Raw genomic sequence first — 82,835 nt, 5'->3', positions numbered from 1 at the left:
GCATTTGACTACTATTCCCTTGAAATTGTGAAAAATAACAGTTTACGGATTTTTTTATTGTATTCAATTTAAATGGTGATTGAGCCTAGAGTTTTCCTCAATAATCTACTTCAAAAAATTGCGGATTAAAGGCATAGCAATTCCAGGGTAAGGTTTGCTCTTTAATTTCAAGAAGGATGCGCACTCTATCAAGTGCAGCAAACTCTTTCTTTATAGACAAATAACAAACGCGCTTTACCCCGTTTAAAATGACAAAGTGATAGTTACTCTCGGGACGATCATAGAAATAGTAGTCAGGGAAATCGTAGTAATTGCCATTGGCATGAAGTTGGACAGGAAAACCATGAATGATAACTTTCTGGGCAAAGCTTGATGTGCTGAATGCAATCAGTGCTACTAATACATAAAGTATCTTGATTTTCATCGCAGCCTCTCCCATCCTTGATAGCTACAATAGAGCCTGTTTACATATCTATTATCTTGGTGCTTATGGCTTGGTTTTCTGCGTTTCGCTGCTTACATACTAGCATTTATGCTCTCTTGCGAGGCATTCAAACTAGCGAAATATAAACAGCCCCTAACTTTTCAAATTATAGTCACAAATTTAATATTTAATGGTGTGGGGTAAGAGATTGAGAGTGTTTGTCTAAAGAAATCAGCTCTTCATTGCTTTCACAACGAAGAGCCATTTATTACGGTTATTCCATCTTAAAAGCCAATTCATTCCCATTGTCAACGGAATGATTATTGGCTGCAGATTGCAGATCTGCCAACTCAACAGTTTCATTAAGCATGAGTTGTTGTAATTTTTGTTGATGTTGAAGAAGATTTTTATAAGCAGTTGAGGTTTTGATAGCACTAAGGTTGTTATGATTGTCGGCGGCTTGCGTCAAGTCATCGAGCGCTTCGGATAACAGTTTGTTTGCTTGTACTAAATCGTTCTTATCCAACTTATTTAATGACTCACGCAACCTAATCATTTCTTGCGTTAAGCGAGTTCGATGTGGGGGGTTTGAAGAGAACATGCTGAGCGCGAAGCGACTAGAATGGTTTTTCTTTTGATTATATTCAAGCGCTATGTCAAGGCTCTTAATCAGGCCTGAAATGAAGGTGTCTCTGTTAAGTGCATCATCATTTAAAGTTGTTATTTTTTGTTTTAAGACATATTTGGGGGTAAAAAATGATGCATAACTGGATATAACTGGCTTCTGCTCTTGCTCTTGGAGTTGCTTATCTTTTTGTTCAGCAATATTTTGCTTTAGATAGTCAGTAAGTTGTGTTTGTAGGGTATTCATATCTCTAAGTTGAATGGTTAGCTGTTTTAGACTCTGTTCTTGTTGAATATCAGGATGTTGTATTTGCCCAAGCTGATTTCTCATTTCAGTTAGGTGATAAATGATCTTATTGCCCAGTTTTTGAAGCTGGTCTATCTGGGCGTTAATATTTGAAGCATCGCTATCTATTAATTCATTTACCTTAGCTAACAACGCGCGATGATTTTTAAGTAATGTTTGGAATGAATCAGAAGGAACATTTGCCAAACCGTTATTAGCCAGAGCCTTATCCCAATTAGCTGACAACAAATAATTAGGGGTGAAGGTGAAGCGAATCTCATAGAGTGGAATGATTTGCGCACCTTTAGGAACACAAATTTCAGTGGAGCGATAATCTGATTTAGGATCAAGTTCTTGTGATAAGGCAATGCAGGAGTCAAAAGAATCAGCTGGTTTTTCTCTCTCTTTAATGAGGTCGTTTTTTGCCGATAAAATTTCAGCATTACCTACGTATACACGATTTAGTAAAACAACACGTTCCGCAGGCTGCATGGTTTCTTTATCGTAACAGGAACATTGCTCAGTCATATTGCATTGACTGCAACGGGAAAAGGTGGCTGCTTTTGAAAGCTCGGAGGTAAAGTAAATTCCTTTTCCCAAAGGACCATAGCCATTGCCAGTAACACGGCGGCAACGATTTTCATCAAAACCATTTGTCATGATAAGGTGGGCAATATCCGCACCAGTACCATGGTAAAGTAACATTTCACCGTCCTCTAATTGAATATCAGGTATCTCAATCGTTTGCATTTGCGCAAGATAGTTTTGAGGCAGGGGTTTCTGAAGTTTTATATCTTTTTTGACTGCTGCATATTTTTGTTCGATTTCATCGTTAGCTAATTTGGTAACGCCGGTAACATGGGTTGCAAATTGATCGCCACCAAAAGCAGGTACATCACCTTTCGCTTCTTTTATCATTTGAGAAAAATAAGCGCTTATCCCGTTATCTTTGGCACGAGCAAGGCGTGAAGGCTCAAAAGCCATAGAGACTTTAAGGCGCTCACGAGCTTGTTGCTGAAATTGCTGATCAAAGTTATTGACGGCATTTTCACCCAATGCTTGCGCATATTTGATAAGGATCGGCGTATTTTGATTTTTACTTTTATTTTGTAACGCGGTAACTAATGTCTGTTGATGAGCACTTGGTTTTAAACCTACGAGGAAGGCGCTTGTTAATTCGTGTTGCTCAATAATTTTAAGGAGAGTATTTAATTCCTTAGTATCAATTCTCCAATTAGTTAAATCTAATTTTTTAGTATTGGTGACCTTCTTAATCAGTTCTTGAAATGCGCCATATTTACCATTATGAATTTCTTGTTCTATATCAAGTTCTACTTTTTGTAACTCACCCATTGACCATAGAACATCTTTGGTATGCAAGACTTTTAACTGTGCATCATAGTCTGTATTTTCTCTGCCAAATTCCTGATATTTAACACAGGTACCAGTCGTTTTGCAGGCTTGGATAGCATAAGTAAGCAGATTTGACACGGCGTTGGGAACATTCACTTTGTTTTCTGCTAAAAGCTCGCTCAGTTCATGTTCAATATCCTTGCGTACGGGTTGATCGGGGCCGCCCGTCTTGCAACGTACCAGATCCGTATGATGACTTAAGTCTATAATTCTATATAATAATTTCGCCAGCTTTTCTTTATCGTTACCGGGAAGTTTGCTAACCAAATCCTTATACTTAGCAAAATCCGGTTTATGAGTGGCGATTGAGAAAGCGAGAAATTCAATCAACCCCTTGTCAAATCCTAGTCTGGTTGCAACCTCGGTAAATAATTCTGAAGAACGTTTGGCGTTATTTGGATCATCTCTGCCTGATTGCTCATTGGTTCGGCCACTGCGACATAAAAAGATGGCTAATTCTAAGCAGGTTTTTACCTCAGCATCATTTATTATTGCTTTGGCTAGAGTACTGAATTCGTCTTTGCCGTATTTAGCAATAATTTCCAGATAATTTTTTGCATAATGTCGTTGTCTAACGGCATGGGTGACATCATGATTGCGGTGATAAACGGTATAATTGTCATGCTGTAAATTATAAGAGTATTTTGCTATTACGGAGGGGATATCAAGATAGGGTCGATTGATATAGTTATTAGCCAGGCATTGCCAAATCCCGCTTTTATTCGTATTCGCATTATGCTGCCAAAATTTCTTAAATTGATTAAGTGGGGCAAGATCTATGGACATCGTGTAACCAAAGCTGGATGATTTTGTAGGTAGATTAACGATGTCTGTTTCTGGGCCTTGAGGTTGGCTGTCTGTTTTAGTAAACATGATGGACTCCTTAATTTATGAACAACTTGTTCATAAATAATTCTATTTCGCCACCATAGACAGCTCCTGAAATCGGGGTAAAAAATAGGAAAAAGCGTTGAAAAACCCTAGATCAAACAAGGGAAAGAAAGGGGTTAAGTTCGGTGTAGCTGATGTTGAATAGCCGAGTAGCTGTTTGTGTAAAAAGCTTGTGACTATTAAATTTTGTTAAGTTGTTGCGGTTTAAGCAGGAACTGCTTAACAACGATAAGAAGGATTTCAGTATTGGAATAAAGTACTGAGATTAAGAAGACAATATACCTGGTATACCTGGTTTCCAATTATGATTGCAGTTGCTGCCAACGGAAGCAGGATTTGACATGATCGTTTACCATGCCCACAGATTGCATGAAAGCATAGCAGGTGGTTGGGCCCATAAAAGCAAAACCATCTTTCTTTAATTGTTTGGCCATTGCAATCGAAGCCGGAGTAATTGCTGGAACATCAGTCAGACTTTCCCGGCTGTTTTGAATAATTTGTCCCTCGGTAAATTGCCAGAAATAATCAACAATGTTTTCTCGCGCCTCTACGCGTAAAAAACTGATGGCATTAGTACGTACCGCCTTAATTTTTAATTTATTACGTATAATACCTTCACTGTTGAGTAACAATTCCAGCTCTTTGTCGGTCAGGATAGCCAGTTTTTCTGGTGAAAAATCCAAGAACGCTTTGCGCATGGCTTCCCTTTTTTTGAGAATAGTAAACCAGCTTAGGCCTGCCTGCATGCCTTCCAAAAGAACCATTTCAAAGAGTTTTTCCCGTTTTCTGACAGGAACCCCCCACTCCTCATCATGGTATGAGATATAGAGGGGATCTTTAGTGCACCAGGCGCATCGTGGCATAGTCATTACCGTGAATAGACGGAAGCAAAGCTTCCGTGTTCATTAATGTTTAGTATTGAGGAGATGTTTTACTTTGAGTGGAGACAGCATGGAATCAGACTGGAAAGCCACCGCAAGCGTGTGATCATCTCTCATGTTATAAACACAGGCCCAGATCTCTTCTTCATCCTGTTGTGGTACAGGATTTCCAGAGAGATTGACCAATCGCTTATTCCCTTCAGCGACCGCTTTTTCTGCGGATTCAGCAGGGATAGGCCCCATTGTAAAAAGCCAGGAATTTTGAGTGCCGTATTTGCTAAGGTTATAAGTTAGGTACATATCACGTAATAATGTTTGAGCCAGTGCCATCTTGGTGCTTTTTATTAAATTGGCATCCGGGCAACTGGAAGGATGGTTGAACGCGAACGAAGAGCCAGAAATTACCAATGCACTAACGAAAGCGATCAAAAGGGATTTTAACGTCATGTAATAATCTCCTTGGCATATGTGGATTAGAATCGCCAGACTAGCAAGCGCGATTCTTTCTGGCAAGAATAATTTGCAAGATCAGTAGACGTCTCGAAATTACATTAAATCAAAGGTCCATTTCCCTAATAAAAACAGGACATTTCCATTACGTTTTGACAAGCCAGGAATGTAGGTGGCGGAGAGGGTTGCTTGACGGTAATTAAATGATAGCCAGGGGAGAACTCCTGGAAAGGGGATACCCTTATTAAGATCCGGACGCGCCGTAACCAGGGCGGCAACCCCTGCACCAACTCGCATGTTGTCACTTAAATGCGCAACTTTAAGAAAAGCATAGCCAGCGACTGGCTCGACATTTTTATGCGAATCAAGAAAAGCGAAGGCATAGAGTCCATGCCAATCACCATTTTCATCATACAGGCCCTTACCTAAACCACCGCCCCAGGCAAGCTCATTATAAGTTTTAATCTTTTCAGGTGGATAGGTATAACGGTTATGCCAGGCATAGCCGGTAAGGTATAGTTCATTACTGCCTTCTGTCCATATTTGCTTTAAGCGTTGACTGATACAGACAGGCTTAAACCACGCATGCCAGGTAGAACACGTTGCGTCATTTTCTGCCCTGACAATAGTCGTCATCATCAAGAGTAACAGGCCAATAAAAATTGTTTTCATCTGGGTTTTCAATATGTCCGGGGTTTCTACACCACTTGGTTTAATGCTAAAGTGATTCAGACATCATTGATGACGGGCTATAGCCTAATACGATTTATAACGTCACCTAGTCGAGAGCATACTAACATGGACTTGTTTCGCAAAAAAGGTATTCATGATTCGGTCGATACTGATTCGCATTTGGCTCAGTGCTTGTCAGCTTTTGATTTGGTTTTCCTGGGCGTTGGTGCTATTATCGGCGCGGGAATTTTTGTGTTAACCGGTATTGTTGCCGCAACGCAAGCGGGCCCGGCTATCATTTTATCCTATGTTGTAGCAGGGTTTGCCTGTGCCTTTGCCGCTCTTTCTTATGCTGAATTAGCAGCAGCCATTGGCGGTTGTGGCAGTGCTTATGGCTATGCTTATGCTGGTTTTGGTGAATGTATTGCCTGGGTTGTCGGTTGGGATTTATTGCTGGAATATGCTATCTCTGTTTCTGCCGTTTCAGTTGGCTGGAGCGGCTATTTCAATGATTTTTTACGAGCATTAAAAATTAATTTACCTCCCTATTTCATTCATGGTCCTGCCGATGGTGGAATATTTAACTTATCGGCTTTTACTATTATTTTGATTTTGTCTGCCTTATTGGTTTATGGAGTAAAAACAAGCTCCCGGTTTAATAATTTAATGGTTCTGGTGAAACTACTGGTTATTTTCCTTTTTATCGGGATAGCACTGATTGATATTAATCCGAATAATTGGAAGCCTTTTATGCCTTTCGGTTGGCGTGGCGTGATTGAGGGGGCTTCCCTGATTTTCTTTGCCTATATTGGTTTTGATGCCGTATCCACTGCGGCAGAAGAGGCTATAAACCCACAAAGGGATCTGCCTGTAGGTATTATAGGCTCTCTGTCTATTTGTACTGTTTTATACATTATTGTTTCCGGGTTGTTAACAGGGATGGCTCATTACAGCACACTCAATGTTTCTTCTCCCATCAGTTATGTTTTATTGATGCTGGGACATAAAATAGCTGCTGCATTAGTTGGTGTTGGCGCTATAGCGGGGCTGACCACCGTAATGCTGGTACTATTTTATGGTCTTAGCCGCGTGTTTTTGGCGATGGCACGCGATGGGCTGTTGCCACGATTTTTTGCTTCGATTAATCCTCATACTAAAACACCAATACGTATTATTGCCTCCTGTGGAACGTTGATGGCCATTCTGGCTGCCTTTGTACCTATTGCTGATTTGGCTGAGTTAGTCAATATAGGGACTCTTTTTGCCTTTATCACAGTTTGTATCGGAGTAATTATTTTACGTTATACGCATCCCGATTTACCTCGACCATTTAAAACACCTTTTATGCCCTTAATCCCTGTTCTGGGTGTGATCAGTTGCGCTTACCTAATGATTAACTTGCCATGGTTTACCATGCTCCGTTTTATTGTCTGGATGGTGATTGGCATAGGCCTTTATTGGTTTTACGGCCGTTTTAACAGTGTGCTCAATCACAAGGAAAGTACGTAGGTTATTGTGAGAAAACAGAAACGTACCAGTATTTCTTATTTGTTACAGCGTCTTGTAAAGACACACAAGGAAGGCCTACTGACTTATAATACTCTGGTTAAAGCCATGGGTGAGCAGGCCTACGGTTTAATTATTATTCTTTTTGCTCTACCAAGTGCTTTACCTATTTCAGCACTTCCTGGCGTCTCTTTTATTTTTAGCGTGCCCATTATTTTTATTGCGGTGCATATTATTATGGCAAGGCCTTCTTTATGGTTACCCGTGGCACTGGCAAGACAACGCATTGAGGCTGAGAAATTGGCCAATATTGTTCATAGGACTGCCCCTCATTTAAAACGCATAGAGCTTTTATTAAAACCGCGTTGGCAGTTTCTCTCTTCGCCAGTGATGGAGCGAATACACGGTATTATGTTACTGGGATTAGGTTTGCTTTTAATGTTACCAATTCCTTTCAGTAATTTTGTGCTTGCGCTCTTAATTATTTTGTTTGGATTAGGATTATCGGAAAAAGATGGTTTGTTATTATTTATCGCCTATTGTGCTACTTCTTTGTATTTGTTTTTACTTGCCAATGTAGTAGAGGAAATTTTTGTTATTTTTTTCACCTAGCGAAGGGTTAGCATAAGACCCGCTGCTACTATTCCGGCGGCTGGAACAGTCAATAACCAGGAGAGAAAAATTCGCTTTAAAACAGGCCAGTAGGTGCCATTAACACCATTAATTAGTCCGACACCAGCTATTGAACCAGTGACTGTATGGGTTGTTGAAACAGGAATACCATACTCAGTGGCTGCAAAAATCATGATGGCCGCCCCTGTTTCTGCTGCACAACCGCGCATGGTGTTAAGTTCAGTGATCTTTGTGCCCATGGTGTGCACAATACGCCAGCCACCTGCTAAAGTCCCCAAACTAATAACCAGATGGCAAGAGATAACAACCCAAAAAGGGACATAAAAAGTACCGCCAAGCCAGGAGGCAGAAAATAACAAAACGGCGATGATCCCCATGGTTTTTTGCGCGTCATTTCCACCATGAGTCAAACTTAGCAGGGCTGAAGAAGCAAGCTGGAACCCTTTGAACATTCTATTAAGAGCTACTTCACTTTGATACTTTGATAGACGGCTAAAGAGATAAGTAAGGAAAAAACCAATTAGTAATCCCGCTGCCGGAGAAACAAAAATACCAATAGCAACCTTCAAAAAGCCAGCGAGTTTTAGGGCACTGACACCGGCTTTTGCAAGTGCTGCGCCAGCAAGGCCACCGATTAAGGCATGCGAAGAACTAGATGGCAGGCCATAGTACCAGGTTACCAGGTTCCAAAAAATCGCACCTACTAACGCGGCTAAAATAAGAGAGGCATCTACTATGGTGGTGTCAATTAAACCGCTACCAATAGTTTTTGCAACCATTAAATTAAAAATTAAGAAAGCGATAAAATTAAAAAAAGCCGCCCACAAAACAGCTTGGCGCGGTGTCAAAACGCCGGTAGTGACTATGGTGGCGATGGAATTTGCTGCATCGTGAAAGCCATTAATAAAATCAAAGAGAAAGGCTATTACAATAACAAACAAGATAAATGAACTACCAGACGCCATGATTTGTCCTTAAACTTAATTGGCCTGCTCTCTGTGTTTAGGGATAATTCTTACCTGTTTAATACGAGCTCCCTGTATGCGCTCAATGATGGCAAGAAAGTCAGGGAATGAAACCGTATCCCCTTCTTTTGGGACCGAGCCTACCTGGTGTAATATCAGACCAGCTACGGTAGCAACTTCCTCCTCTTCCTCTTCGATACCTAATGTTAATTCATGATTTAAGGCGCGCTCAAGGGCATGGAGGGTACAATCTCCGCGTGCGATGATGCTGCCATCGCGCTGTTTTACCCAGGCATCATGAGTTTTGTGGAATTCATCCTGGATAACACCTATAACCAGATGCAATAAATTATCCAAGGTTAAAAACCCCACGATAGCCCCCTGGCGACCATAAACCAAAGCAAAATGAGGCATTCCCTCTTGAAACTGGCGTAATAAGGACAAGGCAGGTTGTCGGTAGGAAATTTTGGGTACAGGCCTTATTAATTCCTCTAAAGACAGCTCTCTATTGGCTTGTGTTTCGTGTAATAGGGGTTGTAAGTCTTTCACATGAAGGATGCCAATAATTTGTTTCTTTGCTCTATCATAGACTGGATAGCGACTGTAGCGATAGCGATTTAGAACTTCAATTAATTGGTCACTGGCAATGTGGCTATCAAGCATAATCATGTCATCATAAGGACGCATAACATCCATAGCACGCAGATCACCCAATTCCAGCGTATGAGCCAGAATGCTGCTTTCTTGCTGGGTCAATTCACCGTGTACTTGACTGGAACGCAAGATTAATTTGATTTCCTCACTTGAATGAAATTGCTCACCTGGATGGATAATGTCCAATCCCAAGCGTTTAAGAAGAAAATTGGAGCAGGAATTAAGTACCCAAATGACGGGATACATTAACCAATAGAAAAAATACAAGGGCGCGGCTGTCCATAATGAAATTTGCTCGCTTTGGCGAATAGCCAGTGATTTTGGCATTAATTCACCGACAACAATATGAAGAAAAGATAAGAGTGAAAAGGCGATGACAAAACTAATAAATTCAATCAAAGCAGGTTGGACAAGGCCTAATTTCAATAATAGTGGCGAAAGTAGACGAGTAAAAGCTGGCTCCCCGATCCAGCCTAAACCCAGGGAGGCCAGGGTTATACCAAGCTGACAAGCTGACAAATAAGCGTCGAGCTGTTGATGCACCTTTGCCAGAATATTGCCGCGCCAGGGATATTGCGTTTTGATTGCCTCAACTCGTGTGTGGCGCAGTTTTACCATGCCGAATTCAGCGGCAACAAAAAAAGCGTTCAATAGAACGAGAGCAAAGCCGGCAAGAATGAGAAGAAAATTACTCATAATTAAATATGGTAACTGGAGTGCGTCATCAGTTTAGATACTCCCTGCATTAGTTTTTTAATAACAAAGGGCAATTCTGCCGCACCGGCTTCTTTGGCAACATCGGCATGGTGCATTTCATCCTCATACATCTGAGCCAGGATGGCTTTGCTCTTTGTGTCCTGAACGGGCAATTTCTGCAAATGTTTGTGCAAATGAGCAGAGACTTGTAATTCGGTTTCAGCTACAAAACCAAGGCTCCAGCGATCGCCAGCCAAGCCGGCCAACGCACCAATCATAAAGGAACCAAAATACCACAAAGGATTTAACAGACTTGGTTGACTGTTTAATTCATGCAGGCGCTCTTCACACCAGGCCAGGTGGTCAATTTCTTCTGCAGCTGCTTGCTCCATCTGGGTTTTGATCTCCCCTAGTTGCGCTGTCAACGCCTGGCCTTGATACAATGCCTGAGCGCAGACCTCGCCTGCATGGTTAACCCGCATTAACCCCGCGACATGACGCTGTTCATTTACTGCCAATGGAGGTATGGCAAGTTCTGCACCGGGTGTATTCCGTTTGCTGATCCTCTGTGCAGGAGGGATTAGGGTGCGTAAGGCTGCATCCATCCCGCATAGCAAATTTTCAAACACGCTTAAATGGCGCATGGGAGTCTCAATTAAGATGTGGTTAGCTAATGGTAGCCTGAATATGGTCTGGATTGAAGCAGTGGAGGGGTTTTTAAAGGAGGTGGAAATGATCGGGTGTAATTTTGATTAAATATTGCGCAACTAATTGTTGGGTGAACTATAGTAAAAAATGAACGGTTCGTCATTTACGAGAGATTATGCCCTTTTCAGCAAGAAAACTGGCCAAACAAGATGTTCAAGCCTTGATACAACCTACCATTAAAAATCTTAAGGATGTCCAAGAAGTTAATGAGCAGATCATTAATGATACGAAATTCTCCATTGAAGAGGATCTCGATAATTTATTGCGTAGAGGAGCGATACCGAAAAAAGAATATACTCTGCAAATGGCACAGAGCCATGTAGAATTAAATAACAGGCTTAGTGCTAAAAAGCAAATTAATGAAACATTGGAGCGATTTAATCAATTTGCAGATGAAAAAAACGAAATTTCCTCCTTTGGGATTGCAGCAGATACAACACGAGAGGAATTAAAAGAGCTTATTTCAATTTTAAAAGCTAAACGTGCTACAACCGATGATCCAAAAGAAAAACGTTTTTTAGATACCATTTTACAAACAGCGGAATCCTATAAAACCATGATCGATGCAGGAAGAACTATCTCAGAAAAAGAGATACCTATCCTGGAGAGTGAACAACACTATGCCAACCAGGTATTCGCTTCATTAGCTCAAACTAATAAAGTCAAACCGGATGTTCTTAATAATTATTTAAATCAATTAGAAGAAATTAAAGCTTATAAAGAAAAAGCCAACAACGATCCAAACCTTTCGTCTGCAGAGAAAGAGGTTGTAAATCACCTGTGCGATTCATTGAGTAAGGAAATTAAAACGACTCTGACTGCTTTAACTACCCTTTCAACATCAGAAGCCGGCGTGGTGGCAACTACACCCGAAGATATTATAAATAATCATCAAAGCAAGACCGCAATGCATTTAGTAGCTGCAAGAGAGCTGGAAACCAAAGTACCCGTTACCTCCGGCTTTAAAGGGTTGATTAATAGCCTTTGTATTGCCCTTGATTATAAACCGGTTTTTACGGCAGCTGGAACAGTCCAAAACATGAAAAGCCAATTGAACGCGATAAAAGGTCATGAAGAAGTGGTACCGGAACGAGGTCTAAACATGCAGTAAAAATAGAGCGTTCTATTTTAGCATTAAAACCGAGCCTTGATTATTATACGGGCGGAATAATCTTCAGTTGAACACGTTGATTTGAATTTTATTTGAATTTAGAATCGTCCATATTTAACCTTGCGAGGGCGTTCTAAATGAAAAAAATGAGCTCTATTATTGCGGTTTCTGTACTAATGTGTGCTTGTGCATCTATAAAGCTGGATCCTCAGGCAGCACGGGTCATCGCATCTCCTAATGCAGCACCTAAAGGATGTAAATATGTAGGGCAGGTGGTAGGAAATCAAGGTAATTTCTTTACTGGCGATTGGACGTCCAATAAAAATCTCGAAGAAGGTGCTATGAACGATTTGAAGAATAAAGCAAGCCGGCTGGGAGCTAATTATATTCAAATCATTAGTAATCGAGCTGGAAATACCGGCTCCATGAGCGGATTTGATGGGAATATGAGCGGCCATATGTCACAAACCAATGTTACCAATATGGGTAATGCCTATATCTGTCCACCAAAGAGTATTGGTCTATAAGATAGGCGTAAAAACTAGAGTTTTATACTAAAAACCCTCCTTTTGAGGGTTTTTATTCTCTATTCAAGAGGATGATGCGAGAAAACAGTTTAGCCGGTATTTTGCCTGTTTGTATGCCCTTTAATATTTCAATCTCTCTCTGCTAACGATTAACCTTCAAATCCTAAGTTTTTGCTTTATCTATATTTCTAACTGCTATTATTACAATAAGATCTTAACTGCGGGTGTAAGTGGTCACAGGGAATGTAAATGTCGTCATTACGAGCCTTGGCAAAGCAACCCAAAGGTACTGGTTTGCTTCACTGTGTTTGCAATGGCACAGATTTTGTTGTAACCCGCGAGCTTATAAGCGAGTTGGAGTAAGCAGCAATGCCAATATATAGAATAACGGTATTTATTCTGCTTTTTGTTTTATTACTTTTATCTGCTGCCAAGGCGGCCGAATCGCAATTTCAGTCTAACATCGGTTTTAATGCCCCCCAGGCTCTTAACCAGCTTGAAGAGATAAATCGCGAATTGGCAACGAAGGTGAATTATAGTGAGCTGTATGAGGCGGTCAAAACGATCAATGTACTCAAAGAGCAGGCCAACCAGTGCATATCAAAAGGAAAAGCAGAATTACAAAAAATTGATGGGATGCTGAAAAATAACTCCGTATTGACGGTTTTAAAGGAAGAAAAAGATACGCGCTATCAATATTTAATTAACCAGAGAAGTCTCAATGAAAAACTAACTGCAGAATGTATTTTTTTTGATTATAGGGCTCAGGAGGTAATTAATGAAATTAATGCCAGAATGTCTAAAACCCGCTTATCCAACCTTCTAACCAGAACATCGCCGATTTGGGAGAAAATCGATAGCCAATTCTTCACACTCCCACTCAATGAGCAAACGTTTTACCAGTATAGCGGCATTCAACAGTTGAATAGTACCCATCTTGTCATAGTGGTTAGTATCTTGTTGGGAGGCATTGCTTTTGTTTTATTTGGAATTAATTTTATCAAGAACAATATTAAAAAACCATTTTTTATCAAAGAGATAACTCCCATCCTTCAATGGCCGTTATCGTTCCTTTTTCCTATCTTGCTAGCTAATTTATATTTTCATTGGGTTTTGGCGGGAGTGGTACCCTATCCAGGAATTATTTTATTATTCAATGCGTTATTCTACTATCTGCTTGCTATTGCCCTGTTAAGATTCGTTCTCCTTATAGGCGCAAATTATATAGGCTATATGACGGACAGTCTAAGAGCTGTTTTACTAAAGCGATGTACTGTTCTGATGACTATACTGCTTTGCGGGGCTCTAGGAGCCATTTTAATACGCGGGCAATGGGTTCCCCCTCAACTTTTAGAGCTACGCATCACTCTTTTCATTACCTTGCTTAGCCTGGCTGCCTGTTGGTTAGGATGGCTTATTTTCCGGCCTCCTTTTTTTAAAACAATCTCTTCTCTTAAAGCTAAATTGGCTAAAATTTTATTAGCCGGTATGAGCTTATTTACTATTGTTATGGCTTGGCTAGGCTATATTAATTTTGCTATTCACTTTTTTCCCAATGTCTTTGCCAGCATCTTGTTGATATGGATCACCTGGAAGGTAACCCAACTATTTGGAAAGGTCTATTTTTTATTAAGTGCTCCTGAACAACCTCTTTCGCAAAAAATTCATGCCTGGATGGGGTTAAAACCCCACAAGAAACTCATTGAACTATTCACTATAAGAATGATTCTGAATGCGGGCTTCATTCTATTTATGCTCTTCATATTTATGAAAATATGGGGAGTTTCCCAATATTACATTGATACGGGTAAAGCACTTTATTTTAATGGCTTTACTATTGCTGATATTTCCATCTGGCCAAAACGAATAGTAAGAGGCGCCATTCTATTCTGTATACTTATTATGTTGGGTAGGGCCTTGTCGACTTATGTAGCACGCCGTAGCGCATTTAAAGGTGAATTATATCGCCAGGATACTATTGCTACGCTCATCACTTATATTGTTTTTGTCATTGCTGTCATATCAGCCCTGTTGATGGCCGGGGTTAATTTCATGAGCCTTGCCGTCATTGCGGGTGCCTTATCCATTGGAATGGGTTTTGGTTTACAATATCTTGTCAGTGATTTTGTCAGCGGCATCATTTTGCTAATGCGTAAACCAGTTACACCGGGTGATCTGGTTATCATTGATGATACGGAAGGTTACATAAAAAAAATACGTTTATTATCGACACAAATAACGACTTTAACCCATGCTGATGTCATTATTCCCAATTCAAGCCTGATTAATAAATCCTTTACCAATTATACCTACCATAACAATAAAATGTGCCGCATGAATAGCCAGATTATTCTTGATAGTAACAGTGATTTTGAGCTAGCCAAGCAACTTTTACTTGAGGTGGTCAAGAGCAATCCCAATGTCATTCAGGAGCCTCCCCATCAGCCTATAGTGCTCTTTGAATTAACGCCTGCGCATAATATTTTATATGTTGTCATTGATTTGTGGTATTTCATTAAAAATGTCGATTTAAAACAACTTGTTTCAAGCGACATTAATTATGCGATTGTCAAAGCACTGAAAGACCATAATCTTTGCCCTGGACAAAAAGAGGATTCGTGACCCTTGATTACTCGTTTTGGTGGTTAAAAATTTAGCAAGGCTTCTTTATAACAGGACAGGCGTACCTGATTAAAGAAAAATAGTTAATAGGCAATGCTCATGGCTGCATTTTTGTTTGTGTCGGACTGGAGTGCTGGAGCAGCCGCCTCACCAATCATACGAGTCATCAAGACAAGTAAACTAAAAGTTAACGAAGCTGTTAGGGAAGTTAGCCCGGTAGGAATAATAGCCAATCCTAAAACAGCTGCTCCGGTACAACCTGAAATAAAAGCAAAGCCTCCTCTAAAGCCCACGGTTGCTATTTTCATAAGAAAAGACGTATCGCTATTCTTATTAGCAAATAACCAGTTGTGGGCGATCATCGCTGGAATAATCGTTAGTGCTCCCCCAAGGGCACATGCCCCAGCCAGTGTGCTGAGTGATTCAACAGTAACCATATGGTTTCCGGCGGCTAACAAGAGATTGCCAAAAACACCATTTTTTGCCCCGCCAATAGCACCAACAGCAACATCGCCGACTAATTGTTTTTTGGTACGTTCAAAAAATTTGCTCATTGGCCTTCTCTGGTTAAGTCAAGAATTTGAGACATAATGGTATCAAATAAAGCAATGCTTTTCATGGTTAATATTTTGGTAAATTATTGGTTACCTTGTGGAGGGAATGGCGTAAATCAAGAGAACGAAAATGCATTTTACAAGGCTGGGATGCGAATTTTTCATATAGGCAAGAGATATCCCAGGCATGTGCAGGCGCGTTTGTATCGATGTGGAGTATGCAAAAAGAGCATAAAAATAGTAGCCCACCCTGGCTGCAATCAGTTTATTCGCCTGCGCGATGAGTCAGATTGGACTTTGAGTCCAATCTGGCTATTAGCTTGAGCAAGTCATGTCCTGGCCACAGCAGACAGGTGATTTAATCATGCCACATCCTTTCTGGCATTTTGCCACCTGTATTTTATGGTTATCCTTGTTAATTGTATCCTTAACCAGGGACGTATTGCATTTACTGCAGGTTAAGCCTTTTACACCCATTCCGCATTTGTTGCATGTGCATTCCATTACAGTTCCTCCAATGGGGTTAGTTATTGGAGTATAGGTAATCTTTTTAAAAAATTAAAATCAGAAAAGGCATGAGCGGGATAACTCCATTCTTTAACTCATGATATGGCTGGATAACCTTGTTAATTGGCCCACTGCGGAGTTTTTAATGAATAGTAACTGGGTAATCTGGATTTTGCAGCAAGCGGGGCCCAATTCTTATTGGCGGGATGAGAGCATCCAGCCTTTGTATTCTTCATTTTTTAAGCTATTTTGTTGATTAGATTAAGAAGTTAGACGAAAGTACAGCGTTGACGCGGAATTTTGTAAAAAAACTGAAGGAGAAGAAACATGACCCAGGCAGTTCCAGAGGGGTTTCATACTGTTACACCAACCCTCACCTTTAAAGACAGTCAAAAAGCCATTGAATTCTACAAAAAAGCATTTAATGCCCAACTTGTTGATCTTTTTCCTAATCCTGACGGAAAAGGAATTATGCATGCCACAATCAAAATCGGTAATTCGATTATTATGATGGGTGATGAGATGAATGGCGGGGAAAATTGTGCAAAAAGTGCTGAGACACTGGGACAGTCACCAATAGGACTCTTTCTTTACGTCACTAATGTGGATGCCTTCTTCAAGCAGGCTGTTGCTGCCGGAGGCCAGGAAACAATGCCAGTAACCGATATGTTTTGGGGGGATCGTGCCGGGCATCTTCAAGATCCTTTTGGTTATTCCTGGATGATCGCGACACACCAAGAAGATTTGACCCAGCATGAAATTGGGAAGCGGGCCGAGGCCTTCTTTGCATCAATGGCAAAAAAATAGAAGCTGTTCCTATTATGCCTCATTGTGTTGGGCGAAGCGCCCAACTTACCTGCTACCCCTATTGCGCAGGAAGACAATGTTTATCATTTTCGGTAGACGAATCCAGTGGTTTCCCGCCTTAGATTAAAATTGGCAAATTAAAAGCCGATAGCCCTAAAAACTCGTTTGTGCAAAATAGGCCGGAATTTCCCTGCGCAACAAGGGTATGATAAGAATTGAATATAGCATAAATAGCGAGCTATTTTTCTTAAAAAGATGACCGATAAATTAGGGTGGAAAGCCGGCGGTTAAAATTGGGGGTGAAGACCCTAAGAAAGGATGCAGTTGCGAATACCAAGAGTTTATTTGCAAATTTAGTGACTATTAAATATAGTACTCGCCAGTTATATTGGTGTAAAAATATGCAGTCAACAATGCAAGTTCTTCAAATAGCGGATGAGTATATAAAAAAGCATCCTTTAGAATTGTTAAGCCGTATCGACCTGGAAGGTCAAACCATTTGGATAAAGCGCCGTCCACCCTCTAAAAGAACGAGGTGGCACCGCCTGGCCTCGCTGTTAACTTACGTCATTCCTATCGCTACCTTTTATCCTACAGTGGTTACAGATAAATCGGATAGTTTGATCCAGGAAGCAGAGCGCCTGCGTCTATTTGCTACAAAAGGCTTGCCCGTACCGGACGTTGTAGCATCAACGTCCCATTACATTATTACCAGCGATGTTGGTTTAAATTTGCAGCAGTTGGCAGAGCAAATCACCGATCGCGAAGAACGAGTTGCTTTGTTTGAAAAAGCAATGTCTGCCCTTGTCAATTTACACCAGGCTAATTTGTGTCATGGCCGGCCTTCTTTGCGCGATATGACTTTGCAAAATGGCACGGTCTTCTTGATTGATTTGGAAGAAAATCCTGTGGCAGTAATGAGCCTCGCGCAAGCACAGGCAAGAGATATCTGGCTGTTTTTTTGTAGTGTAGCGCGCTATTGCAAGCAAGATTATTCGGTATTGGCTCACCTGTTTCAAATCTATGCGAATAATGCCTCGCCGGCTACGATGGCAGCCTTGAGGCAGATGGTATTGGTCATTAAGCCGGTACGTATCATATCGGAATATTTGCTCGCAGCGGTTAAATCAAGAGATCTCCGCAATGCCGTACAAGCCAATAAAATGCTTGAAAAATGCCTTAAGAAATCGAAGTGTTAAGGATTATCTTGGTTCTGGATTTATTGTAACTGTCGTAGCGGAGTCGAAACACCGGACAGATGAGCAGGGGGATTTCCCCGGATGCAGTGAATCGCATCCGGGTTATTTTTATCGGTAACCAGGCGAGTAGGAAGAACTCTCATCAGCAATTGCTTGAACAATAGAGGCTACTGGACGCGTAAAGAGGCTAATGATGCTGAAAAGAGCGCCTAAGCTTTCCGCTATCATCATTGACCCTGCATGGTATGCGCTTTCCCATGCTTCACCAAATTCTTGTGCAGACTCCTCATCCAAGAGGCTAGTTGTCTTCTGCTGATTAAGAGACCAGGTATAAAATCCTTTAGCTAAGGAGGCAATAGCATTCGCAAGATGAATTGTAGCGTCAAGTGCAAACATTGGTTCTAAATAAGTATCAATAAACGGATTTGCCACGAATGCAACGAAATCAGATTGTTTTGTCTTGGTTTTTTGGATTGGAGTAAACATAGTAAAAAAACGCTGAGTTGCGAATTTCAACAATTCCTCATCGGTTTTTTCAAAAATAGGATTAATCAGTTTTGTCATCATGAACTCCAATATCAGGTTAATTATTTTGCAATGGCATGCCTACGTCCTGTAGGAACAGTAAATGCCCCATTCAATCCAATGGCCGGGAGTTTTACGGGAAAATGATAAAAAATGCTACCTCTTGGACATAAGGTAGAAAACTAGCGCAGTGTTCAATCTTCAGCGATTTCCCACTGCAGTTGAGGTAATGCGAAGGATTGCAGCACCTTGATCATAATCCCGTAATTAATACAGAAATATCGGTAGAATAGCCATCATTAAACGGATAAACTCGGTGGACAATTTTAATGTTTTTGCCAGGGATCATTATGCAAACTTCAAAATTGCCCTTCATATTTTTCTGCACGGTTATTTTAGCTTCTTGTTTCCCAGTTAATGCTGCCGGGGCTGTTTCGCAGTCGGAGTCTGATGCTGCTCGCATTGCAATGCTGGAAAAAGCCTTGGCACCTGATAGCCCAGCTAACGTCGCTGCCTTATTTGCGCAGGCTAATAAAGATCGCAATGGAGCTGTGCAATTTATGTTGTTTTCTCCGCCCCTGAAAAATAACTACAAAGACAATTGGCCTTATTGGGTATCTGGAACATCCAGTCCCTGGATTACTTCTTATAAAATTAAAGAGACGTCAAAAGAGAAGACGGTCTGGCAATTTCAAATTACTTATCAATGGGCTACTTCGAGCGGCCCCTTTAACCCGCCGTTGGTCCAAACGATTGTTGTAGAACCCGTGCCTAAGGATAGTGATTCCTCTCAAAAATGGTTGATAACCAAGTTTAAGGAAAATTAATCTAATTTTTCCTGTGCTCCCGCAACTGTCCGGTGCAAACGGACGTATTGCCGGGTGCACAAATTAAATCTGTTTTTTATAGTTTTCTTGCAACCATTTCAAGAGTTTTGGTTGTTATTGGCGTTTCTCTTTCCGACACGTTTCAAAGAAAAACTAATTTCTTCCAAGAGGTTTCCAGTGCGCCAACAAAAGCGTTGAGCCAGTCAGGTTTTATTGCACCGTTTGTCGAAGTTCAAGACTCTGATGACGATGAGCAACAGCAATCGAGTTTTAATGGTCTTGGTTCTACCAACTCCTAATTTTTAGTCCACTTATTCCCCGCCAAGCGGGGTATACGGAATCCGCCTTGGTTATTTCTCCACCGGTTCGCTTGAATATTCTGGCAGAAAACCCCCGGCCTGCATTTGCCACATTTTGGCATAATGTCCTTTTAGCCCGATTAACTCTTGATGAGTTCCATCTTCAATAATCTGGCCATTATCAAAGACCAGGATTCTATCCATTGCAGAGAGAGTGGATAAGCGATGAGCAATAACAAGGGTCGTTTTTCCTTCCATCAAACGGTGTAAGGCATCCTGAATGTATTTTTCGGTTACCGAATCAAGTGCTGAAGTGGCTTCGTCTAAAATGAGAATGGGTGCATTTTTTAATATTGCCCTTGCAATCGCAATGCGCTGGCGTTGCCCGCCGGATAATTTGATGCCCCGCTCTCCCACCATCGATTGATATCCTTCATCGAGCTGGCTAATGAACTCATGGCAGTGGGCTTTTTCCGAGGCAGCAATGACCTCGTCATCGCTTGCACCCGAGCGCCCATAGCGAATATTTTCCATTAGCGTACGGTGAAACAAGGAAATATCCTGGGGAATTAACGCGATGTTTTCTCGCAATGACTCTTGCGTTACCTCACTAATATTTTGCTGATCAATGGTTATCCGACCGGATTCAACCGCAAATAGTCTTAAAATGAGGTTTACAAAAGTACTTTTACCGCTTCCTGAAAAACCAACAAGACCTACCTTTTCACCAGGATGAAGCACAATCGTCTTATTTTTAAAAAGACGCGATCCTTTATCATAATGAAAGCTGACATTTTCAAATTGGATTTCACCCTGATGAACAACCAGGGGTTTTGCATCCTTAACGTCTACAATGTCATGAACGGCATTAATGATAGAAAGGGCCTGTTTGCATTTACCGATTTGCTCGGAAAAGGCAACGAATTGACCGGCAATAAACCAGAGATTCCATAATATACTGATGGATAGGCTAATAATAAAACTAAAATCGCCTACCGTTACCAGATTTTGGCTGTACATCCGCCCCAGCAACCAAAGATTGAAGCCTAATAAGGCAACGATACTGATATCCCAATAAATTCTCATGTGGATGATCTTCGCCTGCATCTTCCTGTCTTTTTGTACCGTGTCAACAATGGCTCTGCTGATATAACTGTTTTCATAAGCATGTTTGGCGAACAAACGAATATTCACAATATTACTGATGCTATCTACCATTTTACCCACTACAGAACTACGTGCTTCGGCAAAGACATGGGAAAGCTTTTCAATCGGTTTTAAAAATAAAAAAGTGATGAGTAGAAAACTGATAACCCAGGCAATCAAAATGAAGGCGAAGACAGGATGAATGAGCAGTAAGGTAGTGATAGCGATGATAAGGCCTAATAATTGGGCATACATATCATCGAGAGTAGTAAGAATTTCAATAATTCCACCCTGCATATCGGAAATTTTATTAATTAAACTACCAGCAAAATTGTTTTGGAAATATTGGTGAGAATGCTGGTTTAAGTACGCAAACATCTTTTCCATGGTGTCCTGGCGAAGATTGGGGAACAGTTTCATTTTGACCCAATCCAGGAGGCGCATATCAAGGCATAGGCCTATCCATACTGCGATATATAAAAAAATGTAAGGTTGAATTAGAGCAAAGGATGAGCGATCGCCAGCCGTTGCCACCGCCTTATCAATAATGATCTTAAGAATATAAGGCAGCAGGGTATTTGTTATTGCCCAAACGAGGGCGACAAAGGCAAAAATGGCCAGATAACTTTTATAGGGCTTTAAAAGACTAACGATAAATTGAGTGAGTGATTGCTGTGTATTATTTTTCATAATGACCTGAGGGCAAGAGCAGTTTAAATGGTCTAAATTACTCACCCTGGCGTTCGGGCTTGGTATGCGCTATGCGCCATCTCTGCCCGAACGCCAGGGTTAACGGTAACAAAAACTTAAGTCTAATTGGAAGTATAAGCAAAAAACCAGGGTTTATTTACCGGACATCCTTTATGCAGGGTATTCTGCTGAGCCCCACGCTTTAGGGTTTGATAAAATTGCTGAATGGAATTCCTTTTTGATTTTTACATTGCGAACCATCTATCTTGTTGTTTTTTAAAAACGCGTTTAACTCGTCAGTTTTATAAAAATAAGAGACAGTTGATCCTTTCCCATCGGGGGTTCCCGTAAAAAAATAGGTGTGTTCAGGTTGTAAGGGATCAAAACGGATAAATTTCCCCGGAGCGCAGACGAAATCGTTAGGTTGGGCACGATAGTAAGCTTCCCGCTGCTGCGTCTCCTTAGTCTCTATCGAACTGGTTTGATGCATTACGTAAATAAAAGGAAGCAGGCAAAGTAAAGGAAGCCATAAGATGGTTGTAGAACGATAAGCATATTCCGCCAGTTTGCGAGAGTGGTAGAGCGCATAAAGCGCGATCAGTGGGTAGAGCCAGATAGAATAACCGATGATTGAAATATAGTGCGGATGCTCGTTTCTAATTTTTGTTGCTGCGGAGCCACCACACAGACCTGCATAACAGGCATAAGCAACGAGCATATAGGGTACGGCCAATAGGGAAAGCCAAATCACTGTAATTAAAAAGGTGCGATAAAAATGGTACATAGACTTGTAACTCCCTCGCCATTTCAAACGCAGTGGGAGATCTCCTAATTCCCGGGAGATTCTTCACTGATTCGGTGAAAAAAGGATGTATCAATCACTCTATCTATCTTTAATTAGCCAGTGAATATAAATAAACCGGGACTACGGAATTCTTCCCATGTAATCCATTTTTCCTATTTCCACACCTTGATTTCTTAAGATGCCATAGGCTGTTGTCACGTGAAAGAAAAATTGCGGCAGACCATAGTGTAAGAGATAGGTTTGGCCGTTAAAGGTTCTTTCTTTAGGGGTGCCGGGGCGAATGGTGATTTCTTTTTCTTCACTACCATTAAGCTGTTCGGGTTTAATCGCAGCGATAAATTTCAGGGTTTTTTCAATGCGTGCCTGTAAGGCTTCAAAGCTATCTTCATTATCGTCATAAACAGGCACCTCCACCCCCGCTAAACGGGCAACAACTCCCTTGGCAAAATCAGTTGCGATTTGAATTTGGCGAGTAAAATTAAACATATCTGGAAAGAGGTTTGCCTGCAGCAGGGAATCAGCTGCTATTTCACCACTGACCAGGTGAGTTTGAGCCTTATCCAGAATGGTATTTAATGAATTCAGTAATTGTTTAAAAACTGGAACTGAAGCATTGTACATTGAAATAGCCGGTTTCATTTTTTTCCTTAATAAAATTGGAACAATATTAATCGACAAAATTTTTATCACAGATTACTTCAAGTGCCAACTGCTTGCCTTTATTCTATATTTAGTTTGTAGCTCTAATTCAAGGAAAGATAATGACCGAGCATGAAAACTTTAAAAGGTGGCTAAAAAACAAATGTTCTCCGCAAGCCGATACCATAAATACCTTTGAATATGGTGTAATACATGCCCTCTATAATCCTCGACGCGAGGTTTTCATCATGCTGCCAAGCCAAAAAGAGTATTCGCGAGAAATGGTGGAAAATGCTTTTCACAACGAGGTGGAAGTGAATCATTTAATTATTGAAATGCTGGAGCAATAAGGCCAGGCTTGATACGAAAACGATATTGATTTTGGCTACAATAAATAAACGAATCCAAGGGGCTTTAAACGATGCGGGAATTACTAAAAGGGAATATTCGGCTGGTTATTACCTATTGGGTTTTTGGAGTAATCCCCGAGATTATTTATAATGGTATAGGGAAGGTAATCGAGAAATACTACTTTCAATTGGCAACAACCTCTCATATGGAGTGGTTTTTTTATCTCTATCTTATTTTCCCCTTTATTTATTTCCCTTTAATTTATGTTGCAATTTGGCGAAGTAGTAATAAATACAAGGGGCGTAGACTCTGGCGATGGCTTGCCAAATTGGCAGTTATACCGGGTGCTGTTCTACTTATTGTGAAAGCGGTTTTATTAGCAAATTTATTCTTCAGGGCTAGCTTGTCCGATAAAATTAAAATGGAAGTCACTCAGCTAAAGAAAGGCTTACCGAGTAAAATTGACTCCGACACCGAAATTTACGCGATTTCATTTGATAACAAAACAATTACCTACAGCTATCGGTTACTGAAGGCGGATAAATCAGAGGTTGATCTGAATTACTTTAACGAAAACATCAAACCCGAATTAATAAAAGAAATTTGCAGCGACAAGGATTTAAGTCGTTACGTTAAGCAAGGGATCATTTTTTCTGCTATTTATGATGATAAAAACGGCGCTGAATTAGGCCGGGCCTCTGTGAAGCCCGGTGATTGCAAATAATGATGTATGAGATTTGATGCGTATTCCATGTGTCATCTTGGGTTCCCTCCACATCATCCTCTTGAACGTAGCGGGAGAATCTCCTGAGGGCCCAGGAGATTTTTCTCTTTGTTCGGGGTGACAATTGAAGAGGGATTTTTAGTGATAGACTTAAATGGAAGCACTCACCAAAGGCGTTTCCTCTTCTATCTGTAACGCAGTAAAATTACTGGCGATTTTATCGATTTGCTTATGGCGTTCGGTTTGCATAAAAAAAGCGCTTCCGGTTAAACATACTTTCCCTACAATCATCAACAAGCCTAGGCCTGTAGCAGCAAGGACGATGTTAGCCAGAATAGGCTTCCAAAGTGCCCGGTGTTGCATATCGAGCATGCCTTTTCGCAGTTCTTTTTCAAACGCCATTTTCGCGACTTGTCGTTCCTCGTTATTTTGCGCATAAATAAATTTGTTGGCAAAATGATTGAGATTGAGTGCTAAAACAATGGCTTTTTTACCTTCTTTCTCGGCCTCTTTGTCAATAAGATGATCATATAATTCTCCGCCGTAGCTTCTTAATTGGTTAATATGGCTATACAGCAGTGAAATTTGTGCATTCTTTTTAGCAGAATAAGCTGAGCTGGTTAAGGGTACTGCTTCTGGTAATAAAGCCAATAGGGTGACAAATTCTTCTTCTGTAGTTATTCGCTCGAGGATATTTTGATAATCGCCTCCCTTTGCAGTAAAGAATTCAAGGAGGTCACTATTCGGCAATAACGGTAAAATATTTGTCCAATTAGCGCTGTATCGTGCGTATAAATCAGGCAGGATAATATTGCCTCTATCGTCTTTAAGTGCTGCTAAGCGCTCGGTTTCGGGTATTAAGGCCAATAGGGTGGTTAAGGTTTCTGAAGAATAGATAGTACCCATCAGGAGATTATTGACTTTATTCGCCAGCAAGCGATGTGATTCGTGCAATAGGCCAAAAACCATCGCTAAAGTGTCTTTCTTGTTAATAATTTGACGCAACAGATTGATGTGCTTGCCATTTTCTTCGTTGACTGCATCCCAGCGTTGAATGGCAGGTAAGGCGGTTAGAATAGTCTCCAAGGCTTTGGGGTTTTTGGCTGCAAGATGGAGTGTCGAATCGCCATTACTATTTTTTTCATTAACAGCAGCGAGGCGGTCTGACTCAGGAAGCGACATTAAAATCGTTTTTAATGCATCGGGGTTTTTGGCTGCAAGATGGAGTGTCGAATCGCCATTACCATTCTTTTCATTAACAGCAGCGAGGCGGTCTGACTCAGGAAGCGACATTAAAATCGCTTTTAATGCATCGGGGTTTTTGGCTGCAAGCTGTAAAACACTCTTGCCTTTACTGCCTTTGCCATTGATTATAGCCAAGCGCTCTGATTCAGGTAACAAGGTCAAGGCAATCGTTAAGATTTCGGGTAGTTTTGCTACCGCATGTAGAAGTGTGTTTTCGACCTCATCTTTTTCTGTGAGTCGTGCTACACGCTGTTCTGGGGGCAATGAGGTTAGAATAAATTTCGCTAATTCATAATTGCTGTAATTTAGGGCGAATTGCAGGCATTCGAAAAAGCCGCCCAATCGCTCCCTATTGTCAACAATGGCTTGATTAAGGACGGTTAGTTGTTCGCTATTAAAGAGGCCATTTTCTATCATGTAACCGAGCTCTACTGGTAAAGCTGGTTCGCATGAAATTTGTGCATGCTTGAATAGTAGCGTGTAGTAGCTTGGAGGAAAGGCAAGAAGAAGATTTAAATAAGTCTGTTCGTCATTAATCACTAAGTGTTTTAAATTATCTTCAAGGTAGTATGTGGGTAGTGTCGTGGTTGTATTAGTACCGGCGGCAGGTAAAGGGCGTGTTCTCCCATAAAGCCGTTGAGTCGCTTGCAACTGTTCTGGCGACAAATGAGGTCGGGTATCCAGTGTAGCTGCATTGGCTTCATTCTTTAGAATATCTTTTAAATAGGATGCAGCCAGCTCGACACAGTTTTCTCTTCTTAAATGTTCACAAACATTATTTAATGAAAAAAGAACACCTTCTTTGGTTTTCAACTCTAATAATGCTTCCTTCAGCGTGTTTGGAAGCGATTCCAGATAGCCAAAAAAATCAGTCACTGCTTTTTGTGTATCGATACTGGCAAAGGGTTCTCCTGTTAGGGTTTCACCTCCCGAAAGAAGCTGCTGAATGAACTCATTAATGACTTCTCGAGGTGTCTGGCCCTTACTGACTAGCACTAAATTTTTTTGCAGTGTTTTGAAGGCATCATTATGTTGATAAAGTGCTTCGGCTAAGTTTGGGTATTGCGTTTTGAAGGCATTAAAGAATTTTTCATGGGTGGCAAAATCAAATTGTATGAGATTGGCCACCTCAAAGAGTTGACTGCCGCTAACAGCCAATTCGCGCAAGGCAGCACGGGAGGGAGTCTGCTCTAAGCAGGCCAGACTTTTTTCTTGGAAACGAAAGAGAGGATTTCTTGTGCGTTCACGCAATGAATCCTGACTTGCATCGGAATTAACCTCATAGTTGACCAGCGTGGTAACGTTAGGGGCTAATATGCCTAACATGTCTCCCATGGTCTTGGGCTTAAATAAAAGTTCGGCAATTTGCCAATAGAGTTGATTACATTCTCCGTCTGGCATTGCAAACAAGCTTAAACACGTCCCTGCATTTCCTTCAGCACGGGAGTTACAGCGAACTAAAAATACCTGGCGAAAGGCTTCTAAATCCTTGCTGTAACATAGAAGTTCTAGCAATGATTCAATTTGGACGTGAAGCTCTTGCTCGATCACTTCTGCCCTGAGGCTTGGGTAATCATGGGCTATCCCCAAATCCTGTAATAACGCACGCTTTTCCTGGAGGAGATTAACTAAGGCCATCCGCTTATAAAGTTCTTCTTCCTTGACGGCAGTTTGTTCTTCTGGAGAAAGTAAATCCAAAATAGTTTGCAATGCCCGGGGACTATTAATAGCGACATGGAGCACAGAGTTGCCTGCGCTGTTTTTCTTGTTGATGGCCTTCAGGCGAGCCGTTTCGGGCATTGAGGTTAAAATAGCTTTTAACGCGTCCGGGTTGTTAACAGCAAGATGTAACACACTGTTACCTTCACTGTCTTCCTCATTGATTGTAGCCAGGCGATCTGACTCCGGGAGCAAGGTTAAAGCAGTCGCTAATGCTTCCGGTTTGCCCGACATCATATGCAGGAGAGTGTATTTGTACCCGTCGTCTCCATCATAGGTTACTTTGAATTGCGCCAGGCGCTCCTCAGGGGACAATGAAGTTAGAACAAGTCCCAATAACTCATAATTGCTGTAGTTTAAGGCGAATCGCAGGTTTTCGGCAAAGCCGCCAAATCGCTCCCTATTGTCAACAATGGCTTGGTTAAGCGCTGTGAACTGTTCCCTATTAAAGAGTCCGCTCCTCATCATTTCGCCTAACTCTCCCGGCAAATCAGGATCGCAGGAGGTTTGCACCTGTTTGAGGAATAGCGTGTAGTAGCTTGGGGAAAGCGCAAGTAAAAGATTTAAATAAGCCTGTTCATCATCAATAACTAATTGCTTTAAACCTTCTTCCAGGTAGTGTATGGGTAGCGTTGTGGTGGTATTCGTACTGGCGGCGGGTAAAGGGCGTGCTCTTCCATAAAGCCGTTGAATCGCTTGCAACTGTTCTGGCGACAAATGAGGTCGGGTATCCAGTGTAACTGCATTGGCTTCATTCTTTAGAATATCTTTTAAATACGATGCAGCCAGCTCGACACAGGTTTCATTTCTTAAATGTTCGCAAACACCGGTCAATGAGGTGCCTGACTGAGTTTCTAATAGTAATAATGCTCCTTTAATGGCGTTAGGAAGCGATTCCAAATAGCCAAAGAAATCGGTTACGGCTTTTTGAGCCTCGAGGCTGGCTTCGATTTCCCCGGTTAAGGTTTCGCCGCCTAAAAGAAGCTGTTGGATGAACTCTTGAATGACTTCTCGTGGTGATTGCCCTTTTCTGACTACCACTAGGTTCTTTTGAAGTGTTTTGAAGGCTTCATTGTGCTGATAAAGTGTTGCGGTTAATTCTGGGTATTGCTGTTGGAAGGCATCAAAGAATTTTTCATGGGTGACAAAATCGAATTGCACGAGGTTAGTCACCTCAAAAAGTTGATTGCCGCTAACAGCGAGTTCGCTTAAAGCAGCACGAGCGGGTTCCTGCTTTAAACTGCTAAGGTTTCTTTCTTCAAAATGGAAGACCAGATTTTTGGCGCGTTCGCGTAACGAACCCTGATTGGCATCAGAAGCAACCTCATAGCTGATTAGGGTAGTGATGTTAGGAGCTAAGATGCCTAACAGGTCTCCCATGGTTTTAGGCTCAAATAAGCGCTCTGCAATGTGCCAGTACAATTGATTGCATTCCCCGTCAGGCATCGCAAACAGGCTTAAACAAGTACCGGCATTTTGTTCAGCACGCTGTTTACAACGGTCTAAAAAACCTTGGCGAAAGGTTTCCAAACCCTCGCCAAGAAGTTTTACCAATGCTTCAATTTCGTCGTGAAGTTCTTGCTGAATCGTTTGTGCCTTAAGGCTTGGGTAATCATGGGCTACCCCAATATCCTTTAGTAGCCGTCGTTTTTCCTGAAGGAAATTAAATAAGGTCGTTTGCTTATAATAGTCTATTTCCCTGACAGCAATTTCATAATCGGGCGGTGGTAATAAAGCTAAAATAGCCTGCAAGGATTCTGAATTATCAGCGAATTCATATAAAATTTTATTGTCTTCGCTGTCTTCTTCAAGGAGTGCGGTGAGGCGATCGGTCTCAGGTAATAAAGTTAAGACGGCTTGTAAAATTTTCGGCTCATCAGCGATTCGCAGCAGTAAACTCCGCTCGCCTTCATGGTCTCTATCTCTGAGTGCAGCCAGGCGCTTATCTTCTGGCACAACGGTGAGAACAGCTGCCATTGCTGCCCAATTATCAATAGGCATCGTATGCAGAACACTGTTACCGCGTTTGTTTTGTATGGTGAGTGCTGCAAGACGCTCAGTTTCCGGTAACAGCGCTAAAAGACTTGCCAAGGTTTGTACCTCTACCCGATGCAAGAGGGTATTGCCTCTATCGTCTTTCTCTGTAACTGCTGCAAAGCGGTCGGCTTTAGGCAGTAGAGTCAACAGCATGATAATGGTTTCTGGTTGAGAAAAAAGCCTTTGCAGGAGGCTGTTGCCTGCGCGATTTTTTTCTTGAATTGCCGCCAAGCGGTGTGACTCATGTAATAAGCCAAAAACCACGCCTAAGGCATTTTTTTTATAATAGACCAGTCGATGCAAAAGACTGGCATTATTGCTGTTTCTTTGTTTGACCGCTTCCCAGCGCTGATCTTCAGGCAGCAAAGTTAAAATAGTTTCCAAGGCTTCGCGCTTATCGATCACGTAATGCAGGCTAGAGTTACCTTCACCGTTCTTCTTTTTCACGGCAGTTAAACGCACGGATTCGGGTAAGGAGGTCAAAATGACTTTCAACGCCTCTGAATTATCGGCGGCACAATGGAGTATGCGTTCTCCGTCGCTGTTCTTTATGTTGATTGCAGCCAGGCGATCGGATTCGGGGAGGGAGTCTAAAATAGCTTTTAACGCTCCCGGGTTATTGGCAGCAAGATGGAGTGTGGAGTTGTGTTTACTGTTTTTTGTGCTGACTGCCACAAGACGGTCGGATTCAGGTAATGACGTTAAGATAGCCTTTATGGCTTCTGGATTATTGGCAGCAAGGTGTAAAGTACTGTTGCCTGTTGCATCTTTTTCATTGACTAAAGCCAAGCGTTCCGACTCAGGTAGCAAAGGCAAAACAGTCCTTAATGCTTCTGGTTCTTCCGTCAAGAAGTGCAAAAACGTTTCATCTTTGCGATATTTTATTTTGAAGGGCGCCAGGCGTTCATTAGAAGGCAATGGCGTTAAAATAAGTTTTATTAATTCATAATTGTTATAGAGGGCGAATTGCAGGCATTCGGACAAACCGCCCAAGCGCTCGCTATTGTCAACAATAGCTTGGTTAAGGGCAGCCAGTTGTTCTTCATTAAAGAATCCATTCTCTATCATTTCACCCAGTTCTTCCGGTAAAGCTGGCTCACAGGTAATTTGCGCATGTTTGAATAGTAGGGAGTAGTAGCTTGGGGGGAAGGCAAGAATAAGATTTAAATAAGCCTGTTCATCATCGATGACTAATTGGTTTAAACTCTCTTCGAGGTAGTGTATGGGGAGCGTTGTGGTGGTATTCGTACTGGCGGCGGGTAAAGGGTATATTCTTCCATAAGGCCGTTGAATCGCTTGCAACTGTTCTGGCGACAAATGAGGTCGGGTATCCAGCTTAACTGTATTGGCTTCATTATTTAGAATATCTTTTAAATACGATGCAGCCTGCTCGACACAGTTTTCATTTCTTAGGTGTTCACAAACATCGTTTAATGAAAAGCTTTTCTTGGTTTTCAACCCTAATAATGCTTGTTTAAGGGAGTCAGGAAGCGATTCCAAATAGCCAAAGAAATCGGTTACGGCTTTTTGAGCCTCGAGACTGGCATAGGTTTCCCCGGTTAAGGTTTCGCCGCCTAAAAGAAGCTGTTGGATGAACTCTTGAATGACTTCTCGTGGTGATCGACCTTTACTGACTATCACTAAGTTCTTTTGAAGCGTTTTGAAGGCTTCATTATGCTGATAAAGTGTTGCGGCTAATTCTGGGTACTGCTGTTGGAAGGCATCAAAGAATTTTTCATGGGTGGCAAAATCGAATTGCACGAGGTTAGTCACCTCAAAAAGGTGATTGCCGCTAACAGCAAGTTCGCCTAAGGCAGCACGCGATGGTTCCTGGTTTAAACTGCTAAGGTCTCTTTCTTCAAAATGGAAGACCGGATTTTTGGCGCGTTCGCGTAACGAACCCTGATTGGCATCAGAAGCAACCTCATAGCTGACTAGAGTAGTGATGTTAGGAGCTAAGATGCCTAACAGGTCTCCCATGGTTTTAGGCTCAAATAGACGCGCTGCAATGTGCCAATAGAGTTGGTTGCATTCCCCGTCAGGCATCGCAAACAGGCTTAAACAAGAATTGGCATTTTGTTCAGCACGCTGTTTACAACGGTCTAAAAAACCTTGGCGAAAGGTTTCCAAACCCTCGCCAAGAAGTTTTACCAATGCTTCAATTTCGTCGTGAAGTTCTTGCTGAATCGTTTGTGCCTTAAGGCTTGGATAATCGTGTACTAGCTCAACACCATTTTGTATTAATTGTTGTTTTTCGACGAGTAAATGATGGAATTCTTCAGTGATTAAATTAGCCACAAAAACCTCAAATTATTGATTAGTTGAGTGCCCCGGCAGTTTTTTACTGCGAGTGTAAATAAAAAAATAACCTCTTAAGCAGATGGTCCACTCAAACTGGTTTTTAAGAGACTGACGATTTCATCGGCGGTGGAATTAGTCGAAGGCGCTTCTTCTGTTAGCAACGCAGTAAAGTGACTGGCGATTTTATCTATTTGCTTATGCCGTTCGGTTTGCATAAAAAAGGCGCTTTTGGTTAAGTAGAGTTTCCCAAAAATGACCAGCAGACCAATGCCTGTGGCTGCAATGATAATATTGGCGAGAACAGGTTTCCAACGTGCGCGGTGGTGCATATCGAGAATGCCTTGCTTCAGCTCTTTTTGAAATGCTTCTTGCGCGATTTGTCGTTCTTCATTGTTTTGGGTATTCATGAATTTGTTGGCGAAATAATTAAGAGTAAGTGCTAAACAAACGGCTTTTTCACCCTCTGTTTCAGCCTTTTTATCATTAACTTGATTATATAATTTTCGGCCGTAGCTTCTTAATTGATTAATATTGCTATATAGCATTGAAATTTGTTCGTTCCTTTTGGCCGAGTAGTTTGGGTTGGCCTGAGGCATCATTTCGGGTAACAAGTTCAATATAGCTTCTAACGTTTCTGGTTTATTGGCGGCAGAATGAAGAGCAGTGCGACCATTGTTGGCTTTTTCATTAACTAGAGTTAAACGAGCAGATTCGGGTATCGACGTTAAAATAGCTGTTAGCGATTCTGCATTATTGGCAGCAAGATGGATTACAGAGTAACCGAAGTTGTTATTCTTTTCATTGATGGCAGCCTGGCGATCGGATTCGGGCAGTAACATTAAAATAGTTTTTAACGGTCCTGGGTTAAGATGGAGTACAGAATCACCGTTGTTATCCTTTTGATTAACGGCAGCCAGGCGATCGGATTCGGGCAGCAACATTAAAATAGCTTTTAACGCTTCTAGGTCATGTGCAGCAAAATGTAAAACACTTTTGCCTTCACTGCTTTTCTCGTTGATTACAGCCAAGCGTTCTTCTGGGGCCAATGAAAGTAAAATAAGTCTTAACAACTCATGGTTTTTGTAAGTTAGGGCAAAGCGCAGGCCCGTGGAAATACCACCTGCTTGTTCAATATTGGTAACAATAGTCTCATTTAGATGAGCCAGCTGTTCACTATTGAAGAGTCCGTCTTCTACTAAAGCCCCCAATTCTTTTGATAAGCATAGCGCATAAGCAAATGCGCTAATGACAATATTGATGAGAAGACGCTGCAAAAATGTTTGTTCATGCATACGTATATTTTGCTGCAACTCTCCCAGAAAATTTCTTTGTGCAGTTTGTTGTTCAACATTGGTTTGTGCGTTAATAAAATGGTTGGCAAACATGGCGAGACTGATTGCTATGCAAATGATTTGTTTACCCGCTGTCTCAGCGTCTCTAGAATAAACCTGGCTATATAACTCCAAGCCATAGTTCCTTAAATCCCGGATACGATTATAAAGCGTCACAATTTGTTTGTTTTGCTTGGTTGAGTGAGTCGGGTTTGCCGGAGGTGGGACGATGTCAGGCAACAAATTCAATATTTCTTTAAAGGCTTCCCTGCTCAAAGTTATTTCAAGGGCATTTTGGTCGGAGAATATTCTTTCAGTAACGGCATTCAAGCGATCAGCCGGGGGTAACAGCGCCAAGATTACTTTGAATACTTCGATACGAAAGGCTCCTCGCCATAAGCCACTTTTTCCCCTTGTCTCCGCTCTAAGTGCAGTTAGGCGATCTTTCTCAGGCAATAAGCTTAATGTGGTAGCTATGGTTTCAGGATCTGCTGTCAAGTATAAAACCGTGGGGTTTCCTGCTGTGAGGGTAATTGCAGTTAGACGATGCTCTTCGGGCAACAACTCCAAAATCCAATGGAATTGTGATGGCATTCTAACTGTGGCGAAAGCCAACATAGGGGTGCCGTCAGCGAGTTTAGCTTCAACGAGTGCAGCCAGGCGTTCCTCAAGGGGTAACGAAGTGAGAATTAGTTTGAGTAAGTCATAATTTTTGTGAGCTATAGCTATTCGCACGCTTTCAGAAAAACCACCTAATTGCTCAATGAGAAAAATAGCGGGCTGCTCTTTTTGAGCCAATAAAGAGAAAAGATGTTTAACTAACTCATCATTGTTATAGTGTAGAGCAAATTGCAAACAGACAGAAAAACCACCACATTTTTCCATATTATCAATAAAGGCTTGATTAAGGGCAGTTAGTTGCTCACCTAAAAAAATCCCACTTGCCATCATGTCTCCCAGTGACGTGGCATCGCAGGAAATTTGTGCATATTTGAATAACATGGGGTAATAGCCTGGAGGAAAGGCAAGGAGCAGATCTAAAAGGACATGCATATCGTCAATAACCAATGCTTCCAGGTTTTTCTTAAGATAGTTTAGTGGGAGTGCTGTTGGGCTATCACTTACTGAAGATAAAGCATGAGACTTACCATAGGACTTGTGAATACCCTGTAATTGTTCGGGCGATAAATCCGGTCTGGTATCCAGAGTAGCTGCATTCTCCTTGTTATTTAAAATTTCTTGTAAATAGGCAGCAGCCTGCTCCACACAGTTTTCAGCTTTTAAATGCTCACACACGTAGTCTAATGAAATGTCAGACGGTGTTTCTAACTCTAATAGCCCCTCTTTCAGGGAGTCAGGAAGCGATTCCAAATAGCCAAAGAAATCGGTTACCGCTGTTTGTGCCTCAAGACTGGCATAGGCTTCCCCGGTTAAGGTTTCACCGCCTAAAAGAAGCTGCTGGATGAATTCTTTAATCACTTCTCGTGGTGATTGACCTTTGCTTACTGCCAATAAATGTTGGCGTAGTTTTTTAAATGCTTCATTATGCTGATAGAGGGCTTCAGCTAACTCTGGATATTGTTGGGAGAAGCTGTTAAAGAATTTGGTATGGGTAGTAAACTCCCATTGCACGAGATCTGTCACATCAAAAAGCTGGCCGCCGCTTACCGCAAATTGGCTCAAGGCAGTACGAGAAGGTTCTTGGGTTAAACAGGCAAGATTTTTTGCTTCAAAATGAAAAACTGGATTTTTTACGCGTTCGCGCAGAGACTGTTGGCGATTTTCCTCCGTTACTTCATAGCTAATCAACATGGTGTTATCAGGAAGCAACAGCCGCAACATGTCTCCCATGGTCTTGGGCTCAAATAGACATTCGGCAATTTGCCAATACAATTGATTGCATTCCCCATCAGGCATTGCAAACAGGCTTAAACAAGTACCGGCATTTTGTTCAGCACGGTGTTTACAACGGTCTAAAAAACCCTGGCGAAAAGTCTCTAACCCTTCTCCAAAGAGTTTTATTAACGCTTCAATTTCATCACGAAGTTCTTGCTGAATCGTTTGTGTCTTAAGACTTGAGTAATTGTGTGGTACCACAATAGGGTCTTGAATGAGAGCCTGTTTTTCGACGAGTAAATGATATAATTCTTCAGGGATTAAATTAGCCACAAAAACCTCAAATTATCGATTAATTTAGCGCACCCACAATACTTTTTTATGTGCGGGTTCTTTTAAATGTAAAAAATAAAAAGGTTAGGCAGCGGGACAACCCAGTTCGGTTTTCAACTGGCTGGCGATTTCATCAGAGGTGGAATTGGCCGAACGCGCTTCTTCTACCTGCAAGGTAGCGAAGTTAGCAGCGATTTTAGCTATTTGTTCATGTCGTTCGGTTTGCATAAAAAAGTACTTTTTTGATTAAGTAGACTTTTGGAGTGCTTATTATAACAAAATAATACAGGTTAGGGAATTATTAGTCAGTTAAGGTAAGTAAATATTCGTAATTTTCTAGCTAACCCTAAGATATTTTTGACCATTTTATTTTCTCGAAGGCGTGTTAATCGTATTTTCAAAACAATCCCTGACGCCAATCGTAATGTGGAAAAAAATTTCCTGGCCCTTAAATGTTGGTTTTTCTGCCAGATGATGTGTTTGGCGAAAAGCTGTTAGGGAAGGCGAACTCACCGCAAGGGCAAAATACTCTCTTGAGCCATACTGAGCTTTCAGTAATCCGCAAATTGAAAAAGAATGGATTTGTCCGACTATTGTTTGCGGCACATTATCTTCTTCCGGATAAATAATGGAAATATGAGCGCCAACATCGTCAGGTGGGATAAAATAGGCCGGTTTTTCAATGACGCCATATTCATTCAGGAAGGGATGAGTATGGTGAATATAGTCATCATTGATTTTTAAATAACAGAAGTTATCACGCTGTTGAATAACACCTTCTGCAGCTAATTTACTGGTAACCTGCAATACACGCTCACCAGCTAACTCGGTCAGAATAATTTTCTCGAATTTGTCCATTTGACATCATAAAAAAGGGTGTTGTGAAGTATAACCAGTTTTCTCAAGCCATTCTCACCTTTATTTTTTTGTTAAAACGCCATAGCAACAAAGACATACTGAACCCAGCCCCTATTGCCATTCCAGACCATAGGCCAACGCCACCGAAATTGAATCGGGTTGCCAGTAAGTACCCAACAGGTAAGGCGATACCCCAGAAGCTAATGATCGAAGTAATTAAGGTAAAATGGGTATCTTTTAAAGCACGTAAAGCGCCAAATAAGGTGATTCGTGTTGCTTCTAATAATTGAAATACAGCACTCACTGCAAATAATTGTTTTGTGTAATTGATTATGAGGGCGTTTTGCGGGTTTTTGACATCCAAATCAATGGCAATTAATAGGTTCGGCCATAGCCAATAAATGATAGCAAATAAACTCATAAAGCTGACTGAAAGGCAAAGACCTGCGTAATTGGCATGCTTTGCGGCAACAATTTCATTGGCTCCAATTAGATGTCCCATACGAACGGTTACCGCCTGGGCAACAGAAAAAATAACACTCATGAGTGTCCCCATATATTGCAAGGCAATTTGGTTGGCAGCGAGTAATTGCGGGCTTAGGGAACCCATGATCAAGGTTAAGGCAAAGAAAAAGCCAACTTCAAAGCAGTACATCACGCCCATGGGGAATCCAACTTTCAATAATTCCCAAATAAAAGCAGGCTTTTCGCGGGTAAAGACAGGGCTAAAATAAACTTGGTAACGTTTATTTACCAGGACGTAGGTCGATAGAATGAAAGCCATGATCCAGTAACTGATAGTGGTCCCCCAACCAGCACCAGCAATGCCTAAAGCGGGCATGCCGAATTGTCCAAAAATGAGAGAAAAGCTAAAAAATAAGGCCAGCAAAACGGATAAGGTGGTAAATAACATCACCACACGGCCATGCCCCAGGCCGATAATAAACTCAAAGAGCGCGACAACGATAAAAGTAGGTAATAGTCCCCAGGTCAATGCGTGTAAATAAGGTTCTGCCAGCAAAGCCAATGAGGGCTTTTGTCCGAAGAATAGAAATAGTGGTGCCATGTTCCAAAATAAAAAGATGGCCGGAATAGAAAGCAACACTGCCAGTAGTAGCCCATCGCGAACAACTTTGGCCACTCCATCCCGATCTTGTGCCCCATGCATGTGTGCTATCAAAACATTAATAGAACCCAGAGTTCCGTAGATGATGACAACAAAAACACCAAAGAGCCAACTAACGAGAGCGCCAGCGGCCATTGCCTCGTGACTTAAATGAGCGAGAAATACGGTTTCAAAAAATCCTATGGATGCACTGACCAGACCCGATATGACAAGTGGGGATGCCAACTTAAGCAAAGGATAGAAATCATTTTTAAGGATCTTCGACCACATACTTTACCTCCTGAGCAGTTGGATGCTAACGGTTCGGTACCAGTGCAGCGTAGCGACGGTTATAAGGATTGCTTAAATCCAATTTTCATTGGTAGTAAAGGCGATTGTTATCCAGCGTTGTGGGCTATCTCCACCCATAGCATCTGCTATTTCGCGCCGAATCCCATCTAATTCCTCAACACTCGAGATAGGGTAATTAGCAGGCACAACAATATGTATTTCAATAAATTGTGCACGGCCTATTTTGGCTACATAACTGGCGTAAGTTTTAAAGCCATACCGTAAAACCAGTTGATCTAGAAAAAGCCTTACCTTTTCATCAAGCCCAAAAGGGGCGATGAGAAATATATCGCGCATGGCGTTAGCTACTGTGGACATGGGCACAAAAATTAAAAAGATGGAAAGGACGGCTAACACGAGTGGATCAACGTAAGGAGTAAGGTACTGGTATCGCCCCCCATCCATAAAAGTAGCAATACCAAATGCAATTAAAAGGGATAATGAAATGGTGCCGGACATAAGCCAGCTATGGGCGTCGAGTCTTAAAAATTCAGAATTAACAATTTGGTTTTTTTTGCGCACATAAAAATACATATACATGGATAAAGCAGCCATTAATAAGGCAATAAAAAAAGCCAGATCAAAATTTAATTCGCGACCACCCGATAAGAAGCTGCCAATGGCGTTGATTAGTGCATAAGCCGAAAGCAGGATAAGAATGCTGCCATTAAAAACCAGAACCATCGGTTCAACATGCCAATAGCCATATTGAAAGCGGCGATTGCCTTCACTAGTCAGAAGGCGGGTAACCAGTAAAGCAAGTATGGACATGAAGGCATCAATCATGTCAAACATGCCGTCAAACACAATCGCCAATGAGCCAGATAGAAGGCCGAATACGATCCCTGTGATTGATAAAAAAAAGGTCATACCTATCGAGATTTTCAGAATTTGCTGTTCAGCAAATCCCTCAGGGGTCTTCGTCACCGTCATCTCCATACAGCCAATAGTTAGTGGTTATTGTAACCCTAATTGCCCATTCCTGATCTAGTATTTTGGTGTTCAGAATCAATTAGGCCATGAAGCTTTGAGCGTGCATCATAAACGATGGTTCCTTATCTATAGTTGCCGTGAGCTAAATGCCTTCCTTAATAGCCTACAACCAAGATATTAGTTATAGCCGGCTGAACGTCCAATAACCTGGTGGAAATTTTATGGGAAACGGTTTGGGGTTGATAATGGCATAAATAAATATGGATGGGTGCTGATTCAATTTTCGATAAAATGGCTTTCTTTTCCTCCTTACTGAGGGGCGCCAATGAAAAAAGTTCTTCGTAGATTGCAATTTTTCGGTCGTCTTTAGTATCCACAGAATAAAATTCATTAAACAGATTAACGAGCGCTTCCAAGGTATAAACGTGTTCGCTTTTATTATTTTCAACCCATTGTTTACCGTTATAGGCATGATGCCGGTGTAATTCGTTGGCAGTATTTGATTGCAATATACAATACTCGGAAGTGCCGATTTCATCATTGACGGGCAGGATGGTAAAGACGTGGCCTGCAAAGCCATCAACATTGAAAAATGGGATTCCTTCATCCCGGGTTGAATTCAACGTTTCCAGTAAATAGGAAAAATCGAGATGATTTCCTGCTGTGTCAAGTTCCCTCTTCGAGTCGGCTAATAAATTGAAAATATTCGTGGCCAAAGTCCCACAGTCGATATGCTCCACCAAATTAGTAATTTGGTCTCTGGTGATCACAGCTTCAACAACGCGCTCTCGCTCATTCAGAGCATAATCGAGAACAATATCCGCTGCATCCAGAGAAAAAGCAAACTCATCGATCAATTCACTACCCGTAGATTGATAAAAAGAGGTAGCTACTCTTTGACCAGCTAATGAGAATTTAGCTTGGTACCTCCCTTCTTTTTCTAAAAAAAGGTAAACTACTTTTTCTGGTATTTCCTCTAGCTCAACATAGTTTTTTTCGCTGACAATTATGATTTTATAGTTGTGGAAAGGATTGCTAGTAGTCGTGGTTTGAAACGCCTGTAGTGCATGAATTATTTGTTCGAATTCCTTACTCATTGGTATATAAGGTACTGTAACTACAGCTGATCCAAAAATTTCCCTCAATTGCCTGTCTAAAAGGTCGGATAAATATTTATTATATTTAACAACATCAAATGGCTCGGTTGTTGCAAAAAATGCAGTGACTTTATCAGAAAAATGAAAAGAAAAGTCATTGGAGTTGTAAATGGCAATAGATGGGTTAACTAACTCCGGTTTTTCGCCGGTTGATAAATGATGCATGGCATTAATATTGTCACCGTATAAAGCCAAAATATTTTTAATAAGGATTAGTGTTCTTATCGTTTCAAACGATTTAAAGAACAAAAAATTCTTTCTTAATAGCAATTCGCCTTTCATACGGCTATTGTCTTGCATAATTATTCGTTAAGTAGATCAATATGCGCGCAATAATACAGCAGGAATATTAAGCCAGTATTAGGAGGGGAATCAACTGTTGACAGATTTTATAAAAGATAAACAAAGCTTTAGCCGTTATTGGCATACTATCTAAACCTTGATGACATTATGCCTGACGTTTTTCCTGTAATTTTTGATTGTTCCCATTCTTGGCAATTGTAGCCATTGCTTTATTCCATATCTGTTCATTCATGTATAGAAAAGCCATTTGTGTACTGAGATGAGGGGCTTCAATGAAAATAATGGTATTGTGATCTTTAAGTTTTGCTTCTTTGTTACCTGCCGGAGGAACGTCTTTTGTTATTAATTCATATTTGTTATCAAGAGTCGTTAACATTCTTTCGAAATTTGTTTTTTCCATGGTTCCATGGACAGCTGCGAGGATCCCTTTTTCATTGAAGGTAGCCTGAAGAGAGAGTAATCCTTTGAAATTAATTTTTCTGGTATCGATCTGGTAAGTTTTTGTTTTGCTTTCCTTGTTTTTAGAGGCGAGTGCTAATGAATATAGTTTGCGGGCCTCTGGAAGTGTGGTTTTATTGATTTCTAAACCGAAGGGGGCGGGATCAGCAAAGGATAAAAAGGGAATGGTTAAAAGAAACAAAATCCTATAGAACATACTTCCTCCCTGATTCAAACCATTAACATCCTAAGAATGCTCTTATGAATGTTCTTTATGTGCAAATAATAAGAGTACGTTTTAGGAAAAACAATAGTGTCCTGATCGTTGCCAAGTAGACGATAGAAAACATGATGCTGGTAGCCTTGATAAAGCGTAGCGAAACCAAGGTTTTCGTTCTCAAGGACAGCGCTATTTTTTAAACTACCTAAAGTCCTCAGTTGTTATCCTGCATAAGCTCAGATGCCAGGTGTGGACTCTGCTCTTCTGTTCATTTCTTCCCCATTTTTATAGTGAGGTACATCTGCGAGAATGGTATCTATTTTATGGCTGGAGGCTTCATTAGGGGATAAAATCATAAATCGGCCGTGAAATTCACCACTCATATTTTTCCATCGGTCAATAAATTTATCTTTTGGAATATGCTCAAACTCAAGATTACCAACCAAGGCCGTTCCTGGTTCGGCTAGAATGATGTGTTCTCCCTCCGGGCTCTCCTCAATACCAATAACTACTTCAAAATGACCACAACCACCCCTATCTTGCATATTTAAAATGACAGGGATACCCATTTTCACAATTTGATGGATTTTATTCCATAACAATTCTTTATGGGCACTTAAGGTCTCTTCATCATGGGTTTTATCACTCAAACCATTATCATCAAAGACAGTAATGCCCATTTCTATCAATCCATTGCGGATTTCAGGAATACCAGAGCCCTCTGCTTCTGAGGTATTTACTTGCTCTGCAAGAAGCATTTCAGGGGTTTGAGCGATTGTATGCCATACGTCTTGATTGGTTACTGGAGCGCCATAAAAACCTCGACTTTGCATGGAATCAAAATAACCTGCAACCATTTTTACAGTGGCTGGACCACAGGTAAAATCACTTTGTTGCTGTGCCTCCTGGCTGAAGAAGTTTTTTAATACCATTTCAGCGGAGGTTTGCCCATTCATCGTTTTTATAGGGTTGCGGTAAAAAAAAGTAGGCGCCTCTAACCTTGTTATTAAGGGAGTCTTCTTCACTCCAATTAGCGAATCATCCCTAAATGTTTTCAGGGAAATATTCTCATTGCCTCGGTATACCACCACATCTTTCAACAGTGCAAGACGCGCTTCATCATGTTTGGATAGGTGAGTTTTACGTTGATCAGTCAGAATTATTTCGAAAGTTAATGGTTCATGGTGATGTTCAAAATGGTGATTTTGCAGGGAGCCAACTAGTCTACTCACTGAGTCAGTATATTGTTTCCCCCCAAAAGAACAGTTTTCAAATAAAATTTTACTGCTTGAAGCACAGGGTATCCGTCTTTTTTCTATTTCAGAACAGATTGTTTTAAAATTGGGAGGTTGATTGAATCCCTCAATAGTGATTTGATCGTAACTATGATCCGATAGACTGCTTTCACTGATAGCAGTATGGATGAGGGTATTCATCTCATGGCAATATTGTTCATAGGTAAAATCTTCAGGCATTTTGGAGCCATCTAATTTTTCATACTCTCTTGTATCACCTAATTCAGCCTGAATAATCTTATAGGGACTTTGAATGACAATTAATTTTTCATCGTCAGCAGCTTGAATGTGTTTCACAGGTGGTTCGCAAAATACGATTTTAAGTTTCATATCAATCTATCTATTGACGTAATTGTTTGTACAAACAAGTATAGCTGAAGGGGTTAGAGGCTTTGCCTAACTGGCGCGTAAAAGAAATGGGGCTAGATGGAAACCTTGGCAATCAGCAGGGGTAAAAACTTCCGAGGGTAAAGCTATCAGTCGGATGAATGCCTATAAGCATGGTGCTCGCTCTGCTGAAATAAGGACTTTGGCACGGGAAATGACAGAGTGGAAAAAGCAGCTTAATCAGATCATAAAAATTAATAAAGAATCAATTTAAATTTACACTGGATTTTCGAGTTCATTTAAAGGGGGAATTAGCTCGTTTACAACAAGAACAAATACGACAGCAACAAGCATATAAGCAAGAGCAACAACGATTGCAGCAACAGCAAATGGCTAATAGCGCATTCGCCTCATCAGGAGGTCATCACAATAACGACGTAAATAATGGTCGTTCGTGGTAGACCCTTTTCCCGTTTCTATATGCGAAATATGAGTTAAAAGTATAGATTATGGCGTTCTTTCAGTTTATTAATTGCTGTCAATTTAGTAATTGTTAATACGCCATACCAATGAGGTTGTAAATATGCAGTTTAAACTCTTACTACTGGTTGTATTGATTGGTCTCACAGGATGTGACCAAGTAAGCAAACATTTTTCAAATCAAACCAAATTAGATGATAAAATCAGCAAAATAGATAAAAAAACATCAGACATGAAACGTATGTTGGAAGCACATGATAAGATAATTTCAGATGTGCTATATAGTCTAGGTGAACTGAAAATGGTAAATAACCTAGTCGAATTTCAAAAAGACTCAAAAGGCTTAAGCGTTTTAAAAACGAATCTTGGTAATTTCCCCATGGCTTTAAAGGCAATGATGGATATAGATATACCCACTTTTATTAGGTAATCCATATTCATTTGTTATTTATGATTTTGAAATGAGCGCATTCTGGGTTGCCAATGCCAAGAAAAAACCAGTTCCCCAACAGAACACATTCACAATTGTAAAGAAGCTCTTTCCCGCAACTTGGACTGAAGTAAGTCTTGACCTGCCTGCCAAGGAAGATGAATTTCAAAAAATATTGGTTTCTTTTAATCCAAAGACCATCAATTTTGAAGGAGATTATAAAAAAATAGAACAAAATTTAGAGATGCTTAAACTTTTACAATCAATAAGATAGGATATGGTTTGCCTCCTTTTATCACTGCGGGGGCATTGTCGAGTCTTCATTTACCAATTCGACACTATTTACCTATAAATATTTCTCAGTCCTAAAAAATTCTTGCCATATATCGTGATATTAGCTTGAGATCAGGGGGCTTAAAGTTTATCGCTAAGGCTTGAATATTTTGATCTAATTGTTGAATTGACGTCATACCCAGTATTACATTGCTTATAAATTTATTTTGCAGAACCCAGCTAATAGCGAGAGTTGAGAATGGAATATTCAATTCTAAAGCAATGGGTTTGATTTTATTTACTAAATAAAGATGTTTTTCTATGCTGTGAGCCGAGAAAAGCTCTTTTCTTGCAAGGCGCTTATCATTTTTTTTGAGTTTGCTTAAGTCAAATTCTCCTGATAATAAACCTGATTGCAGGGGGCTATATGAGATAATTTTTATGTTATTTTCAATGCAGTACCTTATTAAATCGGGCTCAGTTTTATGCGTAGCCATATTAAAAGGAAGTTGAATTGAGTACACCGGGTGAATTTTTTGGATTATTTTTAATGAAGAAAGATTATAGTTACATACCCCAATATATTTAACTAACCCTTCTTTAACAAGTGCGGACATGCCCTGCCATGTCTCTTCAATAGGAATATTTGCATCAATTACATGGCACTGATATAAATCAATATTAGCAGTTTTGAGTTTGTTTAAGCTATCGGCTAATTCTTTTTTCAAGGTAGATGGGCTCATGTCTGTTTTTATTTGTCCATTATCAGCAGTTATTCGGCCACACTTATTTGCAATAAAAAAATCATCTCGTCTATTTTTCGCGACTTCCGCTATTATTTTTTCAGCACGACCGTTACCATACAGAGGAGAGGTATCAATCCAATTAATTCCTTTATCAAGTGCATGGTTGATAATGTTGATAGCTTGGCTTTCGCTAACCTCATCCCAAAGGCCACTAATTGATAAACTACCAAAACCAATTTTACTGAGTTGCATTATTTACAACTTCCTTTGTACCAAATTCGTACCATTTTTCTTTGGCCTTCGAATCTGCTTCTTCCATGAAGTACCTGATGATTCTTAATGATTAAAATGTCTCCATCATTTAATTTGATCTTTATTTGATTTTCTTCTCTATGAGCAAACTCTAAAATTGTTTTAAAAAGCGCTTCATGAAGGCTGGTTTTACAGCGAATGCGGTCTGCATACATGATGCTGATACAAGAGGTACCATTTTTATCTTTGTGCATTATAGAGCTAGTGAGAGTTGAGGCACCTCTTTCATATGTTATAGCTTTTTTATCATAAAGAGCTTCTAATTGATTGGCTGATAAATTTAACGCATTCAAGTAGGCAAGGATAGCACTTACAGGGACTATGAGATTTTCTCCCCCACTTTTTGCAGCTTCAATGCAATATAATATTACTATTTCTGGTTGTACATTATTATCACCACAATCTACATGCAGTGTTTGTGCTTTATCTGAATGTAAAATTCTTTTTGAATCTGCAACAGGTGTGATAATGGTATGAAAATTATCAATCATTCTCGATTGTAACATTCGATTTGCAAACAATGTATCGAGTAATAAAGTCGCTTCTTCTAAAGTTTTTGCTGTTTTTAAAGATACTATAGAAAAACCATGCTGGTTTAATTTGTCGAACACAGGCTCCGGCTTAGAGATTAACTCCTCTTCTGTAAAGTGGCAGCTATTATAACTACTAGTTTCGTTAATTGGTTTATCGAGTAAGTCCCAATTTTCTGGAATAATAGCTTGCATCTCAAACATGCTGATCCCTAAGCGTAATTGACTGCAAGTTCACGCAGAAACAGGTTCAATTTATTCATATCATTATCGTGTTTATAATATAGTTTATTTGCCATAGGCCAAAAATGAACAGTCTCTTCAGTAAACTCACCGAAATTGTAGACATAAGAAACTAGAAAGGACACTTGCATGTTTACTTCTTTTTTTTGGTCAAATATTTCTTCATCAGTGGTATATTCGTTTGATGTATGGTGTATAAAGGTTTTAGTCGGAAGTTTGTCCATTAGCTCTTGATACTGTCTTGTTTGAAGAATCCACAAATGCCAAATTTCATCGATTTCGTCATTAAAAGGAATATTACACTTTGCCTGAGGGTATAATAAGCAGAATTTTAGAAACTCAATTAACTTAACCCTTATTTCTTCCTGCGATTCACCAACTAATTTTCTGTAAAAATATTCTTCCATCTTATGAGGCAATAAATCGAAAAGCGCATCCGTTTTAAATTTGTTCTGTAACATTTGTATTTTCCTTAAACGACAATTTATTATTTGGCTGAATTGTAATTATTTTTCTTTGTTTTAGGAAGGCAATATAAAAGCAGCTAGCCACGATCATGCCCACCCCTACAATAGTTGATGCAGTTAAGTTTTTTGAATCAAGTAAATAGTCATAAAGGAGTGCCCATGCAATCGATGTATACTCAAACAGTGCGAGTTTTGAAAGGTCCGTGTTTTTATAAGCTCGAGTTCTTAAAAGAATGACAGCAGAAGATAATATTCCTATAGCCATAAAGAGCAATAAATTGAGATTGTTTGGGATTACAAATTTTATAGGTAACAGCAAAGCAAAAAAGAAGTTAAATAAGGCGCTATAAAATATAATCGTTAATTCGCTATCAGTAACAGCAAACCTTTTTAGCAACACATTGTTCAGTGCTACTAGCAAGACCTGTAATACAGGCACTATTACAAAATAGTTAAACTGATTGGTAAGCGGGTTGATAATAATTAAAATACCTATGAAACAAATCCCAATAGCCACAAGATGAGACTTGGGAATTTTTTCTTTTAATAAAAGCACCCCTAGTAACATAGTTAGAATGGGGGAGGTATAAGAAATGGAGCAAACAACAGTAATGGGTAAAAGGGTTATCGATAAAAATAAAAGTCCCGTACTCGCAAAAACCATTAAGGCTCGAATCAAATGGCCTTTAATTATCTTAGTGTAGAGTATCTTTGGCTTGAAAGGCAAAATAATCAAAAAAGGTAGTAACCCAAAAAAACACTTAAAAAAGAATATTTCCAAGAAAACGTGAGTTGTTGAGGTGACCTTAACAAATAGACTGATTAGACTAAGAAAAAAGATTGAAAATAAAATAGATACGATTGATTTGAGAGGCATCTTAAGCACATAAAGATATAAAATGAGTATTGTCGAAAAGAATTTTCTCTGATCGACAATATTGAAATGAATTAATTAACCAACTGTACAATGAATTTCAAAGCACATGCTTAGTAATTCAGTCATTAGGGTTTCGTTAATTTCAACATTGATAAATTTCATCTCTTACTCCTTTAAAAATAATCCGTGTTGGCTATGATGAGGCTTCCAAAATTCTACATTGCTTCTACATGAAAATTAAAAGCTTTGAATCAAACATCATAATTTCTTGATTCTATTGGCTCCCCGGGACGGGCTCGAACCGCCGACCTAATGATTAACAGTCATCCGCTCTACCGACTGAGCTACCGGGGAATGAGGCGGAATCTTAAATCGATTCCGCTGGTGGGTCAAGGGGATTTACGACAATTTTTTACTTTTTGCCTTTTAAGCTCATCCCCAGGGAATTACCCTATTTGTTTTAACGACAGAAACGCTGTAAACGATCCATTGCGTCACGCAGGATATCCATGCTGGTAGCAAAGGAGAGACGGATGCAACCCTCATTACCAAAGGCAGAGCCGGGAACCAAGGCTACGCCAACTTCCTGCAATAACTTTTCCGCAAATTCAACATCATTTTGATAACCACGTTTTTCGATAATTGCCTGGACGTTGGGGAAACTGTAAAAGGTCCCATCAGCGGGAATCACTTCTATCCCGGGAATATCAGATAAACGGCTGACAATGTAATCGTGGCGTTGACGGAACGCTTCAACCATTTTTTTCACTTCTTCATCGCCGCCGTTTAACGCTGCTACGGATGCTTTCTGGGCAATAGAACAGGGGTTAGACGTTGATTGGGATTGTACCGTAGCCATGGCCCCTATTAACGGTGCTGGGCCGCCAGCATAACCAATTCGCCATCCGGTCATCGCATAGGCCTTGGAAACGCCATTTAAGACAATAGTACGCTCATATAATTCCGGGCAGGCATTTAAAATATTGGCAAAAGGTTGAGTCCAAATGATGTGTTCATACATGTCGTCAGTGGCAATGAACACGTTTGGATGTTTTTTTAATACGTCACCCAAGGCCTTCAATTCAGCGAGGCTATAAGCTACGCCGGAGGGATTAGATGGGCTGTTTAAGAAAAGTAATTTGGTTTTGGGTGTAATCGCTGCTTCGAGCTGCGCTGCAGTAATTTTAAAGCGAGCGGCGGGCGTTGAAGGAATAAACACGGGCACACCGCCAGCTAATAGCGCGATATCAGGATAAGACACCCAGTAAGGTGCTGGAATGATGACTTCATCACCTTCGTTAATCAGTGCCTGGCATAAATTGTAAACACTTTGTTTGCCTCCGACGGATACGAGAATCTGGTTTAACTCATAATCCAAATTATTATCGCGTTTGAATTTGTCTTTAATCGCTTGCTTTAGTTCAGCAATACCCTCAACCGCCGTGTATTTGGTAAAACCGGCATTAATTGCAGCGATCGCCGCATCTTTAATATGTTGCGGAGTGTCAAAGTCGGGCTCACCCGTACCCAACCCAATAATATCCAAACCTGCTGCTCGCATCTTAGCGGCTTTTGCTGCTACCGCCAGGGTAGGAGACGGTTTTACCTGTTGTATGCGATCTGACAGTACAATATTCACTTTTAAACTCCTGTGCTTTGTTGCTGATCAACTGGTTTTGTTTTAAAAACTGTCACAACACCTGATTGATCGGTTATAGTTACACTATGAAAAATACATTCAAAGTTTACTCAAATTATCAGCCTGCCGGTGATCAACCTGCTGCCATAGCATCCCTGATTGACGGCCTGGAATCTGGTTTAGCCCGCCAAATTCTACTAGGCGTCACCGGATCAGGTAAAACCTACACCATTGCACATGTTATCCAGGCGATGAAAAGGCCAACCCTTATTATGGCGCCGAATAAAACTTTGGCAGCCCAACTTTATGGCGAATTCAAAACCTTTTTCCCTGACAATGCCGTGGAATACTTTGTGTCTTACTATGATTATTATCAGCCAGAGGCTTATGTCCCGGCTTCTGACACGTTCATAGAAAAAGACGCCTCCATTAATGAACATATCGAACAGATGCGCCTGTCCGCCACCAAAGCGCTAATCGAACGCAAGGATGCCATTATTGTCGCGACGGTTTCTGCCATTTACGGTTTAGGTGATCCCGATTCTTACCTGCGTATGTTATTACATCTCTCTAGAGGAGAACAATGCGAACAACGCAAGATTTTAAAACGATTGGCTGAAATGCAATATGTTCGCAGTCAGGTTTCGCTTGAACGTGGGCAATTTCGGGTTCATGGGGATGTCATTGATATCTTTCCTGCCGATTCTGAAAAAGAGGCTATTCGTATCGAGCTTTTTGATGAAGAGGTGGAAAACATTTCCCGTTTTGATCCACTGACTGGTGAAGTTTTGCAGCGTTTACCACGAGTCACTATTTTCCCTAAAACCCATTATGTCACGCCGCGTGAGCGAATTTTGCAAACGATTGATTTGGTCAAAGAAGAGTTACAGGAACGTCTTGCCGAATTCACAAGCCAAGATAAGTTACTGGAAGCACAACGTTTGCAACAGCGCACTGCGTTTGATATTGAGATGATGTTGGAATTAGGTTATTGCTCGGGGATTGAAAATTATTCCCGCTATTTATCTGGTCGTAAGGCTGGCGAACCGCCACCCACCTTATTTGATTATTTGCCACCGGAAGCCTTGCTTGTCATTGACGAATCGCATGTGACAGTCCCTCAGATTGGCGGCATGTATCGAGGAGACAGGGCGCGTAAGGAAACTCTGGTTGCTTATGGTTTTCGCTTGCCTTCCGCCCTGGACAATCGTCCCCTGCGTTTTGAAGAGTTCGAGCAGCGCTCGCCGCAAACTATCTATGTCTCGGCGACCCCCGGGCCCTTCGAGCGTGATCATTCTGACAACATTGCTGAACAGGTCGTACGCCCTACCGGCTTGGTGGATCCGGTGGTTATTATCCGGCCAGTTAAAAATCAGGTTGATGATTTACTCTCTGAAATTCGCCAAGTCGTCGCCCAAGGGGAGCGTATTTTAGTAACGACACTAACAAAACGTATGGCAGAAGATTTAACGGATTATTTGCGTGAACATGGGGTAAAGGTACGTTATTTACATGCAGATATTGATACAGTGGAGCGAATGGAGATTATTCGTGATCTCCGTTTGGGAGAATTTGATGTGCTGGTGGGGATTAACCTTTTACGCGAAGGCCTGGATATGCCGGAAGTTGCTTTAGTCGCTATTCTTGATGCTGACAAGGAGGGTTTTTTGCGCTCTGATCGCTCCTTGATTCAAACCATCGGTCGAGCTGCCCGTAATATAAATGGACGCGCTATTTTATATGCTGAACAGATAACAGGGTCTATGCAACGTGCTATTGATGAAACGGAGCGGCGGCGTAGTAAACAGGAAGAATTTAACCTGAAACATGGTATTACTCCCAAAACAATTCACAAATCCATCACGGATATCATGGAAGGAGCCTATAGCAGTCGACGTAAAATGGAGCTCGCTGAGCGCCAGGCGCCATATTTGTTAATGACGCCAGAACAATTAGCAAAACAAATAAAAATTCTGGAAAAACAAATGCATAATCACGCCAAAAATATGGAATTTGAACAGGCTGCGAAAGTGCGTGATGAGTTGTTACTCCTCAAGGAACAGCTTAAGGCCGGGTAAATATTAACTCCCAAGGGCAAAATTTGAACTTAAGCGCGTGGCGTGCTAAGGTAATAGGCCTTGCTTTATCTTTACGACGTTCTGCAGTAGCTAAGAAGTTCATTATTCAGGGAGTGAAAAAATGAATATTGGTGAATTTAAACAGGCGGTGCGTGAATTAAGACAAGCATTAAAACAAGATGGAGTAGCATCCGTTACTCAGCTTGACGCACCGTCAGAGGCCTTTAAAGAGGAAAACGCATTAGGGGCATTTTTAGAGGGAGATGGTGAGGGTGGGGAAGTATTTTCTTTAGTACTCCAATTGGGCGCCCTGTTACAGGATTTAAGTGACGAAAGTCCGGTTTACCCTGAACTTATGGTTGAGGTTCGTTTGATTCTGGACCAGTATTGGGCATGGGTAGCTAAAAATATCGCACACGAAAGCTGGCAAAAAGGGGAGGAGGTCAGTCCCTGGCTGCACTTGCAAAAACAGTTAAGCCGTGCGGGTCTGTTAGAAAGTGACTATCATCATCCTATTCTTTTCCGTGTATTAGCCAGGCAATATCTTTCTTTAGGCCAGAGCCAGTTAGAACTCGATAAATTGCTGTTTATGCTTACACGTTCCGGCCGGCTGATAAGTTATGTGGAAAGAGGGGGGAGTCCTGGTTATCCGATGGTCCAGTTAAACGCGTCTATTGCCAAAATAGAACGTCTGCAACTTGGGCATGAAGTAGGGAAGCTCAAAGCAAAAACCACAATACTGGTCACTCTTTTTTATTTGCTTCACCGTTGTTGTACTGTTGAGCAATTAGCCCTCATACCCCCGTTAATTTATTACCGTTTGCATACTACTGACGAAGAAAGAAACTCCGAGTTGGCGATCTTTACCAGCTTATGCAGCGATATCCCGGTTTGGCAGGCTTTTTTTGCTCGGAACAATTGTTATGTGGACACCAAGGCATTCAGGGATGAAGCGTGTTTAAAAGACCTTGCTCCGTTAATACCAACGGCACGCATGGCGCTCCTTCACGCCGTTGATAATACGCGTTGGATATACTCGTTTATTTATCAATCCAGGCAATTAAAACTTCTTGATGAGAATCAGTTGCTTGACCATACTATCGAGTTGTTCCGCAAAGAGTTTGCTACCTTGCAAGATCGCTCTTACTCGGCTGCACTTGATTTTGCGGCAGAAACTAGGCGGCAAATAAACTGTCTAACGGAAAGAGAAGCTAATCTCGTGCATGATGCTTTATATACTTTTTGCCTGTACGTGTATGAAGAGGAGCGGCCCAAGGATAAATTTGCCAATCCTTTTGCCCCTTCCGGCAAGACTAAATGTAATGCTGCTGAGAAAAAACGTAAGGATTTAGCCGGTTTTCCGATTAAATATGGTTTTTTTGAGGTTATTGCCTTAAAGCAGGGGCGTTTAGGGGCGTTGGTGAATATGTTCGAGGGCGACGGCTCAGGCCATAAACTGGTATAAGAGAGCCCGACCGCTATGATTTTGAACCCTGGGGTTCAAGTGGGGGGCAGATGAGTCAGTTCAGGCTTCCCACTTTATAATGGGCTTGCACAACGCCGGCTACAGAACGCTCCCCTAAGTGTGATTATTGGTTCACAAATCACTCGCTGTCGGGTTAGTTGCAGTATAGCATTATTGCTTTTCAGATAAACTGGCTTTCGCTGAATTTACATATTCTTTTCGTTGTATTCGATGAAGAAAATCTTGGTTGTCGTTTTTTACTTCAATTGCAGGCTGCGGGTGACTCGTCTGTCCGGCGTGCTGGATGTTGGTTTAAACACCTGAATGATGGAGCCAACCGAATTAAATCAATAACGATAAGCGAAAGACCTAATCGCTATCAACAGGTACCAACACGCTTAAAACAAGGCTAATCAGTTTGCGGGTCCTGGCTAATATTGCCATGAACCACCTGGTGAATTTTATTTTCCAGGGAGTTGATAAATTGAGTAACTTGCAAACGTTGCTGTTCTTGCTGTCTTTGGCAGCTGATCAATTCATGACTGACGTGAAGTGCTGCCAGGAGCAGTGTTTGAAAGTCGTCCAGTTGTTTAAATTTTTTCTTGTTATGAACGATTCTTTCATTCAGCTTATCTGCTGCCTGTTGTAGATTCTCCACCTCATTATCAGGGCATTTAATCTCATAGGATTTATTCATTAACTTGATGGAGCATGATTTAGAAGTTGTCATTTTATCGCAACCTGTAGTGACCCGTACTATTAAATGGTAACAATTTTGGTTTGCCCGAGCAAATCAGTTATTATTAGTCATTTTATGCTAATGAGCTTATTATGTCTGCTGAAAATAATCCCATACACCTTCCTACATATCAATCATTCGTGGATACTATTTCTGTTTTAGGGCTACCTATTTCCAGCAGTGAGTTGCATGGTGTGATGTGTGGTTATCTTTGTGCAGGTGCGATCGCTGAGGGTGAAGCTTATTTGCGTGCGTTAATGGTTAATTATAAACGCAATGAATCGACCCGGGCTGCAGCGCTTGCCATGTTCGATGTTTATTCACTGAGCCAGCAACAACTTGCCAATTTTGATTTTGAATTTCAATTAATGCTGCCTGATGAGCATGAGTCCCTTGTTGATCGTGCCCAAGCTTTTAGCGAGTGGTGCGAAGGGTTTACGCAAGGTATGACGATGGCTGGTATCAGCTATGAACAATTGCAAGAAGATGAATCGCAGGAGGCGTTACAGCATTTGCTGGAATTTGCACAATTGGATTATGAGTCGTTACAGATTGATGAAGAGGACGAAAAGGCATTGATGGAGGTCAGTGAATACGCACGTATGGCCGTTTTGCGCTTGTACGGTGATTTACTCGCCAATCATGAAGGTCGTGATTCTTCCAATACCACCCATTAATTGAAGAATTCTTGAAAGGATATTGAGATGATTAGTCAGCAAGAATATCAGGAAAGACGGCGAAGATTAGCGCAAAAATTACCCAGTGGCGCTATTGCAATTATCCCTGCCGCTGATGAGGTCATACGGAATGGCGATGCGCATTACCGCTTTCGCCAGGATAGTTATTTTTACTATTTAACGGGGTTTAATGAGCCGGAAGCCCTGTTATTGATCGTGGCCGGTGAAAACAATGAAAATTATTTATTTAACCGTCCCCGTAACCCTGCCCAGGAGCAGTGGACTGGCAAGCGTTTGGGTCAAGAAGGAGCCTGTAAAGAACTCAATATGACTGCCGCTTATGCCATAGAGACGCTAGCTGAGCATTTACCAGCGTTTCTGACAGGCAAGACAGCCGTTTACTACGCTATCGGTCGTTATCCAGCTTATGAAAAACATGTTTTACAAGCCTTACAAACCTTAAAAGGACAAGTAAGACGAGGCGTTAAAGCACCGGAAGCCTTGTGTGATTTGGAGCCTGTACTAAGCGAAATGCGTTTAATCAAAACAACAGCAGAGATCGCATTGATGCGTCGGGCTGCTGATATTTCCGTTGCCGCTCACAAACGTGCAATGCAGGTTTGTAGCCAGATTGCCTATGAATATCAATTGGAAGCAGAATTGCTTTATGAATTTAGTCGTCAAGGTTGCCGGGCTGTTGCTTATGATCCAATCGTTGGTGGTGGTGCAAATACCTGTATTCTTCATTACACCGAGAATAATCAGCCATTGCGTGACGGTCATTTGGTGTTGATTGATGCTGGCGGTGAATTCAGTAATTATGCTTCTGATGTCACCCGAACTTTCCCTGTCAATGGCCGCTTTAACCCAGAGCAACGGGCCATTTATGAGTTAGTCCTTAAGGCCCAGAAAGCCGGAATCGCTTGCATTAAACCAGGAGTAGCCTGGAATGAAATTCAGCAAAGGATGGTTCGTATTTTGACCAGTGGCTTGTGTGAATTAGGCCTGCTAAAAGGGCAGGTGGATGAGCTAATCCATCAAGAAGCGTATAAGCCTTTCTACATGCATAATTCCGGGCATTGGCTAGGTTTGGATGTCCATGATTGCGGTCACTATAAAATCGAGGGTCAATGGCGTCCCTTGCAGGCAGGGATGGTGCTTACCGTAGAGCCAGGCTTGTATATCAGTGCTGGAATGGACGGGGTTGAGCAACGCTGGTGGAATATTGGTGTGCGAATAGAAGATGATATTCTTGTAACCGAAGATGGTTATGAGAATTTAACGGCTGCTCTGCCGACAGAAATAACTGAGATTGAGGCGTTAATGCGTGGCTGATAAACAGGTTGATATTCTAATTGTTGGTGGCGGATTGACTGGAGCCACATTAATGCTTGCTTTGGCAAACAAAGGGTATAGCACATTATTGGTTGATGCGAACCCTTTTAGCAACAAAGTAAACAGTGATTTTGATGCGCGCACTTTAGCGCTTTCTCCAGCCAGTGTGCGGATTTTACAACTGTTAGCGATTTGGCCGCTTTTGCTGAAAGACGCAACGCCTATCACTACAATTCATGTGTCCGATCAGTATCGTTTTGGTGCCGCGCGCTTGCAAGGCGAGGTAACCCATCCTTTAGGCTATGTCGTGGAAATGCAGTCTATTAATCGCGCCTTGCATGAATTATTAAAAGGGGCAGAGATTTTAGCGCCTGCCAAGCTGACTGCATTGGCGAGGCAAGAAGGGCTGGCAACTATTAGCAGTGCTGCTGGTGAGTGCACTGTTCAGGCCAAGTTAATTGTTGCTGCAGATGGCGCTGAATCAGCGGTACGCCGTTTTAGTGGCTTGAGAGTGAAGCTAAAAGAGTATGGCCAGCAGGCGATTGTCGCCAATATTGGTTTGGCCAGAGCCCATCGAGAACAGGCTTATGAGCGTTTTACTTCCTCTGGGCCTTTAGCCTTATTACCGATGACTGATAATCGTGCTGCCCTAGTTTGGACTTTGCCACCCGAAGAAGCAAAACGTCTGATGACGCTTAATGAAACTGCCTTTTTAACGGCTTTACAACAGGCTTTTGGTTACCGCTTGGGACGTTTTTTAAAACTGGGTAAGCGAGCTATTTATCCATTACGCCAGGTATTTATGCCAGAGCAAATTGCCTGGCCTTTAGTCTTTGTCGGCAATGCTGCCCACACCTTGCATCCAGTGGCAGGACAAGGGTTTAATCTGGGTTTGCGCGATGTGGCGACTTTGGCCCAATGCATTATTGAAGATGGCCTGAATGACAAGATGTTACAGCGTTATCAGGCGATGAGGCGCCATGATCAAACAGCGATAATCCGCTTGACGGATGGTTTGGTTAGTCTTTTCACCAGCCGTTTGCCAGGGATCGCTTTGGCTCGCAATTTAGGCCTCATTGCGATGGATAACAGTGCACTATTAAAAAAAATCTTAACTCGCTACACACGCGGTTTTGCAGGAGTAACGCCGGATTTGGTTTGTGGGATCGCTCTGGAATCGAAGGAGTCTTGATGAACCAGCAATTTGATGTGGTTGTTATTGGTGGGGGAGTCGTTGGTTTAACGGCTGCTTTGGCAATGGCTCAGCAAGGATTCTCTACTGCTGTGGTGGATGCCGGTACTATGGCGGTTAACGCAGCAAAACCGGATAGTCGTGTTTATGCGATTAACCAGGCATCCCAGGATTTATTGCAGCAGCTTGGGGTTTGGCCGCAATTAGATCAAACGCGTGTATCGCCTTACCAACGGATGTATGTCTGGGATGCTGGAAACGGAGCCCATATTGAATTTGATGCACGTATGATTGCGGCACAGCAGCTAGGGACGATTCTGGAGGAATCGATACTTAAACAGGCCTTATTGCAAGAAATAGCCAAACAGAGCAACGTTACCCTATTTCCAGACAATGCGGTCACGGCAGTGAAACAACAAGGGGATTCAATTACAGTCAGCTGCGCTGGTAAATCCTGGCAAGCTCAATTGTTGATGGTTGCTGATGGTGGCAATTCCCCTTGCCGCCAATTACTGAAAGTGCCTTTGACGAGTTGGTCTTACCATCATCAGGCCATTGTTGCTTCGGTAAGTACAGAGAAAAAACATCAAAAAACGGCTTATCAAGTCTTTAATGCTGACGGCCCTTTAGCTTTTCTTCCCCTGATCGATGAGCGGCAATGCTCTATTGTCTGGTCAACGATACCCCATGTTGCAAAGCGATTGATGGCTCTTGATGATGACGCGTTCAGTCAGGAATTAACACAGGCCTTTGCTAATAAATTGGGGCAGGTAAAAGTACAGGGAGCGCGATATCAGTTTCCGTTGAGTATGCGTCATGCGAAACAATACAGTGGGAAGCACTGGCTTTTATTAGGTGATGCTGCACATACTATTCACCCGCTTGCAGGCCTTGGTCTTAATGTGGGTTTGGCGGATGTCTCTGCCTGGTTGGCCTGTCTGACTGATAGGGGAAAAGGCGCGTTAACTTCATCAAGAGCGCTAGGGGCTTACCAACGTCAACGCAAGTATGCTGTTTGGCAGGTGATTGCCATGATGGATGGTTTGAAAACTCTGTTTACCAGCCCTTTTAGTCCTATGATTGCCCTTCGCGGTTTGGGTTTGCGTATTTCCAATCATTGCTCGCCGCTAAAGCGCCTGTTTATTGCGCAAGCAGTAGGAAAACCGTTGGACTATTAGGGGTGCTGACCTATCTACTATCCTGGCGCTTATGACTGAATTTTTTTTGCTTCGCAGCTCACATACTTGCTGATGCTCCGCTGCGGTGCTCGAAAATCTAGTCATAAGCACACATAAGAGCGTGGAAAAGTTGTTTTAAATGCGGTAAGTTAGCTAATCAGGCGGAAATGTCATCAACAGTTCCTATGACGACATTAAAAAAATAATAAATACCGGGATGTGTAATGACTTTAAAGAAATTGCAAGCTGTTGGGTTGTATCGTATCGGCCGGTGCTACCGCGGGAGTCATGGGCGATGAGTACTGGGATGGTGATTCGGCCTGGGTTATCACTGCAAGTGCTGGACCTGCATGGATGAAAGCTGGGCAAACGCAAACCATTTATTTGCAATCGGATGTGTTTAAAACCTATACGGCTGACCGTGACAAGGAGACAATCGTTGCTGCTGAATTATTTTTTGGCATGCAAAGAGTACTGAATTCCAAATTGCAAGGCCAATTGGGATTGGCTTTTGCAGGAACGTCATCCTCATCACTGGATGGTGATGTTTATGAAGATGGGAACTCCTTCTACAATGACTTTGCCTATAGCTACAAAGTGCAGCATATGCATGTTGCTTTGAAAGGTAAATTGTTGCTTAACCTCGACTTTGATTACGAGATCGTCCCTTACATAAGCGGCAGTCTAGGTTATGGTCGTAACAAGGCCTCTTCCTACTCTATTACGCCACGAATTCAACAAGCGGTACCCGCGCCATCGTTCCAGACAACAAGCACCAATAGTTTCAGTTATACCTTGGGTGCGGGGATACAAATGCCCTTCGCACCTAATTGGTGGGCTGGCATTGGCTACGAATGGATGGGTTGGGGTAAGAGTGAATTAGGACGTGCGCCCGGGCAAACGATGGGAACTGGGCCGAGTATTAATAATATCACCAGCTCCCAATTTCAATTAAGTTTGACCTATTTGTGTTAAGGATTGTTTTTTCAAGGATTGGGTTTGATGATGAAAATAGTAAGTTTATTCAAACGATTAACCATCGCTTTGTCGTTGGGATTTTCCATCACGGCCCAGGCGAATGATTCGCGGCCTGTATTTAATATCGAACCTGTTGTCAAGGCACCTACGCAGATTACTGCCAATGGAACTGGATTTGCAACCTACCGGGTTACCAATACCTCTATTTTTAACCGTACGCTGGTCATGCAACCCATTTCTGGAATCATTCAGCTCACTGGCGGGGCTGGTGCTTGCCCCTATCCCTTTCCTTTGGCTGTGGGACAATCGTGTTTGCTCCGTTTGCAGCTTTTCGGCAGTGAGATACCCCGCCCACTGTTTTATGGGCCGGTAGTCTGTAAGACCAGAAGCGCGACCGATCTCCGCCCCGATCCTTTTTTATGTTCAAAACCCAAAGATAACGACGTCTTACGCGTCACGGTAACGCCGTCGGTTTCAGCGACGATTGATGCCTCCCCCAATATGAGAACTTTTTCTGTGGGGGGTACGGCTATAATCACCGTGACCAATACGTCGGCAAGCGCTTTTGCACAGAATATCGCCGCTCAAATTCCACTGGGAAGCCCACTTACTGTAAGTAGTAACAGTTGCGGGGTGCAGTTAGCGCCTGGAAGCAGTTGTACGATCATTTTTACCTCGGCTGTTGCGGTCGCACCCACAGGGGTCATCATTGGTGGTACGAATACCAACCAGGAGACGATAACACTGCAGGCCGTTTTCGCCACGCTGACTGCTACGCCGACAAACCTGCAATTTACGGTGGGAGCTAATGGCGTGATTACAGTACAAAATACTTCCCCTGTTGTTGCGCTTAATGTGGCGCCTAATTTGGTTGCTCCGATTACGCTGGTCAGCAATACTTGTACGCCCACGCTTGCACCAAATGCCACTTGCACCATTACTGTCACTTCAGCGGTTTCGGTAGCCAGTACTCCCATTACGATTACCGGGACGAATACGTCAAATCCTCCAGCGACTGTGAATGTAACCGTGGCGCCGGTCATTATTACGACATCTCCCCCAGCCCAGACCCCCCCCACGCCGACGCTGCAATACGTGGCCAATGATACACAAGTGTTGCAGATAACCAATACGCAACCGCCGGGTGGACTCAATGCAAACGGCCTCAATGTTAATCCAGTTGTCCCTGCGGGCATGACCGCTGTTTCTACATGTCCTGCTGGTCTGCCACCGCAAAATAGCTGTGATATAACCTTTGGGGGAAACACGCCACAAACCGCAACGGTGAATATAGGAGGGAACAATACCAATACCATCCCTATTGTTGTCCAAATTGTGACTGATCCCGTTGTGACAGTAAGCCCATTAGGACCACTTGTTTCTATCGATAACAACGGTGCGGTACAGACTGCAGTGACTTTAACGAATACCTCTACGATAGGCAACGTTACCGGCATTTCAGCGACTCTTCCTGCCAGCTGGGTTGGAACAGTGAACCTGGACGATAGCCAGTGTGCTAACCTGGCGCCGAGCCCAGGCCCGGGAAACACTTGTCAGTTGCTCTTTAGTTCAGACACCCCTTTTATACCCGCCGTGCTTCCAATCACGACTACCTCTCCAATTGCCAATCCACTGGAAATTGCCATGGGCTTTACAAGTGGCAGTTCACATGACATTGTATTTATGGTTGACACAGGCGCTCAGACAATGAACCTGGTTACCCCTGCTGACAATTTTGTCGACATTTGGGGTTCTGTTTTGAATCTTTATACTGGCGCGACTGATCCTAACAATGGGGCTCAAAATACTCAGCTCATTATACAAACTTATGGTAATGATGATTATGCCGCTAATAATTGCACGGAGTTTGGTGGATCGGGAGTGACCACTTGGTATTTGCCGGCAATTAATCAGCTCAATGCTATCTACACTAACTTACTTAATGTCGATAGTTCAGGTATAAGTTTGGGCAATTTTCAAACGACCAATCCCTATTGGACTTCTAATCAGGCTGATCTGAATTATGCGATGGCCCAGCACTTCAGTACAGGGGTGCAGGCAGAGTACTATATATTTAATTTCCCCTTCCTCGCTGTCCGTTGCACCCGTACGGCGACTTATCCTGTTCCCTAAGGATTACAAGAGGAAATGTTATAAAACAGAGGATTTCGCAGTGATTAATTCCCTGGGCCTCTTCTGTATTCAGTGAATATATGGTTTAATTTTAGCCATGAATCTTTGTAGGGTTGGGGCTCGGTGTTGTTTTCACTAAATTGCAGGAGACTGCTAACCTGGAGTTGCCTGATAGGCAGCCTCTGGGTTGGTGAGCTCTCGGCTGCCTCAGTCCCTAAAGCAAGTGAGACACCCTCGCTTTATCGTTGGGTAGATAAGCCCCAGGATGAAGCCTTGCGGGTAGAGCAGGCTGGTGAGCGCTTGCGGCAAGCCATTAAAAATCCTGAATACATGCTGGATAATTGGGTGGATTTACCGGCTTCACCCGAATCACGGCACAAAAAACCACAGCGCCTGGGTTTGCGCGAAGCGATTTTGCTTGCCTTGCGCTATAACCCGAATATCCAAAATGCGGAATTGGATCGCATTATCCAACGCTATCAATTACGCCTGGCTCATAATGAATTCGAATTGCAGTATGCACTGGCCGGCTCAGCGGTCGTGGAGCGAAGCCGCTATAGTGGTGTGGGTAGTAAAACAAATAACAGTTCTTTGGCTACCCCGGAAGTCAATTTGAAAACCAGGCTGGGCTCACAGCTGTCATTGAATATGGATAACAACGTTTCCAATTACAACAGTTTTACACCGGTACTCAATTTTTCCTTTACGCAACCTTTATTACGCGGTTTTGGCAAGGCGGCCAACGAGGCCAATTTGCTGGATGCCATTGACAATGAATGGCTTAATAAATTGAATTTGCAACAAGCAGTCATTGATCAGATCACCCAGGTGATTATCGCTTATCGGGCATTAATTTTAAGCGGCAATACCTTGCAAACCCAACGTCTACAATTGAAAGAGGCCCGTAAATCCTATGAGTTTAATGAGAAAAAAATAGAGGCTGGGCAACTGGAGCCCACCGGTAACATTCAGCAGGCCTACCAGATTGAATCGTTGAGTTTGATGGTAGAGCAGGCAGAGAATGATTTTAAAACAGCAGCACAAGATTTGCTGCAAACCATAGGTCTTGATCCACAGATGCGGTTATCGGTGCCAAGCGACGTGACCGTGGATCGAATCGTTGTGCCCGATCTGAAGGAATCTATTGACTTGGCACTCAATCATAATACGCAATATTTAGCCCAGAAAATGGTCCTTCGTGCCGATGAGAGAGCTTATGAGGTGGCGAAAAACCAACAGCTTTGGCAGCTTGATCTAGGTGCCAATGTACAAAGTGGCGCGGTCACTGAGGTGGATGCGAATAATAGCGGCTTCCGTGGTATTTATAGTGGCCGCAATCTAACCGAGTCGGCACGGGTTACGCTGACGGTCCCTCTTAATGATGTTAATCGTCGCAGCCAACTCATTACGGCCAAGGTCAAATTGGAAAAAGATCGCCTTGCCCTTATCGCAACGAAGCGAGGGCTGGAAACAACGATTACGAATACAATTAATGCGATCCAAAGTCTGGCGAAACGATACCAATTGGCTGAAAAGCAGGTTAAATTGGCAGCCCAATCGTATGCGCTGGAAAAGAAAAAGCAGCAAGCTGGTATTGCCAGCGCGCTTGATGTTAATAATACTCAAAATCAACTTATTCAGGCACAAATTGGCTTAATCGTTGCCAAAGTTGCGTATCTTAACCAGTTGTCAGCCCTACAGCGTATACTGGGAACGACGCTTGATCATTGGCAAATTAAACTTAGGTATGGCGAATGAAAAACAGGTTCTATTTATTCTTTTTGGTTCTGATGGCCAGCTTATTAATGGCGTGCAGCAATCATAAAGAAGAGAAAAAAAGTACGTTGCAGACTTATGTTGTCAAAACAGAGCCGGTGCAAAAAACCTTGTATTTTAACGGGACTATCCAGCCTATACAGGAAAGTACCTTGACCAGTCCGATGGATGCTATTGTAGAAACCATGCACTATCATTATGGCCAATTAGTAAAAAAAGGCGCAGTCGTTGTGACCTTGAACTCCACGGATCTGCAAAGACAATACAATGACACGCTTACCGAGTATTTAAAGGCTAAGGATAATTTCACCGTTGCCAAGGCAAAATTCATTGGTACCGAAGAGCTTTGGGATGCGGGATTGCTATCCAAAAACAACTATTTAAGTGAAAAATCCAGTTTGGATACGGCAAGGGTAAGTCTGATGCAGTCAACGCGTAAGCTGAGTGAAATGTTAGAGAAAATGGATAACGGTGAAGCGGTAGCCAAAAATCTATCAGCGCTCAATATTGCTGATTTTGCTAAAGTAAAACAAGCCCTGGGTTCAAAACATAATTTGATTCATTTAAAGGCGCCAACGGATGGCGTCTTGCTTTACCCGCCCAAGGCCAGTGAAGATAAGTCAGCCCGGTTAATGGTCGGTGCAGCCGTTAAATCCGGCCAGGTGTTAGCCTTGGTGGGCGATTTAACCGGGGTAAGTATCGAAATTGATGTGCCTGAAATTGATATTGATAAAATTCATACCGGTATGACCGCGAACATCACCGGGGTTGCTCTGGGGAAACAAGTTTTAAAGGGAGAGTTAGTGGCGGTCAATGTACAAGCGTCAAATAATGGCGGGGCTTTACCCTCTTTCAGTGCCGTGGTGGAGGTTAAAAACCTGAGTGAAGAACAACGCCGTTGGGTCAAAGTTGGCATGAGTGCTTCTGTTGAGTTACCTATTACTGGTAACGAGCAATTATTGGTTCCTATTGTTGCGGTGAAACAAGAAAAAGGTAATTCGGTCGTTAAAATACTCGCCAGCAATGGCTCCTTAACCAACCGTATTGTATCCACCGGCTCGGCTCAGGCGGATAAAGTCGTGATTGCTTCTGGTTTAAAAGCAGGGGATGTGGTGGCCTATGACTGAAAAGTCATTAATCGCATTGCGTGATATAACAAAGACCTATCAAATTGGCGACGCCTGCTCCCAAGTACTAAAAGATATTTCCCTGACGGTGCAAGAGGGGGAGTTAGTCGCCATTGTTGGTGCATCAGGCTCTGGAAAATCCACACTAATGAATATTATTGGTTTGTTGGATAAAGCGGATAGTGGTCATTACTTACTTCATGAACGAGACGTGGCTGGTTTAACAGCAAATGATTTAGCTGTTTTGCGTAATCAGAGTATCGGCTTTGTATTCCAGCAATTTAATTTGTTACCTCGTTTTAATGCAAGGCAGAATGTCGCTTTGCCCTTAATTTATCGTCAGATGGCGACTGGTGAATTGAATGAACGCGTTATGAGTGCCTTGACTCGTGTGGGCATGGACAGTTTTGCCGAACATCGGCCGACGCAGTTATCGGGTGGGCAGCAGCAGCGTGTTGCCATCGCGCGCGCGCTAGTTGGGGAGCCTCGCGTCATTTTAGCCGATGAACCTACGGGGGCGCTTGATTCACGTACCGGTTCGGAGGTCATGAATTTGTTTTTAGCACTGCATCGTGAAGGGCGAACTATTATCATGGTAACGCATGATGAACAAATAGCAGCCCAGTGTGCGAGACGGATCACCCTGGCTGATGGAAAAATTATTGCGGAATCCAGGCAATGACTTTATTCAGCCATTTTCAACAAGCGTTGGTTAATTTATCGTCATCAAAATTAAGATCGTTTCTTGCTGTCTTGGGTATCCTGGTTGGTACTGCGGCAGTAGTAGCCTTGATAAGTTGTGGCCAATTGGCAACAGAAAAAGCCCTGGAGCAATTTAAAGCACTGGGCACCGATTTATTGGCAATCTCTGTTTATCAGAAAACGCAGGACAAAACACATAGTAATGAGAGCCAGATACCGATAGAACTGTGGCGGCAATTACCAGATCGGATTCCTGCAATCTTGCAAATTGCGCCTTACAGTACGGCTTACCAGCCCTTAAGTTTCCAAGGAAAAATTCTGCAGGGAGCAGTCATTGGGGCGGATGAATCATTAGCTGCTACTATTCATATCAAACTGGCTCACGGCCATTTTGTCTCTTTTGTTGAGTCGTTCGAGCATTTTTGTGTGATAGGTGATGGCCTGGCCCGTCAATTACAAGAGGTTAGTCTCGATAATCCGATTGGTAAACAATTACGCATCGGGCAAACACTGTATACCATCATTGGGGTGGCGAAACCCTGGAAAGAGAATGGTTTTTTTAACGAGGACATTAATCAGTCAGCGATTATCCCTATTGCTGGTATGCCCTTAGTGTCTAAAGACAGCAAAATTAATAATGCGGTTGTAATGTTGCAACCAGATAGCCCTATTGACGAGGTAATCGCCCAAATTAAGCAAATTCTTACTGCCCAGGCACCCAAATTAAATATCTTTCCCCGCAGTGCCAAGCAAATTATTGCGAGTATGGAAAATCAAGGCCGGATTTTTACTTTATTATTAGCCGTCATTGGTGGTATTTCGCTGCTTGTCGGTGGAATTGGGGTTATGAACGTGATGTTAGTTTCTGTGAGTGAGCGTAAAAAAGAAATTGGTATCCGCAAAGCGGTAGGCGCAAAGAACAGTGAAATTCAAGCCCTTTTTTTAATTGAGTCCGTCATGTTGTCTTTCCTGGGCGGTGTTCTGGGTGTTATCCTGGGATTGATTTTTACCCGGGGTGTTGCCTATTTCAGTCAATGGCATTTTACGTTTTTCTTCATGCCACCGCTGGCAGGTTTTGCTGTATCAGTTGCTACAGGTATCTTTTTTGGTTTTTACCCGGCAAGACGCGCAGCAAAACTTGAACCGATGGTTTCTTTGCGCAGCGAATAGGGTTTGGCCATTTCTACTATCTTGAGTCGCAGCGTTAAATTAACGCGTTGCGACTCAAGCTGGCGAAATGCCAGCAGACCCGAAAGGAAATCAGTTAAAGCGCTAGCCCTTAAACCACGGCAGGGGTTCATAATGGTCATCATCAGAAAGGTAGTCAACTGCTGCGACTTCCGCGCGTTGCTTCACCAGATTACTAATAAAATCCATCAGTGACCGTTCGGTGTTGCGTTCCCAATCACTAAGGACAACGGCAAGCATTCCTTCTTGCAGTTGCTCCAATTCGGCGTTCCCGAGAGCCGGGCCGAAATCTAAAAATTTCAATAAGGCTGTTGCCGCACTGATTTGTGGGTGAGTCGTTGAGCTCGAAGTTGCAACGCTATCGTTCTCCTCTTTTTGCTGATTATTGTTTTTACTGTCAGATGTGGGCGCAAATAAAGACAGAGCATGGAAGGATTCTGATTGCTTTTCTTCTTCCGCTTCTTTTACCCGATGGTGTTCGAGGTAAACTTGAAGCCTGGTTTTCAACTCTCCCATCGGAGTTGGTTTGCTTGTTTTAGAGATTTTAAATTCAACATTATCTTCCTCTACCCAATAGCAGTGTAGAGTGTCCAGCAGGGTTGCGGTGGAGTAGTTTTTTTCAGTGTCATCATAAAAATGATACTCATCACAGGGAGGAAGTTGGCTGATAATGTCTCTAATCTGTGTATTCTTGCCACTCCATGCAAGAGCAAGAAGGTGCGCTTTATAGTCATCGGTTAGGGGTGTGGAAATGATTAGAGGGTATTTGCAGTTTTTTAAGTACACTTTCGTCAGTTGATGGTCTGTCAAGGATTCAAGTTCGCAACGTGTGATATCGTTTTCTGTTAAACCAAGCACGGGAAGCAGATAAGAGAGAACATACTCGGGATCTTTATGAAAGGTAGCAATGGCACAGATTTCCTGATCATTATGGACAACTGTTTTTTGCAAACCACTTTTGGTATTGGATTCCGGATGATAGAGAGCAGGGTTATGCATGGTATGTTCGATACTAATGGTTTTATCGAAATCAAAAATGCGCAGAATAGTGGACATAAAAGGAAATCCCCTTAAAATGGTTCGATTTAAAGATTAGCAGACAGAATGGTAATTTCTTAGCCTGCCTTAATGGAATAGCATTCATTTAGCGGTCAAAATAACCGCAGTGACTATTTTATCAGCAAAATTGCATTTAATAGCATAAAAAAACAGCAAATATAGTGAAGACTGTCTTGAGTATGGTCGTTCCTTGCCAATAAATGAGTCTAGCTATCGGTTGCCCAATACCGGTTGCGTGATGTTATGTTTGCTCACCCAAGTTTGGTGGCAGGAATTAATCGTTGATTTTGAGTCTCCTGGCAAGACGTTAGGGGCATGTTGACAAATAGTCAACATGCCTTGGCAAAACTGTAGCTATCCTTGTCTAGACAGGCGCGGGAGCAGGGGGCGGATCTTTGGATAACTCACTGGGTACCCAGCCTACGATTAAGGTGCCTTGATATAAAAATTCGCAGAGAGTAACTGCTTTACAAACGTTAGAGGTCAATTCGTCGCAATCACCTTCTTGAAAGAGTAGAGCAATCGCTAAGCCAGTATGCGCACCAGCCAGCAGAAGTTGAATGGTGTGGATTAGTTTTTCACTGACATGCGTATCATGGCGAAACAAGGCATAACCAGAGGTTAAAAATTGAGCAAATTTAGTCGGAATGACCGCTGTACTATTTAAAGACTCCAACCCTTGGCCAGCGATTTGAGTCACTGCATTCGTACGCTGTGCATTGCGGTGCCCAGCGGTAGAGGTATAGGGAGCGCGCATAGCGACCCAATTTCGGAGGTTGTCAAAAAAACCGGGCATATATTTTCCTTAATCTAATCAAAAGTTGGTCCATTTTTTATCAGCATAAGTCGTATTAGCTGAGGGGGAAATTGTAACAAAATTGTTAAGTATTGTAAAAATCATTAGACAGGAGAAGACGGATTGAAATGGTTAGCTTAACGATGGCATAATGAACTATTTTTAAACAGACTATTATGGCTTCTAATCCTGGCAAAAATAATTGGTTGGTATTAGCTCACGTTGTTATTATTTGTTTAAGTAATACCTTGGTTCAGTATCCTTTTGTACTCTGGGGATTCCGGACGACCTGGGGGGCCTTTAGTTACCCTTTGATTTTTATTCTTACTGATTTAACCACACGATTATTAGGGCCAGAGAGCGCGAGAAAGACAATTTTTGCGGCCATGATACCGGGACTTCTATCTTCCTATTTGATTTCGAATTGGTATGCACATGGTGTTTTATTAGCCTACAATAATTTGGTTTTGCGTATCGCGTTCGCCAGTTTTTGCGCCTATGTGGCAGGCCAGCTGCTGGATATCAAAGTTTTTCAGCGCTTGCGCCAGCAGGCAAAATGGTGGGTTGCACCTGCAGTATCGACTATTTTCGGTAATCTGTTTGATACCTATTGTTTCTTCTTTATTGCTTTTTATCAGAGTGGCAATGTCTTTTTAAGTACCCATTGGCTTGAAATTGCTACGGTTGATTTGATTTTTAAATTGCTAATCAGTCTAATTTCGTTTGTGCCGTTGTATGGTTTGATTCTGAAATTAATTTTACGTAGCAAGTCAAAGGCTATGGTTAACGCGCCTGGTTAATAAAGAGACATGCACATTAGGCGTGGAGAGCGTTACATGAAATTAAGGTTTTTTGGTGGTGATAGTTTGCCTCTGGATGAGGGCTTATGTGTCTATATACTCAGCTTTTTAAAACCCAAAGAAAGGCAAAACTTAACCTTGGTGAGCAAAGAGTGGCGATCAGTGATCAAAACCACAGAGCATACTCTGGCCTTGTTACCTACCATGCAGCGTATTCCGCAACTGTGTGACCATCGTTTACCGAGAATAATAAGCAAACCTCTCTCTGGAGGGATGACCAATGGTACCTCCCTGGTAGAGCTCGATGTAGTCAATCGTAAAGCCAAAGTAGAGACCTATAAATGGGCTTTACGCATTGCTGGCAAAGGCTCTTCTGCTTTTATCAAACGCCAGGATGAAGCCCATAATGCCAAGCAGGCAACTGATTTATGCCTGAATGTTGATATTGATTTTTTTGATGAAGAAGGCGGTTTGCAATTAACCCGTTATCTTGAAAATAGTCAGCCATTGAATAACAAACTGTTGGCAAATCCACAAGTCATTCAAGCAATTGGCTTGACTTTAAAACGATTACACCAATCAGATGCTTTTCAGAATACCATTGATGTATTTTCTCGTAATACCGAGTTATTAAAAAAATTAATCGCCGGTGGTCAGGTTGTTTTACCTATGGATATTGATGCTATTGGCGGGATAATGGTCAAGATAGAGTCTTTATTCAGACAATATCGCATCAAGATGGTTCCCTGCCACAATGATCCGACACCCAGTAATTTTCTATGGGTAGAAAATGCAGAGATTCCATCGTTCTCCGGTTTACAGGCGGGTTTGAAATTAATTGACTGGGAGTATTCCGGCAATAATGATGGCCTTATGGATGTGGTTTATTTTGTATCCAATGCCAAATATGATGAAAAACAGGAAACATTATTACTTGCCGCCTATTTTGCTGACCTGAATGATGCAATCCTGGCTTGGTGCGCAATGTATAAGCCAGTGGTAGAGTGGTGGATTACGCTTTGGTCATGGACACAAATAGCGAATAAGACGGATGTCTGTGAGCTCAAAGCGTATCAGGATTTGGCTCAATCCTGTTACGAGAAAACCAAAGTTTTTTTAGCTTCCGAAGACTTTGCATGGGCTATAAAGTTTATCGAAGCAGATACTTTAGATTCATCGTTTAATAGCAATCGCCCTTTTTAGAAGGATAATCATGTCAAGGAAGGACAATTATTTTGAGCATGACGCTGATGTAGGCATTATAGGCTATGGGACTTCAATGGAAGCTTGTTTTGCTGATGCTGCAAAAGCCATGTTTGCTTTAATGGCTGATTTATCCGCTGTACATCCAAGCCATGAAATCAATGTTGAATTTACAGAAGAAGACATTGAATTGGCTTTTGTGACCTGGCTCAATTTGCTCATTGGCCAAGCACAGGCTAATAATTTAATATTGGCAGAATTTGAACTCAAGAAAACCGGCTTTTTCTGGCAAGGTAAAGCGCGAGGAGAAAGTTGGCATGCAGGGATTGAGCGCGGCATTGAAGTGAAAGGCGCTACCTTGACCCTATTATCAGTAAAACAAAAAGACGATTTGTGGCAGGCTAAATGTGTTGTTGATGTTTAAGTCTGGCCAGGTGAAGGATAACAAGTGAGATGGATATAAAGGGATTAAAGCAAATCGATGAGTACCGCTGGGTTCCCCTGGAAAAACCCGATTCAGTGATGATGTTTGGTTCCAGGGAGCTTATTGTCGCAATGGATGAAAAAGTCCGGCAACAAATCATGAATGTGGCGAGTCTGCCTGGTTTGGTAGGGGCTGCCATGACAATGCCTGACGCGCATTGGGGTTATGGTTTTCCGATCGGTGGCGTCGCTGCTTTTGATGCCGATGAGGGTGGCATTATCTCTGCAGGTGGTGTTGGTTTCGATATTTCTTGTGGTATACGCTGTTTACGCAGCAATCTTTTTATCAATGATATTCTTCCTTATATAGAGGATTTGGCTGAGCAGCTGTTTGTTTCTGTTCCTTCTGGCGTGGGTTCTCAGGGAAAGATTTCTTTATCTATTTTAGAACTCCATAACGTGATGCGTGGAGGGGCAAAGTGGGCAGTCGATCAAGGTTATGGTTTTCACGACGATTTGGATTACATTGAAGAAAAAGGAATAATGGCAGGGGCTCATCCTGAGAGTGTTTCTGAATTGGCCAAAAAACGCCAATTAAAGGAAATGGGAACTCTGGGCTTTGGTAATCACTATCTGGAAATTCAGGTGGTTAAAAAAATTTATGATGAACTTGCAGCCAAAGCCTTCGGTCTAGCTGAGAATCAAATTATTGTTGCCATCCATTGTGGATCACGAGGTTTGGGACATCAAATTGGCTCGGATTATCTGATTTCTCTTGCCAAGGCAGCTAAAGGATTGGGGATTAAGTTACCCGATCGAGAACTGGCTTGTGCCCCTATCTTATCGGCGGAAGGTCAACGATATCTTGGTGCCATGGTTTGTGGTGTGAATTGTGCGCTTGCTAACCGCCAAATTATTACCCATTTAACGCGCGATGCCTTTAGCAATATTTTGGCAGATGCTCGCCTTGAAACCTTGTTTGATGTGTCACATAACACGTGTAAACGGGAAACCCATTTGGTTAAAGGGAGAAAAAAAGAAATTTACATCCACCGTAAAGGAGCAACCAGGGCATTTGGACCAAGACACCCCTCTTTACCCAAACGTTATAATGAGGTGGGGCAGCCGGTTTGTATCGGCGGCAGTATGGGAACAGGTTCTTACATCTTGGCCGGTAATGCCGAGGATTTAAATCATGCTTTTGCTTCCGCTTGCCACGGTGCCGGGCGCCAGATGAGCCGCAGGCAAGCACTGAAACAATGGCAGGGAAAAGCGTTAATTCATGAACTGGCACGACAAAGTATTTATATCCGGAGTCATTCGATGCGTGGGGTTGCTGAAGAAGCACCAGGTGCTTATAAGGATGTTGATAAAGTCGTTGAAGCAACAGAATTTGCCGGTTTGGCCAGGAGAGTCGCTTTTTTAAAGCCATTGGCCTGCGTAAAAGGATAAAAAATTAATGAAATCACCCCTTAAGAGGGTAGTTTGAAGTGCTTTCGAACCGGCAGCTTGCACGTCAGATAGGAGGATTCCAGCACCGTAGCGTCTCGACGAAACAATTCTCCATGGCAGTAGGGATTTCAAAAGAAATCTATTAATTAGTGGTGGGAATAGAAGAGGGTGGAATCGCTCCATCCTTTTTTGATTTTACATCAGAGGCCGGTGTGGTGGTTTCATGGTGCCCATGTTCATGATTGAAAAATGATGCTCCTCCACTGACGTGCAATTTGGAAGGCTCTTCATTATTATCACTTCTCGAGACTGTAACAGTAGTTAGTGTTGAATCTACAGTGTGAGTTAAAACCTGAGTTAAGCCAGTACTGATTTCATGATGAGGGCTCATGTCAAGATCGTTGCCAGCCTCAACTTCTGCTTTTTCCTCATGGGTTTCTTCTAAGGTTTTTAAACCAGTTTGCAAGCGGTCACGCATAGTCGATTCATTGTATTTAAGAATAGCAGTCTTAACAGCATAGACAGTCACAATGGCGGCCACTGCGGCAAGTGTTACAAAAATCCCCCCTGGTACAAAACACCAGGCAGCCATAATACCTACCAGGACAACAGCAGCTACAAGGTTAACGATTGCTGCGTTTCGGTGTTTTATATAATTCGATTCACGGCGCAAAAGTTCTTGTTCGGCTTGTAAATCATTGCCGACAATAGGAGGGCTGTTTTTGTATTCAAGATAATTTTGTGCTGCAGCAAACATTTCTTTAAACACATCTACAGCAGAAGCAGCTACGAATAAACTGGCTACAATCGGTGACATAACCGTTGCAGAAGCTATCCAAATCGCGTAGGCAGCGATGTTAATTGCTGTATTAGTGAATAGGAACGCATTATCACGGATGCGGTTAAAGAGGGATCGTTTCTTATCAAAATGATTTTGATACATTGCGTAGACGGCGGCAAAACCAGTATAAACTGCACCAAGAATGGGTATCCCGGTCGCTGACGCCAGGAATCCTTTTATGACGTCTATGGTGCCAGCCATGACGGGAGTCATATATAAATTGGCTAATATTGAAAGTATCAAGGCTCCGCCTACAGCAAGCTCCATTTTCCCATAGGCAGTCTTTTCATCAATCAAATCGAGAATATCTCCGGCCTGGAGCATATTTTTTTCTTTTTTTAATTCAGCAAAGAAATCGTAAACGGTCAAACTTGATTTTAAATACCTGTCCCAGTGACTTTGCGGTATATTCAGGTTTGTTAGCAGTGCCTTTAGTTTTTTGATGATTTCCTTATATTCAGGGGAACTATCTTCCTCTGAATCTGAAATGGTGATGGTATGAAAATCCGTATTTAGCTTTACAAGCTTGTTATCGTAAAATTTCATACGTGCTTTTAAGTCTTTAAAAGTTGATCCACCCTTAATATAAGCATTAAATCCATCCAGTGTTTTGCTTAATGTTGCTATGGTCACTTTCAAGAACTCAAAAATCATGGGATAGTTTTAGTTTAGATTAATAAACTTAAAAAAATATTAATTGCAGTAGGGCTGGAATTTTGCTTATAGCCTTAAGGATGGATAAAGAGGAAGAGGGTTATTTTTTAATCGGTGAGATAGTTATTATAAAGCTTAATGTAGGTACCATCTTTTTCTATTTTTAGTAATTGTTGATTGATTGATTTAATTAAATCAGCGTTTTGTGGCAATGCCATGATGGCAAAACCGCTCCCTACAGGCATCGGGTCGCCCACATTGACCAGCACTCCATCACTGGTTTGTCGCCAATATTTCATTGAGATACTATCTGAAAATATGGCATCAGTATCCCCTTGATTTAGGCTGGCAATTAAAGCAACAGGTCCCTCATACAAAGCGATTTGGAATTCTAAACCATAATGATTGACCAGGAAATCTTCATAATCAGAGCCTCTTACCGCCCCTATTTTTTTTCCTTTTAAATCACTGATCGATTTCAAGCCGCTGCTCTTTAAAGCTATAAATTGCCCATGGCTTTCCATATAAGGTAAGCTGAAAATATAAGTAGCTTTCCTGGCTTGGGATATAGTGATTCCACCGATAGCCAGATCAAGTTTTCCTTCATTCAACGCGATATATAAATTATCGAATTCCATGGAATGGAATTCGCAATCTTCCTTTATTTTCTGGCAGAGAAGTTTCATCAAATCAATATCGAATCCTTCTTCCTGATTGAACACAAAAGGGGGTCTATAAACAGGATTCCCGACTTTAATTGTTGCGTAAACAACAGCAATTTGCATTAAATAGCTCAACGCAATAATTGATAGCATTTTCTTTATTTTATTCATTTCCCTATAGAACCTATCAATTTAGTCCGAATAGCTGTTTATCCTGTAAGCTATTGCTTCTTTTGCAGGATCTCACCTGCTAAGTTTAGTACAATTTTGTATAAAGGAGGCTACACTAAAATTATCGAATTATTTTGCTTTAGGGATTATAGATAATTCATGTTTTCAATAAAACAATATAATGATCCACAGCAAGCGGTCGAGCGCGTGGGCGAAATTTATGAAAACCAGACCGCGTTACTCCGCGAGGCATTCAAGCGTTTTGTTAACGGCGAGGACCTCACTAAACGAGTTAGGGCTTATTACCCTTTTGTGCGTATTAAGACAACAGTACGTACGAATGTCGACGCGCGTCATTCCTTTGGTTTTGTCACAGGACCAGGTTGCTATCAAACTACCTTGACGAGGCCTTTGCTATATAAAGAATATTTACTTAACCAATTTAGAGCATTAGTTGCTCATCATGATGTGCCTTTGTCAGTTGGACTCAGTGAGGTAGCAATTCCAGTACATTTTGCCTTCCCTGAGGGATTGGATGTTGGGCGGGATTTAATCGAACCAGATAGGATAGAACAGTTACCCGATATATTTGACGTACCCGATCTGACTACAATAGATGATCGTATCGTTAACGGAACTTACGAAAAAGTTGATGGTATGGACCCCCTCGCCCTTTTTTCCGCCCTTCGCATTGACTATTCCCTCCATCGCTTGAAGCATTATACGGCGACTTCACCGGAATTTTTTCAGTCTTATATCTTGTTCACCAATTATGCGTTTTATGTTGATGAATTTATCCGGATTGGGCGAGAGTTAATGCAGGCAACACCTGATCCCGATCTGCGTGCCTATCGACAACAATACACGGCTTTTGTTGAGCCTGGTAATGTGATGACCTGGAATACTAATTTGCCTGACTCACTGATTGATCGTGTGCAAAATGGCATTGCACCACTACGCCAGCCACAAATGCCTGCCTATCATTTATTGCGAGCAGATGGATCTGGTATTACCTTGATTAATATTGGTGTGGGTCCTTCCAATGCAAAAACAATTACTGATCATGTCGCTGTTCTGCGTCCGCATGTCTGGCTGATGCTAGGTCACTGTGCTGGTTTGTCGGCTGTACAACGAATTGGTGATTATGTTTTGGCGCATGCCTATGTTCGTGATGATCATGTTTTGGATGAGGAGCTGCCCTTGTGGGTGCCGATTCCTTCTTTGGCTGAGGTACAGTTGGCATTGCAGGATGCCGTTACTGATTGTACCCAACTCAATGGCTATGAATTGAAGCGTATCATGCGTACTGGCACAGTTGCCTCAGTCAATGACCGTAATTGGGAGTTGCGTAATCATCGTATTCCTTTGTTGCATTTGAATCAGAGTCGGGCAATTGCCTTGGATATGGAAAGTGCGACAGTAGCAACCAATGGTTTTCGTTATCGCGTTCCCTATGGGACTTTATTGTGTGTATCGGATAAGCCTTTGCATGGGGAAATCAAATTAATTGGTATAACCCGCCATTTTTATGAAAAGACTGTCAATCAACATTTAAAAATTGGTATTAGAGCATTGGAATTAATGCGTGAACGAGGTGGAGAACAATTGCATAGTCGTAAGTTGCGTAGTTTCTGGGACCCAGCCTTTCGCTAAATCCCAGAAAAATTGGATTCATGACTTTGCTTGAATCGTTGCACTATTTTTGCAATGATGATAAGAAGTTACAGCGAGACTGTAATGAAATTACACCAAGGTCTCATAATAGGGAGATTGTTATGACTAACTGCAGGTTAAGTCCAATGGCTTTAGGATTGGCTTTGGGGATTTTGTGGGGCATATCTATTTTTCTGATGGGTATCATCGCCTATTATTCTAGTTATGGCCAGCCTTTTGTAGCTGCGATGGGCTCTTTGTATGTAGGTTATCAACCCTCGGTGTTGGGCAGTGTGATTGGCGGCATAATCGGTTTTATAGATGCTTTCATTGGTGGTGTTATTCTAGCCTGGCTCTACAATTTATTTGCTCATTGCTGCTGTAAAAAAAGCGAAGCATGCGCTGTAGAAGAAACAACAGTAGTTAAGGCTGCGCCTAAGCCAAGGGCCAAGAAAACTACATCCTAATCTTTATTTTTTATTATATTTTAACAATCATAAGCCAGCTAAGCACTTTTTAGAAAGTTAGCAAAGCTGGTTTTTCTCAATCTATTTCCAGGGTTGTCAGCGTTGGTGCGGGGAAATAGTTGCTATCCTGGTGAGTATTGGCAGGAGCAATGCCTAATTTTATCGCCTCTTCCAAATCAGCTGGATACTGACTGATAACGTGAATACTTTCTCTATTGCTGACAGGTAACTGCTCTTCAACCAGATATCGTAGTAAAGACATGGTGGAATTAGAATTTGTTGCCGCGCGGTTTTGAGAGTCTGTTTTAAAAAGCTGATAGCGATAGGATAAACAAAGAAAGATATTGGGTGCTATCTCAATAGGCCGTTTATCATCTACCACATCAAGATCGATTGGATAAAAATGAATTTCGGGATTCTTGCTTTGTAAGAGTTGAATTATTTTGTTTACATTTAATTCATTGGTATTGGATATTAAATAGACTGGTTCTTCCGCAGCTCGTTCGGCGAGGGTAGCAAAGCGGGCTACTCTATCATCCTCCAAGCCAATGATTGCATTCCACGCATTTTCTAGCAGAGCCAAATTGGCTTCTTTATAGGAGCAGCCAGCAATTTTTACTGAATCACTCATGTTACAGACAAAATCATCATCATCAAGAAAATCAAAAATGGTTAGCAAATTAGCTAAGAATTGTCGGCTCGTAATTTTGCCAAGTTTATAGGGTTCGATTAATGCTTTGTACTGAGTATGATATTGGTACATAACCCACGCAAAATTGGTTCCTGACTGAAAAAAACTCGGACAACAGGTTAAACAGCCTGTAGAGTAATTATTGCAAAGCTGGGCAAAAGCTCGCACGCTTGTGGAGATGGGATACAAAGAATGAATGGAAGATAAATTTACAATAAGAGTCATCGGCAGGCAAATAAAGGGTTAAAGCCAGAAATTATAAAGGAATAAAGCTCATTGGGATAGAAACCAAAGAGCTGTAACTGTGAATGGCGCAAGAGGCTTAACAAGGATTGCTGCTATATGTTTGGCTTTGCTTTTCTGCTTCCGTCGTTGTTTCTACAATCTTGTGCTTGGCACGCCTGGCAATCTCAAGTTGTAATTCAGTGAAAAAAGCAGATTGATAAGGTTGAACAGGTGATTCTGGCTGAGAGACTTCTTTGACTGCTGGCCATGAATCCAATTCTGTTTTTATCTGAAACTGGCTATTAACCAAAGAATCTAATGATTTGACTTTTTGATAAGCAAGAAAAAAAGCCTCGCAGCAAGCAGCGAATCTTGGATTAGTCCTGATTAAAAACACAAATGAAGCTGATAAATAAGAAATCACTTTTGCATCAGTAAGCGTCGCTTGATTGCTAGTGATCCTTTCAAGCAATTCAGCTAAGGTTGAGTAAATTTCAGTATGATTTTTGTCGCTGGTTTCTTGTTGATAGCCGCTGACTAATTTATTGAGTAAACTGAGGCATTCATTACTTACAGACATTCCTTTCTCCGTCGATAATGATGATTTTATTAGATAGTATTCAAGATAGAAATGCAAGGGCGCTTTTGTGTAGTCTATTGGATCAATAAGGAAGAAAATTTATGTCAGGTGAAAAAGGCGAACACAAGCAAGATAGTCAGATTTTCCCAGCGTTTTTATATGGTACTGCCTGGAAGGAAGAGGCAACCGAAAATTTGGTTATTACCGCTCTTAAGACAGGATTTACTGGTATTGATACAGCTAATCAGCGCAAACATTATTATGAAGAAGGCGTTGGTAAAGCGATTCAAGTATTTTTAGCGGGCAGTGAAAAAACGCGTCAGGATTTATTTCTGCAGACAAAATTTACATTTGCCGATGGCCAGGATCACCGCAAACCATATAACGAAATGGACTCTTATGAGTTACAGGTTCAGCAATCTTTTCGCAGTTCACTGGAGCATTTACAAACCGATTATATTGATTCTTATATTCTTCATGGGCCTTTATTGTCCGATAGTCTAAGTACTGGGGATTGGGAAGTTTGGCATGCTATGGAAGCATTGTGGCGGGCCAAAAAAATCAAATTCCTGGGAATTTCAAATGTGACTCTTAAGCAATTAGAAGAATTTTATACTTACTCGACAGTAAAACCCACTTTTGTCCAGAACCGGTGTTTTGCGGTAAAACAATGGGATAAGGGAATCAGGGCTTTTTGTAGAGAGCACGGACTCATTTATCAAGGTTTTTCTTTACTGACTGCCAATTATCAGTATTTTTCACAGCCTTGGTTGCGTTCCATAGCCCAGAAATATCAAAAAAATATGGCTCAGCTCATTTTTCGTTTCGCACTCCAAATGAAAATGTTGCCTTTGACAGGAACAACTGATCAGCAACATATGCGTGAGGATTTAGCGATTGGTGATTTCACCCTGAGTGTTGATGAATTGGAGCAAATTGAGAATGTAGCCTTGCTTTGACTAAGGACAACAGGTAGGTAAATCATTGGGTGTATTTATTGACAATAAGATCTAAATTTGATCGAAAAGTCGCTTAATTCTGGACAACAGAGCTCTTTTTGTAACACTATTGCGCTGCATAAAATTACAGCAGAGTTTAAACTGTATTAGCAGAATAAGAGTGAGATTATGAAAAAGATAAAAAAACTAGTGAAGAGCTTTCTTGTTGTTGCCCTAGCAATAAGTATTTTGCCTCAGGCTTATGCGGTAGCAAAGACGAATTATGCTGCTATCGATGCAGAGAACCAGAAAAAAATACTGGTGTATGTGAATCAATACCGTCAAAAACGTGGTTTGCCTCCTCTTAAAATGAATAAGCTTATTTCGCAAGAAGCAGAACGTCATAGCCGTGATATGGCAACTCACCGTGTCCCCTTTGGCCATCAGTATTTCAGTAAGCGTATTAAGCGCATTTTTGACAATATTCAACAATGTCATGGTGGTGCAGAAAATGTTGCTTATAATTACAGAGATGCAAAAATAGTTGTTGAACAATGGTTAACCAGCCCAGGGCATCGTCGCAACATTGAAGGACGTTATAATTTGACAGGCATAGGCTTGGCCCGCGACAGTAAAGGTAAACTCTATTTCACTCAAATTTTTGTACGTACCGATAATGCAGCCCATCTAGGTTAGTTAGAAAAATCATTATTGTTAGCAGATGTTGTTACAACATCTGCTGTTGTCTATCGATGGATTAAATCGGTATTCTAAGATGAAGGGGTTCCGCCTTAATCTTTTCTCTGACAAGTTCATAGCCGATTCTGCCATTAGCGATATAAATTAAGGACCAGGCGCTAACCATCGACGCATCACCAAATACACAAATATCACTTTGGCCTAATTCATTAGCAAAGCCGCCAGAGATAACTGTAAATGGAATACTTGAGCCGCCTATATTGTTACAAAAATTTAAAGAAGGATTATTGTACTTACCTTTAAACAAAGGTGAATCAAAAGAAATAGCAGGCAGCTTTTTAATTAGGTAGCAGCGATATTGGGTTTGGCCGAGGCAAATGATTCTAAACCAACCACAACAAAGCCCTTATCTATGTTAAAGGTACAGAACTGTCTACTGCTACCGTGCACCTGCCCAAAAGGCCCATCAAATTGTGCAGGCATCTCTTCTACTTGCCCCCCTGATTCAAGACAATAATCTGCGTAAGCTTGAGTGTCGTTTTCACTTGCAAAACAAGAGATAGCAACAAAAAACAGAGCTGAGGTGGGCAACAGTTTCATAAAAAACTCCTAAACGCCGAAAGGTAAGCCATGCCTTCAGTTTGAACCTAACTCTTTTCGGGACAAATAAATGAGGAAGCGATCAAGCATTTTGACACTGAGTAGCCGTTTGAGCCATACAAAAAGATGGGCAGGAAACGTGACACGGTATTTGGCGCGCGGATTTTTTGCTTCAATGGCGTGAACCAGTTTCTTAATAACAGCATCAGTACCCAGGGTGAAGGGAGAATCGGTTTTTTGCTGGCGGTAATTACCAAGCATCTGCTGATATTGAGCTCGAAAGTAACTATGCTCCTTATCAATTTTTTGCAGAGAATTATCAATGCTGCTATCCCTGAATCGGCTTTCGATTGGGCCAGGTTCTACAGTGATTACCCGAATGCCGGACGATTGAAGTTCAAGACGCAGCGTATCACTTAAACCTTCTACGGCATATTTCGATGCATTGTAAGCACCACGAAAAGGCAAACTGATAACCCCCAGAATGGAACTGATATTGATAATGCGTCCCTGGCCTTGCTTACGCATGAGGGGGATAGCCAGGCGAGTAAGATCTAACAGGCCAAAAACGTTGGTTTCAAATTGACTACGCAAGGCTGCCCGCGGGATATCTTCCAAAGCGCCTGCTTGGCCATAACCTGCATTATTGATAAGCACATCCAGGCGCCCGCCAGTTTTTGCCAGGACTTCTGCGAATGCCGCTTCAATGGAAGTGGTGTCATCCATATCCATACGAACGGCTTCAAGTCCAAGCGCTGTAAGTTTTTGGACATCGTCCTCTTTGCGGCAGGAGGCAATAACACGGTGCCCTCGCTTGGCTAGGGCAAGTGCAGCATCATGGCCAATGCCAGTGGAACAACCAGTTATCAGGATAGTTTTTTGTTGCATGAGATTTTAGATTCACTATTCAGGTGAGATTGAGATTTTATCTTATAAAAAACTGGCTTTCATGACAAACAGAACGGCGTATTTCGATCAGGTAGTCATTGCAGTTTGGTACAAGGCATGTTTTGATTTGAGACAACATTTCTCTCTAGAGCTGGGTATTTAATAGGATGAAAAATATATTGATTACTGGTGCTAACCGGGGCCTGGGATTGGAATTTGTCAGGCAATTAAGTGAGCTGGACAGCTATATTTTTGCTGCTTGCCGACTGCCAGAACAAGCCGATGAATTACAACACTTGGCAGTAGAAAGAAAAAATATCGTTGTTTGCCAATTAGACCTTGCCAAGGACGAAACGATTTTGGCCTTGGCTAAAAAATTAAGTAATCAACCTCTCGATTGGCTTATTAATAATGCCGGTATTAGTGGTGCTCAAGGAGTGACTGTTGGCAATATAGACCGTGATAATTTTTTACAGGTAATGGCGATCAATTGTTTTGGTGCATTGAAAGTTGCGGATGCCTTGTTACCACAATTAGGTAAGGGGAAGGAGAAATTAATCATTAACATTAGTTCGCGTATGGGGAGTATCAGTGATAACCAGCGAGGACGTAGTTATGCCTATCGCACAAGCAAGGCTGCATTGAATTGTGCTATGCGTGCCTTCGCTTTGGATGTGGCTAATGAAGGTATTCATGTGATGCTATTGCATCCTGGTTGGGTAAAAACCCGTTTAGGAGGCCCAGATGCACCAATCGATGCACAAACCAGCGTCGCCAGTATGTTAAAAGTCATTGCAAAACATAAGCAACATAGCCATGCTGAAGTACTACTAAGCTATGATGGTAGTATAATCGATTGGTAAAGCATTCAAGGTTATCGTGTATTGATTATGTCAAAAAATTATTTTGATTCCCCTTTTAAGGGTGTGCCGTTGGCACAACAAGTGACTAATCCCAATATTAGTGTGGGCCCTTATAGCTACTATTCTGGTTATTACCATGGACATAGCTTTGATGATTGTGCCCGTTATCTCATGCCTGACTGTGAAGAGGTAGACAAGCTTATTATCGGGAGCTTCTGCTCGATTGGAAGTGGCGTTGCATTTATGATGGCCGGTAATCAGGGACATCGCACAGACTGGATTAGTACCTTTCCATTTTTTTACCTTGATGAAAGTGAATTGGGCGGCGCAATAGATGGCTACCAGGCAGCAGGGAATACTGTTATTGGAAGTGATGTTTGGATTGGTACCGAAGCATTGATTATGCCCGGCATTCAGATTGGTCATGGGGCGATTATTGCCAGCCGCGCTGTAGTCACTAAAAATGTTGAACCCTACGCTATTGTTGGAGGTAATCCGGCAAAACTTATTCGAAAGCGTTTTAGTGATCAAACTATTGATATTTTATTGGCCATGGCATGGTGGGATTGGCCTTTAGAGCGATTGACCCCCGCGATGCCTCTATTATGCTCTGGTAATATCCAAGCCTTACATGACTACTGGTTATCCTGGCATACCTCTGGCTGAACGAGTTTGTTGCTAAACTTTCATAACATGTCCCTGTTAAGGGATCAGGCTTGGCTTCGGGGGGAGATAATGCATTCGATCAGCGAATGGTGGATGTGGTTGGGATTTTTTCTCTTAGTGAGCCTGGTATTAGCCCTTGATATTTTTTTATTAGGCAGGAAGAAAGCACACCGTATCTCAATTAAAGAGGCACTTACCTGGAGTTCAATCTGGATATCCCTGGCCTTGTTATTTAATTTGTTTCTCTGGTGGTATTTAATTCATACAGCAGGTGTCGTTATCGCTCATCAAAAAGCGATGGAATTTTTAACTGGTTATTTAATTGAAGAGTCACTTTCAATTGATAACATGTTTATTTTTATCATGATTTTCAATTACTTTGCAGTTCCTCACGAATACCAGCGCCGGGTTTTATTATATGGAGTCATGGGCGCAATTATCATGCGTTTGGGTATCATTTTGTTGGGTGTTTTTCTGGTAGAACAATTCCATTGGATTCTATATCTCTTTGGTCTGATTTTGATAGCAACCGGTATTAAAATGTTTATCTTTTCTGAACAAAAATTTGATTTTACGGAAAATTGGGTTTTACGTTGGATGAGAACTTATCTGCGAGTCAGTCCTTCCTTTCATGAGGAAAAATTCTTTATAAGACAAGGTAATTTGCTTTACGCAACCCCTTTGTTTTTAGCGTTGGTATTGATTGAGGTTAGTGATTTAATTTTTGCTTTAGACAGTCTTCCCGCCATTTTTGCCATTACAAACGATCCGTTCATTGTCTTTACATCGAACATTTTTGCCATTATGGGCTTACGTGCTCTTTATTTTTTATTGGCTAATATAGCCGAACGCTTTCATTTACTTAAATATGGCATTGCACTGATTCTGGTATTTATTGGATTTAAAATGTTGTTGAGTTATTGGTTCAAGATGCCTATCTATATTGCCCTTGGGGTAGTCGTTATTACTTTGGCGGGTAGTATTGTGCTTAGTTTACAGCAGACCGCCAAAAGGAAAGAGGGGAAATAAAACAATCAGATCATTATTTATCTATTGGGTGGCATATAATAGACATTAATAGGATTAATAGAAGAGTTATATGGCTGCAAAAAGCAATTTACCAAAGATTGTTATCCTGAGCCGCTCACCCTCTGCAAGTGGGGAGATCCTAAGTCAGGATTCTGAAGGTGGGAATTTGGCATTAGGGATGTCTGAATCCTTTGTTTATATTCCGATTATCTTAGTAGAACAAAGTTTAGTAACGCCTGATTACGAACTTTATCTTTTTAAAGATCATGAAAATCTTAGCGAAAAAATTGACGAAATAATAAAAGCTGGTCGTGATGCAATTATCCTGCTGGGAAGTGGAAAAGGGAGGGTTGCCTATTTTATTGAGGATAAAGGCTTGGTTTCTGCCACGCCTAGTCAAATAAGATACGGCTTTGATGTAGAGAAACTAAATCTTCTCCAACTTGATGATAATCAAAAAGTGGATCGAGCGAACAATGACTGGGTTACAGTGAGGGGAGTAATTAGACAACTTCGATTACAGAGTGGTCGCGGTAATGAGGTTGAAGTGAATGGAACTCGAACAGGCCACCATGTATTTTCCCAGAGTTTCGGTCCTTGTAATCCAGTGTTGGCGAGACGTAAAAAAGATAATCAATTTGTTCTTCATCATGCCGATAGTTCATCTGTTGATGACACGGGTGGTATTGGTGCATTTTTACAAAGTGTAAAACTCGGCGAAGGAGCACAGGGTGTTTTTGTGGTGCAAAATCCTAAAGTAAAAAGAAATGTTGTTAAAGCACCCTTGATAGCTGGGGGTATTGCTGTGCAATTGCAGGATCAGAATGTAAAACGCATCAATTTACCTGAAGGTTTCACTGCTATAGCCTGCATCAATGGAAATACGGTGATTTTGGCTAGGTTCAATCACCATTTAATTATGCCCAAATAGCAATGGCAGCGAGAGCAATGGACGAGATAAAAATGGAGTCACAACGGTCATATC

Annotated in this window: 76 protein-coding genes, 1 tRNA gene and 1 other RNA gene; 39 read left to right on the top strand and 39 right to left on the bottom strand. The window is 41.8% G+C overall.

The window, feature by feature from the left end; translation table 11 throughout:
* Positions 1 to 97: 97 nt before the first annotated feature.
* From Lfee_RS10235 to pagP, 5 genes are all read right to left on the bottom strand, one after another.
* Positions 98 to 424, bottom strand: a complete 327-nt coding sequence (locus Lfee_RS10235) for a hypothetical protein (RefSeq protein ID WP_058446478.1) — start codon at positions 422 to 424, stop codon at positions 98 to 100.
* A 274-nt stretch (positions 425 to 698) separates the two neighbouring features.
* Positions 699 to 3,620: a SidE phosphodiesterase domain-containing protein gene (locus tag Lfee_RS10230; protein ID WP_058446476.1), complete on the bottom strand. Its 2,922-nt coding sequence runs from the start codon at positions 3,618 to 3,620 to the stop codon at positions 699 to 701.
* A 320-nt stretch (positions 3,621 to 3,940) separates the two neighbouring features.
* Complete coding sequence (locus Lfee_RS10225; protein ID WP_238584915.1) at positions 3,941 to 4,501, bottom strand: DNA-3-methyladenine glycosylase I; 561 nt, start codon at positions 4,499 to 4,501, stop codon at positions 3,941 to 3,943.
* A 42-nt stretch (positions 4,502 to 4,543) separates the two neighbouring features.
* Positions 4,544 to 4,966, bottom strand: coding sequence for a DUF4949 domain-containing protein (locus tag Lfee_RS10220; protein WP_058446472.1), 423 nt, complete (start codon positions 4,964 to 4,966; stop codon positions 4,544 to 4,546).
* 99 nt (positions 4,967 to 5,065) lie between these two features.
* Positions 5,066 to 5,641 (bottom strand): lipid IV(A) palmitoyltransferase PagP, encoded by a 576-nt coding sequence (gene pagP / locus Lfee_RS10215; protein WP_058446470.1) that lies wholly within the window; start codon positions 5,639 to 5,641, stop codon positions 5,066 to 5,068.
* 126 nt (positions 5,642 to 5,767) lie between these two features.
* Between pagP and Lfee_RS10210 the strand changes: the two genes are divergently transcribed.
* Positions 5,768 to 7,150 carry an amino acid permease gene (locus Lfee_RS10210; protein WP_058446468.1) on the top strand — a complete coding sequence of 461 codons (1,383 nt, stop codon included), beginning with the start codon at positions 5,768 to 5,770 and terminating at the stop codon, positions 7,148 to 7,150.
* A 6-nt stretch (positions 7,151 to 7,156) separates the two neighbouring features.
* Positions 7,157 to 7,759, top strand: a complete 603-nt coding sequence (locus tag Lfee_RS10205; protein WP_058446466.1) for an exopolysaccharide biosynthesis protein — start codon at positions 7,157 to 7,159, stop codon at positions 7,757 to 7,759.
* On the opposite strand, the gene Lfee_RS10200 is transcribed toward Lfee_RS10205, so the two are convergent.
* From Lfee_RS10200 to coq7, 3 genes are read right to left on the bottom strand one after another with little or no spacing between them, the layout of a single operon-like run.
* The gene (locus tag Lfee_RS10200) at positions 7,756 to 8,745 is read right to left on the bottom strand and encodes an inorganic phosphate transporter (RefSeq protein ID WP_058446464.1); all 990 of its coding nucleotides are present in this window, start codon (positions 8,743 to 8,745) and stop codon (positions 7,756 to 7,758) included. The genes Lfee_RS10205 and Lfee_RS10200 overlap by 4 nt on opposite strands.
* Positions 8,746 to 8,760: 15 nt before the next feature.
* Positions 8,761 to 10,095: a hemolysin family protein gene (locus tag Lfee_RS10195; RefSeq protein WP_058446462.1), complete on the bottom strand. Its 1,335-nt coding sequence runs from the start codon at positions 10,093 to 10,095 to the stop codon at positions 8,761 to 8,763.
* A gap of 2 nt (positions 10,096 to 10,097) precedes the next feature.
* Entirely contained in the window at positions 10,098 to 10,739 is a 642-nt protein-coding gene (coq7, locus tag Lfee_RS10190) for a 2-polyprenyl-3-methyl-6-methoxy-1,4-benzoquinone monooxygenase (protein WP_058446460.1), read from the bottom strand.
* A gap of 179 nt (positions 10,740 to 10,918) precedes the next feature.
* Here coq7 and Lfee_RS10185 point away from each other — a divergent pair, with 179 nt between their 5' ends.
* The 3 genes from Lfee_RS10185 to Lfee_RS10175 all read left to right on the top strand — a co-directional run bounded on the left by Lfee_RS10185 (position 10,919) and on the right by Lfee_RS10175 (position 15,063).
* Positions 10,919 to 11,914, top strand: a complete 996-nt coding sequence (locus Lfee_RS10185; RefSeq protein WP_058446458.1) for a hypothetical protein — start codon at positions 10,919 to 10,921, stop codon at positions 11,912 to 11,914.
* Between the two features lie 137 nt (positions 11,915 to 12,051).
* On the top strand, positions 12,052 to 12,441 hold the full coding sequence (locus Lfee_RS10180; RefSeq protein WP_058446456.1) for a DUF4156 domain-containing protein: 390 nt from the start codon (positions 12,052 to 12,054) through the stop codon (positions 12,439 to 12,441).
* Between the two features lie 369 nt (positions 12,442 to 12,810).
* Positions 12,811 to 15,063, top strand: a complete 2,253-nt coding sequence (locus Lfee_RS10175) for a mechanosensitive ion channel domain-containing protein (RefSeq protein WP_058446454.1) — start codon at positions 12,811 to 12,813, stop codon at positions 15,061 to 15,063.
* 83 nt (positions 15,064 to 15,146) lie between these two features.
* On the opposite strand, the gene Lfee_RS10170 is transcribed toward Lfee_RS10175, so the two are convergent.
* On the bottom strand, positions 15,147 to 15,617 hold the full coding sequence (locus Lfee_RS10170; protein WP_058446452.1) for a hypothetical protein: 471 nt from the start codon (positions 15,615 to 15,617) through the stop codon (positions 15,147 to 15,149).
* 331 nt (positions 15,618 to 15,948) lie between these two features.
* Here Lfee_RS10170 and Lfee_RS17405 point away from each other — a divergent pair, with 331 nt between their 5' ends.
* The 3 genes from Lfee_RS17405 (at position 15,949) to Lfee_RS10150 (ending at position 18,130) form a co-directional block, all read left to right on the top strand.
* Positions 15,949 to 16,158 (top strand): hypothetical protein, encoded by a 210-nt coding sequence (locus Lfee_RS17405; RefSeq protein ID WP_058446448.1) that lies wholly within the window; start codon positions 15,949 to 15,951, stop codon positions 16,156 to 16,158.
* Positions 16,159 to 16,451: 293 nt separating this feature from the next.
* Positions 16,452 to 16,931, top strand: coding sequence for a VOC family protein (locus tag Lfee_RS10155; RefSeq protein ID WP_058446446.1), 480 nt, complete (start codon positions 16,452 to 16,454; stop codon positions 16,929 to 16,931).
* A 413-nt stretch (positions 16,932 to 17,344) separates the two neighbouring features.
* Positions 17,345 to 18,130, top strand: coding sequence for a BUD32 family EKC/KEOPS complex subunit (locus Lfee_RS10150; RefSeq protein ID WP_165482139.1), 786 nt, complete (start codon positions 17,345 to 17,347; stop codon positions 18,128 to 18,130).
* Positions 18,131 to 18,238: 108 nt separating this feature from the next.
* On the opposite strand, the gene Lfee_RS10145 is transcribed toward Lfee_RS10150, so the two are convergent.
* On the bottom strand, positions 18,239 to 18,697 hold the full coding sequence (locus tag Lfee_RS10145) for a hypothetical protein (protein ID WP_131753156.1): 459 nt from the start codon (positions 18,695 to 18,697) through the stop codon (positions 18,239 to 18,241).
* 308 nt (positions 18,698 to 19,005) lie between these two features.
* Between Lfee_RS10145 and Lfee_RS10140 the strand changes: the two genes are divergently transcribed.
* Both Lfee_RS10140 and Lfee_RS10135 read left to right on the top strand, forming a co-directional pair.
* Complete coding sequence (locus tag Lfee_RS10140; RefSeq protein ID WP_058446826.1) at positions 19,006 to 19,482, top strand: hypothetical protein; 477 nt, start codon at positions 19,006 to 19,008, stop codon at positions 19,480 to 19,482.
* A gap of 32 nt (positions 19,483 to 19,514) precedes the next feature.
* Positions 19,515 to 19,781 carry a hypothetical protein gene (locus Lfee_RS10135; RefSeq protein ID WP_112854719.1) on the top strand — a complete coding sequence of 89 codons (267 nt, stop codon included), beginning with the start codon at positions 19,515 to 19,517 and terminating at the stop codon, positions 19,779 to 19,781.
* Between the two features lie 51 nt (positions 19,782 to 19,832).
* Here Lfee_RS10135 and Lfee_RS10130 read toward each other — a convergent pair whose 3' ends face one another.
* The 3 genes from Lfee_RS10130 to Lfee_RS10120 form a co-directional block, all read right to left on the bottom strand.
* Positions 19,833 to 21,617 carry an ABC transporter ATP-binding protein gene (locus tag Lfee_RS10130; protein ID WP_058446824.1) on the bottom strand — a complete coding sequence of 595 codons (1,785 nt, stop codon included), beginning with the start codon at positions 21,615 to 21,617 and terminating at the stop codon, positions 19,833 to 19,835.
* A gap of 202 nt (positions 21,618 to 21,819) precedes the next feature.
* Positions 21,820 to 22,401 carry a hypothetical protein gene (locus Lfee_RS10125; RefSeq protein ID WP_058446440.1) on the bottom strand — a complete coding sequence of 194 codons (582 nt, stop codon included), beginning with the start codon at positions 22,399 to 22,401 and terminating at the stop codon, positions 21,820 to 21,822.
* Positions 22,402 to 22,542: 141 nt separating this feature from the next.
* Positions 22,543 to 23,061 carry a DUF1993 domain-containing protein gene (locus Lfee_RS10120; protein ID WP_058446439.1) on the bottom strand — a complete coding sequence of 173 codons (519 nt, stop codon included), beginning with the start codon at positions 23,059 to 23,061 and terminating at the stop codon, positions 22,543 to 22,545.
* 122 nt (positions 23,062 to 23,183) lie between these two features.
* Here Lfee_RS10120 and Lfee_RS10115 point away from each other — a divergent pair, with 122 nt between their 5' ends.
* Entirely contained in the window at positions 23,184 to 23,411 is a 228-nt protein-coding gene (locus Lfee_RS10115; protein WP_058446438.1) for a hypothetical protein, read from the top strand.
* Positions 23,412 to 23,482: 71 nt separating this feature from the next.
* The gene (locus Lfee_RS10110; RefSeq protein WP_058446435.1) at positions 23,483 to 24,136 is read left to right on the top strand and encodes a hypothetical protein; all 654 of its coding nucleotides are present in this window, start codon (positions 23,483 to 23,485) and stop codon (positions 24,134 to 24,136) included.
* Positions 24,137 to 24,286: 150 nt separating this feature from the next.
* Here the strand turns inward: Lfee_RS10110 and Lfee_RS10105 are convergent, their stop codons facing one another.
* The 9 genes from Lfee_RS10105 to Lfee_RS10070 form a co-directional block, all read right to left on the bottom strand.
* Positions 24,287 to 31,435: an alpha-amylase family protein gene (locus tag Lfee_RS10105; RefSeq protein WP_058446433.1), complete on the bottom strand. Its 7,149-nt coding sequence runs from the start codon at positions 31,433 to 31,435 to the stop codon at positions 24,287 to 24,289.
* A 74-nt stretch (positions 31,436 to 31,509) separates the two neighbouring features.
* Entirely contained in the window at positions 31,510 to 34,938 is a 3,429-nt protein-coding gene (locus Lfee_RS10100) for an ankyrin repeat domain-containing protein (protein WP_058446431.1), read from the bottom strand.
* 84 nt (positions 34,939 to 35,022) lie between these two features.
* Positions 35,023 to 35,166: a hypothetical protein gene (locus tag Lfee_RS17035; protein ID WP_156413385.1), complete on the bottom strand. Its 144-nt coding sequence runs from the start codon at positions 35,164 to 35,166 to the stop codon at positions 35,023 to 35,025.
* Positions 35,167 to 35,304: 138 nt separating this feature from the next.
* Complete coding sequence (locus Lfee_RS10095) at positions 35,305 to 35,796, bottom strand: hypothetical protein (RefSeq protein WP_058446429.1); 492 nt, start codon at positions 35,794 to 35,796, stop codon at positions 35,305 to 35,307.
* Positions 35,797 to 35,839: 43 nt separating this feature from the next.
* Positions 35,840 to 37,192 carry an MATE family efflux transporter gene (locus tag Lfee_RS10090; RefSeq protein ID WP_058446427.1) on the bottom strand — a complete coding sequence of 451 codons (1,353 nt, stop codon included), beginning with the start codon at positions 37,190 to 37,192 and terminating at the stop codon, positions 35,840 to 35,842.
* A gap of 72 nt (positions 37,193 to 37,264) precedes the next feature.
* Positions 37,265 to 38,179, bottom strand: a complete 915-nt coding sequence (locus tag Lfee_RS10085) for a cation diffusion facilitator family transporter (RefSeq protein WP_370446986.1) — start codon at positions 38,177 to 38,179, stop codon at positions 37,265 to 37,267.
* Positions 38,180 to 38,340: 161 nt separating this feature from the next.
* On the bottom strand, positions 38,341 to 39,642 hold the full coding sequence (locus tag Lfee_RS10080) for a hypothetical protein (RefSeq protein WP_058446421.1): 1,302 nt from the start codon (positions 39,640 to 39,642) through the stop codon (positions 38,341 to 38,343).
* Between the two features lie 148 nt (positions 39,643 to 39,790).
* Complete coding sequence (locus tag Lfee_RS10075) at positions 39,791 to 40,300, bottom strand: hypothetical protein (RefSeq protein WP_058446419.1); 510 nt, start codon at positions 40,298 to 40,300, stop codon at positions 39,791 to 39,793.
* A 239-nt stretch (positions 40,301 to 40,539) separates the two neighbouring features.
* Positions 40,540 to 41,928 carry a papain-like cysteine protease family protein gene (locus Lfee_RS10070; RefSeq protein ID WP_058446417.1) on the bottom strand — a complete coding sequence of 463 codons (1,389 nt, stop codon included), beginning with the start codon at positions 41,926 to 41,928 and terminating at the stop codon, positions 40,540 to 40,542.
* Between the two features lie 580 nt (positions 41,929 to 42,508).
* Here Lfee_RS10070 and Lfee_RS10065 point away from each other — a divergent pair.
* Entirely contained in the window at positions 42,509 to 42,835 is a 327-nt protein-coding gene (locus Lfee_RS10065) for a hypothetical protein (protein ID WP_058446415.1), read from the top strand.
* Positions 42,836 to 42,866: 31 nt separating this feature from the next.
* Positions 42,867 to 43,109 (top strand): hypothetical protein, encoded by a 243-nt coding sequence (locus Lfee_RS10060; RefSeq protein ID WP_058446413.1) that lies wholly within the window; start codon positions 42,867 to 42,869, stop codon positions 43,107 to 43,109.
* A 91-nt stretch (positions 43,110 to 43,200) separates the two neighbouring features.
* Here the strand turns inward: Lfee_RS10060 and Lfee_RS10055 are convergent, their stop codons facing one another.
* The 6 genes from Lfee_RS10055 to Lfee_RS10030 form a co-directional block, all read right to left on the bottom strand.
* Complete coding sequence (locus Lfee_RS10055) at positions 43,201 to 44,106, bottom strand: aldo/keto reductase (RefSeq protein ID WP_058446411.1); 906 nt, start codon at positions 44,104 to 44,106, stop codon at positions 43,201 to 43,203.
* Positions 44,106 to 44,900 (bottom strand): TauD/TfdA family dioxygenase, encoded by a 795-nt coding sequence (locus tag Lfee_RS10050; protein WP_058446409.1) that lies wholly within the window; start codon positions 44,898 to 44,900, stop codon positions 44,106 to 44,108. The genes Lfee_RS10055 and Lfee_RS10050 overlap by 1 nt, the downstream gene beginning before the upstream one ends.
* Positions 44,901 to 44,908: 8 nt before the next feature.
* Entirely contained in the window at positions 44,909 to 45,400 is a 492-nt protein-coding gene (locus Lfee_RS10045; RefSeq protein WP_058446407.1) for a hypothetical protein, read from the bottom strand.
* Complete coding sequence (locus tag Lfee_RS10040) at positions 45,381 to 46,283, bottom strand: DMT family transporter (protein WP_058446404.1); 903 nt, start codon at positions 46,281 to 46,283, stop codon at positions 45,381 to 45,383. Before Lfee_RS10040 ends, Lfee_RS10045 begins: the two co-directional genes overlap by 20 nt.
* A gap of 278 nt (positions 46,284 to 46,561) precedes the next feature.
* Positions 46,562 to 46,637: transfer RNA gene (locus Lfee_RS10035), tRNA-Asn, on the bottom strand.
* Positions 46,638 to 46,743: 106 nt separating this feature from the next.
* A complete protein-coding gene (locus Lfee_RS10030; protein WP_058446402.1) occupies positions 46,744 to 47,922 on the bottom strand; it encodes a pyridoxal phosphate-dependent aminotransferase in 1,179 nt (392 codons plus the stop codon).
* Between the two features lie 86 nt (positions 47,923 to 48,008).
* On the opposite strand from Lfee_RS10030, the gene uvrB reads away from it, so the two are divergent.
* The gene (gene uvrB, locus Lfee_RS10025; RefSeq protein WP_058446400.1) at positions 48,009 to 50,000 is read left to right on the top strand and encodes an excinuclease ABC subunit UvrB; all 1,992 of its coding nucleotides are present in this window, start codon (positions 48,009 to 48,011) and stop codon (positions 49,998 to 50,000) included.
* Positions 50,001 to 50,121: 121 nt separating this feature from the next.
* Positions 50,122 to 51,465, top strand: a complete 1,344-nt coding sequence (locus tag Lfee_RS10020; protein ID WP_058446398.1) for a hypothetical protein — start codon at positions 50,122 to 50,124, stop codon at positions 51,463 to 51,465.
* Here Lfee_RS10020 and ssrS read toward each other — a convergent pair.
* Positions 51,465 to 51,624, bottom strand: a non-coding RNA gene (ssrS, locus tag Lfee_RS16540) — 6S RNA. The genes Lfee_RS10020 and ssrS overlap by 1 nt on opposite strands.
* On the opposite strand from ssrS, the gene Lfee_RS10015 reads away from it, so the two are divergent.
* Positions 51,624 to 51,878, top strand: a complete 255-nt coding sequence (locus tag Lfee_RS10015; RefSeq protein ID WP_058446396.1) for a hypothetical protein — start codon at positions 51,624 to 51,626, stop codon at positions 51,876 to 51,878. The genes ssrS and Lfee_RS10015 overlap by 1 nt on opposite strands.
* Here the strand turns inward: Lfee_RS10015 and Lfee_RS10010 are convergent.
* Entirely contained in the window at positions 51,875 to 52,195 is a 321-nt protein-coding gene (locus Lfee_RS10010; RefSeq protein WP_058446394.1) for a cell division protein ZapA, read from the bottom strand. The two genes, Lfee_RS10015 and Lfee_RS10010, sit on opposite strands and share 4 nt — an antisense overlap.
* A gap of 101 nt (positions 52,196 to 52,296) precedes the next feature.
* On the opposite strand from Lfee_RS10010, the gene Lfee_RS10005 reads away from it, so the two are divergent.
* The 10 genes from Lfee_RS10005 to Lfee_RS09960 all read left to right on the top strand — a co-directional run bounded on the left by Lfee_RS10005 (position 52,297) and on the right by Lfee_RS09960 (position 64,472).
* Positions 52,297 to 52,881, top strand: coding sequence for a UPF0149 family protein (locus tag Lfee_RS10005; protein ID WP_058446392.1), 585 nt, complete (start codon positions 52,297 to 52,299; stop codon positions 52,879 to 52,881).
* A gap of 27 nt (positions 52,882 to 52,908) precedes the next feature.
* Positions 52,909 to 54,216: a Xaa-Pro aminopeptidase gene (gene pepP / locus Lfee_RS10000; RefSeq protein WP_058446390.1), complete on the top strand. Its 1,308-nt coding sequence runs from the start codon at positions 52,909 to 52,911 to the stop codon at positions 54,214 to 54,216.
* Positions 54,209 to 55,408 carry a 2-octaprenyl-6-methoxyphenyl hydroxylase gene (ubiH, locus tag Lfee_RS09995; protein ID WP_058446388.1) on the top strand — a complete coding sequence of 400 codons (1,200 nt, stop codon included), beginning with the start codon at positions 54,209 to 54,211 and terminating at the stop codon, positions 55,406 to 55,408. The genes pepP and ubiH overlap by 8 nt, the downstream gene beginning before the upstream one ends.
* A complete protein-coding gene (locus Lfee_RS09990) occupies positions 55,408 to 56,586 on the top strand; it encodes an FAD-dependent oxidoreductase (protein WP_058446386.1) in 1,179 nt (392 codons plus the stop codon). The genes ubiH and Lfee_RS09990 overlap by 1 nt, the downstream gene beginning before the upstream one ends.
* Before the next feature lie 288 nt (positions 56,587 to 56,874).
* Positions 56,875 to 57,561, top strand: coding sequence for an outer membrane protein (locus Lfee_RS09985; RefSeq protein ID WP_058446384.1), 687 nt, complete (start codon positions 56,875 to 56,877; stop codon positions 57,559 to 57,561).
* Between the two features lie 27 nt (positions 57,562 to 57,588).
* Positions 57,589 to 59,697 (top strand): hypothetical protein, encoded by a 2,109-nt coding sequence (locus Lfee_RS09980; RefSeq protein ID WP_058446382.1) that lies wholly within the window; start codon positions 57,589 to 57,591, stop codon positions 59,695 to 59,697.
* A gap of 123 nt (positions 59,698 to 59,820) precedes the next feature.
* Complete coding sequence (locus Lfee_RS09975) at positions 59,821 to 61,455, top strand: TolC family protein (protein WP_112854753.1); 1,635 nt, start codon at positions 59,821 to 59,823, stop codon at positions 61,453 to 61,455.
* Between the two features lie 32 nt (positions 61,456 to 61,487).
* Positions 61,488 to 62,600: an efflux RND transporter periplasmic adaptor subunit gene (locus Lfee_RS09970; RefSeq protein WP_370447013.1), complete on the top strand. Its 1,113-nt coding sequence runs from the start codon at positions 61,488 to 61,490 to the stop codon at positions 62,598 to 62,600.
* On the top strand, positions 62,593 to 63,282 hold the full coding sequence (locus Lfee_RS09965) for an ABC transporter ATP-binding protein (protein WP_058446378.1): 690 nt from the start codon (positions 62,593 to 62,595) through the stop codon (positions 63,280 to 63,282). Before Lfee_RS09970 ends, Lfee_RS09965 begins: the two co-directional genes overlap by 8 nt.
* A complete protein-coding gene (locus Lfee_RS09960) occupies positions 63,279 to 64,472 on the top strand; it encodes an ABC transporter permease (protein ID WP_058446376.1) in 1,194 nt (397 codons plus the stop codon). The genes Lfee_RS09965 and Lfee_RS09960 overlap by 4 nt, the downstream gene beginning before the upstream one ends.
* A 102-nt stretch (positions 64,473 to 64,574) precedes the next feature.
* On the opposite strand, the gene Lfee_RS09955 is transcribed toward Lfee_RS09960, so the two are convergent.
* Positions 64,575 to 65,546, bottom strand: a complete 972-nt coding sequence (locus Lfee_RS09955; protein ID WP_058446374.1) for a hypothetical protein — start codon at positions 65,544 to 65,546, stop codon at positions 64,575 to 64,577.
* A 367-nt stretch (positions 65,547 to 65,913) separates the two neighbouring features.
* Positions 65,914 to 66,345, bottom strand: a complete 432-nt coding sequence (locus tag Lfee_RS09950; RefSeq protein ID WP_058446372.1) for a hypothetical protein — start codon at positions 66,343 to 66,345, stop codon at positions 65,914 to 65,916.
* A gap of 176 nt (positions 66,346 to 66,521) precedes the next feature.
* On the opposite strand from Lfee_RS09950, the gene Lfee_RS09945 reads away from it, so the two are divergent.
* The 4 genes from Lfee_RS09945 to Lfee_RS09930 are packed head-to-tail and all read left to right on the top strand — an operon-like array spanning position 66,522 to position 70,223.
* Entirely contained in the window at positions 66,522 to 67,145 is a 624-nt protein-coding gene (locus tag Lfee_RS09945) for a 7-cyano-7-deazaguanine/7-aminomethyl-7-deazaguanine transporter (protein ID WP_058446366.1), read from the top strand.
* A 36-nt stretch (positions 67,146 to 67,181) separates the two neighbouring features.
* On the top strand, positions 67,182 to 68,348 hold the full coding sequence (locus Lfee_RS09940; protein WP_058446363.1) for a phosphotransferase: 1,167 nt from the start codon (positions 67,182 to 67,184) through the stop codon (positions 68,346 to 68,348).
* Between the two features lie 10 nt (positions 68,349 to 68,358).
* Positions 68,359 to 68,772, top strand: coding sequence for an archease (locus Lfee_RS09935; RefSeq protein ID WP_058446361.1), 414 nt, complete (start codon positions 68,359 to 68,361; stop codon positions 68,770 to 68,772).
* 29 nt (positions 68,773 to 68,801) lie between these two features.
* Positions 68,802 to 70,223, top strand: a complete 1,422-nt coding sequence (locus Lfee_RS09930) for an RtcB family protein (protein WP_058446359.1) — start codon at positions 68,802 to 68,804, stop codon at positions 70,221 to 70,223.
* A gap of 142 nt (positions 70,224 to 70,365) precedes the next feature.
* On the opposite strand, the gene Lfee_RS09925 is transcribed toward Lfee_RS09930, so the two are convergent.
* Positions 70,366 to 71,718 carry a hypothetical protein gene (locus Lfee_RS09925; RefSeq protein ID WP_131753154.1) on the bottom strand — a complete coding sequence of 451 codons (1,353 nt, stop codon included), beginning with the start codon at positions 71,716 to 71,718 and terminating at the stop codon, positions 70,366 to 70,368.
* A gap of 107 nt (positions 71,719 to 71,825) precedes the next feature.
* Entirely contained in the window at positions 71,826 to 72,551 is a 726-nt protein-coding gene (locus tag Lfee_RS09920; RefSeq protein ID WP_064088261.1) for a transporter substrate-binding domain-containing protein, read from the bottom strand.
* A 159-nt stretch (positions 72,552 to 72,710) separates the two neighbouring features.
* Between Lfee_RS09920 and Lfee_RS09915 the strand changes: the two genes are divergently transcribed.
* Positions 72,711 to 74,204: an AMP nucleosidase gene (locus tag Lfee_RS09915; protein WP_058446353.1), complete on the top strand. Its 1,494-nt coding sequence runs from the start codon at positions 72,711 to 72,713 to the stop codon at positions 74,202 to 74,204.
* 122 nt (positions 74,205 to 74,326) lie between these two features.
* Positions 74,327 to 74,671 (top strand): bacteriophage holin, encoded by a 345-nt coding sequence (locus Lfee_RS09910; RefSeq protein ID WP_058446352.1) that lies wholly within the window; start codon positions 74,327 to 74,329, stop codon positions 74,669 to 74,671.
* Positions 74,672 to 74,747: 76 nt separating this feature from the next.
* Here Lfee_RS09910 and Lfee_RS09905 read toward each other — a convergent pair whose 3' ends face one another.
* Both Lfee_RS09905 and Lfee_RS09900 read right to left on the bottom strand, forming a co-directional pair.
* Complete coding sequence (locus tag Lfee_RS09905) at positions 74,748 to 75,434, bottom strand: hypothetical protein (protein ID WP_058446350.1); 687 nt, start codon at positions 75,432 to 75,434, stop codon at positions 74,748 to 74,750.
* 250 nt (positions 75,435 to 75,684) lie between these two features.
* Positions 75,685 to 76,167, bottom strand: coding sequence for a hypothetical protein (locus Lfee_RS09900; protein ID WP_058446348.1), 483 nt, complete (start codon positions 76,165 to 76,167; stop codon positions 75,685 to 75,687).
* 101 nt (positions 76,168 to 76,268) lie between these two features.
* Here Lfee_RS09900 and Lfee_RS09895 point away from each other — a divergent pair, with 101 nt between their 5' ends.
* Positions 76,269 to 77,126, top strand: a complete 858-nt coding sequence (locus Lfee_RS09895) for an aldo/keto reductase family protein (protein ID WP_058446346.1) — start codon at positions 76,269 to 76,271, stop codon at positions 77,124 to 77,126.
* Positions 77,127 to 77,294: 168 nt separating this feature from the next.
* Positions 77,295 to 77,801, top strand: a complete 507-nt coding sequence (locus Lfee_RS09890; protein ID WP_238584914.1) for a CAP domain-containing protein — start codon at positions 77,295 to 77,297, stop codon at positions 77,799 to 77,801.
* A gap of 61 nt (positions 77,802 to 77,862) precedes the next feature.
* Here Lfee_RS09890 and Lfee_RS09885 read toward each other — a convergent pair whose 3' ends face one another.
* Genes Lfee_RS09885 through Lfee_RS09875 form a run of 3 tightly spaced genes read right to left on the bottom strand, consistent with a single transcriptional unit; the run spans position 77,863 to position 79,292 of the window.
* Positions 77,863 to 78,111 carry a hypothetical protein gene (locus tag Lfee_RS09885; RefSeq protein WP_058446344.1) on the bottom strand — a complete coding sequence of 83 codons (249 nt, stop codon included), beginning with the start codon at positions 78,109 to 78,111 and terminating at the stop codon, positions 77,863 to 77,865.
* Between the two features lie 35 nt (positions 78,112 to 78,146).
* Positions 78,147 to 78,404, bottom strand: coding sequence for a hypothetical protein (locus Lfee_RS09880; protein ID WP_058446342.1), 258 nt, complete (start codon positions 78,402 to 78,404; stop codon positions 78,147 to 78,149).
* Between the two features lie 36 nt (positions 78,405 to 78,440).
* Complete coding sequence (locus Lfee_RS09875) at positions 78,441 to 79,292, bottom strand: SDR family NAD(P)-dependent oxidoreductase (RefSeq protein ID WP_058446340.1); 852 nt, start codon at positions 79,290 to 79,292, stop codon at positions 78,441 to 78,443.
* A gap of 167 nt (positions 79,293 to 79,459) precedes the next feature.
* Here Lfee_RS09875 and Lfee_RS09870 point away from each other — a divergent pair, with 167 nt between their 5' ends.
* The 4 genes from Lfee_RS09870 (at position 79,460) to Lfee_RS09855 (ending at position 82,781) form a co-directional block, all read left to right on the top strand.
* On the top strand, positions 79,460 to 80,155 hold the full coding sequence (locus tag Lfee_RS09870; protein WP_058446338.1) for an SDR family oxidoreductase: 696 nt from the start codon (positions 79,460 to 79,462) through the stop codon (positions 80,153 to 80,155).
* A 27-nt stretch (positions 80,156 to 80,182) separates the two neighbouring features.
* A complete protein-coding gene (gene catB / locus Lfee_RS09865) occupies positions 80,183 to 80,821 on the top strand; it encodes a type B chloramphenicol O-acetyltransferase (RefSeq protein ID WP_058446335.1) in 639 nt (212 codons plus the stop codon).
* Positions 80,822 to 80,890: 69 nt separating this feature from the next.
* A complete protein-coding gene (locus Lfee_RS09860; protein ID WP_058446333.1) occupies positions 80,891 to 81,850 on the top strand; it encodes a TerC family protein in 960 nt (319 codons plus the stop codon).
* Between the two features lie 70 nt (positions 81,851 to 81,920).
* Complete coding sequence (locus Lfee_RS09855) at positions 81,921 to 82,781, top strand: hypothetical protein (RefSeq protein WP_058446330.1); 861 nt, start codon at positions 81,921 to 81,923, stop codon at positions 82,779 to 82,781.
* Positions 82,782 to 82,835: the final 54 nt, after the last annotated feature.

This window comes from Legionella feeleii, from assembly GCF_001467625.1.
Lineage (GTDB): Bacteria > Pseudomonadota > Gammaproteobacteria > Legionellales > Legionellaceae > Tatlockia > Tatlockia feeleii.
Note: the sequence above shows the minus strand (reverse complement) of the source record. Positions and strands in the feature narration are given on the sequence as shown.

What these genes read in the sequence shown, in the direction of transcription:
- Lfee_RS10235 (WP_058446478.1), bottom strand. Translation starts at nt 424, where the DNA reads ATGAAAATCAAGATACTTTATGTATTAGTAGCACTGATTGCATTCAGC.
- Lfee_RS10230 (WP_058446476.1), bottom strand. Translation starts at nt 3,620, where the DNA reads ATGTTTACTAAAACAGACAGCCAACCTCAAGGCCCAGAAACAGACATC.
- Lfee_RS10225 (WP_238584915.1), bottom strand. Translation starts at nt 4,501, where the DNA reads ATGCCACGATGCGCCTGGTGCACTAAAGATCCCCTCTATATCTCATAC.
- Lfee_RS10220 (WP_058446472.1), bottom strand. Translation starts at nt 4,966, where the DNA reads ATGACGTTAAAATCCCTTTTGATCGCTTTCGTTAGTGCATTGGTAATT.
- pagP (WP_058446470.1), bottom strand. Translation starts at nt 5,641, where the DNA reads ATGAAAACAATTTTTATTGGCCTGTTACTCTTGATGATGACGACTATT.
- Lfee_RS10210 (WP_058446468.1), top strand. Translation starts at nt 5,768, where the DNA reads ATGGACTTGTTTCGCAAAAAAGGTATTCATGATTCGGTCGATACTGAT.
- Lfee_RS10200 (WP_058446464.1), bottom strand. Translation starts at nt 8,745, where the DNA reads ATGGCGTCTGGTAGTTCATTTATCTTGTTTGTTATTGTAATAGCCTTT.
- Lfee_RS10195 (WP_058446462.1), bottom strand. Translation starts at nt 10,095, where the DNA reads ATGAGTAATTTTCTTCTCATTCTTGCCGGCTTTGCTCTCGTTCTATTG.
- coq7 (WP_058446460.1), bottom strand. Translation starts at nt 10,739, where the DNA reads ATGCGCCATTTAAGCGTGTTTGAAAATTTGCTATGCGGGATGGATGCA.
- Lfee_RS10185 (WP_058446458.1), top strand. Translation starts at nt 10,919, where the DNA reads ATGCCCTTTTCAGCAAGAAAACTGGCCAAACAAGATGTTCAAGCCTTG.
- Lfee_RS10180 (WP_058446456.1), top strand. Translation starts at nt 12,052, where the DNA reads ATGAAAAAAATGAGCTCTATTATTGCGGTTTCTGTACTAATGTGTGCT.
- Lfee_RS10175 (WP_058446454.1), top strand. Translation starts at nt 12,811, where the DNA reads ATGCCAATATATAGAATAACGGTATTTATTCTGCTTTTTGTTTTATTA.
- Lfee_RS10170 (WP_058446452.1), bottom strand. Translation starts at nt 15,617, where the DNA reads ATGAGCAAATTTTTTGAACGTACCAAAAAACAATTAGTCGGCGATGTT.
- Lfee_RS17405 (WP_058446448.1), top strand. Translation starts at nt 15,949, where the DNA reads ATGTCCTGGCCACAGCAGACAGGTGATTTAATCATGCCACATCCTTTC.
- Lfee_RS10155 (WP_058446446.1), top strand. Translation starts at nt 16,452, where the DNA reads ATGACCCAGGCAGTTCCAGAGGGGTTTCATACTGTTACACCAACCCTC.
- Lfee_RS10150 (WP_165482139.1), top strand. Translation starts at nt 17,345, where the DNA reads ATGCAAGTTCTTCAAATAGCGGATGAGTATATAAAAAAGCATCCTTTA.
- Lfee_RS10145 (WP_131753156.1), bottom strand. Translation starts at nt 18,697, where the DNA reads ATGATGACAAAACTGATTAATCCTATTTTTGAAAAAACCGATGAGGAA.
- Lfee_RS10140 (WP_058446826.1), top strand. Translation starts at nt 19,006, where the DNA reads ATGCAAACTTCAAAATTGCCCTTCATATTTTTCTGCACGGTTATTTTA.
- Lfee_RS10130 (WP_058446824.1), bottom strand. Translation starts at nt 21,617, where the DNA reads ATGAAAAATAATACACAGCAATCACTCACTCAATTTATCGTTAGTCTT.
- Lfee_RS10125 (WP_058446440.1), bottom strand. Translation starts at nt 22,401, where the DNA reads ATGTACCATTTTTATCGCACCTTTTTAATTACAGTGATTTGGCTTTCC.
- Lfee_RS10120 (WP_058446439.1), bottom strand. Translation starts at nt 23,061, where the DNA reads ATGAAACCGGCTATTTCAATGTACAATGCTTCAGTTCCAGTTTTTAAA.
- Lfee_RS10115 (WP_058446438.1), top strand. Translation starts at nt 23,184, where the DNA reads ATGACCGAGCATGAAAACTTTAAAAGGTGGCTAAAAAACAAATGTTCT.
- Lfee_RS10110 (WP_058446435.1), top strand. Translation starts at nt 23,483, where the DNA reads ATGCGGGAATTACTAAAAGGGAATATTCGGCTGGTTATTACCTATTGG.
- Lfee_RS17035 (WP_156413385.1), bottom strand. Translation starts at nt 35,166, where the DNA reads ATGCAAACCGAACGACATGAACAAATAGCTAAAATCGCTGCTAACTTC.
- Lfee_RS10095 (WP_058446429.1), bottom strand. Translation starts at nt 35,796, where the DNA reads ATGGACAAATTCGAGAAAATTATTCTGACCGAGTTAGCTGGTGAGCGT.
- Lfee_RS10090 (WP_058446427.1), bottom strand. Translation starts at nt 37,192, where the DNA reads ATGTGGTCGAAGATCCTTAAAAATGATTTCTATCCTTTGCTTAAGTTG.
- Lfee_RS10080 (WP_058446421.1), bottom strand. Translation starts at nt 39,642, where the DNA reads ATGCAAGACAATAGCCGTATGAAAGGCGAATTGCTATTAAGAAAGAAT.
- Lfee_RS10075 (WP_058446419.1), bottom strand. Translation starts at nt 40,300, where the DNA reads ATGTTCTATAGGATTTTGTTTCTTTTAACCATTCCCTTTTTATCCTTT.
- Lfee_RS10070 (WP_058446417.1), bottom strand. Translation starts at nt 41,928, where the DNA reads ATGAAACTTAAAATCGTATTTTGCGAACCACCTGTGAAACACATTCAA.
- Lfee_RS10065 (WP_058446415.1), top strand. Translation starts at nt 42,509, where the DNA reads ATGCAGTTTAAACTCTTACTACTGGTTGTATTGATTGGTCTCACAGGA.
- Lfee_RS10060 (WP_058446413.1), top strand. Translation starts at nt 42,867, where the DNA reads ATGAGCGCATTCTGGGTTGCCAATGCCAAGAAAAAACCAGTTCCCCAA.
- Lfee_RS10055 (WP_058446411.1), bottom strand. Translation starts at nt 44,106, where the DNA reads ATGCAACTCAGTAAAATTGGTTTTGGTAGTTTATCAATTAGTGGCCTT.
- Lfee_RS10050 (WP_058446409.1), bottom strand. Translation starts at nt 44,900, where the DNA reads ATGTTTGAGATGCAAGCTATTATTCCAGAAAATTGGGACTTACTCGAT.
- Lfee_RS10045 (WP_058446407.1), bottom strand. Translation starts at nt 45,400, where the DNA reads ATGTTACAGAACAAATTTAAAACGGATGCGCTTTTCGATTTATTGCCT.
- Lfee_RS10040 (WP_058446404.1), bottom strand. Translation starts at nt 46,283, where the DNA reads ATGCCTCTCAAATCAATCGTATCTATTTTATTTTCAATCTTTTTTCTT.
- uvrB (WP_058446400.1), top strand. Translation starts at nt 48,009, where the DNA reads ATGAAAAATACATTCAAAGTTTACTCAAATTATCAGCCTGCCGGTGAT.
- Lfee_RS10020 (WP_058446398.1), top strand. Translation starts at nt 50,122, where the DNA reads ATGAATATTGGTGAATTTAAACAGGCGGTGCGTGAATTAAGACAAGCA.
- Lfee_RS10010 (WP_058446394.1), bottom strand. Translation starts at nt 52,195, where the DNA reads ATGACAACTTCTAAATCATGCTCCATCAAGTTAATGAATAAATCCTAT.
- Lfee_RS10005 (WP_058446392.1), top strand. Translation starts at nt 52,297, where the DNA reads ATGTCTGCTGAAAATAATCCCATACACCTTCCTACATATCAATCATTC.
- pepP (WP_058446390.1), top strand. Translation starts at nt 52,909, where the DNA reads ATGATTAGTCAGCAAGAATATCAGGAAAGACGGCGAAGATTAGCGCAA.
- Lfee_RS09990 (WP_058446386.1), top strand. Translation starts at nt 55,408, where the DNA reads ATGAACCAGCAATTTGATGTGGTTGTTATTGGTGGGGGAGTCGTTGGT.
- Lfee_RS09985 (WP_058446384.1), top strand. Translation starts at nt 56,875, where the DNA reads ATGGGCGATGAGTACTGGGATGGTGATTCGGCCTGGGTTATCACTGCA.
- Lfee_RS09980 (WP_058446382.1), top strand. Translation starts at nt 57,589, where the DNA reads ATGATGAAAATAGTAAGTTTATTCAAACGATTAACCATCGCTTTGTCG.
- Lfee_RS09970 (WP_370447013.1), top strand. Translation starts at nt 61,488, where the DNA reads ATGGCCAGCTTATTAATGGCGTGCAGCAATCATAAAGAAGAGAAAAAA.
- Lfee_RS09965 (WP_058446378.1), top strand. Translation starts at nt 62,593, where the DNA reads ATGACTGAAAAGTCATTAATCGCATTGCGTGATATAACAAAGACCTAT.
- Lfee_RS09960 (WP_058446376.1), top strand. Translation starts at nt 63,279, where the DNA reads ATGACTTTATTCAGCCATTTTCAACAAGCGTTGGTTAATTTATCGTCA.
- Lfee_RS09955 (WP_058446374.1), bottom strand. Translation starts at nt 65,546, where the DNA reads ATGTCCACTATTCTGCGCATTTTTGATTTCGATAAAACCATTAGTATC.
- Lfee_RS09950 (WP_058446372.1), bottom strand. Translation starts at nt 66,345, where the DNA reads ATGCCCGGTTTTTTTGACAACCTCCGAAATTGGGTCGCTATGCGCGCT.
- Lfee_RS09945 (WP_058446366.1), top strand. Translation starts at nt 66,522, where the DNA reads ATGGCTTCTAATCCTGGCAAAAATAATTGGTTGGTATTAGCTCACGTT.
- Lfee_RS09940 (WP_058446363.1), top strand. Translation starts at nt 67,182, where the DNA reads ATGAAATTAAGGTTTTTTGGTGGTGATAGTTTGCCTCTGGATGAGGGC.
- Lfee_RS09935 (WP_058446361.1), top strand. Translation starts at nt 68,359, where the DNA reads ATGTCAAGGAAGGACAATTATTTTGAGCATGACGCTGATGTAGGCATT.
- Lfee_RS09930 (WP_058446359.1), top strand. Translation starts at nt 68,802, where the DNA reads ATGGATATAAAGGGATTAAAGCAAATCGATGAGTACCGCTGGGTTCCC.
- Lfee_RS09925 (WP_131753154.1), bottom strand. Translation starts at nt 71,718, where the DNA reads ATGATTTTTGAGTTCTTGAAAGTGACCATAGCAACATTAAGCAAAACA.
- Lfee_RS09920 (WP_064088261.1), bottom strand. Translation starts at nt 72,551, where the DNA reads ATGAATAAAATAAAGAAAATGCTATCAATTATTGCGTTGAGCTATTTA.
- Lfee_RS09915 (WP_058446353.1), top strand. Translation starts at nt 72,711, where the DNA reads ATGTTTTCAATAAAACAATATAATGATCCACAGCAAGCGGTCGAGCGC.
- Lfee_RS09910 (WP_058446352.1), top strand. Translation starts at nt 74,327, where the DNA reads ATGACTAACTGCAGGTTAAGTCCAATGGCTTTAGGATTGGCTTTGGGG.
- Lfee_RS09905 (WP_058446350.1), bottom strand. Translation starts at nt 75,434, where the DNA reads ATGTACCAATATCATACTCAGTACAAAGCATTAATCGAACCCTATAAA.
- Lfee_RS09900 (WP_058446348.1), bottom strand. Translation starts at nt 76,167, where the DNA reads ATGTCTGTAAGTAATGAATGCCTCAGTTTACTCAATAAATTAGTCAGC.
- Lfee_RS09895 (WP_058446346.1), top strand. Translation starts at nt 76,269, where the DNA reads ATGTCAGGTGAAAAAGGCGAACACAAGCAAGATAGTCAGATTTTCCCA.
- Lfee_RS09890 (WP_238584914.1), top strand. Translation starts at nt 77,295, where the DNA reads ATGAAAAAGATAAAAAAACTAGTGAAGAGCTTTCTTGTTGTTGCCCTA.
- Lfee_RS09880 (WP_058446342.1), bottom strand. Translation starts at nt 78,404, where the DNA reads ATGAAACTGTTGCCCACCTCAGCTCTGTTTTTTGTTGCTATCTCTTGT.
- Lfee_RS09875 (WP_058446340.1), bottom strand. Translation starts at nt 79,292, where the DNA reads ATGCAACAAAAAACTATCCTGATAACTGGTTGTTCCACTGGCATTGGC.
- Lfee_RS09870 (WP_058446338.1), top strand. Translation starts at nt 79,460, where the DNA reads ATGAAAAATATATTGATTACTGGTGCTAACCGGGGCCTGGGATTGGAA.
- catB (WP_058446335.1), top strand. Translation starts at nt 80,183, where the DNA reads ATGTCAAAAAATTATTTTGATTCCCCTTTTAAGGGTGTGCCGTTGGCA.
- Lfee_RS09860 (WP_058446333.1), top strand. Translation starts at nt 80,891, where the DNA reads ATGCATTCGATCAGCGAATGGTGGATGTGGTTGGGATTTTTTCTCTTA.
- Lfee_RS09855 (WP_058446330.1), top strand. Translation starts at nt 81,921, where the DNA reads ATGGCTGCAAAAAGCAATTTACCAAAGATTGTTATCCTGAGCCGCTCA.